Source organism: Aquirufa salirivi, from assembly GCF_045310485.1.
GTDB lineage: Bacteria > Bacteroidota > Bacteroidia > Cytophagales > Spirosomataceae > Aquirufa > Aquirufa salirivi.
In genome coordinates, this window is sequence record NZ_JBEWZH010000004.1 from 57672 (window position 1) to 173014 (window position 115343).

A 115343-nucleotide genomic window follows, 5' to 3' on the forward strand; every position below is an offset into this window, starting at 1 on the left:
ATATGTCATGTCAAATATTCAACTGATTATCGAAGAGCGGGCAGCCAATATTGGCAATTTTATGGTAGGAAGACTTCTTCCTTTCCGCCAAAAAAGAATGTTGGGGCCGTTTTCATTTATTGATCACATGGGCCCTACCCAATTAAGTGAAAGGGATAATTTAGATGTATTGGCACATCCACACATAGGTTTATCCACCTTAACGTATTTGTTTGAAGGAAGTATGATGCATCGTGATTCCCTTGGATCAGCCTTGGAAATAAAACCAGGTGAGGTAAATTGGATGACAGCGGGGAAGGGGATTGTGCATTCGGAAAAGACTCCTGAATATTTACGTCATTCGGATAAGGTGTTACATGGTTTACAGATTTGGGTAGCATTGCCCAAAGAGTTGGAGCAAATGGAGCCCTCGTTTGTACATGTAGGAAAAGAGGAATTACCAACTTGGAATGAAGGAGAAACTCAATTTACCTTAATTGCCGGGAAAGCCTTTGGTCGAGCATCTGCTGTACCCGTTTATAGTCCTTTGTACATGATCGAGGTCAAGAGTAAGGAAAAAACCACGCTATCTTTAGGGGATCAACTTTTTGGAGAATCGGGCATTTATATTTTGGAAGGGGGCATTGAAGAAGATGGAAATACCTTTGGGCCAAAGCAATTGCTAGTTTCCCGGGACCATAGTTTATGCACTTTTACGATGGAGGCAAATACCACCATTTACATTTTTGGAGGAGAGCCTTTTCCCGAAGAGCGTTTTATTAATTGGAATTTTGTTTCAAGTGATAAATCTTTAATTGAAAAAGCCAAAGATGATTGGATAAATCAACGATTTGATAAAATAGCTGGAGAGGAAAATGAGTTTGTTCCTTATCCAAGTTTAACCAATAGATAAGTCATGGGAAAAATAACGTCGCATATAGGAAATACCCTTTATCAAGTAGAGATTCAAAGTGATTCTGGGAATCGAGTCGTTGCTGATGAACCTCATGAGCTAGGAGGAGGGAATGCCGGATTTTCCCCAGATGAGCTGCTGAGAGCGGCATTGGCCGCTTGTACTTCTGCCACCTTGCGCATGTATGCAGACCGTAAAGGTTGGGATTTACAAGGGGTAAATTTGGAATTGGATTTTGTTTGGGATAAGGATCTCAGCAAAACCACGATTCGTCGGGAAATACATATATCTGGAAATTTGGATGATGCTCAAAGAGAAAGACTTTTGGCTATTGCTAATTTATGTCCTATTCACAAAGTACTTAGTAATCCCATTGAAATCATTACGAACCTAAGATAAAAGCTAAATGCTGTGGCCAAAAATGTGACCTTGGTTTTCCCAAATCACCAAGGCTTGTTGGTTGTTCATAGCCTTTACGATGGGAAATCGACCCTGTCCTAATACTTGAGTGATTCCTGTTTTATTAGACTTTAGGAATATTTGACCCATATGGCTCCAAGCTATCCACTGGCCGGAGGCTAGTATGACCGTGGAGGCGTTTTTCCCAGGGCTTAGCAATTTCTCTTCTCCCTGTATTCCCGAAGTATATAGGTTTTCTGCTCTTCGCCAAACACTCACAATCTCTCCATCGGAGGTCATGTCTAGACTACCTCCATCCATGGGGCAGGCATTTAAAAGCCAAGTGCCCATTCCTAATTTTTGAGCCTGTCCATAGGATTTACCTCCATTGTTGGATTGAATCACATACATATCCCTAGCGCCTTGTAGCCAATTTCGAAACATGATGGCGATATGGTCATCTTTCATGATGATATTAGGTTGGCAGCATTCGCAGATGCTTGATTCAGGAGAGGTATACACTAATTGATTTTTCTGCCAAGTTTTACCTCCATCCAAGGAGGTGCTCGACATTAATTTATTTTTTTGATTGTTTCTTAAATCCAGCCAAATGACGGTGAATTGATGTTTTTTATTTGCTGCAATAGCATTAAATCCTTCTTTGGCGATGTCTGGAATATCATTTACACGATTTTTCATCCAGGCGCCTGTTTGGGTTTTTCTAAAGGAGTAGACATTTCCTGATTTATCAATCGCCGTTATAATGGTTTCGGATTCAGAGCTGGCAATTCTAGGCCCTCGCGATGCCCCTATATGTAATCCAACTAAAGAGTCAACTAAGCTAGGCTCTGAAAAATGCGCCCCTTGATCTGTGGAAAAGGAATAAAATAGCTTATTTTTTTGACCAAATACCAACTCAATTTTGCCTGAATTTCCTACACAAAAATCAGGTTGAATACCTTGGGTATTGAATAAAGAAGATTGAGCAAAAGCGATTGGACTAATTAACAGGCAAAATAGGAATTTGATCATTTTTTATACGAGTAGCGTTTGACAAAGAAAATCCATTTGTCGGAAATTCGCTAGAAATGCACTAAATGATTCATATTAATTTAATACTTTTAGAGCTTGAAAAATCACATAACTTCGCGCAAATCCTCCATCAACATGAGAAAAATTTATTTAGTGTTTGTCGGCCTATTGTTTTTTATTCCTGTCATAGGCCAGTCGATTGATAAAATCATCAACATCAAAGAAGTGGAGCGTATTGAGCGCTATTTAGCTTCCGATGAATTGGAGGGAAGGAAGCCATTTACCCCAGGCATTGAGAAGGCTGCACAATTTATCTCGGAGGAATTTGCCAAATCAAAATTAAAGAAGTGGGGGAATTCAAGCACTTATTTGCAAACTTTTCAGATGTATAAGCCAACATTAAAATCGATACAAGCTAGTTTAGACGGTGAGGCTATTGATAGTAAAAAAGTGGTGGTGATAGGAAAGGAAACCAAAACAATCATCCAAGAAAATACTTCTTATGCTCAAGCGAGGATAGCCAAAGGGGAAAATTTCTTTCAATCGGCCTACCGTTTTATATCCGGTAAAACACCTACCGTGGTATGGGTGGACGAGGATTTTGCTGCTTTGTTTGCTCGTTTGAATAATCGCAATATGTTGCGAGAGAATCAAGTGAACGTAGCCTTTATTTTGTCCAATAAAGCGGCTAGCCTGTATAAAATTGAAGTGGAGAATGAGATTACACCTATGCCATTAAGTAATGTGGTGGGAATTATTCCAGGTAAGTCCTTGGCAAATGAATATGTCATTTTCTCGGGTCATTATGACCATTTGGGGGTGATGCCTAACCGAGCCGTTAAAGGAGATTCCATTTATAATGGAGCCAATGACGATGCTGCCGGTACTACGGCTATGATGATGTTGGCCAAGTATTTCAAGAAATGGAATAAAAATGAGCGGACATTGATTTTTGCGGCATTCACGGCGGAAGAAAGTGGAGGCTTTGGAGCTACTTATTTTTCGGAACAGTTTGACCCAGCCGCAGTGAAAGCGATGTTCAATATGGAGATGATAGGTACAGAAAGTAAATGGGGCAAGAATAGTGCTTATATTACCGGATTTGAAAAAACAGATATGGGAGCTATTTTGCAAAAAAATCTAGAGGGAACAGGTTTTACTTTTCATCCAGATCCTTATACAGATCAAAATTTGTTTTATCGATCAGACAATGCCACCTTAGCTAGATTAGGTGTTCCTGCACATACTATTTCTACTTCTAAGATGGATAGTGAGCCTAATTACCATAAGCCCAGTGACCAGATTGAGACCTTGGATTTGGAAAATATGACAGCCATCATTAAGTCCATAGCTTTAAGTGCCCAAACCATCATTTCGGGTAAGGACACCCCTAGCCGAGTTGATACTTCCCTATTGAAATAAATCTGAAGATAGCCATACATGGAAATTATTCCCGTTAAGAATTATGCAGATTTGAGTGAAAAAGCCAGTGCGAGTATCATTCAATCAGTGAAAGAAAAACCCGATTTGTTATTTTGTGCAGCTACGGGAGGTTCCCCAACGGGTATGTATGCACAGATGCATCAAGCTCATGCTGCGGATCCATCCTTATTTTCTGCCATGCGCACCATTAAAATGGATGAATGGGGTATTATCCCTTCTGAGCATCCAGATTCCTGTGAAAGTTATTTAAAGAAACATCTATTGGGACCTTTGGAAATATCAGAAGATCGATATGTTAGTTTTGATACTCATGTGAAAGATTTTCAAGCTGAGTGTGATCGAGTGCAAGGCTATATTGAACAAGAGGGTCCTATGGATATTTGTATTTTAGGATTGGGGAAAAATGGGCATATTGCTTTTAATGAGCCAGGAGAATACTTGCAGGCTCCATTTCATAAGGCCATTTTGGCAGAATCAACCATTCAACATGATCCAGCTTTATCTCAAGGAGCAGAGCCTGCATTTGGTTTATGTGTGGGCATGGAGGGGATTTTACAAGCTAAAAAAATCATTTTTTTGATTACGGGAAAAGGGAAACAGGATGCGTATAAAACCATCATGGAGAAGAAAATTACGACGAGCTGTCCGGCTACTTTTTTGTGGATGCACCCAAACGTTGAGTGTTATGTAGATCAGGAGGCCATTTAACATCTTATAAAAATATTAATTCTCCCTTCGAGGAGAATCAACCTATTTAATATACTAGCACCATGGAAATTTTACAAGCCATAGGAGATTGGATCGTTGGATTTTTTGGATTTGACGATCTCATGGAATTTCTTGAGAACAAATCGTTTACTGATTTTTTGACCTATGATGGAATCAAGGTTTTGATTAGACCTTTATTTCCCATCACATTGGTGCTGGAACTGGCCCGAGGCTTATTATTCAAAAGTTTTGGTCTGGGAAATTACAAAATCCCATTTTTTAGCTATGTACTGAATGCCTTTATTGGCAGGTATTTATCTCTAGGGATGACGGCGATATGCATTGGATTTTTTGAACCCAAAGCTCTTTTTCAAGTTTCGTTTACTTGGTATTGGTTTATTTATGGATACATTGTTTGGGAGTTAGCCCATTTTATTTACCATTATTTAGCTCATAAAGTTCGATTGTTTTGGTGTTTGCATTCCACACATCACGCTCCTGAAAACATGAATTTAGCAGTTTCCTATGCCCACTTTTTCTTGGAGGGCCCTTATGCGGATATCATTCGAGCCAGTATTTGTATTTTGGCAGGACTACCTCCAGCGATGCTTTTTGCCATCATGTTTATTGATGGAACTTGGGGAGCATTCATACATATTGGGGATCATTTAGTCAAAAATGCGCGCATGGGGAAATTGGGGAATTTTATGTTGAGTCCAGCGCACCATCGCGTACATCATGCTCGAAATGTACAGTATATGGATACCAATTTTTGTAATTTATTGAATATCTGGGATCGAGTATTTAAAACATACCAACCTGAATTAGATGATGTGAAAGTGGAATATGGAATTACACGAGAGATGAAGCCCAATCATTTTTTGGATGCTTATTTTGGGGAATTGGTAGCCTTAGCTAAAGATGTTTATCATGCACCAGGGCTAGTGAATAAGTTCTTATACATTTTCATGCCACCAGGTTGGAGTCATACGGGCCTGCATAAAACAGCCGCTGCCATGAAGAAGGAGGCGGGGATAGGGTGATTTGAACTAAACTAATTTTGTTTAGTACGGAAAAATAAGGTGGGAATTGACATTAGGATATAAATCAGGCTGAATCCTAGAATGGCAAATTTTAAACCAGCCAACCAAAGTGTCAGGATATAAATAATGGATGCATGAAAGCCTTCTAGAGAAATAATCATTCCTGTATTTTCTGCTAGGTCACAAAAGAAAGCCAGCAGGATTGCATTTTTAAGTAAAATACCCATTTGCTGAACCAGTTTACTGCGGTGCCTATGAGCGAAAATGGAAAGGGTGAGTTGGAAGAAATAGGTGTAAATGGGGATATACAAAAAGTCGATGGCTATATTCCAACGTAACGTTTGGACATCCCAGCTAGTTACGATTTTTTGAAATAATTCTTCCGTTTGGGCAAATTCTAAGTGTACTATTCCCATCGGAGTAAAGCTGTTTTTTAGCGCCGCACCCTGCCATTGCATGAGGTAAGAAAAGCCTAGCAACAGAGCAAAACTGACGATCCATTTTTGATGTAGTTTCATGGGAATAGAATGTTGAAAGAGTCCATGTAAGTTTTACATACATGGACTCTTCTTTTCAGGTTTTATTTTAAAGTCTCCCGAATCTCGATGTTGGCTTGTCGGATTTTATCCTCCAACAACTTCATCACCTTTCGGTCATAGGTCATCAATCCATTTACTTCAATTTCCACATCAGTAGTTTGGGTATATACAGCTGCTGAATAACCAAAAGGAATAAGTTTTTTAAGCTTTTCAGCTAAGTCCACATAAGCCTTAGTTGCTTCTTCACTTGTTTTGTATTGCACATATCCCCAATTTCGATTTGCTTCCCAAAGGTGTTGGTCCAAGACTAAACCGATGCCTCCATATTCACCTAGCACGTTGACTCGCTTGGAATCAAATAATCCCATTTTAGGATCTGGGTAATTGTGCATATCCAACATATCGCCTACATCATAATGGTTACCACCACTGGCAGGATTGACCAAGCGAGATGGATCGTAGTTCTTGGTCCATTCCACCACCTCTGGCGTTTTAAATTGACCCCAAGCTTCATTGAAAGGCACCCAAACCACCACGCTGGGATTAGAAAAGGTTAAATCCATGATCTCTTTCCATTCTTTCATGAAGTTTTCTTCAGAGGCTTTGGAGCGGATTAATTCCTTGTCGTTGAAGTAGTTTCTGGTTACCCATTTAGGGTCTTTATCTCCACTGGGCATATCTTGCCAAACCAAAATCCCCTCACGATCGCAATGGGTATACCACCTGGCTGGTTCTACTTTCACGTGTTTACGAATCATATTATATCCAAAGTCTTTGGTTTTTTTGATGTCGAAAAGTAAGGCTTCGTCAGTAGGTGCCGTATATAGGCCATCTGGCCACCAGCCTTGATCCAATGGGCCCAATTGAAAGACATTTTTATTGTTCAACTGAAGGCGATGAATTCCATTGGCATCTATTTTCGTAGATATTTTACGCATTCCTACATAGCTTTTCAATTTATCTTTGGCCAGGCCATTGCGAAGAATGGAAATTTCTACGTCATATAGGAAAGGGGATTCTGGACTCCATAATTTGGCGTTGGGTATGGCAACTAAGACATCCTGACCTACGGCAGCTTTGCCAGATGAAATCACGCTTCCGTTATCCAAAACCTTTACTTCAATGATATCAGAAGGAATGCTACCTTCGGTTCTGGATTGAACACTGATATTTCCTCCATCGATGTTGGGTACGGTTTTTAATTGGCTAATGAAGGTAGATTCTACGGGTTCTAGCCAAACGGTTTGCCAAATACCTGTTACAGGAGTATACCAAATGCTCCTTGGGTTGTTTACTTGCTTGCCACGTGGCTGAAAGCCAAGATCACTCGGGTCCCATACTTTGACTACTACTTTTTGAGCTTTATCTTTTTGTAGAAAGGCGGTGATGTCAAAGCTAAAAGGAGCATATCCACCTTGGTGGCTTCCTACTTTGATATCATTGATCCATACATCTGCTTTCCAATCTACGGCACCAAAATGTAAGATAATGTTTTTATTTTTCCAGGTAGCAGGAACGGTAAATGTACGGTGATACCACAATTCTTTTTGATCACCCACCGTTTTTTGAACCCCTGATAGACTAGATTCTACCGCAAAAGGGACTAAAATTTTTCCATCAAATTGGCTAGGTATATTCCTACCTTTATTGATAATGGCATAATCCCAAAGGCCATTTAAATTTTGCCATTGGTCACGGACCATTTGTGGTCTTGGATATTCGGGGAGCGGGTTGTTTGGATCTACTTTTTCTGCCCAAGGGCTTTTGATTTTATTTCCTGCGGGTTTCCAGGTTTGAGCGTCCACAGAGAAAAGCTGCATAGCCAAGACAGCTACAAAAATTAGGTTTTTCATGTTAAGGTATAGATTTGAAAAACCTAAGTTATTAAAAAGCTGGTTTCTTTGTTTCTTGTTTAAAGATATTGAAAGGATTAATTCAATGTTGGTGTTCTGACCAAACCTTGGGCGTACAGCCCTCAATTTCTTTAAATGCCTGGAAAAAACTGTTTTTGGAGTTAAAACCTGCTTCTTTCATCAGGCCTTCTAGGGAATAGCGTTTCTCTTTATCTTTTAAAATAAGCTCTTTCACGTGTTCTATTCGGTATTTATTCTTAATGCTTGGGAATGGTGTATTGAGTATTTTGTTGAAACAAAAGGAAACATGATGTTGGGGAATATTTAATGTTACGACGATATCACGGATAGAAAAGCGAGGGTTAAGGTATGGCTTTTCAGTTTCAATGTAGTTTAAAATGATTTGCGAAAGTTCGTAAAACGAATCGTTTACTTCCAATTCTGACTTTTCTACACTTGTTTTTTTCTTTTTAGTTTGAATGAGCTCCAGTTCTTCTACTGTTAACTGAGGGATTCCATACAATACTCGGGGGAAGAGGAGAATCAACAAAGGCATCACAAAAGCGAACATGATTAATATTCGGTAATAGGGTAAATAATCATTTATATTCTGGAAGTCGTGCGCTGGACTAAATAGTACTACGAAATTGGATGAAAGAAGAATACTGGCGATGAAGGTGTTGAAGGACACAAAGATGATGAGCCATTGAAATTTGATACGTTTTTGTATCCCACAGGAATCCAAAGTATCTGTCTCAAGTGCTGATGCCGAGTTGATTAATAAGGTGATCATCATCCAAGCATAGTAGACATATAAAAAATTTTGAACAAAATCATTCACTAGACTGGGGGAAAATAGATGAATTTGGTTGGTGTAAAGTTCGCCGGGCTGGTTCAGTATTTGGGTTACCAAATCCAGTTTTTCATGATAAGGTTTTAGGAAATATGGAATTAAACCAATCAACATATACAGGCTTGGAAAAAGGTGCCAAATGTCATTTTTGGATAGACCTTCTTGATCATTTAGGGTGTTACGGACATATATATATGCTGCTGGTCCAATCAGAAAAAACAAGGGAGAAAGATGGCCATACAGCATGGCTAATAGCCAAGGCAATTGACTATCGTATGTGAATAAATAGTATTTTAAGCTGATTATTCCGATTAAAATTAAAAAACTGACAGGAAAATAATGCCTTTATTCTTCTTAATATTAAAATAGGCTATAATAATAGAGAAGAGTAGAGACAAAAATGGGAAGGTTAGGAACATTGATGCGGGTACATTACTAAACTAGATAATCTATTTGCTTTTTTGAACTCTTTCAAAAGCCCTATCTCATGAACCGATTTACAGAGAATTTGTTATTCGATAGGATGAAAATCATGCAAATGTTGCCTAGTAGTAAACGACGTTATATATTTAGAACGGAGTAATTTTTTATTGGGTTTATTTAGGTAAGCTTCTTTGGAGCTCGAATGGATTCATCCAATCCTTTGTCCTATTATTCAAAACTTGTACCTAATTTTTGAGTAGGGTCCTGTAGAAGATTTTTTTTTGCTATTTTTTTGAAATTCCTAGCCTAAGAATCCTATCATGTTGAAGGGCAGAAATTTGTCCAATCGTCAACTCAATTTTTATCCGAATAATAAATGAGTGAAGGAATATAATTAGTATCGAATTATTAAATTATACTAATTATCGAGTTTAAATTGAAACTTTTACAAGTTTTCGCCTACTTTTGGGCTATTGTTTTAAGAAGGAGAAGTTTAAAATTCAAATTTTCTAAAATGAATGTTTATAAGATTCTAATACAGGGTTTAATAAACACCTTATTGAGATTAAAGATAGTATACAATTATAGAACACAGGAATGCAAAAAGCCTATCGTTATTAGCGATAGGCTTTTTTATTCTTTAGTTTTTCGATTATAGTCCTTTTTGAAATATGTCTAAGGCTTCTTTATCATCATATTGATTTATCTTTTGCACTAATTGCTTTTTCAAATCGGCAATAATTTGCGCATTTTCTTTTTTATCATAGATGTTTTGCAAATTTTTGGGATCTTTTTTGATATCATATAATTCCCAGAAATCTTTAGGTCCATAAAAACGAACTAAAGTATATTGAGCCGTTCTTAATCCAAAGTGGGGATAGACATGGTGGGGTTGTGGGTATTCATAGTAATGATAATATGATTCATTCTTCCAGTTTTTACCTTGGCCTTTTAACACGGGTAGAAAAGATTTACCTTGAATTTCCGCAGGTACCTTTGTTTGAGCAATGTCCAGTATGGTAGGAGCCCAATCCACGTTAGATACTACTTGACTTACTTTAGTGCCGGGTTTGATGGCACCAGGATAACGAATCACAAAGGGCGTTTTTAAAGATTCCTCATATATAAAGCGTTTATCAAACCAGCCATGCTCTCCTAAATAGAAGCCCTGATCTGAAGTATAGACCACAACCGTATTTTTGGCTAATCCCGTTTTATCTAAGTATTCCAATAATTCGCCGATATTTCTATCGAGCGAGTTTGCCGTTGAAAGATAGTCTTTCATGTAGCGCTGGTATTTCCATTCTGCTAGGGCTTTGCCACTGAGTTTTTTCTCTTCAAACTCTTTACTGATTTTATTTTCATAATAGTCATAAAACGGAGGTCTTTGCTGAGGAGTAAAACGATTGAAATTTCCTCCATCTCCAGGGCCTTCATATTTACCATGGACTTTTAAATCCTGACTTAGAATCATGGTTTTGTCAATCGTCATGTCCTGATCCTCTGCTGCCAACCTTCCGGCATAATTATCATAAAATGTGTCTGGAATAGGGAAAGTCACGTTATCATACGCACCTAAATCAGGAATGTCGGGTAACCAAGAACGGTGGGTAGCTTTATGTCCAACCACCATAAAAAATGGTTTACTAGGATCTCGCTGGTTTAACCATTCTTTCGATAATTGAGTAATGACGTTGGTGACATAGCCTTCACGGCGGGTAGTTCTATTTTGACTATCTACAAAATCAGAATTGTAGTAACTACCATGTCCTGGAAGAATGTTCAAATAATCAAATCCATGAGGCAAGGTTCCTAAGTGCATTTTTCCCACCCAAGCGGTCTGATATCCGTTTTTTTGTAATTCTTCAGGAAAAACGGCTTGTTCTATGTCAAATTTCTTTTCGTTGAACTTATACCCATTTTTATGACTGAATTTTCCTGTTAATAAGGTGGCCCTACTTGGCCCACAAATAGAATTAGTTACCACGTTGTTATACAGGATGGCCCCTTCTCTGGCAATGCGATCAATGTTGGGTGTCTTAGCCAATTTACTTCCGTAGGCACTTATAGCTTGGGAAGTATGATCATCCGAAATAATGAAAATGATGTTGGGTTTTTGTTTTGCTTGTCCCAAACTATAAAAGCTAATCAGGAGTAGAATAAGTAATTTTTTCATACGCTTTGTTTCAATACGGGTAGTGTTTATTATTTAAGGGAATAGGTCATAGCGAACTATCTGGTTATTTTACAGTTTTGTATAGGTAAAATACTGATTTTTTTCATTTAATTTGGTTAGACTCTCGTGGCTGAGTCCTCATTTTCTTCTTTTATAAACTAAACTGATGAATAAAATATATGCATATTGTTTATTAGGCTTGTGTTTAGGTCTATCTCATACCCATTTGGCGAATCATCCAGATAAATATGTGAATAAAAAATTAAATATAGTAAAAAAGGCTCCTAAAGATTGGAAGCTTGGAGTCGCACTTTACACATTTAATGGATTTTCCTTTCCAGATCAATTGGCTAAGGCTGACAGTGCAGGTTTACATTTTATTGAAGGATATACCTTTGGTAAAGCAGGTGCTGCCTTGAAGGATTCAGCGGTGATGAACTTGTCGAAGTCGAGTGTTCGACAACTGAAACAAATGATTCAAGCAAAGGGTCTTAAAATGGAATCCATCTATTTGGTGGGAGGGAAAACCATTGATCGTTGGAAGAAGGAGTTTGACATAGCTAAAGAATTACAAGTAAATTATGTAACGGCGGAGCCTCCTGTTCATTTATGGGATGGAGTAGATAGTCTGGCAGGGATTTATAAAATCAAAGTAGCTATTCACAACCATTGGAAAGGAACGAGTGTTTATTGGACTCCCGATTCCCTACTTATTGCGATGAAAAATCATCCCAATTTTTATGCTTGTCCGGATTTAGGTCATTATCCTAAAAGTGGCATAAATCCAGTAGATGCATTGAAGAAATTACAAGGTCGTATTATCGCCATTCATTTAAAGGATATAGCAGCATATAATAATCCAAAATTGAAGGATGTACCTATTGGAACAGGTGTAGTGAATTTTCCGGAGGTTTTTGCGGAGTTAAAGCGACAAGGATTTCAAGGGAATATTAATATAGAACGAGATACCCAAGAGAATCCGAGTAATCTACCTTCGGTTATTCGGTCGGTACAATATTACCGAGAACAAATGAATCAATTAAAATAGGACCTAATTCTTAATGTTTCAGTCTCTGAATTTAACATCAGGGTAGTGAATGGTAATGAATCCTGTTTTTTCTTACAAATTACATGAGTAATATTTTTCTATGAAACGAAGAAAGCTTTTGCAGTCCATAGCCCTTTCAACAGGAGCTTTAGTGATTTTACCCAGCTGGGCACAAGGCTGGAGTCGAGAACAAATAGTTACGAATCAAGTATTTCTGCTAGAAGAAAAGGAGATGCTCCGACTAATAGCGGGAACCTTCATTCCTGAAGGAACATCTAAAGGAGCGAACGGGGTAGGGGTGGAACTCTTTCTTGATAAACTTTTTAGTGATTGCTATACGATAGAGGACCAAAATAAACTAAAAGCAGCCATCAAAGCATTATCCTTACAAGCGGATTTAAATCACCATTTGGCATTTGGGGCATGCAATTCCGCGCAGCGAGAAGGGCTATTATTGGATTTAGAGAAGTCGGCCGAGCACCTATGGGCTTATACCACCTTAAGGTCAGAAACGATTCGGGGTTATACTACTTCTGAGTATGTATTGACGGAACATTACCATTATGTCATGGCACCAGGTTTTTACCATGGCTGTGTAAACGTATAATTTATGGCCAATTTGAATCTAAGTATAGCGAAGAAAAACACCTATGATGTCATTGTCATAGGATCAGGTGCCAGTGGAGGCTGGGCTGCCAAAGAATTTTGCGATCGAGGTTTAAAGACCTTGGTTTTGGAACGGGGCAGGCAGGTAAAGCATGTAGAAGATTATCCCACGGCTTCTAAAGCACCTTGGGAATTTGAGCATCGTGGCACGGTAAGCTTGGCCGACAAGCAAGGTTTTTCTGCCAGCGGATTTATGCGGGAAGAAACCAAGCATTGGGCATTGCCAGATGATGAACAACCTGTTGTATATGAAAAACCGTTTCGTTGGACTCGGGGATATCATGTAGGGGGGAAGTCCTTATTATGGGCTAGGCAAACTCAGCGCTGGTCGGATTATGATTTTGAGGGACCTATTCGTGATGGATTTGCAACAGATTGGCCCATTCGGTATAAAGACATAGAACGTTGGTATGATCATGTAGAGAAGTTTGCCGGTATTGCGGGTTTTAATGATAACTTGGCAGAACTTCCCAATAGCATCGTTCAGCCTGGATTTGAATTAAATTGTTTGGAACAACATCTTAAAGAAACGTTAACGAAAGCTTATGGCAATCGTTGGGTTATTTCTGGTCGCTGCGCTCACTTAACCGATCCTCAAGAAATCCATTTTCAGCAGGGACGTGGCCGTTGTTTGAGCCAGCGGCAATGTAATAGAGGATGTAATTTTGGGGGATATTTTAGTAGTAATGCCTCCACCTTGCCATGGGCCGCCAAAACAGGAAATTTAACATTACGTCCACATTCGGTTGTGCATTCCATCATTTACGATGACAAAAAAAATAAAGCCATTGGGGTCAATGTGATAGATGCCACTAGTCATGAGATGATTCCTTTTTATGCCAAAGTGATTTTTGTTAATGGTTCTACCATTAATACGAATGCCATTCTTCTAAATTCTAAGTCGAATCGTTTTCCAACTGGATTGGGGAATGATTCTGGACTATTGGGAAAATTCATTGCTTGGCATAATTACCGTGGTTCGGCCAATGCTAGTTATGATGGCTTCAAAGACAAAAAGACCGAAGGAGGCAACCCCAGTAATGCCTATATTCCTAGATTCAGAAATGTAAATCGTCAGGAAACGGATTTCTTACGAGGCTATGCCGTGGGTGTTGGTGGAGGTAGAGGAGAATATTCCAAGCAAACGGGCATAGGAGATACCTTACGAGATAACTTATTGAGTCGTCAATGGGGCAATTGGAATATATCTGCTTGGATGATGGGAGAAACGGTTCCTACGGAACAAAACCACATCCGACTGCACTCCGATTTGAAAGATAAATACGGGATACCGCAGATTGTTTTTTCTTGTGACTGGACGGAAAATGATGTCAAAATGGTCAAGGATTTTAGAGAGCAAATGCAAGAAATGTTCGAAAAAGCAGGTTTTCTGCAAATTAGAACAGCCGATTCCAAATCGGCACCTGGCGCTGATATCCATGAAATGGGCGGCGTACGTATGGGGAAGAATCCTACTCATTCATTATTGAATGAATGGAATCAGTTACATTCCTGCAAAAATGTATTTGTCACCGATGGTGCCTGCATGACATCAACAGGGACACAAAATCCCACCTTAACATTCATGGCATTAGCGGCTCGTGCGGCGAATCATGCGGTGGATGAATTGAAGAAAAAGAACTTATAAAACAAAATACACATGAAAACGAATCGATTGATGCTTGTCCTTTTGGGAATTGGACTTAGTTTGGGAGCTTATGCTCAGAAAATTTACACCTATCCCTTGGGAGTACAAGCCTACACATTTAGAAAGCAATTTCCTCAGGACCCACTAAAAACATTGGATGTTATCAAAGGTATGGGCTTTACCGAATTAGAAGGTGGTGGCGCTAAGGGGATGACCTTGCAAGAGTTTAAACAACAATGCGACGCAAGAGGTATTTCTATTCCATCTACTGGAGCTGATTTTGGTGAACTAGAGAAGGATCCTATGGCGGTAGTTCAAAAGGCAAAAGTCTTAGGGGCGAAATTTGTCATGTGCGCTTGGATTCCTCATAAAGGGAACGACTTTACCTTAGAAGATGCTCAAAAGGCAGTGAATGTATTTAATAAAGCTGGTAAGGTTCTGAAAGAAAACGGAATAACGCTATGCTACCATGACCATGGATATGAGTTTCATCCCTTTGAGAAAGGAACTTTATTGGATTACATCATTCAAAAGACGGATCCTGCCTATGTTTCTTTTGAAATGGATGTATTATGGACTTTACACGGTGGTGGAGAAAAAATGCCGGTTAAATTATTGAAAAAATATCCTGGTCGCTGGAAATTGATGCACGTCAAAGATTTGCGCAAAGGAGTTGTCGGCGATTTAACGGGGCATACGCCTGCCATCAATGATGTTCCTGTAGGAACAGGTCAAGGTAACTGGAAAAAAATCATTCAATTAGGTAAAAAAGCAGGAGTTGAGCATTGTTTTATTGAGGACGAAAGCGACAATGAAATGGTCAATGTACCCTTAAGTGTTCAATACTTGAAATCTTTATAATGAAAAGAGCCCCGAAATTCGGGGCTCTTTTTTTAGAAATCTTTTTTTTCTTTAGTTGCCCATATCATGATCAAATAGTCAAAGGAGATTTTTGTCATGAAAAAGATAAAAGGTTTGGCTCTACTAATTAATCCTGTAAATTCGTTTCTAATGAATGCAAAGTATGTACTATGAAATGGACAAATGAGTTTGATTTTTTAAAAGGACCACGAGCACGATGGAAAGAGCTGATTTTTTCGATTGAAGTATTGTTTCAATATATTAAGGGATTTCGAAATCTCCACTTTATCGGACCTTGTATCACTATTTTTGGCTCAGCCCGCTTTGATTCAGCGCATTCTTATTATCAAACCACCGAGAAGTTGGCCGGTGAGCTTTCCCAGCTGGGATTTGCGATCATGACTGGCGGAGGACCGGGCATTATGGAAGCGGCTAATAAAGGAGCCATGCAAGCAGGAGGAGTGTCCTTGGGCTGCAATATTGAATTGCCTTTTGAACAACACGCCAATCCCTATTTAGATAAATTTGTGACCATTCGGTATTTCTCTGTTAGAAAGGAATTACTGCGTAAATATTCGTCTGGCTTTGTGGTGATGCCCGGAGGATTAGGCACATTGGATGAGTTTTTCGAAGTTATTACCTTAATTCAAACTGGTAAAATCAATCATTTTCCGGTAGTTGTCATGGGTTTGGAATACCATGAAAAACTGATGGCTTATTTTGAGTCATTAATCAAAGAAGAAACTGTAAGCCCAGGCGACTTTGATTATATCTTATTTACGGATGACATCCAGATGGCCATTAATCACATTCAAACAAAATCTGAAAAACGTATACCACCTCGGGAAAATCCAAATAAGCCTTTGTGGATTTTGGGGGAGAAAAAGATTTTCAAGAAGAGAGCCTAAACAGCGGGAACATGTAATTTTGTGGGTAAATGCTTAAAATAGTGGCATTTAATTAGTTGGTATACCTGACGAAGGTCATATTTATTTGGTGACTTAGAGCTGAACTTTGTGGCAAACAACATTAGATTATGTCTAAAAAGCTCGCACATTCATTTCATATCCCGGTCATGGGATTAGGCTTTACCATTGATACGCCTGTCAAAGTAGCTCATTTAGGAATTTCCTCGGTTATATCCATCATGGATGACCATCTGGTGGAGGAAATGAGGGAAGTTCATTCTAAAGCCAATGGCCGAGCTTTTACTCCTATTTTGAAAACAGAAAACGATTATCGGGCCAAGCGTATTCAAGCCTATTTGAATTTGGTGAATGAATTAGTGAATGAAAAGATCGAGGCCATGCGCCAGCAATCTTGGGAAGAGGGAAGTGATTTATATCGCTATTTCGACTTATTGCCAGAATCCTCTCCATTGAAACAAGCATACCTATCTTGGCTTTTAACGAAAGAGGAGTCGCTCGAAAATTACCTTAGAGAAAGCATCATTCCCGGTTCCATCGACGTGAATATCATGTCCAAAGTGAATAAAACCAATTATAACAAAGAAGGGGAAGCTTTGGAAAAGGAGTATGCCGATGCTTTATCAGCACTTCGTGGATATGCGATGAGCAATTTAAAATCATCGGTTATTTTTTCAGCAGGATATAATCCTTTGCTTTACAGTTATATTGAACAGTTTGAAGATTTTTTCCCTAATCAACAAGGGGAATTAAAGAAGCAAATCATTTTGAAAGTAAGTGATTTTAGAAGTGCTTTGACGCAGGGAAAATTGTTGGCTAAAAAGGGGCTTTGGATTTCTGAATTCCGTATTGAATCAGGACTGAACTGCGGAGGTCATGCCTTTGCCACCGATGGATTATTGTTAGGCCCCATTTTGGAAGAGTTTAAGCGTAGTCGGGAAGAAATGAAGCAAGAGCTTTTTGAGATGTGTCAAAAAGTAATGACAGAAAAGGGAGGAATGAACTATGCGGAATTGCCTGAAATGCGGATAACGGTTCAGGGAGGAATAGGCACGAGTGAAGAAAATGAGTTTTTATTGGAGCATTACCAAACCCAAGGAACAGGATGGGGCAGTCCATTTTTGTTGGTGCCTGAGGCGACCAATGTTGATGAGGCCACTTTAACGGCCTTGGCTACGGCAGAGGAGTCTGATTATTACATGAGCCATGCTTCGCCACTGGGTGTTCCTTTCAATAATTTTAGAAAGAGCAGTTCCGAAAAGCAGCGCTTAGAAAGAATTGAAAAAGGAAGGCCAGGCAGTCCTTGTAATTTGGAGTATTTATCCACCAATACGGAGTTCACCGAAAAACCGATTTGCACGGCTTCTCGTCAGTACCAGCATGCTAAAATTAAGGAGCTGGAAGCCCAGAATTTACCTAAAAATGAGTTTCAAAAGCTGTTTGATAAGATTACAGAAAAGGCCTGTTTATGTACCGGACTAGGGACTTCCGTCTTAAAAAATCATGGTATCAAACCGAAGCATCATTTGCATTCCATTGCTATTTGTCCTGGCCCGAATTTGGCTTATTTCTCAGGAGTATATTCTTTGAAACAAATGGTTGATCATATTTATGGTCGCATCAATATTTTGAATACCCAAAATCGACCAAATTTATTTGTCAAGGAGCTGGGCTTATATGTTGATTACCTTAAAAATGAAGTAGCAGAAAGTATGGAAAACATGAATGTCAAACAAGAGCGTTATTTGAAGACATTCAAGCAAAACTTGTTGGCAGGTGTCGAGTATTACAAAGCGCTACAAGTTCCCAATTGGAACGATATGTTGCCTGATTTGAAGCAAATGGAAAGTCGCATTGAGGCTTTAATCATACCTAGTTTGGAAAGGAATATGGCTTAGTATTGGCCTTTTCCTTCGCTATGGACAGATTTCAATGTAGAGCTTTTTAGTGGGTGTTGGGCTATATGCCAAGCATTGGGCGCAGGTATTTTCTTTAGGCGGATTGACGATTTTAAAGGTAAAGCTGTCGCCTTCCTTGAAGTTGGAAGGAAAAGTACAGGTACTAGCTAAGGCAAAAACATGTTGGTAGCTTTTCCCTGTGGTGGGATTTTTCCAATTAACCGCTACTTGCGATGTATCGATGTCTTTATTGACTGCTTCAATCACATCATTCATGCAAATACCTTGAAGCACTAATTTTCCTTGGTAACAGCTTGGGCTGATTTTTTCAGCACTTTTACACTGTAGCAAGAAGAGGTTTACGAGTAATATTCCGTATTTTTTCATCGTTAATATAGCTAGTGACAATACGATTCAGGCTAGGAATTTATTGTATGGTCATGAAAAATTGTTTTCATTTAATCTTAGCTTGATACTGCACTTACGTTTTTGAATAAACGACTATTTTCTATGAAATTAAAGAAAAAGGTACATCTGGTGTTGGGAAGTGGCGGGGCGAGAGGCTTTGCGCACATGGGGGTCATTGATGTGTTGGAAGAGCAAAATTTTGAGATAATCAGTGTGACTGGATGCTCAATGGGGGCTGTAGTTGGGGGGATTTATGCAGCAGGTTTTCATGAGGCCTATAAAAACTGGGCTTTGGGATTAACGAAATCCAAAGTGTTCAGCTTATTGGATTTCACCTTAGGTAGGCACGGTTTTGTGAAAGGAGAGCGAATTTTTGAGGTACTATCCCAATTCATCAACGTACCCAAGATTGAAGAGTTTCGCATTCCATTTACTGCTGTGGCAGCTGATATGCATACCAAAAAAGAGGTTTGGTTTCAGTCGGGGGATTTGTACCGAGCCCTGCGAGCTTCTATTGCCATTCCAGGCATTTTTACTCCCGTTATTGATGGAGAGCATGTATTAGTGGATGGCGGAGTTCTTAATCCATTGCCTTTGAATGTGGTGAAAAAACAAGAGGGCGAAATGGTCATAGCGGTTGATTTAAATGGAGATGCTCCTTTTTTTATTCTGCCAGAAAAGATTGAATCAGATGATTCAGCGCTTTTAAAAGGGATTAAAGAATGGCTGGGTAAATATTGGATTAGTCCAGTTGCTACGGATTTGTCATCCTTGGCTAGTACGAAATCTCTAAGTGATATCTTGTTTTACTCCTATGAAATGACACAGGATAAGGTCACTGAAATGATGGTTGATAAATACCAACCAGATATTTTAATTGAGATACCTAAATCGATTTCTTCTATATTTGAATTTGACCGAGCAGAGGAATTGATTTCTTGTGGTCGAAAAGCTTGTATTAAAGCGATTGCTAAAATAGAAAATTCAACCCAGAACTATGAAAAGTAAGGTGTTTTTTTTAGGTTTTTCATGTTGCTTATTGCTACTTTCTGCTTGTAAAAGAGAGGAATTACCGAAGGCCACTTGTCTAAAAGGACGCTTGGCTGTCAAGGGAATCTGTATGAATTATGTGATTGAGGTAATCGAAGGGCAAGTGGATAGTAGCCAGGTTGAAAGGCTATGGAAGCATCCAATGACGGGTAAATCGTATACGCGGGCTTTTGCTTTAAGAAGTATTTGTTCTTTTCCTGAAAGTATTAAGGAGGGCGATGAATTTTATTTTAGCATTCCTGCTTTACCCAAGGATAAAATGTGTGCTCAATGTAAGGCTTATAGTCCGGTTCCAAACAAGGGGCTGTCCATTGAAATTTGTGAATAATGTTTCCTTAGCTTAAAGACAATTTAGTTCTAGTCCAAGAACTTGATTTAATTCCGTCCGTAGTAATCCGCTGCCTCCTCCAAAATGTTCAATGGTTTTTACACTTGGATGAATTTGGGAGACGATTTGCACTATCTCTTTTTCCTGATCTAAGCATAAGCCACTACTGAATAGCACAACGTCTATGGGACGTTCTTGGCAAATGGAATGAACTTCTTCTAGCTCACAAGTACCCAGAGCAAAAAGCTCGGGGTACTTATTGACTAGTTTAATCAGCAATGCTACGATTGCTTCGTTTTTTCCTACCACTAAGATATGATGAATTTTCATCTGGAGTATAGGATAAAATAGTGTTTAGGCTTTTACTAATTGGATTTCTCCAGCGATTTTAATTTCCTCGCTAACTAAAACACCGCCGGTTTCTAAAGCTGCATTCCAGGTTAATCCGAAATCCGTACGGTTGATTTTAGTATTGATGGTAAATCCGGCTTTTAAATTTCCCCAAGGATCCTTAGCGACACCGCCAAATTCCACATGAATTTTTACAGGTTTAGTTACATCCTTGATGGTCAAATTGCCCAAAAGATTAAACTCATCATCGCTTGATTTTTCGATGCCCGTAGAGCTAAAGCTGATGTTTTCAAATTTATCAGCTTCAAAAAAATCGGCACTAGCTAAGTGAGCATCACGTTGTTCATTTCCTGTGCTGATACTAGATGTTTTTGCTGTAAAGTTAATTTTTGCATCAGCAAAAGATTCATCAGAACTTTCCGCATTTACATTGAAATCGGTAAATCCACCCGTCACGTTCGTGATCATTAAGTGTTTAACTTTAAATTGAATTTCGGAGTGAGTTGGGTCTAATGCCCAAGTTAAATTTGCCATGTTTGTTGTTTGTTTACTATGTGAATGAATTAGGTGTTAAATGTGCATGGGTACTTCCATGAGAAGTATTTTGGCATTTTCGGATTTTGCTTTCAGATCAAAGCCTTCAAGCTCCCAAAGTCCAAGACCATCCCGGCGGTCCAAATCGTATCCTTCGATGCTGAATTGCCCTTCTAGAACAAAGGCGTACACGCCATTCCCTGATTTTTTAATTTGATAGTGACTGCTTTTCCCTTCTTCAAAGTGCCCTAAATGAAACCAGGCATCTTGGTGTATCCAAACTCCCTCATCTTCTGGATTGGGAGAAAGGATTTGCTGCAATTGATTCAGGCTATCCTTATTTTCTAAGGTGATCTGGTCATATCGTGGTGTCACGTTTTTCTTATTAGGGAATACCCAAATCTGTAAGAATTTAACGGCTTCTTCTTTATCATGATTGTATTCACTGTGATAAATACCTGTTCCGGCACTCATTACCTGAATATCTCCTTGACGAATAACCGCCACGTTACCCATACTGTCTTTATGTTCTAAATCTCCTTCAAATGGAATACTGATTATTTCCATGTTGTCATGCGGATGCTGGCCAAAGCCCATTCCACCTTTGACCATATCATCATTGAGTACTCTTAGTGCCCCAAAATGGATTCTGGAAGGATCGTAATAATTGGCGAAACTAAATGTGTGTGAGCTGATTAACCATCCATGATTGGCTTTGCCCCTCGAGTCTGCTTTGTGTAAGATGCTCTTTGTCATATTGTTTTGAATTAACAATACAAAGGTCAGAACTAGATGTTCCTAAAATCATAATCTAGATTAAGAAAGTAAAATCCTAACAGAGCCAGTAAAGAACAGGGTTATTTGATTTTAATTAGCGTGCACGCAGATATTCACTACGCATCTTGCTCAGGAATTCGGGAGTGACACCGATGTAGGCAGCGATCAATTTTTGAGGAATATCGTTAATTAAGGTCGGAAAGGTTTGACAAAAATTGGCATAGCGCTGCTTGGCACTTAAACTGAGATTGTCGATAAGTCGTTGTCGATATGCGACTAAAGAGTTTTCAGTCAAAATCCGAAAATACCTTTCAAGAGCGGGGATTTGATCAAAAAGCACTAATTGGTCTTTTCTACTGAGCAATACTACTTCGGAATCCATGATGGCCTGAACACTGAGGTCGCCCGGTTTTTGGGATATAAAACTGTACATATCCGTAATCCACCAATTGGATGGGGCAAACTGCATGATATGTTCAAATCCATTTTCATCAAGAGAAAAAGATCTAAGGCAGCCTGAAACGACGAGAGCTGCGTCTTTGGTAATTTCTCCTCGTTCAAATAGGTATTCTTTTTTAGTGAGTTTGACCCTTCTCCAGGTTTGTTCAATCAATGCGCAATCAGCCTCACTCAAGTGGATGTGTTTTTTGATGTTGAGTATGACTGGGTTTTCTGACATAAGCATTAAGGAATCTGGGTATAATCTATTTCCTGAAAACTCGCGACTGATGGTATCCATACGTTCTCAACAAAACGGACATGATCAGGATGTTGGGTGTAGGCTTGATATATAGCATCTGATTCGAACTGCATGATTAAGCCATATTCAAAGGGGTTTTTAGGACTCGTTTCTTGGAGACATTGCAAATTTTGTACTCCCGGAATCTGGGCTAATTTTTTAGCTTCTGAAAAGAATGTATCTCGCTGTTCTTGGCTAAGGTCTGATTTGAATTGAAGAAATACAGAATGGTAAATCATGATTAAAAATTTATGTTCAAAGGTAGAAATATTTTGTATAACTAAGATTTCAATCTTGAATAGATACTATTTCCACCTTTATGCGCAGAGACATATTTTCAAACTTTTTTCATCCACAAAAGTAACTGTTTGATTTTTTTTTGAAAAAATTGCATTATTTCTTTTTGGTATCCATGCGATCTTTAGCCGTAAAATCATCATTTCTTTGCTTTTAGCTGATTATCAAAAAGATACATTAGTTTATAAATAAATTTAATAAGGATAGTTAAGGATGGTTGACTTTGCTCAAATGAGTTAGTTGGGCCTTATAATATCATTGTTTCTATAAATAATACTATTTTAAAAGCAAACAAGATACAAACCTTTTACAACCAAACTCAAACTTCTTATTATGAAAAAACTATCATTACTAATTTTTTGTATGCTCCTGGTTTACCAAGGACTTGCTCAAAGTGTGCAAGTCCGAGGAAAGGTTAGCACTACCGGAGGAGTAGGAGTTCCCGGCACTTCGGTGTTAGAGAAAGGGACGAATAACGGTGCAGTAACCAACGCAAACGGAGAGTACTCTATCCGAGTAGCTTCTAGGAATGCGGTTCTAAATTTTTCATCCGTAGGTTTATTGCCTAAGTCCGAATCAGTACAAGGACGGACTATCATCGATGTCCTATTGGAAGAAAATCAAAAAGAATTAACCGAAGTGGTTGTGGTAGGTTATGGTTCCCAAAGAAAACAAGATATCACATCTGCCGTTTCGGTGATTGGGATGAAGGATATTGGGGAGCAACCAGCAAGCAACATGAACCAATTATTGCAGGGCCGAGCCTCTGGGGTTGTGGTGAAGCAAAAAGCGGGAACGCCCGGTGGAGCTTTTGAGGTACGTGTACGTGGTATCGGTTCATTAGGAGCGGGTAGTGATCCATTGTATGTAATTGATGGATTTCCTGTTGGAACGACCGTTGGAGCAAATTTTAACCCCAACGATATCGAAAGTATTTCTGTCTTGAAAGATGCGGCATCTACTGCCATCTATGGAGCAAGAGGTTCCAATGGTGTAGTTTTAATCACTACGAAAAATGCGCAAGAAGGGAAAGTAAATGTAAATTTCTCCGTGGATTATGGGGTAAACAGTATTCCTGATTCTCGTCGCGTGAAAATGTTAAATGGTCCTGAGTTTGCTCAGTTCAAGAAAGATATTTTCATGGATGCTATTCGGATCTTACAAAAAAGAGAGCCATCCTTAGAGGAGGTACCTATTGGATATCGTTTTCCTGAGCAGACCAAATATTCTACGGATTGGTTTGGAGCTATTCTTAATAAGAATTCGGCGTATCAAGATGCCAACTTGACGATTAGTTCGGGTAAAGGCCCTATCAAATCGATGTTTTCTGTTGGTTACTATAAAGAAGATGGTAGTATCATGAATACCGATTATGACCGTATATCGATTCGTTCCAATAACGGAGGTCAAGTGAATAAGTTTTTAACGGTGGGTTTGAATGTTAACGGAAGTTTGACTCGTCAAAACGTAGCCAATACAGACGGACGTAGTGCCTTGGTTGGTGGAGCATTATTAATGGATCCACGTGAGCCGATATACAATCCTGATGGAAGTATGCGACCTTATATTGGTGGTGTAGACGGAGCCTTTGGTTTTCCTAACCCCGTATTTTTATTGCAGAATGTCATCCGTAAAAGAAATATTTCGGATGTGTTAGCCAATGCCTTTGCTGAGTTTACAATCATGGAAGGTTTGAAATTTAGATCATCCATTAATGGTAAAATGAATTTCAACCGCTTTAAAGAGTATGTGCCTTCGACTATTGGAGCATCTGTAGCTTCAGGAACGGCTGGAGCACCTCCTAGAATTGCTACAGCAAGAGACATTTCAGAGCAATTGCAAAACGTTTCCTTTGATGAGTTGCTGACTTACTCACCTAAATTAGGCGAAGAACATAAATTGGATGCGATGCTTGGTTTTACTTCACAGAAAGAGCAGGTTTATGGAATCGACGGATCAGCCAATACTTTTCCAGATGATTTAGTACCTTATTTAGGAGCGGGATCGATTCGCTCATCTAACTCTTACGAATACAGTTGGTCATTAATGGCGTATTTTGCTCGTGTTAACTATGCCTTGAAAGATAAGTATTTGTTCTCTGCTTCTTTCCGTAGAGAAGGGAGTTCTCGATTTGGAGAAAATAATAAATTTGGAGATTTCCCAGCGGCTTCGGTAGGTTGGAGAATTTCCGAAGAGCCTTTCCTGAAGGACCTCAGCTTTATTAATGACATGAAACTTCGTGTTAGCTGGGGAGTAACAGGTAACAATAACATCGGTAACTATCCTAGCTTAGCTTTCGTGGGGGCCAATAACTACATCTTAGGAAATAGCTTCGCTCCTGGTAAGGTGATCAGTAATTTTGCCAACTCCTCGTTGAAATGGGAGAAGTCAGATCAATTGGACATTGGTTTGGATTTAGCCACATTCAATAACAAGTTGACATTCACCTTTGAATATTATAAAAAGGTAACCAATGATATGTTATTGCCTGTTTCAATTCCAGCGGTTTCTGGTTTTACCACCAGTTTGGATAACATCGGCCAGGTTCAAAATACAGGAGTGGAGATTAGTGCTGATTATCGCACCAGTTTTGGTCCAGTGAATTTCAGAACCAATATGAATGTGACGATGAATCAAAGTAAAATTTTGGCTATCAAAGGAGCTAATGATATGCTTTGGTATGGAGGTTTTTATGGAGGATATAATGTCATGAAAGTAGGTCGCCCAATTGGTATGATTTATGGCTATAGAAAAGAAGGAATTTTCAATACGCAGGCAGAAATTGATGCTTGGGCTAAGCAAGACGGAGTTATTCCTGGAGGTATGAAGTTCAAAGACATGAATGGAGATGGTGTTATTTCTTATGATACACAAGACATGACAGAGATTGGTAATCCAAATCCTGCCTTTACTTGGGCTTGGACTATGGCGGCAGATTATCGCCAGTGGGATTTGAACGTATTATTTGTAGGGGCGCAGGATTTTGACATCTACCGTAATATTGAAGCTTCTACCATGAACATGGACGGTGTATTTAACGTATTGGATAAAGCGAAGGATCGTTGGAGATCAGCGACTAACCCAGGAACTAATCCAAATGATAAAAACTCTCAAGGTGGAACTAGTTATTTTAAATGGTCACGTGAGAGTAGTGAGCGTTATGTATATGACGGAAGTTATGTTTGGTTAAAGGCCGTGACATTAGGATATAAACTTCCTAAAATGAGTAATATATTCAGCGAGTCTAGAGTATTCTTAACTGCGAATAACTTATTCTTATTCACCAATTACCCAGGAAATAACCCAGATGCAGGTGTTAGAGGCGGTACGGAATTGAACAATGACGATGAGTCATATCCAGTTCCAAGAACAGTGGCTCTTGGTGTTAAATTAAACTTCTAATTCTACCAAAATGAAAAAAATAACAGCTTCAATATTATTATCTTTTTGCTTCATCCAGTTCTCTTGTCAAGAAGACTTTTTGAAGACAACAGACCCTACGAGGATTGGTCGAGATTTGTTTTATCAAAACGAAACTCAATTCAATCAAGCTTTAAATGGAATATATGGCCAGTTGCAGACCATTACGAACTCTGCCTATATTCAACAGGAATTTATGTCAGACAATACCACATTAGACTTCAATCCACTGGATCGTGGAGGTGCAGCGGGTTGGGAGGCATTCGAATTCTCTACTGTAAATCAGGGAAATGGCGAAATAAATACGCTTTGGAATAACCATTATGCCACGATGTACAACATCAATTATGCCTTGGAAAAATTAGCGGCATCTACCATTGATGCCACAGCTAAGTCAGCCATAGAAGGACAATTGAAATTCATTCGAGCATACCATTATTTCAATTTGACTCGTTATTTCGGAGATGTGGTTTTAGCGACTAAGACCTTGTCTAATCCGAATGAATCTTTTGATTTAGTTCGCTCACCTCAAGCTGAGGTATATAAACAAATCGAAACGGATTTGGCTGATGCGGTAAAGTTACTACCTAGTTCTTATCCAGCTTCTGGAAAAGGTAAAGTGACTAAGGGTGCTGCGGTGGCTTTATTAGGGAAAGTCTATTTAACTAGAAAGAACTATGCGGCTGCAGCTACTACCTTAAAGGATATTTTAAGTTTAGGTTATTCTTTGAATGCCAACTATAAAGACAACTTTGATCCAGCGAGGAAAAATGGACCTGAATCGATTTTTGAGGTACAATACCAAGGAGGAAACGACTTAGGGGAGCAAAGTAACTTTGTCTATGTTTTTGCACCACGTTTATCTCAAGGAGCAGTAACAGGTTATGCCAACACCACTCCAAGTGGTAGAAATATTCCAACTCGTGATATGATCAATGCTTATGAGGCAGGAGATTTGCGGAAAGATATTTCTTTGAAAACAGGTTATACCTTAAATGGTACTTTTGTGGGTATTCCTTATGTGGCTAAATACCAATATCCACACACCATCTCGGGTCGTACGGATAATAACTGGCCAGTATTGCGCTATTCCGATGCCTTGTTGATGTTGGCTGAATCCATCAATGAATCAGCAGGTCCTACGGCAGAAGCTTTAGGCTATGTGAATGCTGTCCGTAAAAGAGCAGGCTTAGCAGAATTGGCAGGTTTATCCAAAGAAGGATTACGTGCTGCGATCATGCAAGAGCGTCGTGTGGAATTGGCTTTTGAAAATCACCGTTGGTTTGATTTACAAAGAACCATGACTCCATCGGAATTGACCACATTTATGAATGCCCATGGTGCTAGAGAAAAGGCGAATCCAACGGTTTCTCGTGGAGGAATTGCCTTCAATGCCTTGGATTATGTGTATTCTGATTTTGAATATTATTTACCGATACCTGCACCACAGATATTGATAAATAGTAAATTAACCCAGAACCAAGGGTATAACTAAGGGATTTTTTATTTAGATTAATCTTTGTAAAATTACCGAGTGCTCGGACTTGCTCTCCGTGCCTCGGTAATACAAAGAGATAAACCTATTATAACAACTTTTTCTGTGCAAACTAGTATTGAACTTATAACCTTTTTAGGTCGATTACACCCTTTAATTGTCCACTTTCCCCTAAGCTTATTGTGGGTGGTTTTCCTGTTGGAAGTCATTTCCTGGAGGCAGTCATCCCAACAATTTAAACCGGCTATACATTTGATGTTGTGGGTAGTCAGTTTTTCTGCCTTATTAGCCGTTGTATTTGGATTAATACTATCGAATCAAGATGAGTATGCTGGAAATACCGTAGTCTGGCATCAGTGGTCTGGTATAGCTACTTTGGTCTTAGCTGCTTTGGCTTTATTAGCTTTTAAAGCGGATGAAATGAAGTCCTATAGGGCATTATTACTACTTTCTGTTTTTGGAGTCACTTTTGCGGGTCATTATGGAGCGATGCTGACGCACGGTGATGATTATTTGAGTTCCGCTTTGAATTCCGAAATCGCCAAAGATTCCACTTCCCTTGTACCTAAAATTGATGTTAAAAAATTACAAGGAGATATCAATGTTGACCAAAAAGAAGCTCTGGCCATAGAAGCAAGAAGTATTTTGACCAAACATTGTACCAGCTGTCATGGTACCAAAAAAGTAAAAGGAAAACTTCGTTTAGACGATTTGAAATACGTTTTAAAAGGAGGAGAAAACGGGAAAGCTTTGATCATTGGTCATCCTGAAAAAAGTGATATCATTCATCGAATCAAATTGCCAGCCAGTCATGATGATGCCATGCCTACCAAAGGTAAGCGTTTAACGAAAGCTCAAATTGAAGTGTTGGAAACATGGATTAAGCAAGGAGCCCCTTGGCCAAATTCACCTAATACCACTCAACCATTAGCCTTACCTGAAGAAAAAGAAAAGGATTTGGCTGTGTCTAACAACTTACCTACAGGACCAGTTCCGGCTGCCTTCCAAGAAGGAGAAAATGCCGTGGCAAGTCCTGCTGTACAAATTTTAAACACGAATCAAGTAGATGAATTGAACGTAAAAGTTCGAACCATCCTAGCCCATAATTGTTACAGTTGCCATAATGCTACCAAAACCAAAGGTAAACTTCGTCTAGATAAAAAAGAGCTTCTATTTAAAGGAGGCGAAAACGGGCCTATTTTAGTGGCAGGCTATCCAGAAAAGAGTGATATCATTCGTCGGGTTAAATTACCAGACGGTCATGATGATGCTATGCCTACCAAGGGCAAGCGTTTGACCAAAGAAGATATTGCTTTGCTCGAGTTTTGGATTAAGCAAGGTGCGCCATGGCCAACAGGTCCTGAGAAAAGCTTGTACCGAGTAGCAGCTTTGGAGCCTCGTTTGCCGAATCTTCCATCGGCCAATGCTCAAGCCCAAAAGCCTATTGATTTATTTGTAGATCAATATTTTAAGAAAAATAAGATTGCTTGGAAAAAACCCGTCGATGACGCCACCTACATTCGTCGAGTTTATTTAGATGTCCAGGGTTTACTACCTAACCCACAAGCCATACAAAGCTTTATTTCGGATAAAAGAGCCAATAAAAGGGAACTTTTAGTTCAATCCTTGTTGAGTGACAACTCAGCTTATGCCCAGCATTGGTTTAGTTTCTGGAATGATGCTTTGAGAAATGATTATTCAGGAACAGGTTATATCACGGGTGGTCGCTTTGGCATATCAAAATGGCTGTATGGCTCTTTGAAAAATAATAAGTCGTATGATCAATTTGTTAAAGAATTAATCAGTCCAAACAAAGAGTCGGAAGGTTTTATCAAAGGAATTAAGTGGAGAGGTACCATTAATTCGAGTCAAAGTACCGAGATGCAAGCAGCACAAAATGTGGCTCAAGTATTCTTAGGCTTAAACTTAAAATGTGCTTCTTGTCACGATAGCTTTATTAGTGATTGGAAATTGGATGATGCTTATGCCTTCGCCAATGTTTTTGCTGATCAAACCTTAGAAATCCACAAATGTGACTTACCAACGGGCCGTATGGCTGGCCGCGGTGTCCTATACAATTCACTAGGCAAAATTAAGGAAACACCTATTACAGCCGATCGTTTAGTTCAGTTGGCTGATATTTTGGTTCAAAAGAAAAACGGTCGACTTTACCGTACCTTGGTCAATCGGGTATGGGCACAGTTGATGGGACGTGGTATTGTGGAACCGGTGGATGTGATGGATAATGAACCTTGGAGTCAGGATTTATTGGATTATTTGGCCTATGATTTTGCCAATAATGGTTCGGATATGAAGCGTTTGATGTTTCAAATTTTAACTTCTAAAACTTACCAATTACCTACGGTTGGCTTTAAAGAAGTATCCATGTTGACGGCATCTAATTATGTCTTTAAAGGAATGACAAAACGTCGTTTAACTGCCGAGCAATTTGCTGATGCGGTGAGTCAATCTTTCTTCCCATTGTATTCGGATTCTGCCTTGGCGGTCAAGATGTTGCCTGCTGATATCAAAAAGGATATTCCTTTTGCTCGGGCCGCTTTGGTTAAAAATGATCCGTTTTTAACGGCATTAGGGAGACCTAATCGAGAGACGGTTTCAACCAGTAGAACTTCTCAAGCCAATTTATTACAGGCATTGGAATTGACGAATGGAGTTAAATTCAATTATACCTTGAATACGGGGGCTAAGATTTGGGTAGCCAAATATAGCTCGAGTGATGCATTGGTCAATGCACTTTATCGTCAGGCTTTGGGACGAAACCCAAGTTCTCGCGAAATGGAATTGGCCATTCGATACTTGGGTAAAAAGCCGAGTATTGAAGGAGTTCAGGATTTTGTTTGGGCTATTACCTTACTTCCTGAATTTCAATTAATTATCTAAGTTTAGAAATAGAATATCGTGTATTTTTGTATATGAAGACGCAATACAACAGAAGGGAATTTTTACAGAATACGAGCATGGCCACTTTGGCGGCGATGGGAATGAACTCGCCTATGGCTAGTTTGCTCGCAGGTTCCAATAATCCGATTGCCCAAAGGGCTGCTACAGCGGATACGGTGATCTTGCTATGGATGGCAGGTGGTATGGCACATACGGAGACCTTTGACCCGAAACGTTATACTCCTTATGAAAAGGGAATGGAGGGGAATCGAGTGCTAAGTACTTTCAAGTCTGTGCCTACAAAATTGGATGGAATTCATTTTTCAGAGGGATTGGAAGGCATCGGAAGTGTGATGGATAAAGGAACGTTAATCCGTTCTTATGTGGCTGCCGACTTGGGACATATTTTGCATACTCGCCATCAATACAATTGGCATACCTGTTATGAACCTCCACAAACCGTGGCTGCTCCTCACATGGGAGCGTGGATAGCGAAGGAGTTAGGCCCTAAAAATCCGGTGATTCCTGCGTTCATTGATATTGGTCAGCGTTTTACTGTGGGCGAAGGAGAAGAGTTGAAAGCTTTTCACTCAGCAGGTTTTTTAGGCAATGAATTTGGGCCATTTTTTATACCAGATCCAAGTCAAGGATTGGATAGTGTGCGCCCACCCGTTGGGATGAACATGAAGCGATTTGAAGGCAGAAATAAGTTATACAATGATTTAATAAGTAAGAGTCCCTTTGGTGATTTTGGTAGTGATTATCAAAAAGAGTCCCTACGTCGTTCCATGGAGCAGGCATATATCTTATTGAACTCGCCAGAGTCAAAAGCCTTTAATCTGAGTTCTGAGCCAAAAGAAAGTTATGATATTTACAATACGGGTCGCTTTGGACTAGGCTGTCTATTGGCTCGTCGATTGACGGAACAAGGAGCCCGATTTATTTCTGTGACTACTGAATATGAGCCTTTCTTTGGTTTTGATACCCATGAAAATGGCCATACGCGTATGGTTGGCATGAAAAAGCAAATTGATGGTCCCGTGTCTCAATTGATTAAGGATTTGGATAAAACAGGTCATTTGGATAGAACCTTGGTCATCGTGGCATCTGAGTTTAGTCGTGATATGATGGTCGAAGGTCGCCCTGACCAAACTGTAAAAGAACAAGTCAACCAACCAGAGATTCTGAATGATATGAAGTTTTATGGCATGCATCGCCACTTTACGGATGGATGCTCTATTCTTATGTTTGGAGGAGGCATTAAGCGTGGACATGTTTATGGTAAAACAGCTGATGAAAGACCATGCAAAACCATTGAAAATCCAGTAAAAATTGCAGGTATTCATCAAACCATGTATCATGCTTTAGGTATCAAAGCAGATACCCAATATGAAATAGAAAAAAGACCTTTCTATACCACACCCGATGGTAAAGGTCAGGTAGTCAAAGATATATTGATTAAAGCCTAATGAAAGGAATCCACGTGCTTTTATCCTATAGTTTGGTAATGGGTTTGGCCATGGGCTTGGATTCTTGTTCATCGAGTCATGCCTCCCAAGTTCCGGAAGAACCAATACCTGAATTAGTCAGTTATAATTTTGACATTCGGCCTATTTTATCGGACAAATGCTCTGCATGTCATGGACCAGATGCCAATAAACGAGAGGCTGGTTTACGTTTAGATGATTCAGTGAGTGTTTTCAAGGCATTAAAAGAACATCCCAATGCCTACGCTTTAGTACCAGGAAAGCCAGAGTTATCGGAAGTTTTTCTGCGTATCAGTACTGAAGATACGACCAAAATGATGCCACCTAAAGCCTCTCATTTAAAGCTATCTGCCCGAGAAATAGACCTCATTGAAAAGTGGATTAAGCAAGGAGCCAAATATGAAAAGCACTGGGCTTTTGTGGCACCTAAGAAACCTGCCCTTCCTGAAGTGGATCAGAAAGATTGGGTGAAAAATGAGATAGACTATTTTGTGCTTCAGAAAATGGAGCAGAAAGATTTAAGTCCTAATGAGGAGGCTGATAAAGAAAGGTTATTAAAACGAGTGGCTTTGGATTTGAATGGTTTACCTCCAAGTTTGAATCAAATGGATCGTTTTTTGGCAGATAAATCGCCAAAAGCTTATGAAAAAATGGTGGATGAGCTATTAAGGAACCCGAGTTATGGCGAGAAAATGGCCGTTTACTGGTTAGACTTGGCCCGTTATGCTGACTCCCATGGTTATCAAGATGATGGTTACAGAACGCAATGGCCATGGCGTGATTGGGTCATTCATGCACTGAACAAAAACATGCCATATAGTCAGTTTGTCACTTGGCAATTGGCGGGGGATTTAGTACCTACCTCTAACCCAGCTCAAGCCAAAGAACAATTATTGGCTACTGGTTTTAACCGGAACCATAAAATTACCGAAGAAGGAGGAGTTATTCAGGAGGAATACCGGGTCAGTTATGTAGCCGATCGGAGTGATTTATTTGGGAAGGCATTTTTAGGAGTCACGATGGAATGCGCCCGTTGTCACGACCATAAGTATGACCCCATTACCCAAAAGGATTATTACCAAACCTTCGCTTTTTTTAATAACGTCAAAGAGGTAGGAATAGAATCGGTCATTGGAGGTCCTGAAACCTATGCTAAAAAACCTTTGATGGAAATCAGCAATGACGATGTGAAGGGGATTTTGAAGTTTATCAATAAACAAGATACATCACGACTCATTGTTTCTGTCATGAGTGATTTAGATACGGCACGTGTGAGTACCATCTTGAAACGAGGAAATTATGATGCGCCGGGAGATGTGGTTCAAGCCGCCATGCCTAGTGTTATTTTACCATTTGCCAAAAATCTTCCAAAAAATAGATTGGGTCTTACTAAATGGCTTTTTGATCAAAAAAATCCATTGACTTCCCGCGTATTTGTCAATCAAATGTGGCAAGAGTTTTTTGGAAAGGGAATCGTGAAAACGGCTGGTGATTTCGGTATGCAAGGGGAATTGCCCACTAATCCAGCTTTATTGGATTGGCTGGCGGTTGACTTCATGGAACATGGCTGGAACATCAAACGTCTAGTCAAGCAAATGGTGATGTCGGCTACTTACCGCCAATCCGCCAAAATGAGTCCAGAAAAATTGGCCAAAGATCCTGAAAACACATATTTATCTCGTTCTTCTCGTTCTCGAATCAATGCTGAATTTGTTCGTGATGTGGTCTTGTCGAGCAGTGGCTTATTAGTGCCTATGATAGGAGGTCCAAGTGTGAAACCTTATCAGCCACCAGGACTTTGGGAAGGCGCCACTTCAGGTCGTGGCTTATTGTCGATGTACGTACAAGATCACGGGGCAAGTTTGTACCGACGAGGAATGTATACCTTAATCAAAAGAACGGTTCCTCCGCCGACTATGAGCATATTTGATGCCAGTAATCGAGATGTTTGTGAGGTGAGAAGGTTGAAAACAAATACCCCATTGCAGGCTTTGATCATGATGAACGACCCTACTGTATTGGAAGCTTCCAGGGTATTGGCGGCAAAATTATTGCAAGAAAATAATCAGGTTTCTGATAAAATCAATAAGGCCTTTCGAATGATTGTTTGTAGAAAACCTTCCGAAAAAGAAATGAGTATTTTGACTACTTATTACCAAAAAGAGTTAAAGAAAATCAATTTGAAACAAGCTAATAAATTGTTGGCCGTGGGGGAGTATCCAATCCCGAATCAGGTAGATAGACAGCTTTTGGCAGTATTAATGCGTGTGGTCAATACCATTTATAATTTAGAGGAAACCATTACTAGAACCTAAGCTGATGTTAGAAAATGATATACTAGAGCACGGGCTAAGTTTTAATCGGAGGAGATTTTTGTCGACGATGAGTTTAGGGCTAGGAAGTGTGGCCTTAGGGTCTTTATTAGTTCCTAGTTTATTGAATGGTGGCGATCAAGATGGGGCGGATTTTACACCTGGGATTCCTCATTTTGCACCGAAGGCGAAACGTGTGATTTACCTCTTTCAAAATGGCGCGCCCTCTCAATTAGAGACTTTTGATTTCAAGCCTAAACTCTGTGATATGATGGGGCTGGATCTTCCAGCCTCTGTGCGTGGTACGCAGCGTCTAACAGGGATGACAGCAAACCAAGCTACGTTTCCGCTGGCACCTTCCTTTACTAATTTTAAGCAATATGGACAATCAGGAGCATGGATAAGTGATATCATGCCTTATACTTCTAAGATCGTGGATGATATTTGTATCATTCGATCTATGTATACCGAGGCTATCAACCATGATCCAGCTTTGACTTTTTTTCAAACAGGATCTCAGCAGGGCAATCGCCCGAGTATGGGTTCTTGGCTAAGTTATGGTTTGGGAAATGAGAATAAAAATTTACCTGATTTTACCGTTTTGCTTTCTCGTGGAATTGGAAATGGACAGGGTGTGTATTCCAAATTATGGTCGAATGGCTTTTTGGATTCCATCCATCAAGGTGTTCAATTTAGCAAAGGAGAAGACCCCGTTTTATATTTGAGAGATCCCGAAGGCATGGACCGCAAGGAAAGAAGGGAGATGCTAGATCATTTGGCCGAACTCAATGATTTGTCGTATCAAGAGTTTGGAGATCCTGAGATTTCGGCAAAGGTGAAGCAGTATGAAATGGCCTACCGCATGCAAACAGCTGTACCGGAGGTAATGGATTTAACGAAAGAATCAGATGATATCATTAAGTTGTATGGTCCGGATTGTTTAGTGCCAGGGACTTTTGCTGCCAATTGCTTATTAGCGAGAAAGCTTTCTGAAAATGGCGTTCGATTTGTGCAATTGTATCATCAAGGATGGGATCAACATGGGAACCTACCTTTTGAGATTCAAAGTCAAGCTAAAGATACCGATCAAGCTTCTGCAGCTTTGATTACTGACTTAAAACAACGCGGATTATTGGATGAAACATTAGTGATTTGGGGAGGGGAGTTTGGTCGTACTTGTTACAGTCAGGGGAAATTGACCATCGATAATTATGGTCGAGATCACCATCCACGCTGCTTTAGTATTTGGATGGCAGGAGGAGGAATCAAGCCTGGTATGGTATATGGAGAAACGGATGAATTAGGATACAATGTTCAGAAAAATCCAGTTCATGTGCATGATTTCCAAGCTACAGTTTTAAATCAGTTGGGTCTTGATCACGAAAAATTAGTGTATAAACATATGGGTAGAAGGTTCAGGTTGACTGACGTATCGGGGAAAGTGGTTCGAGATATCATTAGCTAAGCAGTTTAATTTATGAATAGTAAGCTTACGGGTATTTTAGAACAGATTTTATTAGCCTCTTTTTTCTTTGTGGGCTTTTTGTTGGTATTTGAAGGAGATTTGCAGATTCCTTTGGTTTTGCAGCCCCTCGGCCGACTGCATACGCTTCTTTTACACTTTCCCATCGTCTTGCTTTTGTTGGCCATGTTCATGGAATTTTTCCGTTTTCATGACTACTTCCTTAGGAATGCGACCTATTTACAATTTACCCAATGGCTCATATTGGCAGGAGCATTGAGTTCTGCGTTAACGGTGATTATGGGTATTTTTTTAGCCAAAGAACCGGGATATGGCGGAGGGGATTTATATTGGCATCGCTGGTTAGGTGTAGCTACTTATATTTTTGCCTCTTTGATGTATTGGATTCGAAGCAAAGAATGGTATCAATCATCGATGGCCAAAATCACTTCAATTTCCATGTCGCTTTTGTTGATCTTGGTGGGGCACTTTGGTGGGAATTTAACCCATGGTGGAAATTTTGTGTTGGAACCATTGCTTAAAAATAAAGCTGTTCCCTTGGAGGAAGCAATCGTGTTTCAGGATTTGGTGCAACCTATCCTAGAAAAGAAATGCGTGGCTTGCCATAATCCCGATAAAATTAAAGGGGAGCTTTTAGTGACGGATGCTAAATCCATTACCAAAGGTGGAAAAACGGGCCCATTGTATGTGGCAGGTAAACCTGAATTAAGTTTGTTAATTCAGCGAGCGCATTTATCCATTGACGACAAAAAGCACATGCCACCTATTGGCAAGCCTCAATTGAGTGATGATGAATTGCAATTATTAAGCTGGTGGGTGAAGGAGAAGGCCTCATTTACCAAAAAGGTTGTGGATTTAGCATCTAACGATTCCTTGCGGATCTTATCTGCCAAATTGTTAGCCTCAGCATCTGGTCCATCAGAGTTGGAATATGACTTCCAAGAAGCGGATGAAAATACGATTCAAAAGCTTTCCAATGAGTATAGAACCATCATGCTTTTTGCCAAAGACTCTCCAGCTTTATCGGTAAACTTTTTTAATAAGGCGCAATACAAAGCCCCTAAACTGGAGGAATTAAAGGAGATTAAGGAACAAATAGTAACATTAAGTTTGGCAAAAATGCCTGTTCAAAATGCTGATCTGGCATTTGTTAAAGTATTTGAACACTTGCATACCTTGAATTTGAATTTTACAGATGTGACCGAGGTGGGTTTGAAAGAATTGGCAGGAATGAAAGCCTTGATGGTTTTGTCCCTATCTGGAACTAAATTAAAGGCCGCAGGATTAGCATCGGCTTTAAAAGCAATACCTAACTTAAAAAAGGCTTATGTTTGGGACGCTGGATTGAGTCGAGAAGATATCTCATTACTTCAAAAGCAATTGCGAGGAATTCAGGTAGTAGGAGGTTTTCAGGATGATGGCAGCAATCCTTTAAAATTGAATCCCCCTCAGGTGAAAAATCCATCGACCATTTTTGATGAATATATTGTAGCTCAATTAGGGCACCCCATTAAAGGAGTTGAAATCCGTTATACCACGGATGGCAGTATACCCGATAGTGCCAAATCACCCATATTTGCAGGAAATTTACGTTTGAATCAGAATACTTCCATTCGAGCTAGGGCATTTAAGCCAGGTTGGATAGGCAGTGATGAAGCAAGCTTTGATTTTTATAGGGGACATTTTAGGCCAGATAGTGTCGTTTTATTAACACCACTTAATCGGGTGCATCAGGCGGCAGGTGCAAAAACATTTTTTGATGGGAGGTTAGGCTCATTTAATGCCAATAGTCCAGCTTGGGCAAATAACTGGGCTGGGGTTAGAAACAATGATTTGGTTTTAGTATCTATGTTTAAACAAGCCATTTCATTATCTTCTGTTGAATTAAGAATCATGGTAGAAACGCAAACAGGAATATTTCCTCCTGAATTAGTGGAGATATGGGGTGCAAGTGTAGAAAACCAATGGAAGTTATTATCCAAGTTTAAGCCAGCCATTCCCAAAGAAAATTTCCCACATACGCTCCCATTGATTGGGACAAAATTTAAAGTATCTACCATTAAATACATCAAAATCGTGGTTAAGCCATTGGAGAAGATACCTGGATGGCATCCCGCTAAAGATAAGCGCGCCTTATCTTTGGTCGACGAGATGTTTTTTAATTAGTTGAACTATTTTCATCCTGAAGATTTAGGGCTTTTGTCGCTTTATGCTTGACTCTGCGCAGAATATCGTTTGTTGTCAAAAATTCCCTTTTATCTTTGTCGCCATGAAAAATAGCCTTTTAATTTTGGGATGTACGCTTCTTTTTAGTGTTACATCTTTATTTGCTCAGCAACCTGGCCCTCCACCTGCACCTATCCCTGTAGAGGTTATGTTTGGAAATAATCGAACGAATTTTCAATTAATTCTAAATAAGCCCATGGATGCCAAAGGGAAATTCTCTTTTTTTAATGTGACTAATGGGGCAGTGGATTATCATAATAAAAATGAAGAAACGGAGATTGTGGTAGTGAATTCCATAAACTACGAATTAGGTAATAATTTCAAGGCTAGTGCGGGAGCACAGTGGCATTTTAAATTGGGACTAGTGCCCTTATTGGGTGTCCAATATTTTAAAGCAAATCCTACTTGGTTGCTTTTGGTGTCTCCTAATATCTGTCTTTTACCAACCACTAATATGGAAGTGGTGAGTTTGGCGGAATTCAAGCCTTCCTTGAGTCCTAAAACGAGGCTTTACACCAGAGCCCAAGTTTTATATAATCAAGTGTTGGATGGAGGAATTCATGCCCGAAGTGGTTATACATTCCGTGCTGGGATTAGTCGCCAAAAGTTTACGTATGGTATCGGTATGAACTTCGACTATTATGGACCGTTCAAAGCCGAAAAATTGAATACAGGAGCCTTTGTTCGAATAAGCTTATAGCTTGATTTAGAGGAGTATAGGCTTATTTAACAAACAGTTTATGTACGCTTATTGGTATTGCTAAGGACTTCCCTTAACTTGTTGATCTAAACCTCCTTTGAACCATGAAAAAGCTCTGTTTATTACTAGGCATTTGCTGCTTTTCTTTTCTATCATATTCTCAGCATATAGGTGCTACCGTTTCTTTACCCAACGGATGGAAATTGAGTCCAGCTGGTAAATCGTTTCCATTAGGCGACCTTCCGCTTAATATGGTCATAAGTCATTCCAAAAAATGGGCTGCTGTGACTAATAACGGCCAAAGTAAGCATAGTGTTTACCTGATCGATTTGGCCAAGCAGCAAGTGGTAGATTCTATGATAGTGGCCAAAGCCTGGTATGGATTAGCCTTTAATTCAGATGATTCCCAATTATTCGTTTCAGGAGGGCATGATAATAAAATACTTCGACTGGGAGTATCAGGAGGAAAACTGAGTTTATTAGGTGATATCAAATTAGGAGATGCTTGGCCTAACCGAATTGCCCCATCAGGATTAGCTTTTGATGATGCCCGTCAGCGTTTGTATGTTGTGACGCGGGATAACCGAAGTCTATACATCATTGATGCTAAAAGTAATCAAATACTGAAGCAATTTGGCTTGGATGGAGAAGCCTACATGTGTTTGTTGAGTCCTTCTAATAATGAACTGTATATTTCATGTTGGGGATGCAACCAGGTATTGGTTTTTGATTTAAAAACGAACTTATGGAAAAAATCTATTGAAGTGGGAGATAATCCTAATGAAATGGTGCTGCATCCAAATGGTAAAACTTTGATGGTTTGTAATGCCAATGACAACAGTGTTTCAGTGATAGATTTGTCCTCTCAAAAAGTTGTTGAGACTTTGGATGTGGCCTTATATCCTAATTCTCCAGCAGGATCTACTACCAATGGTTTAGCGATAGATCCTAAAAATAACTACTTGTATATCGCCAATGCAGATAATAATTGTTTGGCTGTTTTTGATGTCAATGTACCTGGAAAAAGTCAGGCTAAAGGATTTATTCCAGTAGGTTGGTATCCTAGTAATGTCAAAGTAATCAACAATCAAATTTGGGTTATCAATGGAAAAGGAAATACTTCCATGGCCAATCCTTATGGCCCTAGACCTGTTCGGAGAGGAGAAGAAGTAAATTTACATGCTGGTGATTCAAATGCTCCCAAGGAGGTGCAGTACATCGGTTCCATGTTTAAAGGAACGATGAGTGTCATTCCTAGACCAAAACCTCAAGAATTGCCTGTTTATACGCGAGCCGCTTATGAAAACTCGGCATATCAGCCTGAAAAGTCAGAGATGGCAGATAAGCTAGCTCCAGGTTTTCCTATACCTATGAAAGCTGGGCAAGTTTCCCCTATCAAATACGTGTTTTATGTCATTAAAGAAAATAGAACTTATGATCAAGTTTTAGCAGATGTTAAAGGAGGAAATGGGGATACTACTTTATTGCTTTTTGGAAGAAAATATACGCCTAATCAACATGCCATAGCTGAGTCATTTGTATTGCTGGATAACTTTTATGTAGATGCTGAAGTGAGTGCAGATGGCCACCATTGGACCATGGGAGCTTATGCCACTGATTACATGGAGAAAAGTTGGCCTACTAGTTATGGTGGCCGAGGTGGTGGAATATATGGAGAGGCAGAGCGTAGTGTATCTCAAAATAAAAATGGATATATCTGGGATCAATGTAACCGATATGGTGTGACTTTTAGGACATATGGCGAGTTTGTAACCAATGGAAAGGCCAATATACCGGTATTGAATAATCGTTTTCATCCTACTTTCCCAAGTTACAATTTAGCTATTCAAGACACGACTCGCTTAGCCATTTGGAAGAAGGAATTTGAGCAAATGGTCAAAGAGAATCGAGTACCAAGATTTAATTCTTTACGTATGGGAAATGACCATACGGAAGGTTTGCGGATTGGAAGGCCAACACCTTATGCACATGTGGCCGACAATGATTTAGCGGTAGGGCAATTAATTGAAACATTAGCAAAAAGTCCTATTTGGAATGAAACGGCTGTATTTATCTTAGAAGATGATGCACAAAACGGGGCTGATCATGTGGATGCACATCGGAGTACGGCCTATGTAGCGGGAGGTTTTGTGAAAAGGAATTTTGTTGATCATACCATGTACACCACCAGTTCTATGTTACGAACGATGGAGCTTATTTTAGGATTACCACCTATGACGCAGTATGATGCTGCAGCTATGCCCATGTGGAGGAGTTTTGATGCTGTGGCTAAGCCTTTCGAATTTAAAGCGATAATTCCTCAAATCAACTTATTGGAGAAAAATGTTGTTCGTAATGAATGGCAAAGGCAATCGGAACTTTTCAATTTTGAAAAAGAAGATGCTAATAATGATGTTGTATTTAATCGAGTATTATGGCATGGCTTAAAAGGTAATGTTGCCTTCCCTGGACCCAAGAGAGCAGCTTTTATTTTTCCCGTCAAGAAAAAGGAAAAAGGGGAGGATTGATTATTGGTGGCTTCGAGAGCCTCAGCCACCATAGAGCCTCAGCTACCAAAGAGCCTATGCCATAGGGCATTAGCTACTTGGGATAATAGTATAAATAAGGTGGCTTCGAGAACCTCAGCCACCAAAGAGCCTCAGCCAACTTTGGGTTTCAGCTATCTGGAATCATGGTGTGAAAATAATATAGATATGGTGGCTTCGAGAGCCTCAGCCACCATAGAGCCTCAGCTACCAAAGAGCCTATGCCATAGGGCATTTGCTACTTGGGATAATAGTATAAATAAGGTGGCTTCGAGAACCTCAGCCACCATAGAGCCTCAGCTACCAAAGAGCCTATGCCATAGGGCATTAGCTACTTGGGATAATAGTATAAATAAGGTGGCTTCGAGAGCCTCAGCCACCGAAGTGCCACATTTTACGGATAAGCTAAATCGAATGGTTAACTACACTTCATAAAATTCTTAAACCATTTAAATATAAATAACAATCATGGTGGCTGAGGTACTCGAAGCCAGCATGATTGGGGATATCTAATAGATTTGATGCGGTGGCTTCGAGTGCCTCAGCCACCATAGAGCATTGGTATATAGCTGTCTTATCTCACAAAGATTCATGTTGAATTTTTAATTCCACTGTATATGCCTCACGTATAAACCATGCAGTAGATAAAAGTGCAAGATTTTTAATGATGTATTGTCCTATCAAAGTAGGGGTAAAAATGAATTGCCAAGTATCATTTGGGAGAAAGACGGTAGGAAGAAAAGTGGTGATAAGGTGCAATATCAAGGCATAGAATGCCCATGTAGTGAATGCTGGAAACAACCAAACTAAGCCTAATGCACATTCAATAAATCCGAAATAAAAGGAGAAAGTGTCAAGTCTCAATGTCTTATGCAAAGTAGCTTCATACAAATGTTCAACCAACTTTTCAGCAGGTGATATTCCAGCCACTTTTAATGCTCCAAACCAGAAATATATTATAAATAAGGAGATCCTACTGAACCAAATGATTGTTTTCTTTCCCATCATGTAAAGCCTTTGCTTCAAAACTAAGTGATGCTATTAGAATTAAATATGACAATTATCAGTTCTGTGGTGGCTGAGGTTCTCTGGTGGCTTTGGTTCTTGGATGACTGTAGTTCTCTGGTGGCTTTGGTTCTCGGATGACTGTAGTTCTCTGGTGGCTGTAGTTCTCTGGTGGCTGAGGCTCTCGAAGCCACCTCTGGCTATGTCGAATGGAAAATTAAGTAGTTGAAATTCGTGAATCTGCTATTCGACATTTGTAATGTCGAATATTGGATATAGTATGCTGGCTTCGAGATCCTCAGCCAGCTAGGGTATATAATCCGTTAATCCGCTATTCAACTTCAGCGATGTCGAACATCAGATTGGCTGAGGCTCTGAGGTGGCTAAAGTCCTACGGTGGCTGAGGCCCTCGAAGCCACCTCTGGCTATGTCAAATGGAAAATTAAGTAGTTGAAATTCGCGAATCTGCTATTCGACATTTGTAATGTCGAATATTGGATATAGTATGCTGGCTTCGAGATCCTCAGCCAGCAAGGGTGTATAATCCGTTAATCCGCTATTCAACTTCAGCGATGTCGAACATCAGATTGGCTGAGGCTCTGAGGTGGCTAAAGTCCTCTGGTGGCTGAGGCCCTCGAAGCCACCATATTGCTTGCCCTCATAGAATCCTAACCACCAATCACGAAGGTTTCCATTATACTGGTAGCTTCGAGAGCCTCAGCTACCAAATATGTCTGGTTAAATCTAAGAAATAGGTGATAATAATCATTGTGGCTAATGCTCTCGAATTGAAGTGAAATTAATAAAAGGTGGCTAAAGTTCTGCGGTGGCTGAGGCACTCGAAGCCACCATGACCAAGGCTCTCGATGCCACTCTGAATGTGAAGTGAAATTATTATCAAAAGGTGGCTGAGGCTCTCTGGTGGCTGAGGCTCTCAAAGTCAGTATAGAAGAGAATAGTTTACATTATTAAAAATAGGCTGAGGCTCTCTGGTGGCTGAGGCCCTCGAAGCCACCATATTAAGCCATATCCAAAGCCCTTAACTGCAATTTTCGATTTCCCCTAAACTCATTCACTTCCAGATGATAGACCAATGAAATGGGCTTTTGATTCAAATAAGCCTCCATCAATCCTTCATAAAAATCAGCTTTCAGGTTAAAAGCGATAACTTCCATCACAGGATTTTCAGGACGATCTTGAACAAATAGTTTCAGGTGGGCTTCTTTCATTATGGTGGGAGGAGCACTTTGAAAAAGCTGATTACTTTGAAAAAGAGGAATCATATTTCCTGGTCCAAAAGGAGATAGTCGAATCAATAATTTATCATGAAACGTTAGATTAAGTGCAGAAAGTGGAACTTCCATATCGATTAATAATTCTGCCTGAGGGGGATTTCCTGTTAAACCTATTTTAACTAATCCGTCGAATCTCTGAATGAAAGCAGGTAAATCTTCTGGTTTAAGATGTAAGCCTGCGGCATGGGTATGGCCACCAAACTGAACCAATAAATCTGCGCAAGATTCTAGAGCAGCATGAATATCAAAACCTTTGACAGAACGAGCCGAACCAACTAATTGGCCATGTGATTCCGTTAAAATAATAGTCGGTCGGTAGTAATGTTCTTGTATTTTACTAGCCACAATTCCCACTACACCTTTATGCCAAGAAGGATGAAAAAGTACCGTAGAAAAGGCATTGGGTAAGAAAGGATCTTGCTGAAAGATTTCAAGGGCTTGTTGGACGATTTCCTTTTCAACTTCCTTCCGACTTTGATTTTGTTTCAAAACAGCTTCGGCTAGCTGGCTAGCTTCCATGGTGTCGGATGCTAATAATAATTTGACGGCACCATGCGCGTGGTCCATTCTACCTGCGGCATTGATGACTGGGGAGATGGAAAAGACGATATCCGTTACTTGGATGGGAGCTGTTCTCCCCGCATTTTGAAGTAGGTATGCTAATCCAGGAGAAGGGTTGCTACTTAGTTTCTCTAAACCAAAATAGGCAAATACTCGGTTTTCTTCCGTAATAGGAACCATGTCCGCTGCAATGCTACAAGCCAATAAATCAATTCTATCCCAGAGTGGTTCTGTTTCTAAATAATTGGCTTCAATAAAGGCTTGAAGAAGTTTGAAACCTACCCCACAGCCTGTCAATTCCTTGAAGGGATAGGCGCAATCCTTTCTTTTAGGATCAAGGACAGCCAAAGCTTCAGGTAAATGCTCTTCTGGCAAATGGTGGTCACACACGATGAAATCGATACCTTGTTCATTACACCAAGCGACTCTTTCATGGGCTTTGATACCACAGTCTAGCGAAATGATTAAGCTGTAGCCATTATCTCTAGCATATTGAACTCCAGCCTGTGAAACACCATAGCCTTCGGTATAACGGTCGGGAATGTAGTAGTCACAATCCGCTCCAAGAATTTCACTTAGATACCCGTAAACCAAAGCCACAGACGTCGTTCCATCTACATCATAATCACCATAAATCAAGATCTTCTCTCCAGTTTCTAAGGCTATCCCCAATCTTTCTACTGCCTTGTCCATATCTTTCATGAGGAAAGGATCATGAATGGATGTTAATTCTGGCCGCATGAAAGCTTTGGCTTGGTCAAAGTTTCGTATGCCTCTAGATAAAAGTAACTGCAAAAAATAAGGGTTTTTAACGGTACTTAATTCATCCGAAAGCTGTTGTAATGCTTCTTTTTCTGGAGGAGGCAACAGCGTCCATTTCTTTTTAGGCAACATAGAGAGTCGGCGTATAGCGGTATAAAGTGGGTATTCGTATTTTTTTATTCAGGTTTATCATGAAAAAATTTCGGGCATTTCAATTGGGAATTCACTCAACAGATTTTCAATCAATAAATCTCCTAATAAATACTCATATTAAACGGCAAATTAGTAGAATATCATAAACCTGATAAGTACCACTAATCACTAATATCTAAACCCTAATAACTAATGAGCCACCCCATCCCGCTTCACCACTTTCCAAGCAGTAAGGCACATGATTTTTAGGTCAAAGAAAAATGATTGTTTTTGAAGGTATTCGGCATCGAAAGCCACTTTTTGTTCATTTGGAATTTCATCACGACCATTCACTTGTGCCCAACCCGTTAGTCCTGGTACTAGTGTATGAACGGATACTTCGGTTCTGGCAGTGTTCAGGTCGGTTTGGCTAGGTAGTGATGGACGAGGACCCACAAAAGACATATCGCCATTCAGGATGCACCACAACTGGGGTATTTCATCTAAACTCGATTTTCTGAGAAAAGAACCAATGGGCGTTAGAAATTGATCAGGATTGGTCAATAAATGGGTGGCCACCACAGGAGTATGGGTCAGCATGGTTCTAAACTTAGGCATGGGGAAAGTGACATTGTTTTTACCTATGCGAGTCGACCAGTAAATGATGGGGCCAGAGGAGGTGAATCGTACCAAAAAAGCGATGAAAATAGCTGGGATTGCCAAAATTAGGCACAAAATGAGGGCTAAAAGTAAATCAAATAATCGCTTCATGGTTCATTGGATGTCACAAATATAGGGAATTTGAAGCCTATGAGGGCCTTTGTTGAAATTATTACCACAAAATAAATATCATGCCGCTCTTAAAGCTGAAATTTAAATTTTTGTTTTCAATATTGTATCGTTTTGGTCTAGCAATAACAGGAATACCTATTTTTGAATTTCACAGCTTTATTTTAGAAGTTAGTCTTTTGATAAAGCTTGGGGGGAATTTTAATTCAGTGTTGTAGTTTATTGGATGGAAACCATTTTTATCTAATGAAAATAAAAGAATAAAGGAATCCAAATTCATTGTGGATTCCTTTATTCAATCAAACCAATTTTTTTTCAAATTAATGAATAATTGAAAGTAGAACTTAAAGAAAGGGATTTTCTAAAACTGTAATTTTATTTCTTTTACCTTCAATATACTCTAAAGATCTATTATTATGATCAAAAATATGTGTTAGATAAATTTGATGTGTCCATGGACTACGTCTAAATATTCTAGTTTGATTCAATAGAGTTGCTCTCGTAATTTTTCTAAATTCATTCTCTGTATTAAATTCATTAATTGCCAAAAGTTCGCCGCAATAGTCATTATGATCAATATTATAAACATCGTCAAAATAGGTGAATACGTAGGGCAAATATTTATCTGGGGATAATTTAAAAACTTTCAAACAATCAACGGTACTAGTATAATAATCTACATCTACGGACACAAATCCTATTGGACATGTGCAATGTTTTTCAAAATCACTAAGCGAGTCACCAATTTTACCTAAAATCAATTTAGCATTTTTAGGTAAGCTATTAATCAATTTTTCACGATCAACAAGCGGAAAGTCTCCAGTAAAATATTTTTCTGGGTGATCTTTGTAATCTGTTGGAGATGGCATTCCTTCACCAGTATCAAATCCTAAAATTTCAAATTCCACACCTGTCAATTGTTGTACTTTTTCTGCGATATAACACATATTAAGTAGTCCATTTCCTGCAGCAACCCCAAATTCAATGATTGCAATTTTTTTAATATTATTAGCAATAGCAAAATCAGCGGCAGCTAAAATACTGTAAGCGTATGGTTCGCGAGGGACTAAATCATATTCAACTTTAGATCTAAAGTTCCCGAATATGAGATTGAAAATTGAGGCTAAATTATATATAAACGGCTCACCAAGTCTTTCATAATAGATTCTTTTAAGAATATAAGGTCGGAAGATTTTTTTTAGTATTTTATTTTTCATTGTGTAATTAATTTTTAATTAAATTCCCTCTATTTGTAATTCACCGTTAACAATATTCATTTTCCTCGCAAACTAGATAGAGTTTGTTCCTCCTATGATTTTGTAAATTGTTCCGAATCAATGGTGAAGTAATATAAAATAATTGAATTTGTCACACTCTGATCGAAATTTCAAATCTGTAATGCCAGTGAATATTAAATGATTGGTATTAAAAATAATTAATCCTTAAAGTTAGCTTAACTAGGAAAATCAAAGAAAAAATTTGATAGGTTTTATCATATAATCACCGTTGTTTAAAATCTTCAATAGTCATATAAATGAAACATATTAATCAACATGATTGCAGAAATTCTGAATATAATTTCTGCTATTTATATGTACCAAATAATCGCTTTATGGGTCATTTTAAACCGCAAAAATAAGGAATTTGAAGCCTATGAGGGCCTTTGTTGAATTTATTACCACAAAATAAATTTTATTTCCCTATTTAATCTAAAATGTATATTTTTGTTACTCAATTTTGTATCAGTCTGCTCACTCAATATGTGAGTCAGGTTGGCGAAGCCGTAGCAAGCCATTCCTTTTCCTTTGCAATTAGACTCCATTTTTTCAGGTAAAATTCGTGTCAAGCTATTGACCAAACTCCTGCTTAACCCAGCAAGTAAGGTTTACTTACGTGGTTTAGAAAGGGAGTTGGGCGTGAGCAGTAATACCGTACGTTTGGAATTGAATAAGTTGAATGAAATGCACCTGATTAAAGTTCAGGTAGATCCAGACAACTCCAAGGTGAAGCACTATGCGGTAAATACAGCCCACCCTATGTTCAGTTCTTTGCGGGGAATCATCATGCAATTTGTGGGCTTGGATCAAATCATCGAGCAGGTGATTGATAAATTAGGGAATGTAGAAAAAGTATACCTAACAGGTGATTTAGCGGAGGGCAAAGATTCCCCCTTTGTAGATTTGGTGTTGATTGGAGATGTGGACAAAAATTATTTGTATCAATTAATTCAAAAAGCAGAAGGGCTTATTCCTCAGAAAAAAATACGAGTCGCGGTGTATGCTAGTCAAGAGCAGCATTCTTTCTTGGAGAATTTTAAAGGATCGTATTTTCATTTATTGAATTAATTTAGCTAGCTAAACGATTCAAAATTCAGATTATCAAGTATTTAAAGATTAAAAAATATATTTGTAGCGTTCATATTAATTAAATTATAATGTTAGAAAACTCTTCAATTCTAATTACTGGAGGCACAGGTTCATTCGGTAATACCTTTGTTCCAATGACTCTAGAAAAATACAATCCCAAAAGAATTGTCATTTATTCGAGAGATGAAATGAAACAATGGGAAATGGCTCAAAAATTCTCCAATGACCCAAGGGTTAAATTTGTGATTGGTGATGTCCGTGACAAAGATCGTTTATCTCGTTGTTTGGATGGTATTGATTATGTGGTGCATGCGGCAGCTACCAAGATTGTTCCTACAGCAGAATACAATCCTTTCGAATGTATCAAAACGAATATCAATGGTGCCATGAATTTAGTAGACTCTTGTATTGAGAGTGGTATTAAAAAAGTGGTGGCCTTGTCGACAGACAAAGCGAGTAATCCAATCAATTTATATGGGGCTACTAAATTAGCTTCCGATAAATTATTCGTTGCTGCAAATTCTAATGTCAGTGAAAATCAAACTACTTTTTCCGTCGTTCGTTATGGCAACGTGATGGGTTCACGTGGTTCAGTGATACCATTTTTTAACAAATTGGCAGGAACGGGTGAGCTTCCCATTACAGATCCTCGTATGACTCGTTTCATGATTACCTTAGAGGAGGGTGTGAAATTAGTCTGGAAGGCATTTGATGATATGTTAGGGGGAGAAATTTATGTGAAAAAAATTCCATCCATGACCATCGGTGATATCGCTAAAGCGGTAGACTCTGATGCTAAACAAGTCATCATTGGAATTCGTCCAGGTGAAAAAATACACGAGCAGATGATTGGTGTGGAAGATGCTCCTCACACATTTGAGTACGATACCTATTATAAAATTTTACCGGCTATTCACGCATGGTCATCAGATCCATTACGTATCAAAGAAGGTAAATCGGTGCCAGATGATTTCACATATTCTTCCGATAACAATTCTGAATGGATGTCAGTAGAAGAATTAAAAGCTTGGATCGAAAAAAATAAACTCAAGATAGGTCAAATATAATGAGTCAAAAACCTTCCATTTTTCTTACTGGAGGTTCTGGACTGTTAGCAGTCAATTGGTTTTATTCCAAGAGGAACGAATATAGCGTTTATCTTGGATTGAACGAAAGACAAATTCATCCACAAGGGGGTCATGTACTTTCCCTTGACTTTACCTCTGAGGCAATTTTGATGAAGCAATTGGAGGCTGTACATCCTTCAGTGGTAATACACACTGCTGGTTTAACCAGTGTAGAGAAATGTGAAAGCAAACCTGATTTGGCATACCACATCAATGTCGAATTATCAAGTTTAGTGGCGAATGCCACGAAACGTTTAGGAATTCCTTTGGTACATATTTCTACAGACCATCTTTTTGAAGGGAATGCTTCCATGTTGTCTGAAGAAGTGCCTACTCAGGCTATCAATGTGTATGGGCAGACCAAGGCATTAGCAGAGAAGGCTGTTTTACAAATTAACCCCAATGCCTTACTGATTCGCACGAATTTTTACGGATGGGGAACTTCCTACCGTAAATCTTTTAGTGATTACATCATTCAAGCTTTAAGGGATCATCAAACACTTCACTTATTTGATGATGTGCATTACACGCCCATTTTAGCAGAAAATCTGATTCAAACTGTACATGACTTATTGGATAAAAAGGCCAAGGGTATTTTTCATGTGGTAAGTGATGACAGGATTTCAAAATATGAATTTGGGGTCTTACTCGCGGATGAATTTGGTTTAGATAAATCACTCATCCACAAGAGTACTTTACAATCCCAAACTAATTTAGTGAAAAGACCTGCAGATATGAGTTTATCCAATCGGAAAGTCAGTGAATTATTAGGGAGAAATTTAGGTACGGTAAAACAGCATATTGCTCAATTGCACCAGCAAGAGCTTGAAGGTAAAACCCAAGAAATACAATTATTATGATACCATACGGACGCCAAGATATATCCGAAGCGGATATACAGGCAGTAGTTGATGTTCTTAAATCTGATTTTCTTACACAAGGACCGGCGGTACCAGCCTTTGAAAAATCGGTAGCCGATTATTGTGATGCCCAATACGCTTTTGCGGTAAATAGTGCTACTAGTGCGCTACATATTGCTTGTTTATCCTTGGGAGTGGGAAAAGGAGATTTGGTTTGGACTAGTCCTATCACGTTTGTTGCCTCAGCAAATTGTGCTTTGTATTGTGGTGCAGATGTGGATTTTGTGGATATAGATGCAGCTACGTATAATATTTCTGTGATCGCTTTAGAAGAGAAGTTAGTTAAAGCGGAAAAAGCTGGACGATTACCCAAGGTTATCATTCCAGTTCATTTGGCTGGTCAGTCTTGTGAAATGGATAAGATTCATGCTTTGGGTCAAAAATATGGGTTTCGTATTATTGAAGATGCCTCACATGCGATTGGAGGGAAATACAAAGGAAAGGCGATAGGAGGATGTCAATATTCAGATATTACCGTATTTAGTTTTCATCCAGTGAAAATTATCACCACGGGTGAAGGGGGTATGTGCCTGACCAATGACCCACAACTAGCCATTTCTTTGAATCGTTACAGAAGTCATGGTATTGTCAGACAAGCCAGTGAAATGACACATGCGCCAGATGGTCCTTGGTATTATCAACAAATAGAGTTGGGTTATAATTATCGAATGACAGATATTCAAGCGGCATTAGGTTTAAGTCAAATGAAGCGTTTGGATGAATTTGTCGCAGCTCGACATGCGCTTGCTACTCGTTATAATGAGTTATTGCAAGAAGATTGGATTGAGTTACCTTGGCAGCACCCTGATACTTATTCGGGACTGCATTTGTTTATCATTCGTATAAAGAAAAACAAACAGGGTATTACACACCGTCAGCTATTCGAAAAACTTAGAACAGCGGGCATTCTAGTTAACCTACATTATATTCCCGTATATACACATCCGTATTATGAGTCCATTGGCTACGATCGCAAAGAATTTCCTCAAGCGGAATCCTATTATTCAGAAGCCATCAGCATTCCTATGTTTGCGACCTTGACACCAATTGAGCAGAAATTTGTGGTGGACGCGATTAAAAAACCATCTGGTTATCAGAATTTATTTTGATTAAGATCGTTATGGAAAATGTATTAGGAAAAATTTGTCTTGGAACAGCACAGTTTGGCTCATCTTATGGTTTAACGAATAAGAGTGATGAATTATCTATACCGCAAATTCATGAAATTTTAAATCTGGCAAAAAATAATGGTATAAATTTTATTGATACAGCTCCATCTTATGGAGATGCTGAAGAGAAACTAGGAAATTTGAAATTAAAAGATTGGAATGTTGTTACTAAGGTTAAAACAGGTAAAAATATTTTAATTAATGATTCTTTTTCTGAAAGCGTATTTGAATCCTTAACGAGATTAAAAATTGACAAATTATACGGAGTTCTTATTCACAATCCAAAATTATTTTTTGATCCACAGATAGGAAGATTGTTAGATCAGCTTTCAGATCTAAAAGAAAAAGGTCTAATTACTAAAATTGGAGTGTCTGTATATGATTCGAAAGAAGTAGATTTTATTTTAGCTAATTTTAATGTCGATCTAGTTCAAGTACCATTCAATATTATTGATGGACGATTATTAGTTGATAATACACTTGAGAAGCTAAAAAAAAGAAACATTGAAATTCATGCAAGATCAGTATATTTACAAGGCTTGCTGCTGATGAATATCAAGGAACAAATTCAGCTCTTTGGGAATTGGGAAACTATATGGAAAGGTTTAAGTACTTTTTGTATTGAAAATAAAATCACGCCACTACAAGTATGTCTTCAATATGTCCTTCAAAATCCACTTATTGATCGAGTCATTCTTGGTATTGATAACTATGTACAATTAGAGGAAACTATTAAATCTGCAGTTGGCAATGTTATTGACATACCAAAGGAGCTAGTTTCCTTAGATGAAAATTTATGTAATCCATTAAACTGGGAAATGTATGCTCACTTGCGGTTTTCTTGAAGAAATAGAAATAGAGATTGGAAAGAGGTTGAATGCACTTGAAAATCCTGAAAATGAGAGGTTCTCAGAAAATCTATGGAATTCAGGATTAGAAGATTTATCTTTTGATGATCAACAATATTTGAAAAAGGTGTTGTCCTTTGCATCATCTTTAGATTATCATCATGCAGGTTTAACTCCGAAAGCTTATCTAGCTCACCCCATTCGAGTTGCTGGTATGACCTTATTGCTATCTCAAAAGTTTGAACAAAAAACTTTAGGTGCTATCTCCTTACTTCACAATGCGTTAGAGGTTTCTTCAATCAGTCATGAAGAATTGAAATCTGAAGTAGGCCAAGTTGTAGCCGATTCAATTAAAATACTAACTGTAGAAAGAGATTTACAAGAAAACGCGACTTATTTAAATAATTATTATGGAGCAATTTCTTCAACTTCACATTCTTTATCTATTGTAAAAATTATAGATAAACTTGATAATCTATTTATACTTGGGTTGAACTCTGATGACGCTGTAAGGGAAAGATATTTGAATGAAATTGAAAATTACGTTTTGCCTTTGGTAAGTAAGTCTTTGCCTCAATTAACAGTTTATATGGAAAACTTGGTTGCATACAATAAGAAAAATGGTAAGATAAATAAATGAAAATATTCATAAAATGGAACTTGGATTAAATAACAAAATAGCAGTAATTACAGGAGCAAGTAAGGGTATGGGTAAGGCAATTGCTGAATCCTTAGCGAGAGAAGGAGCTAAAGTATTATTAGTAGCTCGAAATGCTGATTTATTGAAATCCGAGGTTGACAATTTGACAAAATCGGGTTATACCGCATCTTATTTTCAAGGAGATGTAATCGATTTAGAATTACCAGAAAAGGTATTAAAATTTATTGAAAAGGAATGGAATAGTACTCCTGATATCCTTATTAATAATGCTGGTGGTCCTCCTCCTGGCTCTGTTTTACAACATAGTAATCAAGTTTGGGATGATGCTTTACAAGTAAATCTTTTTAGTGTTATTCGTTTTACACGTGCTTTTTTGCCTTTTATGAAAGATAAAAAATGGGGTCGTGTAGTATCTATAACATCTACTGTTGCAAAAGAGCCATCTTCTACAATGGTATTATCTGCAACTTTACGGGCGGGTGTTTCAGCCTTTACAAAAGCCGTTTCTTTTGAATTTGCTTCAGATAATATCACTTTAAATGTAATATGTCCAGGTGGTGTTTTAACTGATCGCTTATCCTCGCTTATAAAGCAAAGTGCAGAAACAAATAATCGTAATTACAATGAAGTGTTGGCAGAAAGTCAAAATATGATTCCTGCTAAAAGATTTGCTAATCCAGATGAAATTGCAAATACTGTGACGTTCCTGTGCTCAACTGCTGGGAGTTACATCACAGGTTCAAGTATCATGGTTGATGGAGGATTAACTAAAAGTTATTTTTAATGAATCCTTTTGAATCTGATTATTTTTCAGCAAATAAACCAATTTGGCATGATTGTCTTGGTGAAAGTGCTAATAATATTAGCACTTTAATTGTAAATTTTTTTCCTGCATTAGGGGAATCTGTTTATGATATCAAACAAGTAGGAGGAATAGAAATAAATTCCAACAATTTTTGTATTGAAACTTCAGAAGGCAAATTTTTGTTGAAAAAATGGGGGAATTCACTCACTTATGCTGAAATAGTTGGGATTTGTGAACTTTCGTCTAATTTATCCTCAAAAAAAATCCCAGTTTCTACCCTTATTCCTGCATTTGACCAATCTTTAGCCATAAGGTATAACAATCAGGTTTGGTCTTTATTTAAATTTGATGAAGGATTATTTTTTTCTGGTTCAATCCAAGAATTGATTTCTGTTGCTGAAGCTGTAGGTCTATTGTTTAATAACTTAGCAGAAATTGATTTAAATTTTGGAGGTTTAAAGATACCAGAAATGCGTTCATTAAATGATTTCAAATTATTTAAGGACTATTTTTCTAACCCAGTTGATGTTCATAATATTTTTCAAGAAAAAGATAGGGAACTACTGATTTCTAATAAAGATTTACTTCAAAAAGAAGTTGAATTAATATTCAATTCTGATATTAATCTTGGAAGATTCCAATTTTCCCATTTTGATTTACATCCTCATAATATACTTATGAAAGGTGGAGAACTTTCTTCCTTTCTTGATTTAGACTCCATACGTTTAATGCATTCCGGGTATGCTTTGGGTTTTGTTTCATTGAAATTGTGTAGGCAAAGTGTGGTTAATACTGGGAAAACACCTAAAGAAATTGCTAATATTTGGATGGGGGTATTGTCTCAAAGTATGACCCAAAACAATCAATGGATCCCATTTATATCAGAGCTAGCGATTGCAGATGTTTTGCGGCGAATTGCAATTATTTTAAGACTAAATATAGTTGATCGTAACCCACAGTGGAATGCATTTTTATCCGTGCAGTTGAATCACCTTCAAGAAGCCAGACTTTTATTTAACTCCTGATTGGAAATGACTATAGCATTTATTCAAGCCCGGATGGGATCTACCCGTCTTCCTAACAAAGTAATGAAGTTGATCAATGGGAAACCATTGATTGAATATTTACTTTTACGAGTTTCTAAAGCTAAGTTAATTGATAAAGTTGTTGTTGCTACATCAGTGAACAGTAACAATGACATATTGGCTTCTTTTGTGAAATCATTAGGTTTTGACACATTTAGAGGCAGCGAACACGATGTTTTAAGTAGATATTATGAGGCAGCTAAATTTTTCAATGCAACGACCATACTCAGGATTACTGCAGATTGTCCTTTAATTGACCCAGAAATAATAGATTTAGTGATTGAGGATTTCAGGAATAATTCTTGTGATTATTCAAGTAACATAAATCCGCCAACATTTCCTGATGGACTGGATGTGGAGGTATTTTCATTTACTGCCCTTGAAAAAGCATATAATGAAGCCAAATCACCTTTTGAAAGAGAGCATGTTACACCAATTATTAGGTATTCAGGTCAATATGAAATTTTTAACAGAATAAATGAAATAGATTACTCTAATAGAAGATGGACGGTTGACGAAGAAGATGATTTTGAAGTAGTTACAAACGTATTTCAACACTTTCATCCAGATGTCTATTTTGGGTGGGAAAAGATTTTAAAAATTGAAAATTTGCAACCTCACTTGTTTCAAAAAAATCAACATATAAAACGAAATGAGGGGATAGAACTTTCAGATGAACAAAAAATACGTAAGCGAGAGAATAGATCCACTGGTACAAATAATGAAGATTAAGCATTCCCTCGTATCAACAAAATTCCCAATGAATTTCTGATCATAATGGTACATATTTTTTCTCCATCAGATAAAAATATCCGTCTAGAAACAGATAGACTTGTATTGGAACCAATGCAAGAAAAGTTTATTTCCCAAAATTATTTACAATGGTTGAATGACCGTGAAATTTGTAAGTATTTGGAATCACCGATTCCTTATTCGGAAAAAGAATTAAAGACATTTGTAAACTCGATGATTGCAAGAAAAGTTTATTTTTGGGCAATTACGATCAAAGAAAACAACTTGCATATTGGAAATATCAAAATTGATCCAATAAATCAAAAGCATGGATTAGGAGAATACGGTATACTAATGGGCGATCGAAATAACTTGGGTAAAGGGTATGCAAAAGAAGCATCTCAAGCCGTGATTTCTTTTTGTTTTGAAAAATTGGGATTAAGGAAAATAACCTTAGGTGTTATTGAGGATAATGAAGCCGCAGTGAAATTGTATAAATCATTAGGTTTTCAAGTGGAAGGAATTTATCAAATGCACGGTAAATATGATGGTAAGTATTGTAATGCTATTCGAATGGCTTTATTTAATATGAATGATGATGAAGTACAAAGTTTTTTTCTAAGTAATAACTCATAATTGGAAGATATGAAAAAACAAGTTTTAAGAAAGATAAATGATTTTTCAAAGTCAAATCAATATAGAGATTCCATCCATAATTTAATACCTGGAGGAGCTCATACTTATTCTAAAGGTGATGATCAATTCCCTTTACTTTCTCCAGCAGCTATTAGCCATGGGAAAGGAGCTCATTTATGGGATATTGATGGAAATATGTATTTGGACTGTTCCATGGGCTTAACCAGTGTTAGCTTGGGTCATGCTTATGAGCCAGTTTTGGATGCGGTTAGAGCAGAATTAGAAAAAGGGGTTAATTTTCAAAGACCTTCGGTATTAGAAAAAGAAACAGCTGAGAAATTTTTGTCTTTAGTCCCTCAGCATGATATGATTAAGTTTGCTAAAAATGGTTCAATCGTCACTACGGCAGCGGTTAAATTAGCAAGAGCATTTACGGGAAGAAAACTAGTTGCATTTCCAGGTGATCATCCATTCTATTCTTACGATGACTGGTTTATTGGAACCACAGCTTGTAATAAAGGAGTGCCTAATGAATTTTCGGAACTGTCTGTTACATTTAATTCATGTAATATAGAATCTCTAAAGCAATTATTTGAACAATACCCTGGACAAATTGCTTGTGTGATTACCGAACCTGAAAAAAGTCCGTGTGGAAATGGTTGTTCATGTAAACAAAGTCCAGCTGAGTTTTTAAAAGACGCTATTGAGCTGGCACATCAGCATGGGGCGCTTTTCATCATGGATGAAATGGTCAGTGGCTTTAAGACGGCTTTTCCCGGTGCCATGACAAAGTATGGCTTGAAACCTGATATGGCAACTTGGGGTAAAGGAATTGCTAATGGATTTTCATTCTGTGCACTTACAGGTAGGAAAGAAGTTATGGAACTTGGTGGAATTACTAAAATTGGAGAGGAGAAAGTCTTTTTAATTTCAACAACACATGGTGGAGAAACTCATGCTATGGCTGCTGCAAATGCTACAATAGATGTATTTGAACAAGAAAACGTAGTTAGTCATAATCAACAAATTGGAGATGCTCTGATTAAAGAATGTCAGCAAGCAATCTTGGATTCTGAAGCTAGTCAATTTGTAGATATTACTCCATGTAATTGGTTGGTGGCCTTTAATTTCCGGGATAATCAAGGTCAAGTAAGTGCTGCCATGCGGACTCTGGCCATGCAAGAAATGATTAAACGAGGCATTTTATTTCAAGGAACTTTTGTGCCTTGTTTTAGCCATACGTTTGAAGATGTGGCCTATTTTGTGGCGGCATTTAAAGAGACATTGATTGAACTTCACGAAGCAATTCAAATAGGAGTTGAAAATAAATTGGTCGGAGAAGTGGCCAGGCCGGTATTTAGAAAGATACTTTGAAGCGTAAGATTAAAATAAGAACTGACGGCAGTTCCGAGATTGGTTTAGGGCATTTAGTCAGATGTATTTCGCTCGCTAACATGTTAGTTGATTATTATGAAATAAAATTTGTGTGTAAGTTCATACCAGATGAAATAGTTAAAGAATTCGAAAATTCTAAATTTGAACTAGTTAAAATATTTCATGAATTAGAATTTTTCGAGGCAATTTGTAGTGATGAAATAGTGGTTTTAGATGGTTACAACTTTGATTTTGATTACCACATAACGGTTAAAGAAAGATGTTTTAAGTTGATTTGCATAGATGATATGCATGAACAAAAATTCAATGCGGATCTTATTATAAATCATGCACCTGGAATTTCGAAGAGTGACTACAATGCCGCTTCAAATACTAAATTTGCCTTGGGATTAGAATTTGCATTACTAAGACCTTTGTTTCTAAAGCAAGCGGTAATTCAGCGTAAAATAGAAAAGCTAAATACCGTTTTAATTTGCTTTGGGGGGGCTGATGAAATTAATCTAACGAAGAAAGTAGTTCAAGAAATAATACATATTAATCATTTTGAAGAAATAATAGTAATTACTGGATCTGCTTATAAACATCTAAGGGATTTAGAAAACTACATTAGAAATAACGAAAGAGTAACGCATATCCATCATGCAGATGAAGTTGAAATGCTTGAATCAATGCTTAAAGCAGATTTAGCAATAGTTCCTGCTAGTGGAATATTAGTTGAAATTTTGGCTGTAGGCTGTATCCCAGTTTCAGGGTATTACATTGATAATCAATTAAATATATACAATGGATATAAGAAATTAAATGCAATTGTAGACGCGGGTGATTTAAGAAATATGGATATTAAGGAAATTATTAAGAACATAAATATTTTAAATCATAAAAATATTATTGATGGGAAAAGTGGTTTGAGAATAGTTGAAATGATTAAATCATTGGAATATGAAAATTCAAATATTAGTAGATAATCCTAATTCATGGATTATCCCCTATGCAGAGAGACTTTTAGATACATGTAAATCCAATGGATTCAATGCTATTTTACTTTTCAATCATGATGAAGTGGAAGAGGGGGACATATTATGTCTACTTTCATGCGAAAAAAAATTCTCAAAATTGAATTTAAATAAACATAATCTTGTAGTTCATGAGAGCTATTTACCACTTGGTAAGGGATGGTCTCCAGTTTCATGGCAAATATTAGAAGGGAAAAATGAAATTCCCATTACTCTATTTGAAGCTACAGATGAAATTGATACTGGAGATATCTATTTACAAGAGACGATAAAGCTCGAAGGACATGAGTTAATAGATGAAATTCGACAAGCACAAGGTGAAGCTACGATAAGTATAATTCTGAATTTTTTAACTGATTTTGGTAATATAATTGGTAAGGTGCAAACGGGTGAAAGTACATTTTATAAACGGAGGAAAAGTAAGGATAGTAGATTAGATATTAATGAAAGCATTAAATCTCAATTTAATCTTTTAAGGACAGTTGATAATGAACGTTATCCAGCCTTTTTTGAGCTTAATGGACATTTTTATAAAATCTCCATTGAAAAAATGATGTGATATTTTTAGAAATTTAAATACAAGATAATGACAATAATAAATACAGCATTTAGTAGAATTTCCAATAATGACCCATGTTATTTAATTGCTGAAATTGGCAGTAATCATAATGGTAATTTTGATATTGCTTGTGAAATGATTGAAAAAGCAGCAGATGCTGGAGTAAATGCCGTAAAATTTCAAACGTTTAAAGCAAGTAATCATTATTCAAAAAAAACACCTCATATAAGTTTATATAAAGAAAGTATATATACGTTGATTGAAAAGCTTGAAATTGATCGTACGTGGCATACGAAACTTGCTGAAGTATGTAAAAATAGTAAGGTAGATTTTCTTGATTCTCCATGTGATTCAGAAGCAATTAATATTGCTGTTGGAGTTAATATGCCAATTATTAAAGTCGCATCGTTTGACATGGTTGATGTAAGACTAATTGATGAAATAAGCAAAACAGGAAAGGCTCTGATGTTTTCTGCAGGCATGTGTAAATTATCTGAAATTGAAACTGCTGTGAATATATCTAGAGGAAACGGAAATAATAACATTATAATTCTCCAATGTACTTCTGTTTATCCTGCACCCATTCATTTGTCAAATCTTAATGCAATGAATGTGATTAAAAATGCATTCAATGTGATTACAGGTTATTCAGACCATACCATGGGAGATCATATTGCTTGTGCAGCTGTTGCATTAGGTGCCAAAGTCATTGAAAAACATTATACTCTTAGTCGGAAAATGGAGGGGCCTGACCATGCCTTTGCCATTGAACCGGATGAATTAGCTAACATGGTTAATAAAATTAGAGATATAGAAGGAAGTTTGGGTGATGGGATTAAAAATGGCCCTCGAGAAGAAGAAATGGAATTCTTTAAGAATGCACGTAGAAGTATTCTTTCTTCAAGAAATATATCAAAAGGAGAAATTATTCAGGATATAGATATAGTTGTTAAAAGGCCTGGATATGGGATAGAGCCTTCTTTAATTCATGTTGTTGTAGGTAGAACTGCAAAAATTGATATTGAAGCAGATAGTCCGATAACTTGGGAAATGATTTAATATGAAATTACTTATATCGGGCCTTGGAGGCTCTCTGTTCCCTTATTTGCATACTAGTTTAAGTACTGAATTCGAAATTCATTATGTTGATGCTGATCCGCAATTAAAATACCTTTATCCTGATCTGAATTTCCATTTATGCCCAATGGTATCGGATGATAATTATTGGATTGTAATCAAGAAACTAATTGATCAATTCGGGATTGATTTTTATATCCCACTGATTGATGAGGAGATCGTCATTGCCAAAAGAACTGTTGAAGGATTTTCTGGTGTCAAGGTTATCAGTCCTACTGCCGATTTTTCTGAACTCTGTCTGAATAAATTTGACTTGATGCAGTATTTAAAGAAAGAGAATATTTCAGATGTCATTTCTTATACTGGTGATAATTATAATGCTGAACTGGGTTTCCCAATTTTCATTAAACCCATCTCCGGAAGAGGTAGCCGTGGGATTATGAAGATAAATGATCAAAGCCAGCTGGATGCATACTATAAGCTCGAAGGTTACAAACCTGAAGAGATATTAATTCAACCACTTCTTACTGGCATTGAATATACGGTAGGTGCTTTAACCAATAACTTAAATGATCTATTAAGTATTAGTAGTAAAAGAATAATTAAAAAGAAAGGTATAACCCAGATCGCCGTCACAGAAAATAATCCGTCTATTGATGCTGTGGTAGCCAAGATTGTCAAGGTATTCAAGCCTTGTGGCCCCTTCAATGTACAACTTATCATCACGCCATTAAATGAAATTAAGATATTTGAAATTAATCCCAGATTTTCAACTACTACCATAATGGAAATAGAAGGCGGTATTGATCCAGTAAGAGCATATTTAGATTACTATGATACAAATTATAAGGGTCCAATCAAGAGCCCATTAGAGAACTTGTTTTTGCATAGACGTTGGGAGAATATTTTCTACAATGCTTAAAAAAATACTTCTTGTTGGAGGAACAGGCTATTTAGGTAGACATCTAACTAGTCATTTGATGGAAGAGGAGTCAGAAGTATTTTTTACAGGTACTGTCAACTCGCAGCAAGAAAATTATTTTCAGGTTAATTTTGAAGATCCTCAAAGCTATAGCTCACTCCTTGGTCATTCCTTTGATCTGGTTATAGTACTAGCTGCAAAATTGAATTCATTATCAACTTGTGATCTTACACATCCTGACCTATCAGTTAATACGTTGGGATACGCGTCATTTCTTCAATACCTGAAAGATCATCACCTAACAGCTAAGATCATATATATATCTTCTATGACTGTTTACTCCCCTAAAAATCAGCTTCCAGTTAGTGAGAGTGGCGAAATTGCACCGGTAAATACCTATGGCCTCAGTAAATATATTGGCGAATGTGTAACATCATTTTTCTGCAATAACAGCAATATCATCGGGGTCATTCTTCGTTTGCCAGGGATATACGGCGGAGATAAAAAAGGGGGATTTCTTTATAATACGATCAATCATCTTAAAAACGACAAACCTGTCCAAATCTCAACAAAAAACTTAGTTTTTTGGGAAACGATTCATATCGATGATCTATGTTTAATGATTAGAGATTTTATTAGGAAGTATGAATGGAAGCAAAAAATTGATGTTTATAATGTCTGTTATGGTAAAGAAACTGATTTTTATGAAACTTTCGAATTCATAAAAACAAGGACTGCCAATCAGGAAGCAAACATTTCTGAACCTGTAAAGGGTTACATCCCTTTTTTCCTTTCAAATGAAAAATTGAAGAAAATAATACCTGTGAGGGAGGATTATTTTGGAAAATTAGAGGAATATATAACTGATATAGAATGAGATTCGTAATCGGGGATATTCATGGAGAAATCAGCAAACTCAGGGTATTAATAAAATATATATTCACGCTAGATAAAGCTCCTGAATTTATTTTTATAGGAGATTACCTGGACAAAGGAGAAGATCCTAAAGCTGTAATTGAATTCTTACTAGATTTGAATAAACAACACCCCTGTACTTTTCTTTATGGAAATCATGAATATATCTGGATGAATCTGGAGCCTCATGATGCGAAAATGATAGAATACCTTGCAAAATATGGTGGATATGCTACGTTGAAATCATTAAGAATGAATGACTTTGAGGCTGGGAAAAATAAACTACTTACAGATTACGCGGATTTTTTTACTAGTTTGAAACCCTATTGGAAAGATGATTCTTTTGTAGCAGTACATAGTGGTATATCTCCTGAAAATTATTTTTTAGACATTGAAAATATTCCACTTCAGCAATTGCTTTTTAACCGGTATGACTTTATTCAACATGAAGAACTTTACATGGGGCAATACCGTGTGATTTTTGGACATACCGGATTCTTTACTCCGTTTGTGTCATCTACAAAATTGGGCATTGATACAGCTGCTTGTTTTCTTCCTGGTCAGCCCCTGAGCGCATTTTGTATTGAAAAATTGGGGATGATTAATTCTGATTCAATTTTTAAAAGATTGGATGATTTTAAAGATAATTGTTGCCCTAGTATAATAAGAACTAATCCTTGGCGATATGATAATTGACTTGTTGAGAAATAAGAGAATAATGATTGTGGTTGCTCATCCTGATGACGAATTATTGGGTTTAGGGGCTACTATGAATAAACTTATCACGGAGTATGGAGTAATAGCCCATGTAATCATACTAGGTGAAGGAATTACATCCAGGTCGGATAACCGGGATCCCGAACTTTGGAAGGAAGAACTCGCAATTCATAATGCCAATATCAGGTCTGCTCAGAAGGCAATTGGATACCAGAGTGTAAGCATCTACAGTTTACCGGATAACAGATTCGACACCGTTGCCCTGCTTGATATTATTAAGATTATTGAAGCAGAAAAGGAAGGTTTTTCCCCAGAGATAATATTCACTCACCATGGCGGAGACGTAAACATTGATCACCAAAGATGTTTTGAAGCTGTAATTACAGCTTGTCGCCCAATGGCTCATGAAAAAGTAAAAACAATAATAACTTTTGAAACACCATCGGGTACTGAATGGAGGTCCCCAACCGATCCACGACATTTCTTGCCAAATATGTTCATCAGTGTTTCAGAAGAAAATGTAAATGCTAAAATTCTTGGGATGCAAAGTTATGAATTTGAGAAAAGAGCCTATCCACATCCACGTTCTCCTGAGGCATTAATGATTCAAGCACAAAGGTGGGGGATATCGGTAGGGGTTAATTTGGCAGAGGCATTTACCATTGTAAGGTGTGTTCAGGACTAAATACTGTCAATATGAATCAATTCAAAGAATTATTTTGAAAGAAATTTCACGGCATTCGGCATGACAGAAAGTAGCAAAGAAAAGCAACTCAAAAATGGGTTCATTTATATGCTTCCGGTCCTCGTTGGGAATGCAATCCCCATACTGACTTTACCCATCTTCTCAAGGATTTTAACTGTTGAGGAATTTGGGGTATTTGCCTTATCTCAAGTATATGCGATTTTTATCAATGGAATTTCCAATTTCGGCTTAACCATTGGTTATGAGAGGAATTTCTATGAGAATGAAGAAAAGGAAAAAAGAGCCGGCCTTCTGTTTTCAACATTACTTTTTGTAATCTCTACGTTTGCTTTTTTCGCGATCCTTACATTTATTTTTAAGGAGCCGCTTTCAAAATTGATTATTGGTTCAGAAAAATATAGTTATATCTTGTTCTGGTCTTATTGTTCAACTGGCATGACCTCATTAAAGGCATTTTTTCTTATTTATTTAAAGAATACTGAAAATGCAAAGGCCCATGTCTGGTATACCATTGATGAGAATTTAATCGGAGTAGTGCTATCTCTATTTTTGGTTGCTTATTTAAAGCTTGGCGTAATAGGATTAATCTGGGGTCCGCTTATATCAAGCGCCTTGGTATTCATTGTCTTATCGATAAGATTCCTTAAGGAGCTCCCACTTGTTTTTAATAAACAATTACTAAAGGAATCATTGATGATTAGCCTCCCGCTTACGCCTCGAATATTCTTTGGCGTAATCGGAAATCAATTCGATAAATATCTGATCGGCTTACTCAGCTCAGTAGGAGGAGCAGGTATTTATAATTTGGGACAGAAAATAGCCAACATTGTTTTTACGTTTATGACCGCTGTTCAGAATGTGTTTGCTCCGCAGGTATATAAACGAATGTTTGAAATGGATAAAGAGGCAGGAGGAAGGTCTATTGGGGCATATTTGACACCATTTATATATTTATCTATTAGTGGTGCTTTAATAGTGTCTCTTTTTAGTGAAGAAATTATCATGCTTCTCACCCCAAAATCCTACCATGAAGCCATTGAAATTGTGAGTATTTTATCAATGCTTTTTGCCACCTATTTTTTTGGAAAGCAGCCTCAATTGATTTATGCAAAAAAAACATCAATAACATCTTGGCTAACCTTAGTTAGTATTGTGTTGAATATTCTTATAAATATTCCATTCATATATCTTTGGGGCATGTTAGGAGCAGCATATGGTACTTTGCTGGCCGGATTAATTTCAGGGGTAATTTCATTTGTGATTTCACAAAGATTTTATGAAATAAAATGGGAGTATTCAAAAGTGATAACAATCTATTTCACCTATTTCTTATTTACATTTATCACCATTTTTCTTAGAAAATATCAATTTCATTTTGAGATTCGATTTTTGATGAAATTGTTTTTTGTAGGGTTGTTTGTCATTATAGGCATTAAGTATCATTATATTTCAAAGCATAATTTTGGTATAGTGAAGGGATTACTTAATCCTAGATGGAAAACCTCTTAGTTCAAAATAGTAAACCAATAAATTTGAATTCTTATTTTCGGATCAATGACAATTAAATTCCATTGTAGCAATTTTATCTAAAATGTCTTTTTTTAAAAATACGATAGTTAGATATAAAAGAAAAGCAATCAGAGACAGAATGAGGGGATATCGTATTTTGAAAGATTCTGGACGGCTAGACTTATTGGTAAGAATTAAAGAGGAGTTTACTAATTCCAATCTTTCAGATATATCATCAGGGGCTTTACATTTATTTTTTGGTGCAGGACTTCCCAATGCTGAAATAATTGTAAAACAATTTATGTTACAAAGGTTTGTTGAGTTAGATTTTAATAGTAAACTTTTACAATCTATCGGTAAAGGAAAATACGAATTGTTTCTACCATTGCCTTATGAATGGCGATTAATAGTAGAGAAATATGGATTTAAAACGGACACGTTTTTAAACAAGCTAATTTGGCTAAGTCATGTATTTTTAGTGTATGTAAAAGGGGCTTTTATTGGAATCCATACTCTTGTGATTTCCTTGTTTACAAATGAAGATAGTCGAAATATTACTGGCGGATATAATAGCGTTTATTTTCATGCGCTTACTAAGAATAACTTACCTCATAAAAGTAAAGACGAAAACAGCTATGACATAATTACGTGGTATAGCCAATGGAAAAATAAAAAAGAGCCGGTAAGTACATATTTTCACAATGTTAAAAATTGTCCCCAAACGGAACTGGATGGAATACCCATTATTTCTGTTAAATCAGCAATTACTACATTGAAAGGGTTTAATCAAATTGGAGCCTTTATTTTAGGTCTTTGTTGGTTACCAATATTGGCGATTTTTGATTTAATAAGGGGAAGATATTGGCATGCTTTGTTACTTGGAGAATCAATTAGGTCTTTTCATTTTCGATTGCTTAATCCTGTCCAAATTTCATCAGATTATCTTTTTCATAATTCAGGATATCTTTATCGGCCAATATGGACTTATGATGCGGAAAAATTTGGATCAAGAATATTGTTTTATTTTTATTCTACTAATATTGAGAGATTCAAAGAACCTCATGGATACGATATTCAACCTTATAGTTGGAGTTTAATATCTTGGTCAAAATATTTGGTTTGGGATGAATATCAAGCAGATTTTGTCAATAGAAATACTAATAGAATAAATAATATTGAAATTGTTGGACCTATAAATTTTAGTGATAGTAGTATAGGAAAGGTAGAAATACCCAATCATTCAATTTTAGTATTTGATGTACAGCCACATAGAGATTCTAAATACCAAATTCTAGGAGTTGTACCTGAATATTTTATTCCAAGTGTCGTAAATCAATTTTTGGAAGATATTTTTTGGGTGTCTAATAAATATGGATTTTTTATGGTTTTAAAAAGGAAACGTGAAATAGGTAATTTGTTGAATAAAAAATATAGCAGCCTAATTCATCGCCTTCAAAAATCAGACAACTTTATTTCTATAGATCCTAATTTAGCTGCAAAATATTTAATAAAAAAAGTGGAAGTAGTTATCTCTTTACCGTTTACTTCTACAGCATTAATTGCTAGAGATGAGGGGAAATTGTCAATTTTTTATGACCCAAGTGGTATAATCCAAAAAGATGATAGAGCCGCACATGGGATTAAAGTGATATCTGGGAAGGCAGAATTGGATGAATGGTTTCAGGAACAAATTACCATCAAATAAAAATCAATTGGATGAAAAATGGCCAAATTCAAATAAATATTTAGACCGATTTCAGCATTTGTAAAGGATTTGAATACATTAATTATAAAATCAAAAAAAGTAAATTAAATGAAAAAAAGAATATTAGATTCAATCATCAAATTAGTGTTTAAGCTATCTAGAACCCGAATTGGTTTATATTTTATTCAAGGTATGATCGATGTAGCCATGGAACAAAATAGGAAAACAAAACATAAAGATGTTGAAATGGCATTTTGCGTTCCTAATTGGCTTAATAATTATCGATTAGATACTTTTTCAAGTAAAGAACCAGAAACTCTTGACTGGATTGATACGATAGAAGAAGGGGCAATCATTTGGGACATAGGCGCAAACGTTGGCCTTTACAGTGTTTATGCAGCCAAGTCAAAATCATGTAAAGTTTATGCTTTTGAGCCTTCCGTCTTTAATTTAGAATTGTTAGCTAGAAATATATATTTGAATAAGGTACAACAACTCGTTACTATTGTACCCATTGCACTCAGTGATAAAGTATCGGAAAGTTTATTCCAAATGTCTTCAACTCAATGGGGAGGAGCTTTATCAACCTTCGGTGCTGGTATAGATCAAAATGGTCAACCTATGAATGAAGTATTTGAATATAAAACGATCGGAGTTTCCATGCAGGAAGCAGTAGATAATTTGCATATTCCATTACCTAAACACATCAAAATGGATGTTGATGGTATTGAACATTTTATTTTACAAGGTGGACAAAAAGTACTTAAAAATGTCAATAGTGTATTAGTTGAAATAAATGATGATTTTATTGAACAAGCTAATATTACGCATCGCATTTTGGAGGAGGCTGGTTTAACTCTATTGAAAAAATGTGACTGCGGCTCCTCTAATCAATTTAATCAGTGGTGGATTAGGAAATAAATTCAAATAAAATATGTCATTTTATCCTCTATTTAATATAAACGAAAACAAAGGTTTTGTTACGTTGGCCAATTTTTCTCCCAATAATTGGGAAAAGGTACACGAAGGCACAAAAGATGTCTCAGCTTACCATACAGATGGGAAAAAATGGCAAATAGATGATATGGGGACCATGATAGAAAACGAATTACGTGTTTTTGAAGCACCTGATTTTGCTTCTTTACATGCTGAGGAGCATGATGGAACTCGAATCGAGGAATTAGTCTTATTGGAATTGAGATTGGATAAACTTGCCAAGCCATTAGACGAACTACCAAATTCCATATTGCCAGCTAATCATTGGCCAGAGTCTAGAGCTACCATTGGATTTAAAGCAGAAAATTCGCGTGTAAGTTATCAAGGAGAAATTAATCCAACCCCACCTAAATCTACTTTACTCACCTTTCATCCTTTTATTCAGTTTGATGATATTCATAATTATTTTGTGTTTGTGAATATTGAAAAATCTCCGCAACACCGTTGGTCAGAAATGGAAATTTTTCATTCAGAATCGGGAAAGAAAATTGATTCCAAAAAGGTTAGAAACAATGCGGCTAATATTATAAAACTGGATGAATATGGTTTTACGCCAGATAATCTACCCGTATTTTATTGTAAAAGTATGGCGGGTATTCCCTTCGGATTTGGGCAGTCCATTTCTACTGGAATGTTGAGTTTGGAACACACTCACCCACCTGCAAGTCTTACCTTACACGGTAACCGTTTTTTTTCTCAGCGTGATATAAAAATAGCTTGGGTTAAACACCTTAATATATCATAATTCCTTATAGCTATGTCGAAGCCCAATCCACGCATATTAGTTATTACTGGGAGTCCTAGAAAAGAAAGTAATAGTGCGCGCATAGCGCTTCATCTTTATGATCGAATCAAGCAAGATGGAGAATATGCGGTTGATTTATTAGATGTCAGAGAATACCAATTACCTCCATTTGAATCCGTTTTTGAAAGTGTAGATACATGCCCTGAGGCTTATAAACCTCTTGCCCAAAAGTTTTTCTCAGCGGATGCGTACATCGTCGTTACGCCTGAATACAATGGAAGTTATACTTCGACTTTACAAAATTTATTTGACCATTTTCCAAGACAGCAAAGAAAGGTATATGGAGTGGTAACTGCTACCAATGGAAGTTTGGGAGGAATGCGAGCTAGTCAACAATTAATGTTATTCATCATTGCTTTGTTTGGCATTGTGTCGCCATACATGTTAGTTACACCATTTGTAGATAAGAAATTTGACTCTAATGGGGTATTATTGGATGAATCATTCCAACCTAAAATTGATTTTTTCCTTGACCAATTTAACTGGTTATTCTGTAAAATCGGAATGTCCACTACGCCTTAAAGAAAATTCATTTATGTCAGCAGTAGCCCAGATAAAAAATGTAATCAAGCGTGCTTTACCCAAGCAACTTGTACAAGCGATTCGTAATGAGATAAACTTGGCTCATATTCCAAATCATCCCCAATCGGTGATTAGTGACCTATTCTCTTTTAAGATTTCCAATGGCTGGGAAACGCATTTTGAATTATTGAATGTATCAGCTTTGATTGATCCATTGCATCAAATTAATTCGAGTTATACGGCTAAATTTTTATTCTTTGATGAACTCGGAAACCAGATTCATGCATGTGAAAAGGAAGTTAAGGGATGTAGCAGACAAAGCATTAATTTGAATGAAGTATTGGAGGGAAAATCAGTATCTGGATATGGGACTTTCGCTTGTTTCCACTTGAATTTCTTGCCTCATTTGATGGACCAAGGTGCTTTTCTGGCAGAAAGGGGATATACGGGCTATCGTAATAAAGCTATTTCCAATATGAAAGGATATGTACATGGAAATTTAGATGCTTTAGCCATGAATGACCGAGGAGAAGTGATTTGCCTCGGTAAGAGTTTCCGTTTGCAGAAGAATGAATATCGCTTGCAATATCAATTAGAGGGCCCCGCTACCTATGATTTGGGTGTAGTAAATACGACTAGAGCAAGTGAGGATATTAGGTTTGAATTAATTTCCAATAAGCGAACTTTTAATAAAGAGTATAAAAAAGTGCCATCAAAGGGAGTTGTTTGGTTTTCTGTCGAACTTGAAAAAGGAGAATTAGCTCGAGTGGTCGTTCATAGTAAAATCAATTTACCAAGACCAGTTGTGTTTCGAAGCGGACAAAATTCCTTTGATGTATTTCATGGGTAAGGTGCATAAATGGTTGGCTTCGTACCGTACTAATCTTTTAAAACCCGTATTTAATTCAGTACCTTTGATACTTTATTTCCAGAATATTCATTTAACGGTAAAATTAAACTAGCTGAAATTGAATACTCGAGTATTGTTACAAAATCTAGCATCACAGTAAATTAAATTTCTCAGAGATTACATGCGAGCAAGCCTGTTGAATAGATGATTTTATACACATGAAGAGGCTTAAATTACCGCATTGAATTATATTCAAATAAATCACGCTCAACCAACTAATAGACAATCTTATAGAAGATAAATGGGGCCTTAAGCTCAGGTTATCAGTAAATTTTTTAGAAAAAAAATAGTAATCAATAAATGGAAAAGAAAATTGTAAGTGTCGGTTACGGAGATGTCAAGCCTATTCAGATAGGAGATCGTTTGCCGCTAGTTTATGTCGGAGGTCCTTGTGCCATTGAAAGTAAAGATCATGCTTTTAAAATGGCTGAAATGATTGGTGACATCTGTCGTCGTGTTGGGATTGAATACATCTATAAATCTTGTTATGACAAGGACTGTAGATCATCTCCTAGCAGTTTTCACGGCTGTGGTATTGACGAGGGTTTACAGATTTTGTCCGATATCAGAAAGGAGTTTGGTGTACCTGTTGTATCTGATTTTTCAGATCCAGCATGGGCAGAAGCTACGGGTGAGGTTTGTGATATGGTACAAGTTCCAGCCTATTTATGTCGCCAGACTTCTATTTTAAAAGCGGCTGCTAAAACAGGTAAACCCATTTTATTAAAGAAAGGCCAGTTCATGAGTCCTTGGAACATGAAAAACTCGGTTCGGAAAATTGAGGCAGCCGGAAATCGCCAAATTATCTTAGCAGATCGTGGTACATTTTTTGGATATAACATGTTGGTCAACGACATGACTTGTTTTCCTATTATGGCATACACCGGCTATCCAGTATGTTTTGATGCTTCTCACTCCATCCAATTACCTACTTCCATGGGAAATATTTCTGGAGGTCAGCGTGAGTTTATTCCTCATTTAGTTCGTTCAGCTGTAGCCAATGGAATCAACTTATTGTTTATGGAGACTCACGATAATCCAGATAAGGCTTTGTCTGATGCCAACACGGTATTGGATATTAAATACTTAGAAAATATTCTAGGTCAAGCTAAGCGCGTGCATGAAGTACGTTTAGAGCTTTTGGATAAGTACGGAGAAGATAATGTTCACCCTCAAAAATAAAAACTTATGTTAGTTAAAGATGTAATGATGTCTCTTGATTCATTTCCAGTCATTTTGGAAAATGTGATATTCAAAGAAGCTTTGGAGGAAATGAATCATAAAAAATTGGGGATTGCTTGTGTCGTCAATCAAGATAATAGCTTGAAAGGAATAATTACCGATGGAGATATCCGTAGAAAATTGTTGAAAATTCAAAAACCTTTATCGGCATTTTTTATTGATGATTGCATCGATCATGCTATTTTATCTCCCATTGTTGCCAATGCAGATTTTACTCTAGAAGCGGCGGTTGAAATCATGAGAAATAAACAAATCTGGGATTTACCTGTAGTCGATAATGCCAATCAATTGGTGGGCTTATTGCACTTACATCCGGTCGTGGAGGCTTTGCTTAAAAAGTAATTGACCATCCATTTTAGCAATTCTTTCCATTAAACCTAGGCCTACAATATGGGCCAATAATTAAAATGAGTATGAATACGATATTTGAAAAAAGAGCGGAGTTAAAGAAAAAAATGCGTAACCGTGAACGAATGTTTGCTGGTTGGGTTTCTTACTCGCATCCATCGATTACCGAGACTTTTGCTCGCGCCGGTTTTGATTTCATTGCCATTGATATGGAACATGCCACCATTTCCTTAGCAGAAGCGCAGCGTATCATCGCAGCGAGTCAAAGTGAGGGAGTGCCATGTATTCCACGTCCTGTTTCACATTCAGACGACTACCTGAAACCATTGATGGAATCAGGATCTGATGGGATGTTGGTACAAATGGTGAATACGCCAGAGCAGGTGGAAAATTTGATCAAATTATTGAAATATCCACCCGTAGGAAGAAGAACTTACGGAGTTAATCGTGCACAAGCCTATGGCTTTGATTTCGATCAATACATTCAATCCTGGAATGAAACCTCCACGTTTATGATTCAAGTAGAGTCGATTGAAGCGGTGGAAAATATTGAAAAATTATTGGCATTTGATGAAATCGATGGAGTAATGGTCGGCCCTTATGATATTTCAGGTTCCTTAGGGGTTCCTGGTCAAACGTCCCATCCATTGGTGATTGAAGCGTCTAAAAAAGTCATTGCTGCTTGCGAAAAATTCGGTAAAAGTTGTGGTACTCAGGTAGCTGATACTACACCCGAAAGTGTACAAGCTTTGTTTGATTTAGGATATACCTATGCCATCATGGGCTCTGATTTATTTGTGTTATGGAAGTGGGCAGAGAAAATGCAAGGTTTAATGAATTCAATGAGATAATGATATGAATAATTACATAAACACACTATTTAATTTAGAAGGAAGAACAGCGGTAGTTACCGGTGCAGGAGGACATTTATGTGGAGAAATGGCGAGAAGTTTTGCTCGTGCAGGTTGTAAAGTTGCCGTCTTAGATTTGCGATTGGAAAAGGCAAAGGCAGTAGAAGATGAAATACGTGCAGAAGGATTTAGCGATGTGATTTCATTGGCCATTGACGTGGCTAAAAAAGAAGATTTTGAAATTGCTTTGGAACAAATTTTAGCTGCTTTCGGTAAGGTAGATATTTTGGTGAATGGAGCTGGAATTAATGGAAGCACGCCATTTTTTGATATCACCTTAGATGAATGGCATTCGATCTTAAATTCTCAAATTACAGGTACTTTTTTAGGATGTCAGGTTTTTGGAGAATACATGGTGAAGCAGGGTAAAGGTTCGATTATTAATATCTCTTCAGCTTCTGCAGGTCCACCACTTTCTAAAGCTTTCACTTATTCTGTAGCGAAGGCTGGGATTTTAAATTTAACTCAAAATTTAGGTAGAGAATGGGGAACCAAGGGCGTTCGTGTGAACGCTATTCGTCCTGGATTTTTACCAACGGAATGGAACAGGAAAAATTTCATTACTCCTGAGCGTGAAGCGGCTATTTTAGGTCACACACCCATGGCTCGTTTTGGGGATCCATCTGAGCTAACCGGCTGTATACTGTGGCTTGCTTCAGATGCTGCCAGTTTTGTTACAGGTGCAGAAATGGCTGTGGATGGGGGTTATTCATGTATGACAATTTAATCATGGGACAAAGAACAGTAATCATTACGGGAGGAAATAGAGGAATAGGATTGGATATCACGCGTACTTATGTAGAGGCAGGATATCATGTGGTGGTGGGTGCAAGAAATGCATATGACTTGGAGAAGGAATTTGGAGATCAAGTGACTTTCGTCAAAGTAGATGTAAGAAAGGAATCGGATCATGTATTATTAACAGAGATAGCGCTTCAAAAAACAGGTCGCATTGATTGCTATGTCAATAATGCAGGTTTTTCAGAATGGAGACCCATTGAAGAAATTGATGAGGCCTTTTTAGATGATATCTTGAATACCAATCTGAAAGGAGCTTTTTGGGGATGTAAAGCGGCAGCCAAAGTCTTGGGACCAGAAGGCACCATTATTAACATTTCCAGTATTGCTGGTAAGCGAGGAAGCTCCAATAATTCGGCTTATGTGGCATCTAAATTTGGCATGAATGGATTAACCCAGTCTCTGGCTAAAGAATTAGGACCAAAGCAAATCCGCGTGTTGGCATTATGTCCAGTTTTGATCAGTACGGATGGTTTATTGGATGCATTACAAAGTCCTTATGCCCCTGCTAATGGAAACCCGGAAGCTTTTATCTCGAATTTTGCCAAAGGCAACTCGGCTTTATTAAGGCTTCCCACTGGCAGAGAAGTAGGGAATATGTGTGTATTTCTAGCTTCCAATGCGGCAAGTGCCATGACAGGACAATGTATTAATGTAGATTGTGGTGTATTACCTCAATAATGGAATAAGAAAATGAAAATAATAGCTGTTATACCGGCGCACATGGCGTCTGTGAGATTTCCTCGAAAAATATTATTTCAATTTCATGGATTACCCATGATTGAGCACGTAAGAAGAAGGGCATTATTGTCAAAAGCCTTCGATGACGTATTTGTAGCTACCTGCGATGAAGAAATAGCCTCGGTAATTCATTCATTTGGGGGAAAGGTTATCATGACGGCCAATACGCATACCAATGGAACGAGCAGAGTTGCAGAAGCGGTCAAAGACATCGATTGTACACACGTGGTACTTTTACAAGGAGATGAACCTCTTTTATTACCAGATCATGTGAATCAATTAGTAGAAGCAATTAAGCAAAATCCCCAAGGAGAAAGTTGGAATGCTACGGGCCCAATTGATACAGAAGAGGAATTGGATAGACACTCATTTGTTAAATGTGCGGTATCTGAATCCAATCGAATTATTTTCTGCTTCAGACGTTCTCCTGCCTATAGCGATTTTGAGAAGAAGCAGACGTTTATCCGTAAAATTTTAGGCTTAATCGCCTTCCGAAAAGATTTTCTTCAGGAGATCGTGGAAATGCCGGTTAGTCGGATTGAGCAATATGAATTTATTGAACAAATGCGAGTGATTGAAAATGGATTTACCATGACTTCCGTTCCTGTATCGCCAAGCTTGCCTTCGGTGAACGAACCTGCGGAGGCAGATATTGTATTGGAATACATCAGGAATATTCCTGTTCAAGAGAATTTGCTCAATACCATTATGACGAATGAGTTTAAGCAGGAATAAATAGAGATATTCTGGATTTCAATTACCAATTAAGAGCCCCATACATGTCAGTTGAATCAAAAACCAAACTACTTCCTTTAGAGTCACTAAGGGGTATTGCTGCTTTGGTTGTGGCTTTGCTGCATTTTCAGATTGCAAAATCATTTTTCAATGAAAATTTTTTAGTGAAAAATGGGGATTTGATGGTAGATCTTTTCTTTGTTCTTAGTGGTTTTGTTATTGCTTATAATTATTCTGGTAAAATTGGAAACATATCAGAGTTACTCTCATTTCAAAAAAAGAGATTTTGGAGATTATATCCTTTACATGTAGTAACTCTTTTTGCCTTTATTGCCATTGAAATTTCAAGGTATTATGTCGGTATAATTAATCCGGCGAGTGTGTTGAAACCCGCCTTTGAGAATTCAGGGTTTTGGGCATTTATCAGTAATTTATTCCTACTTCAATCCTTTACAGGGCATTCGGGAAGTTTTAACGGGCCGAGTTGGTCTATTTCTGTAGAGTTTTATGTGTATGTCGTATTTGGTTTATTTTCTTTATTGAATCTAAAATTGGCAAGAAGAACATTCATCGTTTTCTTGATTATTATAGCTTCATGTGGAATGTTGTTAACAATCAGGCCAGAAAGTCCTTTGGATGTACCCCATTCTGCCTTGTTTGCCAGGTGCATGTATTCATTTTTTTTAGGGGTATTTTTTTATTTGATTCAGGGATTGATTCCTTTTAGAGGGAGCACATTTGTGTCGTTATTATTTCTTCTTGGATCTGGATATCTGATATTTGAATTTGCCAAGACACCGTATGAATGGCTAATTCCAATATTTTTAGGGATGACAATTTGTTTCATTTCAACTTTGAATCCCCAAAATTGGTTGTATAAATTACTTTCATTTAAACCAACCGTATGGTTAGGAAAAGTAAGTTATAGTATTTATTTAATTCACGGTATAGTTTGGGCAGTTATTGGAGCAATTGTCAAATTTGTATTTGGCAACTCGGGTGAAGTAATTCATGGAGTTCGATACTTTACCTTCCCCTTTTACACTTCCATTGGAATACATATCATGTCAATCATGTTTCTATTGATGGTATCTAGCCTTACATGGAAATACATTGAAGTGCGATTTAATTATGGTAAAAGGATTAAGTAGGATTAATGAGCACATGAGGATGATTGAAAATGGGTTTATGATGATTTCTTTAAAGAGACTCTAATTATACCATTGATCAAAACATTTGAGTTAATTAGAAAAAACATGCAATAATTCCACAAAAGTGAGGATTTATTGCCGATTTCTTGAAGTATTAAAAAGATAGTGAAAGATAAAGAATTTAAAAGTTTGATTGAGATTTGCGACCGAGTTCTATTAGACAAGGAAGCAAGTATTGTTACAGTTTCAATTCCGTGGCTTCATATTCTCAATGAGCATCCAAACAGTTTACCTAAATATTCCGAACTGTTCAATAAATCATCATTTAATGAGTTAAAGTGGAAATTGAAATATTCATTAGTGAGAATTTTGGGGTTTTTGAGGCTAATCAAATTTAAAAGATACAATCCACTAAAATTTAAATCCAAGTCTACTGTCATAGTCTCACATCTTTTAAATGAGAGACAAATATCAAGTAAGGATGATTTTTATTTTGGAAATCTTCATCAAGACTTAACAGAGGAAGGAGTAAGTAGTTTAATGATTTTGTTAAACCATACGATAAAAGGGGCTACCGAAATAAATGCTGAGTTTAATACGAATCAATCGGGAAAATCAGTCTTGTCTAATTATTTAGGATTTAAAACGGAATGGAAGATTTGGAAAACTTTAGAAAACGAGTCTGCTAAATTTGTATCGTTGGCAAAACAAAAACAAAATGATTTTGAAAGGAGATTTTATTTTCAGTGTGCGTATTATACAATGTCTCCTCCTAGTTTTACTGCTTTGCGATTCTATACTGAATTGAAGGAGATATTTAAAATGACGACTCCTGCTAAAGTTATTTCGACTTTTGAGGGTCATTCATGGGAAAGAATGGTTTACTTGGCAGCAAGAGAAGCTAATCCAAATGTAATTTGCTTTGGATATCATCATACATTAATGTTTCAAAGACAACATTCAGCCAAAAGAATTTTAGGAAAGAAATACGATCCTAATTATATCTTAACTGCCGGTGATATTACAGCATCTTATTTTCAATCTTCTGCCATTGCTAAAAATTGCGAGGTTTTATCTGTAGGAATACACAGAAGGAAATCCTATTCAAACTCGATAAGTGTAGATACATTAAGTAAAAAGAAAAATTACTGCCTTGTAACTCCGGACGGAATTATATCTGAAATACTGTTTATGTTTGATTTTGCTGTTAAATCAGCATTATTAAATCCAGATATAAATTTCATTTTACGGCTTCATCCATTAATTTCAAGTGAAGAATTAGTGGAGAAATATCCAAGGTATGGTCAATTACCTGAAAATGTAAGTTTCTCTACATATAGTTTAGAAAATGATTTTGAAAGGTCAAGATGGATTTTTTATAGGGCAAGTAGTACGGCAATTTATGCTGTTATTGAGGGTTTAAGACCATTTTATCTAGCTAAAAAAGATGAAATGTCAATTGACACTTTATTCGAATTAGATTCTTGGAAGAAGATTTTATGTTCTGAAGATGAAGTTAAGCAGTTTTTTGAAAGCGATTTAAAGAAAAGTATACCAGAAATTGTAAGTGAATTGAAAGAAGCATTTGATTTTTGTAATAATTATTTTTTACCTCTTAAAAGGCAATTATTTTTTAATCTTTTGAAATGAAAAAAAATCTGAAAATAAAATTATGAGTAGTATAAATTTATAAAAATGTCTATCGATCAGGCAAACAAGCAATCTTTATCTGTTGTTATCGCGACCTTAGGGGGAGATAGCCTACAAGCCACGATTGATTCGTTGAATCAAAGTAGCATCAAGCCCGAGGAGATTATTATAGCAATCCCAGTAGGTTTTGAGGAAAGAGTAGCTACTATTAGTGCCGAAAATGTCCAAATTTTAGTCACTCAATCAAAAGGTCAGGTATCACAACGATGTGAAGGTTTTTCAGCTGCAAAGTATTATTTTATTTTGCAATGTGACGATGATATTCTCTTGGCTGAAAACTGTATAGAAGAGTTAATGGTAGCCTCCAATAGCATGGGCAATACATGTGCTTGTGCGTCTTCCTTGTTTTTTGTGAATTCGAATAAGTCCGTATATCAGCAAACAAATAAAGGATGGCTGACTCATGTATATTATGCACTTTTGAATGGACGGGAGGGATTTAAAGAAGGAGTAGTTACCAAAGCGGGCACAGAAATAGGGGTGGATACTTCCCAAAAAACAGGTCAAGACATTATTCCTGTAGAATGGTTACCTGGAGGATTAGTCTTGCATAGGAGAGAAAATCTTATTTTGAATAATTATTTTCCACATGTAGGAAAAGCTTATGGAGAAGATTTATATCATTCATTTGAGTTAAGGAAGCTAGGAATCTCTTTATACGTAGTCAAAGAAGCTCAGGCTTGGATAGATGATCCAAGAGATATGGAATTACCTTCCTTTTTTATGTTCTTTAAAAACCTGAAGAAAGATTTTGAAGCGCGTAAATATTATGTTCGAATGAGTCATAAGAGCCTATTCCGGACATATTTCTTTTATCTATTTATTTCATTATCCTTTGTTGTTAAAAAAGTAAAGCACTAGGCTACGAATGATTATTCTAAAAAATTAATGTTGAATACCAAAGTTTCATTTGTCACTAAGTTGTATATCTGGTCACTCATTTTTGAGTCACTTCTTTATTTTGTTTTGGGTAGTCAGCAAAACACGGGTATCAATACTTCGTTTGGCAGAATACTTCAAACAATTACTATTTTACTGCTTTCTGGCTATTTTATAAGTCGTATCGAGTTTAAACTGCCTAATCCTTTGACTGGGCATTTTAAGATGTTTACTTATTTATTTCTTTTTTCTATTTTATCTGCCATATTTGGAATCCTTACGGAAGGATATACCTTTCGATATGTGGGCAATTATAATGCTGGTTTTGCGACTTCTGCTATTGCTAAATTTTTACGATCAGCCTTCGTAAGACCCATTTTGGAATATGTGATTTACTTTTTTTACATCACGTATTTTGTAGTGATGCCATTTTACATGATTAAAACAGAAAAGGCGCTCTTCTACTTTTTTAAGATGTTTCGTCGCATGTTTATGATAGGTTTAGTCATAGGGCTTTTGGATTTGCTGACCAGTTTAGCAGGTTTTCAATTTTTGGCTAGGGATATGATGGATGTCGTTTATGTGGGATTTCGGTTCCATGGGTTTGCTGGAGAACCCAGAGATGCATTTGTCTATCTTTTTTATTCCTACTGTGTTTTTAATATAGAGTCTATTTATAAAACCGATCAATTACTTAGTAAAAAGTATAGTCTAGGAATTATTGGCCTCATGTTATTAACTCAGTCAGCTTCGGGTTTATTAGGGGTATTAATAGGAGGTATTTTGATTTTAGGAATGGTTTTCAGTAAAGTTTCCATCAAGCAGCTTATTTACGGGTTTCTGATGGCTATTTTAGTCATATCCTTTGTGGTAGTAGGAGTACTTAGTTCAGAAAGAATTATGTCCTATATTGAAGTAATCTCTTTGGTATATGAAGCTTTAGAAGAGGAACTCCCACCACCGCTGGTTTTTGTTGGTCAAATGAATAATATTTATCCCATTTGGGATATGTATGTCAAGGCGAAAAATTTCAATATTTTTCCTTTACTAGTTGGTTCTGGTTTTGGCAGTGCATCCGTAGCCAATAATAACTGGGGATACTTTCTTTGGAGTGAATTAATGAATCCTCACTCTCAAATTGTAAGAATATTATACGAAACAGGAATCATTGGGTTAGGATTATATATTGTTACCATTTTTAAACAAGCTAAAATCCATACAATCGGCTTATCTGACTCGAAGCGCAAGTTTTTTATGTATACCATGCTCTTGCTGATTGGTATGAGTTTGGCGCATCGAAGTACCACTATTTTTATTTACACGGGAATTTTGATTATGACCATGACGATGTATAGAAAGAAAATAGCTCTTTTAGCCAATCAAAACTTGAAAGAGAATTAATGGTTTCTAATAAAGTCATGGGCATCGATGCCTCCAATATTCGAGCAGGTGGGGGAGTTACTCACTTGATTGAGCTATTAAAAGCAGCTGAGCCAGCTCAGTTTGGAATAGGAAAATTCATCGTTTGGGGAGGCACCAAAACATTAGGCAGAATTGAAGATAGACCTTGGTTAGATAAAATACATCACCCCTATTTAGATAAAAGCCTTTTGCACCGTTTATACTGGGCCATTTTTATATTAAAAAAGGAAGTTGTAGCACAGAATATTGACTTATTATTTGTTCCAGGAGGGTCCGATGCCAGTAATTTTCAGCCTATGGTGACCATGAGTCAGAATTTATTGCCATTTGAATGGAAGGAGTTAAAGAGATACGGCTGGACATTTTCTACCTTAAAAGGTATATTGCTTCGCTTCGTACAAGGTGCGACCTTTAAAAAAGCACAAGGGGTCATTTTTATGACTCAATATGCCCAAGCTGCTACCATCAAGGTAACAGGAAAGTTAAATGGAGATCAGGTGGTGATTGGCCATGGTATAAATCCTATGTTTGATCATAGACCTACTGCTGAACGCTATCAGCATAGCTTTAGTCCAACGTCTCCTTGTAGATTATTATATGTGTCAGGTTTGGAACCTTATAAGCAGCAATGGTATGTAGCCGAAGCTGTCAATATATTGCATCAACAAGGTTATCCTATCTATTTAGACTTAGTGGGACCCATGGGTTTAGGGTATAAGCGATTAATGAATACCTTGGAGCGGCTAGATCCCAAGCAACAGTTTATGCGATTTCATGGTGCAGTTCCTTATGAAGAATTAAAACAAATGTATGCCACGGCTGATATCGGAGTATTTGCTTCTACTTGCGAAACCTTTGGTCAGATAGTAACAGAAGCAATGAGTGCCGGATTACCCATGGCTTGCTCCAATAGATCTGCTATGCCAGAAATATTGGAAGATTGTGGCATTTATTTCGACCCTGAAAACCCCATTGAAATAGCCGAAAGTTTGAAAGTTTTAATGGAGGACCCTACATTGAGATTTACTTATGCGGTCAATGCATATCAAAAGTCGAAGAATTTTACTTGGGGAAAATGTGCCAATCTGACATTAGGATTTTTAGAAAACCAATTAAAAAAATATTCAGCACAATCGTAAATAAATTAAGCCGAAAGGCAGATTTTAATCAAGAAATAAAGACAGTTTATTCGTATGGAAAATAAAATAAAAGTGATGACCGTAGTTGGGACACGTCCTGAAATCATCAAATTAAGTCGAGTTATTAGCGAACTCGACCGCTACACGCATCATATTTTAGTTCATACAGGTCAAAACTATGATTACGAATTAAATGAAATCTTTTTCGAGCAATTGGGCCTACGCAAGCCAGATTATTTTTTAAATGTAGCTGGGGCTTCGTTGGCAGAAACCATTGGGAATGTGATTGTCAAATCAGATGAAATCATAGAAAAAGAAAAGCCGGATGCTTTTTTATTGTATGGAGATACCAACAGTTGTTTATCGGTCATCTCTGCTAAAAGAAAAAAAGTGCCTATTTTTCACATGGAGGCAGGAAACCGCTGTTTTGATCAACGAGTTCCTGAAGAAATTAACCGTAAAATTGTGGATCATCTGAGTGATATCAATATGCCTTTGTCGGAGCATGCCCGCAATTATTTATTGGCAGAAGGTTTGGCTCCTGAAAAAGTGATTAAAACGGGTTCTCCCATGAAAGAAGTCTTGGCTTATCATGCAGAAGCCATTCAAAATTCTCCTGTATTGGAAAATGAAAACTTAAAAAAGGGGGATTACTTTATTGTCAGTACACACCGAGAGGAAAATGTGGATTCAGAAGTTAATTTTCAAAACTTATTAGCATCCTTAAACGCGATTGTTACCAAATACCAAAAGAAAGTGATTGTTTCTACCCATCCTCGGACCATGAAAAAATTGACGGAAATTGGATTTATCAATACCAATCCTTTGATTGAATTCATGAAGCCATTTGGGTTTTTAGATTACATAAAATTACAGATGAACGCTTTTTGCGTAATTTCAGATAGTGGAACCATCACAGAGGAGTCTTCTATTTTGCAATTTCCTGCCATTACCATTCGTCAAGCACATGAAAGACCAGAGGGAATGGATGAGGGTACATTGATCATGACAGGCTTAAATTCAGACCGAATTTTAGAATCCATTCATATTGTGGTGTCCCAATTTGAAGAAAATAATCAAGTTATTCATACGGTGAAAGATTATGAAGTGGATAACGTATCCAAAAAGGTACTACGAATCATCTTATCTTATACGGATTATATTAACCGTACCGTTTGGCATAAATAATGAATATGAAGAAAATAATTGTTTTAGGGTCATCGGGCATGTTAGGCCACATGGTATATTTCTATCTACGTGATTTAGGGAAGTATGAAGTTATCGATGTGTCGTATCAATCCAAATTAACAGATAAAAGTATTCTTTTAGATGCTTATAATAAGCAGGAGGTGGAAGAATTAATCGTTCGTGAGCGACCTGATATCGTAATCAATTGTGTGGGTATTTTGATTGGCGGAGCCAATTCTAATCCAAGCAATGCCATTTATTTAAATGCTTATTTCCCTAATCAGTTATCCAGTATCTTAGAAAAAACAGGAGGTAAACTCATCCATATTTCTACAGATTGTGTTTTTTCTGGCAAGCGAGGTTCTTATCAAGAGGACGATTTGCGTGATGCCGATGATACCTATGGTAAAAGCAAGGCGCTAGGAGAAGTGATTAATAGTCGAGATTTAACACTTAGAACCTCGATTATTGGTCCGGAATTAAAAGTACATGGAGTAGGTCTTTTTCATTGGTTTATGCAGCAGTCTGGCGAAATCAATGGCTATACGCGTGCTCTATGGAGCGGTGTAACGACACTGGAAATGGCCAAAGTTATCCATGAGGCCATCGAGCAGAATCTAGTTGGTTTAGCCCATGTAACCAATGGTGAAAAGATATCTAAGTTTGATTTACTCCAACTACTTAAGGATATTTGGAAACGAGAAGATTTAACAATAAAAGCGTTTAGTGATTATTTTGTAGATAAATCCTTAATTCCTTCCAAGCAATTGAATTATCAAGTGCCTTCCTACAAGAAAATGCTAGAGGACCAATGGAATTGGATGGAGACAAATCAATCCCTATATCAAAAATTTTACCCGATGTGATTTTTTATTTGAATAGTTTTAAAATATTATCATGAACCAAGAACAATTGAAAATTGTCGCACAGCAAAGTGCAAAAAAAATTAGTGAAGCAGAGACTGAAGTATCATTTTTTGATAAACCTTTTAAACATATAGTAATAGACAATTTCTTTAGCTCGGAGTTGGCAAATGACGTTTTGGAGAATTTTCCAGATATTACGAATGAGGCTTGGGAAAGAACGAATGACGAAGGAATTGAAATAAAATTAAGGTCAAAATGGGAATCTGAGTTTGATATTCCTTCTGGGGTTTTAGACGCAGTTCGAGTTCTTAATTCATCCTTAATGTTGAAGGCCATAGCTCAAAGATTTGATATTCCAAAACTTATGCCTGATCCATATTTTACTGGTGGGGGATTAAACGTTACCGTTCGAGGAGGTTTATTGGATGTACATGTAGATGGTAATTATCACGATGCATCGGGTTTAAATAGAAGGATTAATGCCATATTTTATTTGAATCCTGGTTGGCAAGATGGATGGGGAGGGGAGTTTGGTTTATATGATGAAACAGGAGATAATTTGGTAAAAAAAGTAGCTCCCTTATATAATCGATTAGTATTGTTTGATACCAATGATTTTAGTTTTCATGGATTACCAGATCCTTTGAATTTCCCAGAAGGCCAAGTTCGGAAGTCTGTTATTTTATATTATTATACGAAAGATCCACGCCCTTCAAATCAAATTGCAGTCGCAGAACCCCATTCAGCATTATGGAAGAAGAAAGGCGTTCTTGATAAAAGAGGTAACAAAACAAGAGATTTTCAGTAATAAAATATGAAAATCTTAGTTATTTCCCAGTATTTTTGGCCAGAGAATTTCCGCATCAATGATGTATGTCTTGGCTTAAAAGAGCGGGGACATGACGTTACCGTCCTGACTGGAAAGCCTAATTACCCCCAAGGAAAATATTTTGAGGGATATTCTTGGAATACAAAATCAGAAGAAATGTGGGAAGGTATTCCCATTCATCGATCTAATTTGTTTTTAAGGAGCCATGGGGGTGGGCTTAGATTATTCCTAAACTACTTTTCTTTTGCCTTCTTCGCCTCTTTCAAAGTATTGTCCTTGAGAGGGCCATTTGATCAAATATTTATATTTGCCCCTTCTCCTATTACCGTCGGTATCCCTGGTATAGTGGCTAAATATAGATTTAAAGCACCTAATTTTTTATGGGTTCAAGATTTGTGGCCAGAAAGTATTCGAATTGCAGGAGGAATTGAAAACAAATTTATTTTGGGAGTGATGGAATTCATGACCAAGTGGATTTACCAACATACTTTCAAACTGTTAATTCAATCACCTAGATTCAAGGATTATTTGTTGGGACAGCAGGTGCCGGAACAAAAAATTACCTATTACCCATTTTATGCTGAGGGATTTTATTCTCAAACAAATATTGAAATAGATCATTCCATAGATATTCCAGAAGGGTTTAAATTGGTTTTTGCGGGAAATATTGGAGAAGCACAGAGTTTTGATACGCTAATTCAAGCTGCGCATATGTTGAAAAATAAAGGGATACCCATTACCTGGTTGATCTTAGGAGATGGAAGACAAAAGGAATATGTGAAGTCAAAAATTGCCGAATTGTCCTTGGAAGATTCATTTTTACTGATGGGTTCCTTTAGCCCAAATAAAATGCCATATTTCTTTTCTAAAGCAGATGCATTGGTAGTGAGTTTGAAAAAAAGTGATATTTTTTCCATGACAATTCCTGGTAAGTTGCAATCTTATTTAGCTTGTGGCAGGCCTTTGATAGGTTCATTGGATGGAATAGGACATGAGATCATTCAAGCATCCCAATCAGGGTTTTCTGCAGGAGCGGAAGACCCTGAAGGCTTAGTAGAAGCTATTTTAAAACTATATCATTTATCTGCCGAAGAAAAAGATGAATTGGGGAGAAATGGACGACGCTATTTTGAGTCTGAATTTGAAAGAGAACTTCTGCTAACTAAGCTTGAACAAATTTTGCAAAATGCATAAGTCGATATTGATTTCTGGTAGTAGCGGATTTGTGGGGAAAAATTTGTCAGCAAGTTTATTAGCAAATAGTTATCTAGTACAAAACCTGCCTAGAAAGGATTTACATTCAATCAATCTACCAATAGAATTAGATGTACTGATTCATTTGGCCGGGAAAGCACATGATTTAAAAAACGTTAGCGACCCAAGCGAATATTATGCTGTTAATACGGAATTGACCAAGCAGATTTTTGATGCATTTTTAAAATCAACAGCATCAACTTTTATTTTCATGAGCTCAGTTAAGGCATCTGCAGATACGGTAGTAGGGACTTTAACGGAACACGTGCATCCAAATCCACAAACGCATTACGGTAAAAGTAAGCTTTTAGCAGAAGAATATATACTAAGCCAACCCATCCCTGAAGGTAAAAGGGTGTACATACTTCGACCCTGCATGATTCATGGCCCGGGTAACAAAGGCAATTTAAATTTGCTTTATGAGGTAGTTCGTCGAGGAATTCCTTGGCCTTTAGGCGCATTTAGTAACCACCGTTCTTTTTGTAGTATAGACAATTTAGTATTTGTCATCCAAGAATTAATTTCAAGGAAGGAAATTCCATCTGGTATATATCAAGTAGCTGATGATGAGGCGTTTTCAACCAATGAGTTAATACAGTTAATGGCCAAATCAGTTGGGAAGAAAGCTGTTATTTGGAATTTACCCCAATTATGGATTAAAGGAATGGCTCGATTGGGCGATTGGATACATTTGCCTTTAAATTCCGAAAGATTAACCAAATTAACGGAGAGCTATGTTGTTAGTAATGAAAAAATAACGCAAGCTATTGGAAAAAAAATGCCATTAAACTCTCGAGATGGCATTTTAAAAACACTCTCCTCTTTTTTGCAATCATCAAAATAGCTTAGCCTACAGGTTAGCGCTTAGCTTTCATCGAGTGTATTCTTCACTCAACTGCCTTCATTCGTTTCTAATAGAAGGTTATTCTTAAAAATTAAGACTTCATTACAAAGATATTTCATTTCTTAGGATAGAATTATGAGCATTTTCTATTACTTTGAAGAATGGGCTATTTTTGGGTGAATATTTTGCAAGTCAAAACAAAATATATACCCCATTGGCCTCGATTAAACATATTTTAAACATTTATGCCTAGTTTTGTACGAATAAATAGTCTTTATGGAATATAAAAATTGGTTGATTGCACAAATAGCCTCAGAGGCGTCTATTTCGGAAAAGGAGGTTGATTGCGATGCTACATTCGAGCAATTTAAATTGGATTCCTTAGCCATTGTTTCCATTTCTTTTGAAATGGAAAGCCAATTTCAGTTGGAAAATGTCGATCCTTCCTTATTTTCGGAGTATAATACTATCAATAAGCTCTGTGTATGGTTGGAGAGTCAACAGTAAAATGGAATCCATTTGCTCCTGAATATTTTAAAGATCCTTATCCTATTTATGCGCTAAGTAGACAGCATAACCCTATCCAGAAAGACAGTTTTGGGAATATTTTGTTGTTTAGATATCGTGATGTTGCGCCCATCTTAGATTCGACAGACTTTGAGGTGAGTAGTTTGGCCACATATTTCGAAAGTAAAGAAAGTTATATATTTAAAAATAGTTCAACTTGCCCTTTTTTAGCCAAAACTACCAGTAAATGGCTGATGTATTTGAATGGAGACATTCATCGGAAGTTGAGAATTGCCTTGGGTAAAGTATTATTCAGCTATGATTTTGATCGTTTAATTCAGGAGGCTGTACATGATTGCATCAGCCATTTTGAAGATGATAAGGAATTAGATATTGTCGATTTTTCTAAATACTTCATCTTTCATATTTTAAAACAGTTTATTGGATTAAAGGATTTTGTAAGTCTGGAGAAAGTTTTTGAATATTCTAATTTGGCGGCAAGAAGTCAAGATATATTTGTTTCCAAACACATGTATCTTAAAATGAATGAATGTTTTATCGAGGGGAAAGGGCTATTTGCAGAGTCAAATTTTAAGTCCAATTTGATCAAAGAATTGGATGGATTTGAATTTGAAGAGGATGATTATTATTCCATTTTGGCGTTGACATTAATGGCATTTTTTGAAACATCTAAAGACAATTTATCCTATTCACTGTATAATGTTTTGTCAAAACCAAGTTTGGTAAAATATATATTGGAAGCTGACGCTAAGCAAATCAAGTGGATAACGGAGGAGCTTATACGTTTCAATTCGCCACTTCAATTTACAGTAAGAATTAGTAAAAAGGAGGTGACTTTACATGGATTAGTGTACCCTAAAGGCTCGCGATTTATTTTGGGAATAGCTAGTGCCAACCGTGATGAGGAAATATTTGATTCGCCAGATGAAATTATACCAAATAGGCAGGTTAATCCACATCTTGCTTTTGGGGCAGGAATGCACTTATGTTTAGGAGCGTTGATTGCTAGGAAAGAAATGGAATTTGGACTTAAACCTATGGTAGCATTTCTTCAAAATTTTACTATTGATACCATGCAGCCTTTGCATTGGGGGAATCAAATATTTATGAGGACTTTAGAACGCGCCATGCTTAAAAAGAATTAGTATGGCACAAATTGGACTATTTTCTAGTGCATTCTTTACTCTTTTAGCTATCATTTTTTGCTTTATTTTTCGTAGACAAGCTTGGATTGCTCTACTATGTAGTTCCTTGCTGACTTTAGGGTTATTTATGCCAGTAAGCTTTGGTGTCCTCTTGGTAGGGACCACCATTACCTATTTTTTGGGGAATAAAAGTCAGAATTCTTCTAAGATTGGAGTCGGTATAGGGATTTTATTAGGAGCTTTAGTTTCTTATAAATTGAGGGAAATATGGATGGATTCAAGGAGTCTATCTTTGGATGATTTTTGGAATGAGGATAAACCTTGGCAAATTATTGGCTTGAGTTTTTTTGTTTTTAATGCCATTAGTTATTTGATGGATATTAAAAGAGGGTATATTAAATCGACGGATTCAATTTTTAAATTGGCGGCCTATTTACTCTATTTTCCCACTTTGTATGCAGGTCCCTTGCATCGGTTCAACTACCTAAACGAACAATTTGATCAAGCTAAAATCACTAAAAAGTCTTTTAATAATGGCATGAGATTAATTTTATGGGGGCTATTCAAAAATTTTGTGGTGGCTCAGCGATTGAATCAATTACAAATAGAACTCAGGCAAAGTGATATTGGGGGATGGTGGACTTTATTAATAGGATTTATATTCTTCTTCTATCTGTATTTTAGCTTTAGCTCATTTGTAGATTTTTTTCAAGGGGTATCTGAAATTTTCAATGTTCGCTTAAAAGACAATTTTCATAAGAGAGTCTATCTATCTAGGAATCGACATGAGTTCTGGAGGGGTTGGCATATTACCTTAAATGAATGGTTTCGAGATTATTTTTTTTATTGGCAAATGAAGTTCAAGTTCTGGAGAGATAAGCCCTATATACTCTTGTTGTTGACATATTTGTTGATTGGTATATGGCATGGAATCACGGTGAAGTTTTTTATTTGGGGCTTCTTGAATGCATGTTGGATTTTATTGGAAAAGCGGTGGAAAATTCCTGAAAGAATGGAGAAAAATAACAGTTATAAATTCTTAGAAATAGGTTACCATTTGCTGATATGTTCGTTGCTTGCTCTGGTATTCATATTTCCTTCATTAGAAGGTTTATTCATAAGAATTGGCAAGCCTAATTTCTTGCCGATGGATGTTTTTTTGTTTCAAAAGCGTAATGTGGTTATTATTTTGGCCATGTGTTTCATGGTGGACCAATATCATCGTTGGTCGAAAGATCTTAGGATGGATGCGTATTTTGAATCTTTGCCTTCATGGAAACGCAGGTTGCTGTATTTACCTTTGATTTTAAGTATTATTTTCTTTGGTGTTTTTATGAAAGGGATGGATAATTACTATTTAAAATTTTAAAATGAAAGAAATTTTAAAATGGATAGCTTGGGTTTTGTTTTTTGTTGCCGTACAAGAACTGGTTGAAAGGCATACCATGCCAAAAGATGAAAAGTATGAAGCTAGCTTACAAGCTAGTTTATCCAAAATAAATGAAAAGTCGAGTACACTATTTTTTTTAGGTTCTAGTAGAATAATGAAGAGTGTGAATCCCAAGGTATTAAATGATTCATTGTCAGGTTGGGAAACGATAAATTTTGGAATGTCGGGCAATAGTTTAGCTCAAAACCTGTTTTTCGCTCAATTTTTGAGTAAAATGCCGGGGAAAAAAGTGCTTTTTATTGAATTGACCAAATTTAAATCCGAAATGCCCATATCATTCACCTACACGGCTAAGGTTTTAGGCTTTCCTGATTTCCCATTTTCTTATTATCAATACATCCATGTAAATCAAGATTTCAGGACGAAATTTGAAAATACCGAAAAGGTGTTTTGGGATTGGATTACCAAACAACAAATGGGGGTCAAGGGATTAATCTCTGGAGAGATAGATCAAAGTTATAAAATCATAGGATATACCCCTATTTATGAATCTAATTATCCTCACCATGATTCATTTATAACTCGGCAGGATCTTGTAACTTATTCTAAGGGTAAAGTGGATATAGAAATATGGAATCGAATAGAAGAGATTATAAAATTGCAAGTAAAGGGGAATCTCAAAGTGGTGTTTTTGATGCCTTTGAATTATAAAAGTAAAGATGAATTAGCTTTACAGATACCGATCTATTCGACACTTCCGTCTAGTTTGAAATGGGAATATGATGATTTATTTCTGAAGGAAATAAAAAAAGCCAACTATTTAGAAGATAGAAACCATTTAAACTACCAAGGATCGCTCATTTACTCCCAAGGTTTAGTCAACTACATCAAAGCCAACGAAAAGAACTGGCAGTAAGATTTATTGTAAACGATACTTCATCCCCAACATTCCTCCTACGGTATTTTTGGTACGATCTCCTTGGTCTACCGCTATTTGTAAAGAAAGTCCTAGTTTCTTATTCAGTTGTTTTTGTAGGTTCAGTGAAGCCGAAAATTGCTTTAGGTAGCTTTCTGGATTATTAGCTGGGATTACGGGATAATCATAGGATGTAGAGGAAAGTCTGGCCATCCAATGAATTTGTTGCGGTAATGTTCCACGAATACCTACATATATGGATCTCAGGGCATTATAAGCAAAGGAAAGACCTCCACCTTGTTGACTTTCCTTGTCCATGATAATCAATGGAGTCCCAATCCCTCTTCCCTGGTAAATCCATCCGTCACGCCCACGAACATTCAAATAATTCACGATATTGGGATAATCATGATCTTGTTTATTCAATAAGCTACCCAAAATACTCTGATAAGTACCTTGGTTGCCAGTATATAGGTATTCCAAACTGATACCCTCAATGATGTTGGGCTCTTTTATTGTCAGCGAAAGGCCAGTCAGCCCATCATTAATGGTGTTCAATGACCAAATTCGGTCTGATTCATAAGGGTTTTGTCGATAAAGCAGTACCGCTATCTGGTCGTTTTGGAAACGAAAACCTATGTCTAAACTCCCCAAGTGGTTTCCGTATTTATTGTTCTCGTCATCATCCGGTAAAATACCTTCTCCGGCACCTAAAAGCACTTGGGTAAAGGCATTGAAATCGGATGGGTAAGTATCGTAAAAGCCCCCTTTAGGGTCGCGTCTTCTTCCACCCCATTGTGCCTGATGGTTATAGCCTAAGAATATATTGAATGTAGAACTAGGTTGGCCAAAACGAAAATAAAGCGATTTTTGATGTAAATAGGAATTCTCCATGGCTCCTTGATTATCGAACCAACCATGGGCTAATTGGAAATTGATTCCCACCCAATCATGGAGCACATTGACATAATTTCGAGTGCCTACATGAACTTTAGGTAAGGGAAGGGCATTGCCTGACCCAATGAAAAAACCTCCCGTCATGGTGGTGTCACCTAAGCCAATTACTTCCCTTCTGGCACCTCCCCATAATTCAAAAGCCCCTTTTTTAAGTCCAAGGTATGCTTCTGACAATAAAAACTTGGAATCTTTACCTAACCATCCTGTTCCTTCAACCTGATAAGTCCAATCAAGGTCTTTTTTCGGATTGTACCATTTACCAGTTTTAACACGTATTATTCCAGTTGAATTTTCCACTGGAACCGTACCATATTGTAAACTTCTGGTCCAGAAAGGATTCGTGCCACTGGAGGAGCCAACGGCTAGAATATCCATAGACGTGTGTCTTAGGGTATCTTTGACTAATGGAGGACTTGAAAGACCAATAAAAGAACTAAGTAGTAGAGAAAGAAGCATGTATATAACGGATTGATATAGATAGAGAATGAGTAATCTATACGGTTAATTTACTAATATGCCCGAACAAATGAACATCTTCTTTTTATAATTTATTTAACGCAGCATTTAAATCTTCCCATAAATCGTCCACATGCTCTAAACCGATGGAAAGACGTAATAAATTCCCGGGTGTACTACTTTGTGGGCCCTCGATGGACTTACGATGCTCGATTAAACTTTCCACTCCCCCCAAACTAGTAGCCTGTTGGAATAAAGTTAAGGTAGAAGCGAACTTTTGGGTGGCATTTTCCGAAGCTTTTAATTGAATAGCAATCATGCCACTTTGTCCGAATGGCATTTGCGTTAAGGCTAAGTGGTACTGAGGATGACTAGGTAGCCCAGGGTAGTGAACTTTTTCAATAGCAGGATGCCCTTCCAGCTTTTCTGCCAAAATGGCGGCATTTTTACTGTGTTCTTTCATCCTCAAAGGCAATGTTTTTAAGCCACGTGCAAGTAGGTAACAATCCAGTGGATTGGGCGTAGCGCCCATTAATATCTGAACTCGCTGGATTCTATGTGCCCATGCATCATCATCTTTGAGAATAAGGGCGCCACCTAATATGTCAGAATGGCCGCCGATGTACTTGGTGGTTGCATGCATCACAATATCGGCTCCAAGGGCAATTGGGGACTGTAAAATGGGGCTAGCTAAGGTATTGTCGACTCCTACTTTTATACCTAATTTACTGGCGATTTGGCAGATTCCGGCAATATCACTTATACTTAGCATGGGATTGGCTGGCGACTCCACCCAAATTAGTTTTGTGTTGGATTGGATAGCACGTTGAACGGCTTCTAGATCTGTCATGTCCACTTGGGAGACTTGCAAACCCCAAGGACCCAAGATTTCTTCAGCTAATTTATAGCTCGCATAATAACCTACAGAAGGCATGAGTACATGATCTCCCGATTGTAGGCATTGGAATACGGCATTGACAGCCGCTAAACCTGATCCAAAGGTAAATGCCTTGGCTCCACCTTCTAAAGCGGCAAGCGCTTTTTCTAGTACGTCTCGATTCGGGCTTGAATTTCTAGCATACATGTGTCCTTTGGGGTAGGTTCCGTCTTCTGATCGCTCAAAAGTGGTACTTAGAAAGATTGGAGCTGCTATGGATGCCGCTGTTTCATCAATCAGGTTCGTACTGTGTATGGCTAGTGTTTCTTTTTTCATTTATATTGAAATTCTACATTCTTCATTCTACATTCAATATCCCTAATCACTTATTTGTGTTTCTTTCTAAGTTCGAAATTCTTACCCAGATACAATCGACGAACTTGTTCATCATCGGCTAATTCTTGAGGAGTGCCTGCTTTTAGAATTCTCCCTTCAAATAATAAATAGGCACGGTCTGTTATGGAAAGAGTTTCATCTACATTATGATCGGTAATTAAGATACCAATGTTGCGGTATTTTAATTTGGCTACAATACTTTGTATTTCTTCTACGGCGATGGGGTCTACACCAGCAAAGGGTTCATCCAAAAGGATAAATTTGGGGTCTACAGCCAAGGCCCTAGCTATTTCTGTTCGCCTACGTTCTCCGCCAGAAAGCACTTGCCCTAGGCTTTTTCGAACATGTGTTAAAGAAAACTCTTCCAAGAGTAATTCTGTTTTCTCTTTTTGTTCAGCTTTGGTCAAATTGGTCATTTCGAGCACAGCCAAAATATTTTCCTCGACGGTCAATGTTCTGAAAACAGATGCTTCTTGCGCCAAATATCCAATTCCTAACCTAGCCCGCTTGTACATGGGTAGGTGGGTCACATCTAAATCATCTAACCAAACTTTCCCTTCATTAGGCTTGACTAAGCCTGTGGCGATGTAAAAAGAGGTTGTTTTTCCTGCACCATTAGGTCCTAGAAGTCCAACAATTTCTCCTTGGGCAACCTGATAGCTAATGTGGTCATTGACCAATCGTTGGCCATATTTTTTTACCAGGTTTTCTGTTCTTAGGATCATATTTCAAAAATAGGGAAAAGAGTTGGGGTCAGCAAGTAGAAAGCTTATTCCAAGCTTTTTCCATTTTTTTTATTTGGGGAATTGCCATTTTTAAAAAATATTCCTACTTTTGCAATCCCGAAAGCAATCGGGCAATTGAGGTGGAGTAGCTCAGTTGGTAGAGCATCGGACTGAAAATCCGTGTGTCCCCGGTTCGAGTCCGGGCTCTACCACTTCAATTTTAGAAAGACCCTGACGAAAGTTAGGGTCTTTCTTTTTATCCAATATTAGGCTAGATTTGTTAATCATATGAATCTGTTCAGGTTTGGATTTAGATTTGTCAACTTTTTAAAAGTTGACAAATCTAAGTTGACAAATCTAAGTAAACTGATTTTAACCTAGCTTAATAACCTATGAAAATGAGTCGTCGGGATTTACTGAAAGCATCAGGCACTACTGCAGGAATGGCGCTTGTTCCTCAGCTTTCAACAGCCCAAAATACCCCATCTAAAAACACATTTCGATTAAGTTTGAACCTAAGTACCATCATGGGCCAAAACTTAGGATTCATTAAAGAATTGGAAGTGGCTTCTCAGGCTGGTTTCAGGTCAGTTGAAATTTGGATGCCCACTTTAGAGAAATATTTAGCCTCTGGAGGGACCATTTCAGATGCAAAAAAACGCATTTCAGATTTAGGTTTAAGCATTGAAAATTGCATCGGATTTGCTCAATGGATTGTAGATGACAATACCACGCGGACCAAGGGCATAGAGCAACTAAAACGTGAAATGGGTTTATTAGCAGAATTAGGCTGTAAACGTACTGCCGCACCTCCTATGGGTGCCACAACTATGCCAGGATTGAATTTAAAAGCCGCTGCAGAACGTTACAGAACCATCTTAGAATTAGGGGAACAAATGAATGTTATTCCTCAATTGGAGATGTGGGGACATTCAAAAAATTTGCACCGTGTGGCTGATGTGCTTTTTGTTGCAGCAGAAAGTGGACATGCCAAGGCACGTTTATTATTGGATGTATTCCATATTTATAAAGGTGGTTCTAGTCATGAAAGTCTTCATTTGGTAGGAGAAAATTCTATCGAAATTTTTCATATCAACGATTATGTGACGAGCCTCAAACCAGAACAAATAAAAGACGCGGATCGAATATACGCTGGCGATGGAGAAGCTCCCATAGATAAAATCGTACATGCATTAAAACCAAGTGCCCAACCTGTAGTACTTTCCTTAGAATTATTCAATAAACAATTGTATGCTCAAGACCCCTTGGTCGTAGCTAAAACAGGTTTAGAAAAGATGAAAGCAGTGGTTAAACGAGTAAATGCTCAATATAAAGTATAAATTAATTCATGAAAAAATTCAGTTTACTGTTAGCGCTATTTAGTGGAATATCATTTATTCATTTAGCCGCAGAACCAGCTACTAAATCCTCAGTCAAGAAGTTAAAACTTTGGTATAATAAGCCTGCACAATATTTTGAAGAAGCACTAGTTCTGGGGAATGGTCGGATTGGAGCCACTGTTTATGGGGGTACAGATACGGATAAAATTCATTTGAATGATATCACGCTTTGGTCAGGAGAGCCGATGGATCCTTACATGAATCCTCAAGCCTATAAGAACTTACCTGCAGTTCGAGAAGCCCTCAAACAAGAAAATTACAAATTGGCAGATTCTTTGGTCAAAAAACTTCAAGGTAAGTTTTCGGAATCTTATGCGCCACTGGGCGACTTATACATTGATTTTAAAGCCAGTCTGGTAAAGAATTATTACCGAGAATTAGATTTGGAGAAGGCCATAGCCTCTGTCAAATATGATGCTGGTGATCAAACCATTTCAAAAGAATACTTTGTTTCTTATCCAGACAAAATCCTAGTCATTCACCTGAAAAGTTCTCAAGCCAAAGGCCTCAATTTTAGTGTCAGATTTGGTTCTAAATTAAGGTATAAATCAAAATCTACCATCAATCACCTACACTTTCAAGGAGTAGCTCCCGTACGTGCAGATCCTAATTACGTTAGGAAAGAAGGTAATCCGATTATTTTCAAAGATAATCAAGGTACTCGCTTCTCAGCAGATGTATTATTACAATCTACGGATGGTCAAGTCGGTAGAACAGATAGTACGGTAAGTCTTTCCAACGCCACAGAGGCAACCATTTTAGTTTCATTAGCCACAAGTTTTAATGGATTTGATAAAAATCCTCAAAGCCAAGGTCTAAATGATGATGCCATTGCCCAAGAACAATTGCAAGTAGCAAGTCGCAAAACAGTCGTTGAAATGCGAGCTAGACATATCCAGGATTACCAACAGTATTTCAATAGGGTGAATCTTCGTTTAGGAGGGGAACAAGCTCCTGAATTACCTACGGATGATCGTTTAAGAAGGTATGCCAAAGGAGAAAAAGACCCTTATTTAGAAACTTTATATTTCCAATTTGGTCGATACTTATTGATTTCAAGTTCGAGAACCTTGGGTGTACCAGCCAATTTACAAGGTCTTTGGAATCCACATATTCGACCACCATGGAGTAGTAATTACACCATGAACATCAATGCGGAAGAAAACTATTGGCTAGCAGAGAATACCAATTTGTCGGAAATGCATACCCCTTTCTTAAGCTTCATTGAAAATTTAGAGAAAACGGGAAAAATTACTGCGAAGACCTTTTATAATGCTCCAGGCTGGACAGTACATCATAATTCGGACATTTGGGCTATGACAAATCCCGTGGGGGACTTTGGAAATGGTTCACCAAGCTGGGCCAACTGGTACATGGGTGGTGCTTGGGCTGCAAGCCATTTATGGGAACATTACAGTTTTACCAAGGATGATAAATTCTTGAAGGAAAAGGCTTATCCATTAATGAAAGGTGCAGCGGAGTTTTGTTTGGCGATGTTAATCCCTGACAAACATGGAAATTTGATCACTTCTCCTTCAACCTCTCCAGAAAATAGATTCATAACACCTACTGGCTATCAAGGAGAAACAGCTTATGGTGGAGCTGCTGATTTGGCCATGATTCGGGAGCTATTTCAAGATCTCATTGAAGCCGATAAAATACTAAAACAGGATCCTTCCTTTAGCCAGCAGCTACAAGAGGCCTTGAAAAAGTTATATCCGTATCAAGTGGGTAAAAATGGGAATTTACAAGAATGGTATTTTGATTGGGAAGATGTAGAACCAACTCACCGCCATCAAAGTCATTTGTTTGGTTTGTTTCCCGGCACTCATTTGACAGTGGAAAACACACCTGCCTTGACGAATGCAGCCAAAAGAACCTTGGAAATCAAAGGGGATGAAACTACAGGATGGTCTAAAGGCTGGAGAATCAATTTATGGGCAAGATTAAAGGACGGAAATCATGCTTACAAAATGTATCGTGAATTATTGAAATATGTCGAACCCGATGGCGTAAAGATTGAATACCGTCGCGGCGGAGGGACATATCCTAATTTATTTGATGCACATCCGCCATTTCAAATTGACGGAAATTTTGGTGGTGCAGCTGCCGTAGCCGAGATGTTAGTACAATCTGATATGAGTAAAATTTATTTACTTCCTGCTATCTCAGATGACTGGAAAGTAGAAGGAGAAGTAAAAGGGCTCAAAGCAAGAGGTGGATTTGAGATTGATATGGCTTGGAAAAATGGAAAGGTTGTTCAATTGTACATCAAAGGCGTTCCTGGCGGGAAGACCAAGTTATTTGTGAATGGTACCTCCAAAGAAATACAAATTGCTAAGGGGAAGAAAGTGAGAATCCTGTAGGGAATGAAGAATGTAGAATTTTTGATGTCTTGTCCTGAAATCGGTTGACTTTGAGCTTATTAAAAACTGCACTAAAACCTACTTGGTATTTCTTTTTTTTGATAAAAAAAGAAACAAAAAAAACAGAAGAAATACGGTTAATCCTAAGACGAATTCCGCTAAGCGGAACCGATGTACACTACACATTCGACTGTTAAAACGTAGAATCCAAAAATAGATACAACGGTCAACGTCATTCAGGCATTCATCATTTATAATTCCCTTCGGTCAGCACGAGCGAAAGATGATGAACGAAGCGGTAGACGAGTTTTTGACCTAAGCAAAGGCGATGCGTGTCGGCGTCAAAAATATAGGCGATAGCGTAGTGAATCACGGTTTCGCGAAGCGAAATTCGCCTTTGATGACCGACAAGAAAAGAAGTTTTTTTGTTTCTTTTTTTGAAAAAAAAGAAATACCGTAAAATTGGATTTTAAGTGATGTTATTTATGGGCTGATTCAAATTACAATAATCATACCATTTACTATGGCCTTTAATTTTTATAAAATGAAAGCCTTTGGAGGTTTTGAAACTACTAAATTTTATTTGCAATGAACCCCAATTCAACCTATATCAGGACAAGACAATAATAATTCTACATTGAAATAAGAAACTGTCCCCAAATGCTTCTCCCTACGCCATTAATGCCTGAACCATGCATGCGGTAATCCACATCACCTAGGTTTTGAAGTTGAAGGCTTAGCTGCCAATGTTTGCGTGCATAAGTCGTTTGTAAATTTACAACGCCCCAGCCAGCTGTACCCAAAGGATTCATCCGGTTATCGGATTTATCTCCAGCACTCAAGCGTTCTTGACTAAAAGCAAAAACATGCTCAATTTGTGAAGTAAATCGTCCTGTTTGAATCAGGTATTGAATCGAACCATGTAATGGGGGAATACGACGCATGGGTTCATTCTGAGTCAAATTTTGACCAAAAACATAGGATAATTGCCCTTGCAAAGCACTTCTTGTATTGATTTTATACATTCCTGACCATTCTCCTCCAGCCAAATAACTTTCTTCTACATTCCTTTTTTCATAGACAGGATAACCTTGAATAATCGTAGTCGTTTTTACACGGGTGATCAAATTACTCAGGCTAGTTCTAAATAAGGAAACTTGTTGACGAAAACGGTAATTTTCAAATTTATAACCCAATTCCAGATTCAAAGAATATTCTGGCTTTAATTGATAGGCGGGTTTTTCATACCTAAAATCAACGATCCCCAAGCTACCTAAATCATCCAAATTGGGAGATCGAAAGCCAGAACTGCTAGAAAGATAGACCGAAGAGTTGGTGCCTATCAATCGGCTTATCCCAGCTGTATACACCAAGGCTTGATTTTGAACGATACTTAAACCTAATGTGGTATCTGGCAAAGTAGCTTTTACCTGATGCCAACGTAAGCCTAATTCAACCTGAAATTGGTTTAATCGGATATGGTGTAGCGTAAAAACGGAACTTTGTTCATACTTGGATTGGTCAGGATAGAGTCCTCTCATCGGAATAATCTTTTGTGAGGATTGGTTTATATCCGAACGAGAACTTCCAACTCCATCGTGATACATTTCAAAGCCAGAATTTGAGGACCAATGCTTTGTCCATTGACTTTCAACATCGATACTGAGACTTCGAGTATCGACTTGATCAGATTCTACTCGTAATATGGGACTTGCATTTTTCTGGGCTCTTCTTTTTTCAAGACTTGATTGATAGGCCACTATTCCCGTTATTTTTTGCGCCCATGCATGCTGTGTAACGGCTGTCCCTTTCCAATAAACTCGTTCATATTTCTGTTTTTCCATCTCATTGATGGCAAAGTTTTCTAATACGATTTTATGGTAAACGGGGACATTGTTTTGAACCATTTGCTGGTAACCGATCTCCCATTCAAACGACTTAGTAGCTTGATGTCGAAATTTAAACATGGATGAGCCCTCTTGATAGCCACTTGGGATTTGAGCCCCCAATTGGTTGCCTCGAATTAAATCGCCGAACTTTTTGCTCGATCCTGACACCAATAAACTCCAATTTTTTTGGCCATACATGATTTTTCCTTGGTAGCTATTCTCCATGTCGCTAGTCGCCCATCTTTTTTGAAGCCCTACCTGTAATAAAGGCTTAGTACTAAACTGAGGTTTTTGACTATACAAATGCACCACGCCCGTTAAAGCGTCAGATCCGTATTGTACAGCACCTGAACCCATGACACTTTCTACGCGCTCTAAGATAAAAGGGTCTATGGTATTTAAGTATTGATTTGGCCCATATCTAAAGGTAGAATTATTGAATCGGATTCCATCCAGCATCAATAGGGTTTGGTTACCTGTAAGTCCTCTTACAAACAAGGATCCACCACCTTGATTGGTTTTTTGAAGAAAGATTCCTGGCATATTCATCAATAGCTCAGGACTCGTTCTCGCGCTTTTTTGACGGATACTTGAGTCTGTCCAAACTTGAGAAGAATAGGGACTTTGTAGAATAGTTTGAGCTTTTCTGCTAGCGCTAACTACAATATTTTGCAACGTGTCGCTAGCCGTTTTTTGGGCGAATAGCGACACGTCTTGACACATTAAAATCAATACAATGAATAATAAAACCTTAATCCTCATCTTCCTCTTCTTCTTTCGTATTTAGAATGGCGGCTCTACGTGGTGCAGGCATTTCAGAGTGCTCTCCTCTTACCGACTTCCAAATAATCTGGTTCAATACTAAATCAGGGATGGCATCTTCTTTAGAGAAATCAAGTTTTTCACTGAGACGAGCACTCGCATTATCGGCTACATTCTTTTCAAAAATATTCACTTGTGGAGCAATATGTTGGAAAGGTCTTACATCGGCTTTGGAAGTAAAGCATTTGTACATGGGAGTGGCTGCAGCGTCATATTGACTCATCGGTGGTATTCCTAAAATCAATTCCATGGTTCTAAGCATCGAGGAAGTAGAATATGGCGTATGGTCGACAAAACCACGTTTCACAAAACCACCTGCCACATAAGCAGTAGTTCGGTGCGCATCTACGTGGTCAGAACCATTTTGAGCATCATCTTCCACAATAAAAATGGCTGTTTCTTTCCAAATTTTGGATTTGGAAAGGTGTTCAACAAATAAACCGATGGCATAATCATTTTCCGCAACAAAGGCAGTAGGGGTATAAGAGCCTAATTTTTGACCCTCTGTATGATCGTTTGGAAAACGTAAAGAATTGAATTGAGGAACTTGGTTTTTCGCTAGTAAAGCATCAAAATCTTTTTTCCAGCGATTGAAACGTAAGGTATCCATGATTTTTTGATCAAAGGAAGGGAAATCTGTGCAGAAGTGACCTTCTATGGAAGGGATATTAGGTTTGAAATCATCAGCAAACTCCCCATACGTACGGTAAGAGACTCCTGCTCTTTTACAAAAATCCCAAATGAAACCATTTTTTGGATTAGCAATTGTCCGATTCCCTTCTCCATCATATTTACCCCCTCTTCCGCCATATCCAGTAGGCCAAGTCTTTTCCAAATAATCAGTAGCATGGGCAGAAGTAGACCAATTGTGGCCATCAGAACTAACTTCGCCATCCACATAAAAATTATCTAACAAAACAAAGTCCTTAACTAGCTTATGCTGATTTGGTGTTACTTTTTCGCCAAATAAAAGCAATGATACATCGCCATTTCCTCCCTTCACATCCGCTAATACTTGGTCATAGGTACGGTTTTCTTTCAGTATATAAAAGACATATTTGATGGGTGATTTTCCTCCCACTTTGGTCGGGATTGGATTTCCTTTTTCTCCTTTGGCCTGAAGTTCAATCTGCTTATTATAGGGAGTATTGGTATAGACAGCTTTGGATAAAATAGCTAATTCAGCACTCGATGGCTCTTGAAATAAAGACATGTTTCCTTTCATTAAACCACCAATGTATTCTACCTTGGCTTTTTTCTCGTTATCCGCTTGCTGATAAGTTACTTTTTGGATTTTAGCTAGTGGATTTGGGCCTTTTGGATTGGCAAATGAAGAAAATCCTTTTCCATTGGCCACATAGACTGTTTTACCAATCACTTTCACGGCCGTTGGGTACCAACCTACTGGAATAAAGCCCAGCGACTTCGATTTTCCTGGGTGTTCTACTTCAAAGACCGCTAAACAGTTATTGTCAGCATTGGATATATACAATCGCTCCTCATCTTCAGATAGTGCCAATCCGTTTGTGGAGGAACCTTCTAAGGCATTAGGGAAAAGTGCCGCATTCAATACTTCGATTACCTGGTTTGAGCGAGTATTGATAATGGAGACAGAATTATCATTCGCATTGGCAACAAATAAGGTGTTACCATCTTTTGTCAGTAGTATTTCATTCGGATGATCTCCAACAGCTATGCCTTTGTCAAAGCTCTTTGATTGGCAATTGAAAGGCAAAATTTGTGCACCACCCCAAATTGAAATGTATAATTTATCTCGTTTCGGACTTAGTAAACAGGTAAATCCTTCAGCAGGTAAGGGGAAAGTATCTGTCACTTTATTCTGGCGAACATCTACTAAATAAAGCTTGTTATTATCTTTAGATACCACATATAAAATACCACGTTCATCATCCAAAGCCATTCCAGTGGGAGAGATGATGTCCTTGGCCTTTTCAGTAAGGGATATAGACCCTTTAGCCATAAGTTGTTTATTGTTTATCTCAAACTTCAAAACCTTATTGTCATTTCCACCAGAAGCATATACTGTTTTATTATCCGATGCTATGGCTAATCCATACCAAGATTTTGCCACTTCTATGCTATGAACAACCTCATTCGATTGAAGGTCAATTAATTGTAAACTTTGGATACTTTGTCCATTGTTCGTGGCAACCATCCATTGCTTGTTAGCGGAAACAGCCAAGTTTAAAGGTAAATCACCTAATGCTAATGATTTTCCGTGAGGAGATAATTTCCAACCATTGGGAAGTCGGACTCTCTTTTTCTGTAAATCTTGTTGTAATTTGCTCGTGCTTTGAGCGAATGAGTCGAGACTCAATAAGAATACGCAAGCTAAGCCTAAGCACAGGCTTTTGGAGAAATGGATTTTCATAGTGAAAGGTTTTGATAGCTCAATTTACAAGCATTTTTATATAAATGAACCGAGTATTCATTTTTTAATAATTTGGTAAATTAGGATTGAGCAAAGAAAAGTAGATTTGGAGAAATTAAATGTTGATAAAATGGTAATTAGCTATAAAGAAAATCCTTCTTTATCCGTGGAGGTTTTTATGGAAATTTTAGATAAATCTACTTTGGGCCAAAGAAGACCTATGCAAGATGTGGCGGCTATGCAACTAATGTTAGACAACGCTAATGTATATGTGGGCGCATATGATGGGGATAAATTAGTAGGTTTAGCCAGAGGTATGACCGATTTTGTCTTTACTACCTACTTAGCAGATTTAGCTGTAGATGAGGCATACCAACATCACGGAATAGGCAAGCAATTGTTGAAAAAAGTTAAAAACATGCACCCTCGAGCCAAACTAATTCTTTTAGCAGCTCCAGCCGCCCAGGAATATTATCCGAAAATTGGGATGCAAAAACATGATTATTGCTTTTTCATTAATGATGTCCAAGAAATAAAATAAACATTATTTAACTACCGCTAAACGTTTGGTGATGGTGGAACCGTCTAGTCCTGTTGTACTTAGGAAGTAATTAGCGGCAGGTAATTTGGACAAGTCAACATCTTTAAAAAATACGGCAAGGTACGTGTCCTCAAAGACCACATTCCCTTTCATGTCATAAATTTTCAATGTGCCTGTTGACATATTTTGCCAACGAATGGTGATTTTATCCACTGCCGGGTTGGGGCCAATACTGAATTCGAAGTTTTGGTCTAAGCGAACAATGGGGATAGCCGAAAAGGCAAATGCCCGCATTCCAGCTTTATTTCTAATAAATGGTCCAGGGAAAGGCGTTTTATTGAAGGCTAAAAACTCTCTAAAGTAGTCGGGTAAATAACTAATGATTTCGCTCGGATACTCTTGATTCAAATTAAGTATAACTTTATTCCCTTCTACCTCGATATTATCGATGAATTTTGAAGCACTCACCGCATTAATCCCATCATAAAAGAAATTATCTTTCATGTTACGTTTCTGAGTTTTTCCTGTGGGGTCAAGAAAGGTGGTATCGGTAGGAGCGACCATGATTTGGCCTTGCTCAAACTCTAAGTACAACTTTCTAGTTTCTGTTTTCGATTTGAAATAAGCTTTAACCACGTTAGGACTGTAAACCTGTTTATCCCAAGGACGTTTATAAATTTCCGCCGAAATGATTCGGAATAATTCAAATCCATTTTGACGATACCCATCATTGCCATAATGAAGACCATCAAACTGTTTAGTTCCAACCGTAGCAAAAGACTTGACATAGAGGTCGTTGGTGTATTGAGCACGTTGATTTTCACGGACTAAAGCCGCCGGAGAATATTGAAATTCGTAGACGTTGGTTTGTGGACAAAAAACATATTTGGCACTTGGAAAGTACTTCTTGTATTTGGTTTTTAATTGATCAAATTTCCACCACCAATCAAATGGACTTCCCAAAGGCAAGGTGGATTCAGCTTCACCTTGGCGGTATATAATAGCTTGAACCTTATCTAAAATCCCTGCTTTCGTGGCTTTATATAGCATCATATTGCTACCATTGGGAGCTTTTAAATCTCCATCCAACTGTAAATGGAAGTCGATATCCGAACCTCCCGCTGCAGAATTAATGAAACAAAAGGGGATTTTTTCTGATTCAATGAGGTATTTAGCTATTTCCGAAACCCAGGGTCCCACACGAGCTCTGTCTGTAGCAAGAGACCAAAGGGTATCCGCCAAATTATAAGGTCCGTAATTGTCGGAACCTTGTACTGCTCCAAAGGAACGGAGGTATTCTCCTTGAAACACTTTGTCATCGATAGGTCCTATCCATGCATTTGATTGGCCACTGACTAAAAAAGCATCACCTGCTACGATGTTTTTCCTTTTGACTACAAGGCTAGAATCAAGCCCAATAAACTGGTAAATTTCCAGGTCATATTCTGCTAGTTCTGCATTGATGCTTACATTGTTTTTATAAGTACTCGTCGCAGTTATGGCACTTTTGGCATATTTAAATAAGTTGCCATTACGTAATACTTTAACGGATACAGCTGTTATGGATTTATTAGTTATGTCAGCAGCAATGATAATATCTGCTTTGTTTTTATCATCTCTAGGATAAAAGTGATAGTTCTGGGGTAATTTATTGAATACAAAATCACCAATTTTCTGTGCACTCAATTCTGTTTGGAAACAAAAACTAATTAGGCAACATAAAATTAAAATTCGATGAATCATGGAGTTGTATTTTCTTTCCCTAGCTAAAAACTACTGACAAATATATTTATGAATCAATGTACAAGGTATCAATATTTTTAAATTTATCCATTCCTTTGATTTCAATACCTCATTAAATTATTTACAAATCAGCATACTAGGTAGGTTTTCCAACGAGTGATTCTTGGTACTGTTGAGCTATTTTTTTTGTTTTTTATGCGTATTTTTACCCCATACCTGCCTAATACAGGGTTCTATTTGTAAGAATATGTCCAAAACGATACTCCCCCAACTCAATATTAAGTCATTTGTCCTCCTTTTGTTGGGTTTCATTTTTTGGGCTATGATGGCATACTTGATGGGAAGCATGGCGATTGCCAATGGTCCCAATATCACGGATGATTTTTGTTTTGCTTGGGTAGGAAAAGAGTTTGGAATCTTCGGAGGAGCTTATCAATATTATATCGGTTGGAGTGGTCGTTATTTTGGTAACGTCATTTTACACCTAAACCCCTTAATCTTTAGTCCAGATTTTGATTATTTCACCTGGGCCACTTGCTTAATTATGAGTTTAAGTTTAGCCAATACGCTTTATTTAGCTAAAAATATATTTCAAAAACCCTGGTGGAATCCTACAGTCTTATGGAGTGCTCTCGTTTTTCAGGCCATTGGTTGGTATACCATTCCGGGATTATATGAATGGTATTTTTGGTTTTCAGGTCTTTTTTATCCTTTGTCCTTTCAACTAGTCATCTTATTTTTTAACCTCTATTATTTCGAAAAAGCTAGATGGATACGATTTTTCGTATTGCCTCTTGTTTTATTTCTACTCATCGGAAGTAGTGAAATTACCATGATTTTCTTTTCGGCCGTTTTTGGTTGTTTACAACTTTATCGAGTCATTAAAAATAAGCGAATCGAGCCAGAACTTTGGATCTTAGGAATGGTTTGGCTGATTGGTTTGGCCTTGGTTATTTTGGCGCCAGGAAACGCTATTCGAGCCACTAAACACATCGCCTTGGGGGATGGTTTAATAGAAGCTTTTAAAATTGCTGTACATCAGTTTTATCTATTTTTAAAAGAGCCCTTATTTTGGCTTATGAATATTTGGATTCTTTTATTTGGAACAGGTAAAAAACAAGAATCTCCGATTTCATGGCCTCTTTTCTTCGGGTTTTTGGGCATTTTGTTCTTGGGCTATTACTTGAGCTTTCTACCTATTTCATTAGCCCTAGATGAATCGGGTATCCCCAATCGTACATTGAGTTTACTTTTTATGTATTTATTAGTAGGATCGAGCTATTTGAGTTTTGTTTTACATCAAAAGTTAATAGAGTCCTTACCTGCTAAGGCTCAATTCCCCGTTCAATTGCTCATCATGTTACTGATCTTACCCAATATGCATTTTAGTAAAAGTGCCCACTTGATGGCCACGGAAATTAGTTCTGGAACAGCATTTCAATTTGCTAAGGAACAAGAAGCTAGATTTAGGTCTCTACAACAAAATAAACTTGACTCGGTGGAAATTCCAGCCATTCAAACAAAATCTGCTTTCCTATTTAATGAGGAAATATCTACCGATTCTAGTCATTTATGGTGTAAATGCATTGCCAAGTATTATGGCAAGAAACAGGTTCGCTTAAAAAACAATTAAATGGTAAATCAGGTTAAGAAAAGCTTATCAATGATTACCTTTAAAATTCATTAACAAACTTACTATGAAACACCTTTTTACCTTGGGGGCAGCCGCCTTCTTATGGGTTATCAGTATTCCTTTGGTGGCCCAAATAACTTACCCTGTAAATGATGTCGCTAATCCTCGGCAAGGATATTATGCTTTTACGCATGCAACCATCGTGAAGGATTCCAAGATAACGCTCACAGATGCGACGCTGATTATACGTCAGGGAAAGATTGAACAAGTGGGAGTCAATATCCCTATCCCTAAAGAAGCGGTTGTGCTAGATTGTCAAGGCAAGTATATCTATCCTTCTTTCATTGATATGTATAGCGACTATGGAACCCCGGCCATCGGAGGTGGGACATCTAACTTTCGTAGTCCAGCTCAAATGCTGTCCAATACCAAAGGTCCCTATTCCTGGAATCAAGCCTTGAAGTCGGAATTGGCTCACGTGAAAATATTCCAAGTGAATGAAGCCAAAGCCAAGGAATTAAGACAATCAGGATTTGGCCTTGTTTTGACCCACCAAATGGATGGAATTTCGAGAGGGGCAGGGACAATTGTAAGCTTGGCTAATCAGAAGGAGAATTTAGTTATCTTAAAAGAGAAAGCATCTGCCCATTATTCTTTTAGCAAAGGATCATCTACCCAAGATTACCCGACCTCTCTCATGGGGAGCGTCGCTTTGTTAAGACAGAATTTTTTAGATGCACAATGGTATAAATCTAAACCCGTAAAGGAAGGGCTAAACCTGAGTTTATCTTCATTTAATGAGCAATTATCTTTACCGCAGATTTTTGAAGTGAGTGATAAATGGTCTGCATTACGTGCTGATAAAATTGGGGATGAATTTGGTATACAATACATCATCAAAGCTGCTGGAGATGAATACCAGCGTATCGAAGATATAAAAGCGACCAAAGCGAGCTTCATATTACCCTTAGCTTTTCCACAAGCCATGGATTTGGAGGATCCTACTGATGCACGTTTTGTCAATGTAGCTGAATTAAAACATTGGGAATTAGCTCCAACGAATCCAGCAGCATTTGAAAAGGCAGGTATCCCATTTGCCTTAACAGCTCATGGGTTGAAAGAAACTTCTTCTTTTTTGGCGAACTTGAAAAAGGCCATACAAATGGGCCTTTCCGAGCAAAAAGCGATGGATGCTTTAACCACGAGTCCAGCGCAGCTTTTAGGTATTGCGGATCAAGTTGGAACTTTGGATGTAGGGAAATTGGCTAATTTCCTGATTACAACCGGACCCGTTTTTCAAGATAAAACCCAAATTGTAGAAAACTGGGTACAAGGAAATGGTTATGGTGTACAAGTAGATGCTTGGTCCAACTTAACAGGAAAATATGCCTTCCAATTGGGTGCTGAGAAATATACCTTAGTGGTGAAGGCCGACTTAAAAGCTACTTTACAAGGTGCTGATACTATACAGGTTGATTTGAGCCAAAAAGATCAATTGGTCAATTTAGTATTTTCCAAAAAAGGAGAAGCAGGTAAACGTATTCGCTTAACGGGGACGCAGCAAGGTGCCAATTGGTTAGGAACGGGACAATTAGCTTCTGGAGACTGGGTTAGTTGGAAAGCGACTCGTGAGGGAGCTTTAGAAGAAAGTAAATCTGATAAGAAAGAAAAGAAAGCAGATGAGGAGGCATTAGGATCTTTGGTATATCCATTCAATGGTTTTGGTCAAAAAATAATTCCAAAGCAAGAGACAATTTTGATCAAAAATACGACGGTTTGGACCAATGAAAAACAAGGAGTGTTGAAAGAAACAGACGTTTTAGTGAAGAATGGGAAAATCGTTTCGGTGGGTAAAAACCTTAAAGATGCTTCAGCGAAAGTGATTGATGGAACCAATAAGCACCTTACAGCTGGAATCATTGATGAGCATTCACACGTAGCTGCTGCTGGAGGAATTAACGAGTGCTCCCAGTCAGTTACGGCAGAGGTCCGAGTAGCGGATGTGATCGATCCAGAAGATGTGGACATTTACAGACAATTAAGTGGAGGCGTAACAAGCAGTCATATTTTGCATGGAAGCTGTAATACGATAGGCGGTCAGACCCAATTAATCAAATTCCGTTGGGGACAAAATGCCGAACAGATGAAATTTGCCAATTGGGATCCATTCATCAAATTTGCCTTGGGAGAAAATGTGAAACGTTCTTATAATACAGCCAATAATCGTTTTCCAGATACCCGAATGGGCGTGGAGCAAGTTTTAATTGATGCCTTTACTCGAGCCAGAGAATATGAAAAATTAGGACCAGGCAAGCGCATTGATTTAGAATTAGAAACCTTATTGGAAATTCTCAATAAGAAGCGATTTATAACCTGCCACTCCTATGTTCAGAGTGAAATTAATTCCATGATGAAGGTGGCAGAAAGTTTCAATTTTACTGTAAATACATTTACGCACATTTTAGAAGGTTATAAAGTGGCCGACAAAATGAAACAGCATGGAGCCAATGCCTCCACCTTCAGTGATTGGTGGAATTATAAAATGGAGGTTTTGGATGCCATTCCTCAAAATGCCTATATCATGCAAAAAAATGGAATTAATGTAGCCATTAATTCAGATGATGCGGAAATGGCTCGTCGATTGAATCAAGAAGCTGCTAAATCAGTGAAATATGCAGGAATGAGCGAGGAAGATGCCTTGAAAATGGTCACCTTGAATCCAGCTAACATGTTGCACGTATCAGATCGTGTGGGAAGTATCAAAGCAGGCAAAGATGCCGACTTAGTACTTTGGTCTGCGCATCCATTAAGTATTTATGCCAAATCTGAAAAGACCATAGTAGATGGCATGATTGTTTTTGATCGTGATTTGGACGCTACCTTACAAGCAAATTTGAAAGCTGAAAAACAGCGATTGGTTCAAAAAATGGCCAATGCCAAAAAGGGAGGAGCTAGCACACGTCCAGCTGCACCTACTTTTAAGGAATTGAATAATTGCGAAGAAGATCACCAACACGACAAAAGTCTTTGGGAGCGTATCCAATCACGCATGGTATTGACAGAAAATTAATCGACATCCACATGAAAAAAATATTCATAGCTATACTAAGTATGATTTCCATAGGGCTACAAGCTCAGGAAACCATGCATCCCTCACCTGCACAATCAAAGAAAATTGTCATTACAGGAGCAACCATTCACGTAGGAAATGGGCAAGTAATTGAGAAAAGTAATTTGATCATAGAGAAGGGGAAATTGAAAATTGAAACGTCAACTCCTAGTTTAGGAGCCGATGTAGAACATATTGATGCTACAGGAAAACATATATATCCAGGAATTATTGCCCCCAACACCAATTTAGGATTGGTGGAGGTTAGCTCAACACGAGCAACAGTAGACTACGTGGAATTAGGGGATATGCATCCCAATGTTCGTTCCTTGGTGGCATACAATACCGACAGTAAAGTCATTAATACCTTACGAACCAATGGTGTTTTATTGGCCCAAATTGTTCCACAAGGAGGCTTGATTTCAGGAAGCTCAAGTGTTGTCCAATTGGATGCATGGAACTGGGAAGATGCGGCTTATTTGGTTGATGAAGGAATACATATGACCATGCCAGCTTTGATCAATCGTCCAAACAATATGCGTCGTGGAAATGCGCCAGCAGGAGATCCTGTAAGAGCGGGCTTAGCTAGAATAGAACAGGCCAAGGGATTTTTCAGAGAAGCGAAAGCTTATTTAAATGAAAAGGCGCATGCAGAGGTAAATTTGAAATTTGAAGCAGTGAAAGGATTGTTTGATCGTAGTCAATCCTTGTATATTCATTGTGATTTAGTAAAGGAAATGCTGGCGGCCGTTGAATTGAACAAAGAGTTTAACTTTAAATTGGTTATTGCTGGTGGAGCAGATAGCTGGATGATTGCGGATATTTTGAAAGAAAACCAAGTGAGTGTGATACTTTCAGAGCCACATAGTTTACCTGCGACAGAGGATGATGCGGTGGATCAGCCGTATAAAACGGGAGCGATGTTATACAAAGCCGGTGTTTTGGTAAGTATTAGCCAAGATTCAGGTGATGGCTATACACAGCAAAGAAATTTGCCTTTCATGGCAGGGACTTTAGCCGCTTATGGCTTGACCAAGGAGGAGGCATTGCAAGTGATCACGTTCAATCCTGCTAAGATTTTGGGAATTGAAAAGAGAACCGGAACGATTGAAAATGGGAAAGATGCCAATATTCTGATTTGTCAAGGAGATTTATTGGACATGAAGTCGAGTGTTTTGACGCATGCCTTTATTCAAGGGCGGGTTGTAGATTTGCAAAACAAACATACTCAGTTGTTTGAACGATATAAATATAAATATCAAATTAAATAGTGATTGGCCTGTGCTCTTTTGGCATAGGTCATTTTATTGATTTTACTACCAAGCCTGAAATTCTCATTTCAGGCTATTTTTTTGCATCTTATGGAGTGCCAATATCAAAAAAATCATAAAATTGGATATTTTATTTGATGGCATTTGTAATTTATACTTCAATTCGAAACATTTGAATTAATTAATATCACCTAACCAATTAATAGTATGAAAACCAAACATTTATTCTCTGTTGCTTTGATTAAATCAAGGCAATCTTTGCAACTCACCCAACAACAAGTAGCCAGTGCTGTAGGAGTAAGCCAAAGCGCTTACAATTATTGGGAATCTGGTAAACATTATCCTAACGCGACTAAGATTTTTCAGTTGACCAAAGTGCTTAAAATTCCATTAGAAGAAGTGATGGCCAGTTGAGCAATATCAAGATTAAGCCGGTTTTTCAAAAGCCGGCTTTTCTATTTCTTATTTAGGGATTATCCGTACCTTTATGCCCGCATCAAACAATGATCTTGTTTTGAGAAATTCAAATCTACATACCCGTCAATTTGTACCATTTTTCTGTTTATTGACAGGAGTACTATTTTTTTCATGTGCTGAGCCTAGCAATACAAGTCCTAAAAACACGTATTTTGCTTGGGCAGATTTACTTACTACCCATATCAAATCATTTGAGGAGACGAAACCTAAAGTACATAAAACAGTATTTTTGGATGGAGTTAAGGAAGTAAAAGTGGTCTCTGATATTGATTGGGCCAAGGAGTGGGCCTTGTTTTTGGAAGCGGATTTGAATAAACCAGCATTTGAAAAAAGCTATGATAATCTATCCGAACCAGACTTAATTTGGTATTCTTTGAAATTGGGAGAGAGCTTGCCAGTTAAGAAATTCATGGTGCATATTGATGAGCTAAATAGACCTACGCGCGTGGAAATAGAAGTTTCTCAAAAGAACTTCCTTTTTGAAACCAGCAAAAACTTGCAAATGACATTTTCAGATGGCCATGTGCAAACGTATTATATTGAAGGAAGTCAAAAATTACGTTGGGGTAAACCTACGCACTACAAGCTCTTAGGCGTTTTACTCTCCAAATAGATTACTAGAAAGATAGCGGTCGCCACGGTCACAAATAATACATACAATCACCCCTTCTTGTAGCTCCGCAGCCAAACGAATACTAGCAGCTACAGCTCCTCCACTACTCATTCCTCCAAAAACACCTTCTATTTTGGCAAGTTTTCTTGTCATAGCTACAGCCTCTTCCTCGGAAATATCCATGATACGGTCGACACGCTCGGGTTGGTAAATTTTAGGACGATAAGCTTCTGGCCAACGACGAATCCCAGGTATAGAAGAGCCATCAGTGGGCTGACAACCAATTATTTGAATGTTTGGATTTTGTTCTTTCAAATACATGGAGGTTCCCATGATGGTTCCCGTAGTACCCATGGAACTCACAAAGTGCGTAATTTCCCCTTGCGTATCTCGGTAAATTTCCGGACCAGTACTTTTATAATGGGCGAGGTAATTATCTGGATTTTCGAATTGATTCAACAAGATATATTCCCCTGTAGCGGCTTTGTCCACTGCATAATCTCTCGCTTCTTCGATACTCTTGGTTAAAGTAACTTTGGCACCAAATGCTTCCATGGTCAATACTCGCTCACGAGTAGAGTTTGCCGGCATAGCTAATTCGATTTCCAAATTATATAAGCAAGCAATCATGGCTAAAGCTATCCCTGTATTTCCAGAAGTGGCTTCAATGAGCTTCATGCCGGGTTGAATATCTCCGCGCATTAAAGCCGACTCAATCATGTTTTTAGCCGCTCGATCTTTTACCGAACCACCCGGATTATTACCTTCCAGTTTTCCATAAATACGCACATTCTTATTGTTGTGCAATTTGTTTAATTCGACCAAAGGCGTATTCCCTACTAAGTCTAATAATGTGCTCATATTAGTCTAAGATAACTTTTGTATTTTCTTGATGGTATATTTTTGTGTTTGGAGCTACACTTCTCGTGAGCCAAACATTACCTCCGATGACTGAATTTTTACCCACCGTTGTATCTCCCCCTAAAATGGTAGCACCTGAATAAATAACCACATCATCTTCTATGCTTGGATGTCTTTTGGTGGAAGCCATACTTTTGTCGACCGATAATGCACCTAAGGTCACACCTTGGTAAATTTTAACTCGCTCGCCAATAACGCATGTTTCTCCTATAACGATTCCTGTTCCATGGTCCATAAAAAAGTACTTGCCTATGCGGGCACCAGGATGAATATCAATACCCGTTTTGGAATGGGCATATTCCGTTAATATTCGTGGGATTAACGGAACTCCTAAAGCACAAAGCTCATGTGCTAAGCGATAAAATGCCATAGCATAAAAACCTGGATACGTTCTAATTACCTCAAAGTCCGTATTGGCAGCAGGGTCCCCATTGACCATAGCTTCTACGTCAGTTAGTAAGGTTTCATATACCTTAGGAATGCGTGCCATATAGGCCTGCGTTAAGCTATGGGGGTCCGTAGGCAATTCGTTTTTCATCGAGTGCAGCATGGACTCTAACCCATTTTCAATGCTTTCCCAAACAGCCACCAATTCTTCTTTTTGAGAGAAATGTTTACGAGTTTGCTCTGGGAAAAGCGTCAGGATAATCTTTGTAAATAGTTTTTTTATATCTGAAGTAGCTGGAAAATCACGAGTTTGCTCATGTTTTGCCAGTATAGTATCTAAAAATTCTGAAGGTAACATCATCTTCGGTTATGGTTTTTAGGCATTCGTAATATGTGGAAGAATAGCATCCACCTGCTTTTGCGTATCTAAGGAATGAACCTCGAGTCGTTTGATTTTTTCAGGATCTCTTTGCTCCAGTCCATGTAAATAAGCTTTGTCATAATACTGCAAGGTAATCGCTGCCACCTCTTCAAACTCGTCTATTTCCAAGCAAGCCATTGCTTTTTGATAGTGTTGCCCCCCCAATCGTTTTTTTATTTTTTCGATCGCTTCTGCCAACAGTTCTTTGGGATATTGAGCATATACTTCCACTAAATAAGGCAATCGGTATTGGGCATCTATGTCCAAAAATAGTACCGGGGCATCCCGAAGTTGGTTATAAAATTCCAAATTCATGAATACTTTGCCAATATGTCTACTTTCATCTTCAACCCAAATAGTTTGTTGTTTATTCAATTGACTTAATTCATGATAAAGCAAATTTTCAAAATGTTCACTGCTTGGCTGAGGGGCTAATCCCAAATGACCAAAAGCAGAGCCTCGGTGATGAGCAATTCCTTCCAAATCGATGACTTGAAATCCTCGCTTTTTCATTTCCAATAATATTTCTGTTTTTCCACTGCCAGTCTTCCCACCCAATACCTGTAAAGGAAGAGGATTTGCTAGGTTTTTTAATACCAAATGTCGGTATGCTTTGTAACCTCCAATTAATAATTTAACGGGTAAACCTGCCGTTTCCAATAGCCAGGCCATACTTCCACTTCGCATTCCTCCCCGCCAACAATGGATTAACACGGGTTTTCCCTGAGATAATTTTTTGGCAGATTTTACCCAGGAGGCTAATTTGGGTCCTACTATGGATAGCCCTAATTCCACGGCTTTATCCTTACCCTCTTTTTTATAGCAAGTGCCTACAGCAGCCCTTTCCTCATTACTGAACATAGGGAAAGAAATGGCTCCAGGTATATGAGCTCTTTCAAATTCTCCCGGAGAACGCACATCTAACACCACCCCTTCAGAAGAAGCGGAAATAAAATCCAAAGGGCTAAGTTTTTCAGGCATTTGAAGGCTGTAAAGGAATCACGTAAAGTTCAAAATTTAATGGATCAAAGCCATTTAATAAGTCTTGAATCAGACTAGGCTTATCCAAGTAAAAATCTAGGAGGTTATCGTATCTCTCTTGCCAATTGCCATGTGGAAACAAACGGGCTTTCACTTGTTGTATTTGACGAATGGCCGTTTCATGATTTCTTTCTTCTGCGCGTTTTAATTTTTTCGCCATCCGTTCCAAGCCATTTACCCAACGTTGTCTTTCTGCCAGTATACTACCTTCTAGGGTTGGATCTACTTGTTTTGCTTTATGGACCATCTGTACTAAAATCGGATTTACAGCCTCTATTTCTTGAATGAAATCTAGGCTATATACCGAATTTTCAAGGACATATTTTCGAACTATAGATGATTCAGGAAGAAAGAAATCACTGATTTTTATGCCTAATTTTTCCAATTTCTTTTGTTCCACAGGAGGTAGGAGTAAAGCAAAATTTCTTGGCAAAACAATGGGATAAGGTATATGGTGGTGATCAAATATTCCTTTCAGCTGTAGCCAATAAGCCACTTCCGCTGGTCCACCTACATAAGCAAGATTCGGTAAAATGCATTCTTGGTATAAAGGTCTAAGTACCACATTCGGGCTAAATCTTTCAGGATGAAGCTGAAGCTCCTTTTTTAGTTCCTCATGATTAAACAGTATACCTCGATTCAATACTTGGTATTTTTCTCCATGTTTTTCAATTCGATCTCTACTACCATCCAATAAATAGAACAAGTTGATTCCTCGAGCATTGATCTGGGTTTTATACCCTAACTCATTCAAATGTTGATTT

General features: G+C 37.7%; 100 protein-coding genes and 1 tRNA gene (1 of these 101 only partly in view). 76 read left to right on the forward strand and 25 right to left on the reverse strand.

From position 1 onward, the window contains the following. Nucleotides 1-7: 7 nt before the first annotated feature. Together U0R11_RS06340 and U0R11_RS06345 are read left to right on the forward strand one after the other, a co-directional pair. The gene (locus U0R11_RS06340; RefSeq protein WP_406750669.1) at nt 8-892 is read left to right on the forward strand and encodes a pirin family protein; all 885 of its coding nucleotides are present in this window, start codon (nt 8-10) and stop codon (nt 890-892) included. Between the two features lie 3 nt (nt 893-895). Beyond that, nucleotides 896-1291 (forward strand): OsmC family protein, encoded by a 396-nt coding sequence (locus U0R11_RS06345; RefSeq protein ID WP_406750671.1) that lies wholly within the window; start codon nt 896-898, stop codon nt 1289-1291. A 3-nt stretch (nt 1292-1294) separates the two neighbouring features. Here U0R11_RS06345 and U0R11_RS06350 read toward each other — a convergent pair whose 3' ends face one another. Beyond that, entirely contained in the window at nt 1295-2323 is a 1029-nt protein-coding gene (locus tag U0R11_RS06350; protein WP_406750673.1) for an exo-alpha-sialidase, read from the reverse strand. Between the two features lie 135 nt (nt 2324-2458). On the opposite strand from U0R11_RS06350, the gene U0R11_RS06355 reads away from it, so the two are divergent. The 3 genes from U0R11_RS06355 (at nt 2459) to U0R11_RS06365 (ending at nt 5517) form a co-directional block, all read left to right on the forward strand. Continuing rightward, nucleotides 2459-3745: a M20/M25/M40 family metallo-hydrolase gene (locus U0R11_RS06355; protein ID WP_406750674.1), complete on the forward strand. Its 1287-nt coding sequence runs from the start codon at nt 2459-2461 to the stop codon at nt 3743-3745. 18 nt (nt 3746-3763) lie between these two features. Next, nucleotides 3764-4474 carry a 6-phosphogluconolactonase gene (locus U0R11_RS06360; RefSeq protein WP_406750676.1) on the forward strand — a complete coding sequence of 237 codons (711 nt, stop codon included), beginning with the start codon at nt 3764-3766 and terminating at the stop codon, nt 4472-4474. A gap of 62 nt (nt 4475-4536) precedes the next feature. Beyond that, nucleotides 4537-5517, forward strand: coding sequence for a sterol desaturase family protein (locus U0R11_RS06365; RefSeq protein WP_406750677.1), 981 nt, complete (start codon nt 4537-4539; stop codon nt 5515-5517). Between the two features lie 11 nt (nt 5518-5528). Here U0R11_RS06365 and U0R11_RS06370 read toward each other — a convergent pair whose 3' ends face one another. From U0R11_RS06370 to U0R11_RS06385, 4 genes are all read right to left on the reverse strand, one after another. Beyond that, nucleotides 5529-6035, reverse strand: a complete 507-nt coding sequence (locus U0R11_RS06370) for a hypothetical protein (RefSeq protein ID WP_406750679.1) — start codon at nt 6033-6035, stop codon at nt 5529-5531. Between the two features lie 62 nt (nt 6036-6097). Next, a complete protein-coding gene (locus U0R11_RS06375) occupies nt 6098-7909 on the reverse strand; it encodes a glycoside hydrolase family 2 protein (protein ID WP_406750681.1) in 1812 nt (603 codons plus the stop codon). An 82-nt stretch (nt 7910-7991) separates the two neighbouring features. Further along, on the reverse strand, nt 7992-9008 hold the full coding sequence (locus U0R11_RS06380; RefSeq protein ID WP_406750682.1) for an AraC family transcriptional regulator: 1017 nt from the start codon (nt 9006-9008) through the stop codon (nt 7992-7994). Nucleotides 9009-9837: 829 nt separating this feature from the next. Further along, nucleotides 9838-11361 (reverse strand): sulfatase family protein, encoded by a 1524-nt coding sequence (locus U0R11_RS06385; RefSeq protein ID WP_406750683.1) that lies wholly within the window; start codon nt 11359-11361, stop codon nt 9838-9840. A gap of 166 nt (nt 11362-11527) precedes the next feature. Here U0R11_RS06385 and U0R11_RS06390 point away from each other — a divergent pair, with 166 nt between their 5' ends. The 6 genes from U0R11_RS06390 (at nt 11528) to U0R11_RS06415 (ending at nt 18408) form a co-directional block, all read left to right on the forward strand. Beyond that, complete coding sequence (locus tag U0R11_RS06390) at nt 11528-12409, forward strand: sugar phosphate isomerase/epimerase family protein (protein WP_406750685.1); 882 nt, start codon at nt 11528-11530, stop codon at nt 12407-12409. A 100-nt stretch (nt 12410-12509) separates the two neighbouring features. Then, the gene (locus U0R11_RS06395; protein WP_406750687.1) at nt 12510-13016 is read left to right on the forward strand and encodes a gluconate 2-dehydrogenase subunit 3 family protein; all 507 of its coding nucleotides are present in this window, start codon (nt 12510-12512) and stop codon (nt 13014-13016) included. Between the two features lie 3 nt (nt 13017-13019). Further along, entirely contained in the window at nt 13020-14723 is a 1704-nt protein-coding gene (locus tag U0R11_RS06400; protein WP_406750689.1) for a GMC oxidoreductase, read from the forward strand. Between the two features lie 12 nt (nt 14724-14735). Further along, the gene (locus tag U0R11_RS06405) at nt 14736-15584 is read left to right on the forward strand and encodes a sugar phosphate isomerase/epimerase family protein (protein WP_166373686.1); all 849 of its coding nucleotides are present in this window, start codon (nt 14736-14738) and stop codon (nt 15582-15584) included. Between the two features lie 170 nt (nt 15585-15754). Further along, nucleotides 15755-16492: an LOG family protein gene (locus tag U0R11_RS06410; protein WP_406750691.1), complete on the forward strand. Its 738-nt coding sequence runs from the start codon at nt 15755-15757 to the stop codon at nt 16490-16492. Between the two features lie 128 nt (nt 16493-16620). After that, a complete protein-coding gene (locus tag U0R11_RS06415; protein WP_406750693.1) occupies nt 16621-18408 on the forward strand; it encodes a hypothetical protein in 1788 nt (595 codons plus the stop codon). Nucleotides 18409-18426: 18 nt separating this feature from the next. On the opposite strand, the gene U0R11_RS06420 is transcribed toward U0R11_RS06415, so the two are convergent. Next, entirely contained in the window at nt 18427-18795 is a 369-nt protein-coding gene (locus U0R11_RS06420; protein WP_406750694.1) for a hypothetical protein, read from the reverse strand. A gap of 123 nt (nt 18796-18918) precedes the next feature. On the opposite strand from U0R11_RS06420, the gene U0R11_RS06425 reads away from it, so the two are divergent. Together U0R11_RS06425 and U0R11_RS06430 are read left to right on the forward strand one after the other, a co-directional pair. Next, on the forward strand, nt 18919-19824 hold the full coding sequence (locus tag U0R11_RS06425) for a patatin-like phospholipase family protein (protein ID WP_406750696.1): 906 nt from the start codon (nt 18919-18921) through the stop codon (nt 19822-19824). After that, nucleotides 19814-20194, forward strand: coding sequence for a hypothetical protein (locus tag U0R11_RS06430; RefSeq protein WP_406750698.1), 381 nt, complete (start codon nt 19814-19816; stop codon nt 20192-20194). The genes U0R11_RS06425 and U0R11_RS06430 overlap by 11 nt, the downstream gene beginning before the upstream one ends. Before the next feature lie 12 nt (nt 20195-20206). On the opposite strand, the gene U0R11_RS06435 is transcribed toward U0R11_RS06430, so the two are convergent. The 5 genes from U0R11_RS06435 to U0R11_RS06455 all read right to left on the reverse strand — a co-directional run bounded on the left by U0R11_RS06435 (nt 20207) and on the right by U0R11_RS06455 (nt 22834). Continuing rightward, nucleotides 20207-20524 (reverse strand): hypothetical protein, encoded by a 318-nt coding sequence (locus U0R11_RS06435; RefSeq protein WP_406750700.1) that lies wholly within the window; start codon nt 20522-20524, stop codon nt 20207-20209. 24 nt (nt 20525-20548) lie between these two features. Then, nucleotides 20549-21079: a YceI family protein gene (locus tag U0R11_RS06440; protein WP_406750701.1), complete on the reverse strand. Its 531-nt coding sequence runs from the start codon at nt 21077-21079 to the stop codon at nt 20549-20551. 36 nt (nt 21080-21115) lie between these two features. Then, entirely contained in the window at nt 21116-21835 is a 720-nt protein-coding gene (locus U0R11_RS06445; RefSeq protein ID WP_406750703.1) for a pirin family protein, read from the reverse strand. Nucleotides 21836-21950: 115 nt separating this feature from the next. Further along, on the reverse strand, nt 21951-22595 hold the full coding sequence (locus U0R11_RS06450) for a Crp/Fnr family transcriptional regulator (RefSeq protein WP_406750705.1): 645 nt from the start codon (nt 22593-22595) through the stop codon (nt 21951-21953). After that, nucleotides 22541-22834, reverse strand: a complete 294-nt coding sequence (locus U0R11_RS06455; RefSeq protein WP_406750706.1) for a Dabb family protein — start codon at nt 22832-22834, stop codon at nt 22541-22543. The genes U0R11_RS06450 and U0R11_RS06455 overlap by 55 nt, the downstream gene beginning before the upstream one ends. 391 nt (nt 22835-23225) lie before the next feature. On the opposite strand from U0R11_RS06455, the gene U0R11_RS06460 reads away from it, so the two are divergent. The 10 genes from U0R11_RS06460 (at nt 23226) to U0R11_RS06505 (ending at nt 41897) form a co-directional block, all read left to right on the forward strand. Then, nucleotides 23226-26294: a SusC/RagA family TonB-linked outer membrane protein gene (locus U0R11_RS06460; RefSeq protein WP_406750708.1), complete on the forward strand. Its 3069-nt coding sequence runs from the start codon at nt 23226-23228 to the stop codon at nt 26292-26294. A 10-nt stretch (nt 26295-26304) separates the two neighbouring features. Further along, on the forward strand, nt 26305-27807 hold the full coding sequence (locus U0R11_RS06465; RefSeq protein ID WP_406750709.1) for a RagB/SusD family nutrient uptake outer membrane protein: 1503 nt from the start codon (nt 26305-26307) through the stop codon (nt 27805-27807). A gap of 105 nt (nt 27808-27912) precedes the next feature. Next, the gene (locus U0R11_RS06470; protein WP_406750711.1) at nt 27913-30708 is read left to right on the forward strand and encodes a DUF1549 domain-containing protein; all 2796 of its coding nucleotides are present in this window, start codon (nt 27913-27915) and stop codon (nt 30706-30708) included. A 32-nt stretch (nt 30709-30740) separates the two neighbouring features. Further along, nucleotides 30741-32177 carry a DUF1501 domain-containing protein gene (locus U0R11_RS06475; protein WP_406750712.1) on the forward strand — a complete coding sequence of 479 codons (1437 nt, stop codon included), beginning with the start codon at nt 30741-30743 and terminating at the stop codon, nt 32175-32177. After that, entirely contained in the window at nt 32177-34510 is a 2334-nt protein-coding gene (locus U0R11_RS06480; protein WP_406750713.1) for a PSD1 and planctomycete cytochrome C domain-containing protein, read from the forward strand. Before U0R11_RS06475 ends, U0R11_RS06480 begins: the two co-directional genes overlap by 1 nt. A 4-nt stretch (nt 34511-34514) precedes the next feature. Next, nucleotides 34515-35972: a DUF1501 domain-containing protein gene (locus U0R11_RS06485; RefSeq protein WP_406750715.1), complete on the forward strand. Its 1458-nt coding sequence runs from the start codon at nt 34515-34517 to the stop codon at nt 35970-35972. A 12-nt stretch (nt 35973-35984) separates the two neighbouring features. Beyond that, nucleotides 35985-38156, forward strand: a complete 2172-nt coding sequence (locus U0R11_RS06490; RefSeq protein WP_406750717.1) for a c-type cytochrome domain-containing protein — start codon at nt 35985-35987, stop codon at nt 38154-38156. 103 nt (nt 38157-38259) lie between these two features. Then, nucleotides 38260-38916: a hypothetical protein gene (locus U0R11_RS06495; protein ID WP_406750719.1), complete on the forward strand. Its 657-nt coding sequence runs from the start codon at nt 38260-38262 to the stop codon at nt 38914-38916. 104 nt (nt 38917-39020) lie between these two features. Further along, nucleotides 39021-41444, forward strand: coding sequence for an alkaline phosphatase family protein (locus U0R11_RS06500; RefSeq protein WP_406750720.1), 2424 nt, complete (start codon nt 39021-39023; stop codon nt 41442-41444). A gap of 99 nt (nt 41445-41543) precedes the next feature. Then, the gene (locus U0R11_RS06505; RefSeq protein ID WP_406750722.1) at nt 41544-41897 is read left to right on the forward strand and encodes a hypothetical protein; all 354 of its coding nucleotides are present in this window, start codon (nt 41544-41546) and stop codon (nt 41895-41897) included. 144 nt (nt 41898-42041) lie between these two features. Here the strand turns inward: U0R11_RS06505 and U0R11_RS06510 are convergent, their stop codons facing one another. The 4 genes from U0R11_RS06510 to U0R11_RS06525 all read right to left on the reverse strand — a co-directional run bounded on the left by U0R11_RS06510 (nt 42042) and on the right by U0R11_RS06525 (nt 47223). After that, nucleotides 42042-42467 (reverse strand): hypothetical protein, encoded by a 426-nt coding sequence (locus U0R11_RS06510; RefSeq protein WP_406750724.1) that lies wholly within the window; start codon nt 42465-42467, stop codon nt 42042-42044. A 1019-nt stretch (nt 42468-43486) separates the two neighbouring features. Beyond that, the gene (recJ, locus tag U0R11_RS06515; RefSeq protein WP_406750726.1) at nt 43487-45217 is read right to left on the reverse strand and encodes a single-stranded-DNA-specific exonuclease RecJ; all 1731 of its coding nucleotides are present in this window, start codon (nt 45215-45217) and stop codon (nt 43487-43489) included. Between the two features lie 210 nt (nt 45218-45427). Continuing rightward, the gene (locus U0R11_RS06520; RefSeq protein WP_406750727.1) at nt 45428-45988 is read right to left on the reverse strand and encodes a sugar transferase; all 561 of its coding nucleotides are present in this window, start codon (nt 45986-45988) and stop codon (nt 45428-45430) included. A 362-nt stretch (nt 45989-46350) separates the two neighbouring features. After that, nucleotides 46351-47223 (reverse strand): hypothetical protein, encoded by an 873-nt coding sequence (locus tag U0R11_RS06525; RefSeq protein ID WP_406750729.1) that lies wholly within the window; start codon nt 47221-47223, stop codon nt 46351-46353. Nucleotides 47224-47811: 588 nt separating this feature from the next. Here U0R11_RS06525 and U0R11_RS06530 point away from each other — a divergent pair. From U0R11_RS06530 to U0R11_RS06745, 44 genes are all read left to right on the forward strand, one after another. Next, nucleotides 47812-48351 (forward strand): ArsR family transcriptional regulator, encoded by a 540-nt coding sequence (locus tag U0R11_RS06530; RefSeq protein ID WP_406750731.1) that lies wholly within the window; start codon nt 47812-47814, stop codon nt 48349-48351. 89 nt (nt 48352-48440) lie between these two features. Next, nucleotides 48441-49439: a UDP-N-acetylglucosamine 4,6-dehydratase (inverting) gene (gene pseB / locus U0R11_RS06535; protein WP_269004425.1), complete on the forward strand. Its 999-nt coding sequence runs from the start codon at nt 48441-48443 to the stop codon at nt 49437-49439. Further along, entirely contained in the window at nt 49439-50359 is a 921-nt protein-coding gene (locus U0R11_RS06540) for an SDR family oxidoreductase (RefSeq protein WP_406750732.1), read from the forward strand. Before pseB ends, U0R11_RS06540 begins: the two co-directional genes overlap by 1 nt. Then, nucleotides 50356-51528 carry a UDP-4-amino-4,6-dideoxy-N-acetyl-beta-L-altrosamine transaminase gene (pseC, locus tag U0R11_RS06545; protein ID WP_406750734.1) on the forward strand — a complete coding sequence of 391 codons (1173 nt, stop codon included), beginning with the start codon at nt 50356-50358 and terminating at the stop codon, nt 51526-51528. Before U0R11_RS06540 ends, pseC begins: the two co-directional genes overlap by 4 nt. A gap of 11 nt (nt 51529-51539) precedes the next feature. Beyond that, nucleotides 51540-52433, forward strand: coding sequence for an aldo/keto reductase (locus U0R11_RS06550; RefSeq protein ID WP_406750736.1), 894 nt, complete (start codon nt 51540-51542; stop codon nt 52431-52433). Next, a complete protein-coding gene (locus U0R11_RS06555; RefSeq protein ID WP_406750737.1) occupies nt 52411-53076 on the forward strand; it encodes a hypothetical protein in 666 nt (221 codons plus the stop codon). Before U0R11_RS06550 ends, U0R11_RS06555 begins: the two co-directional genes overlap by 23 nt. A gap of 13 nt (nt 53077-53089) precedes the next feature. Beyond that, entirely contained in the window at nt 53090-53881 is a 792-nt protein-coding gene (locus U0R11_RS06560) for an SDR family oxidoreductase (RefSeq protein WP_406750739.1), read from the forward strand. Continuing rightward, entirely contained in the window at nt 53881-54927 is a 1047-nt protein-coding gene (locus tag U0R11_RS06565; RefSeq protein WP_406750740.1) for a phosphotransferase, read from the forward strand. Before U0R11_RS06560 ends, U0R11_RS06565 begins: the two co-directional genes overlap by 1 nt. Nucleotides 54928-54933: 6 nt before the next feature. Next, nucleotides 54934-55719 carry a cytidylyltransferase domain-containing protein gene (locus tag U0R11_RS06570; protein WP_406750742.1) on the forward strand — a complete coding sequence of 262 codons (786 nt, stop codon included), beginning with the start codon at nt 54934-54936 and terminating at the stop codon, nt 55717-55719. A 45-nt stretch (nt 55720-55764) separates the two neighbouring features. Further along, nucleotides 55765-56355 carry a GNAT family N-acetyltransferase gene (locus tag U0R11_RS06575; protein ID WP_406750744.1) on the forward strand — a complete coding sequence of 197 codons (591 nt, stop codon included), beginning with the start codon at nt 55765-55767 and terminating at the stop codon, nt 56353-56355. A 9-nt stretch (nt 56356-56364) separates the two neighbouring features. After that, nucleotides 56365-57729 (forward strand): glutamate-1-semialdehyde 2,1-aminomutase, encoded by a 1365-nt coding sequence (locus tag U0R11_RS06580; RefSeq protein ID WP_406750746.1) that lies wholly within the window; start codon nt 56365-56367, stop codon nt 57727-57729. Then, a complete protein-coding gene (gene pseG / locus U0R11_RS06585; protein WP_406750748.1) occupies nt 57726-58715 on the forward strand; it encodes a UDP-2,4-diacetamido-2,4,6-trideoxy-beta-L-altropyranose hydrolase in 990 nt (329 codons plus the stop codon). Before U0R11_RS06580 ends, pseG begins: the two co-directional genes overlap by 4 nt. Continuing rightward, nucleotides 58690-59322, forward strand: a complete 633-nt coding sequence (locus U0R11_RS06590) for a formyltransferase family protein (protein WP_406750750.1) — start codon at nt 58690-58692, stop codon at nt 59320-59322. Before pseG ends, U0R11_RS06590 begins: the two co-directional genes overlap by 26 nt. 27 nt (nt 59323-59349) lie before the next feature. Continuing rightward, nucleotides 59350-60381, forward strand: coding sequence for an N-acetylneuraminate synthase family protein (locus U0R11_RS06595; RefSeq protein ID WP_406750752.1), 1032 nt, complete (start codon nt 59350-59352; stop codon nt 60379-60381). A gap of 1 nt (nt 60382) precedes the next feature. Continuing rightward, nucleotides 60383-61321 (forward strand): ATP-grasp domain-containing protein, encoded by a 939-nt coding sequence (locus tag U0R11_RS06600; RefSeq protein ID WP_406750753.1) that lies wholly within the window; start codon nt 60383-60385, stop codon nt 61319-61321. Beyond that, entirely contained in the window at nt 61314-62198 is an 885-nt protein-coding gene (locus U0R11_RS06605) for an NAD-dependent epimerase/dehydratase family protein (RefSeq protein WP_406750755.1), read from the forward strand. The genes U0R11_RS06600 and U0R11_RS06605 overlap by 8 nt, the downstream gene beginning before the upstream one ends. After that, nucleotides 62195-62932, forward strand: a complete 738-nt coding sequence (locus tag U0R11_RS06610; protein WP_406750757.1) for a metallophosphoesterase — start codon at nt 62195-62197, stop codon at nt 62930-62932. The genes U0R11_RS06605 and U0R11_RS06610 overlap by 4 nt, the downstream gene beginning before the upstream one ends. Next, the gene (locus U0R11_RS06615) at nt 62922-63638 is read left to right on the forward strand and encodes a PIG-L deacetylase family protein (RefSeq protein ID WP_406750759.1); all 717 of its coding nucleotides are present in this window, start codon (nt 62922-62924) and stop codon (nt 63636-63638) included. The genes U0R11_RS06610 and U0R11_RS06615 overlap by 11 nt, the downstream gene beginning before the upstream one ends. A 60-nt stretch (nt 63639-63698) precedes the next feature. Next, entirely contained in the window at nt 63699-65168 is a 1470-nt protein-coding gene (locus U0R11_RS06620; protein ID WP_406750760.1) for a lipopolysaccharide biosynthesis protein, read from the forward strand. Nucleotides 65169-65250: 82 nt separating this feature from the next. Then, nucleotides 65251-66873 carry a polysaccharide biosynthesis PFTS motif protein gene (locus tag U0R11_RS06625; protein WP_406750762.1) on the forward strand — a complete coding sequence of 541 codons (1623 nt, stop codon included), beginning with the start codon at nt 65251-65253 and terminating at the stop codon, nt 66871-66873. Nucleotides 66874-66981: 108 nt separating this feature from the next. Beyond that, a complete protein-coding gene (locus U0R11_RS06630; RefSeq protein ID WP_406750763.1) occupies nt 66982-67794 on the forward strand; it encodes an FkbM family methyltransferase in 813 nt (270 codons plus the stop codon). Between the two features lie 13 nt (nt 67795-67807). Then, nucleotides 67808-68614, forward strand: coding sequence for a hypothetical protein (locus U0R11_RS06635; protein ID WP_406750765.1), 807 nt, complete (start codon nt 67808-67810; stop codon nt 68612-68614). A 12-nt stretch (nt 68615-68626) separates the two neighbouring features. After that, nucleotides 68627-69196, forward strand: a complete 570-nt coding sequence (locus U0R11_RS06640) for an NADPH-dependent FMN reductase (RefSeq protein WP_406750767.1) — start codon at nt 68627-68629, stop codon at nt 69194-69196. 13 nt (nt 69197-69209) lie between these two features. Beyond that, nucleotides 69210-70046 (forward strand): hypothetical protein, encoded by an 837-nt coding sequence (locus tag U0R11_RS06645; RefSeq protein WP_406750769.1) that lies wholly within the window; start codon nt 69210-69212, stop codon nt 70044-70046. Between the two features lie 360 nt (nt 70047-70406). Continuing rightward, complete coding sequence (gene kdsA / locus U0R11_RS06650; RefSeq protein WP_406750771.1) at nt 70407-71288, forward strand: 3-deoxy-8-phosphooctulonate synthase; 882 nt, start codon at nt 70407-70409, stop codon at nt 71286-71288. A 6-nt stretch (nt 71289-71294) separates the two neighbouring features. Beyond that, nucleotides 71295-71690, forward strand: coding sequence for a CBS domain-containing protein (locus U0R11_RS06655; RefSeq protein WP_406750772.1), 396 nt, complete (start codon nt 71295-71297; stop codon nt 71688-71690). A gap of 71 nt (nt 71691-71761) precedes the next feature. Continuing rightward, entirely contained in the window at nt 71762-72547 is a 786-nt protein-coding gene (locus U0R11_RS06660) for an HpcH/HpaI aldolase family protein (protein WP_406750774.1), read from the forward strand. A 4-nt stretch (nt 72548-72551) separates the two neighbouring features. Then, entirely contained in the window at nt 72552-73334 is a 783-nt protein-coding gene (locus U0R11_RS06665) for an SDR family oxidoreductase (protein WP_406750776.1), read from the forward strand. Nucleotides 73335-73336: 2 nt separating this feature from the next. Then, nucleotides 73337-74086, forward strand: a complete 750-nt coding sequence (locus U0R11_RS06670) for an SDR family NAD(P)-dependent oxidoreductase (RefSeq protein WP_406750778.1) — start codon at nt 73337-73339, stop codon at nt 74084-74086. 12 nt (nt 74087-74098) lie between these two features. Further along, nucleotides 74099-74881 carry a 3-deoxy-manno-octulosonate cytidylyltransferase gene (locus tag U0R11_RS06675; RefSeq protein WP_406750780.1) on the forward strand — a complete coding sequence of 261 codons (783 nt, stop codon included), beginning with the start codon at nt 74099-74101 and terminating at the stop codon, nt 74879-74881. A gap of 44 nt (nt 74882-74925) precedes the next feature. After that, nucleotides 74926-76032, forward strand: a complete 1107-nt coding sequence (locus U0R11_RS06680; RefSeq protein ID WP_406750782.1) for an acyltransferase family protein — start codon at nt 74926-74928, stop codon at nt 76030-76032. Between the two features lie 165 nt (nt 76033-76197). Then, complete coding sequence (locus tag U0R11_RS06685; RefSeq protein WP_406750784.1) at nt 76198-77682, forward strand: hypothetical protein; 1485 nt, start codon at nt 76198-76200, stop codon at nt 77680-77682. Nucleotides 77683-77727: 45 nt separating this feature from the next. Further along, the gene (locus U0R11_RS06690; RefSeq protein WP_406750786.1) at nt 77728-78603 is read left to right on the forward strand and encodes a glycosyltransferase family 2 protein; all 876 of its coding nucleotides are present in this window, start codon (nt 77728-77730) and stop codon (nt 78601-78603) included. 30 nt (nt 78604-78633) lie between these two features. Continuing rightward, nucleotides 78634-80022, forward strand: coding sequence for a hypothetical protein (locus U0R11_RS06695; RefSeq protein ID WP_406750788.1), 1389 nt, complete (start codon nt 78634-78636; stop codon nt 80020-80022). Then, entirely contained in the window at nt 80022-81182 is a 1161-nt protein-coding gene (locus U0R11_RS06700; RefSeq protein ID WP_406750789.1) for a glycosyltransferase family 4 protein, read from the forward strand. Before U0R11_RS06695 ends, U0R11_RS06700 begins: the two co-directional genes overlap by 1 nt. 54 nt (nt 81183-81236) lie before the next feature. Beyond that, nucleotides 81237-82370, forward strand: coding sequence for a non-hydrolyzing UDP-N-acetylglucosamine 2-epimerase (gene wecB / locus U0R11_RS06705; protein WP_406750791.1), 1134 nt, complete (start codon nt 81237-81239; stop codon nt 82368-82370). Between the two features lie 5 nt (nt 82371-82375). Then, nucleotides 82376-83236, forward strand: a complete 861-nt coding sequence (locus U0R11_RS06710) for a dTDP-4-dehydrorhamnose reductase family protein (protein WP_406750793.1) — start codon at nt 82376-82378, stop codon at nt 83234-83236. A 31-nt stretch (nt 83237-83267) separates the two neighbouring features. After that, entirely contained in the window at nt 83268-84044 is a 777-nt protein-coding gene (locus U0R11_RS06715) for a 2OG-Fe(II) oxygenase (protein WP_406750795.1), read from the forward strand. Nucleotides 84045-84050: 6 nt separating this feature from the next. Further along, complete coding sequence (locus U0R11_RS06720; RefSeq protein ID WP_406750797.1) at nt 84051-85259, forward strand: glycosyltransferase family 4 protein; 1209 nt, start codon at nt 84051-84053, stop codon at nt 85257-85259. After that, nucleotides 85252-86163 carry an NAD-dependent epimerase/dehydratase family protein gene (locus tag U0R11_RS06725; protein ID WP_406750799.1) on the forward strand — a complete coding sequence of 304 codons (912 nt, stop codon included), beginning with the start codon at nt 85252-85254 and terminating at the stop codon, nt 86161-86163. The genes U0R11_RS06720 and U0R11_RS06725 overlap by 8 nt, the downstream gene beginning before the upstream one ends. 276 nt (nt 86164-86439) lie before the next feature. Then, a complete protein-coding gene (locus U0R11_RS06730; RefSeq protein ID WP_406750800.1) occupies nt 86440-86670 on the forward strand; it encodes a phosphopantetheine-binding protein in 231 nt (76 codons plus the stop codon). Next, nucleotides 86649-87836, forward strand: coding sequence for a cytochrome P450 (locus U0R11_RS06735; protein ID WP_406750802.1), 1188 nt, complete (start codon nt 86649-86651; stop codon nt 87834-87836). Before U0R11_RS06730 ends, U0R11_RS06735 begins: the two co-directional genes overlap by 22 nt. A 1-nt stretch (nt 87837) precedes the next feature. Then, nucleotides 87838-89205, forward strand: a complete 1368-nt coding sequence (locus U0R11_RS06740; RefSeq protein WP_406750804.1) for an MBOAT family O-acyltransferase — start codon at nt 87838-87840, stop codon at nt 89203-89205. 1 nt (nt 89206) lies between these two features. Beyond that, nucleotides 89207-90142: a hypothetical protein gene (locus U0R11_RS06745; protein WP_406750806.1), complete on the forward strand. Its 936-nt coding sequence runs from the start codon at nt 89207-89209 to the stop codon at nt 90140-90142. A gap of 3 nt (nt 90143-90145) precedes the next feature. On the opposite strand, the gene U0R11_RS06750 is transcribed toward U0R11_RS06745, so the two are convergent. The 3 genes from U0R11_RS06750 to lptB form a co-directional block, all read right to left on the reverse strand. Beyond that, the gene (locus U0R11_RS06750; RefSeq protein ID WP_406750807.1) at nt 90146-91555 is read right to left on the reverse strand and encodes a capsule assembly Wzi family protein; all 1410 of its coding nucleotides are present in this window, start codon (nt 91553-91555) and stop codon (nt 90146-90148) included. Nucleotides 91556-91640: 85 nt separating this feature from the next. Next, nucleotides 91641-92768: a trans-sulfuration enzyme family protein gene (locus tag U0R11_RS06755; protein WP_406750809.1), complete on the reverse strand. Its 1128-nt coding sequence runs from the start codon at nt 92766-92768 to the stop codon at nt 91641-91643. Nucleotides 92769-92818: 50 nt separating this feature from the next. Continuing rightward, a complete protein-coding gene (lptB, locus tag U0R11_RS06760; protein WP_406750811.1) occupies nt 92819-93553 on the reverse strand; it encodes an LPS export ABC transporter ATP-binding protein in 735 nt (244 codons plus the stop codon). Nucleotides 93554-93692: 139 nt separating this feature from the next. On the opposite strand from lptB, the gene U0R11_RS06765 reads away from it, so the two are divergent. The 3 genes from U0R11_RS06765 (at nt 93693) to U0R11_RS06775 (ending at nt 97319) form a co-directional block, all read left to right on the forward strand. Further along, nucleotides 93693-93765 (forward strand) — tRNA-Phe (locus U0R11_RS06765). A 180-nt stretch (nt 93766-93945) separates the two neighbouring features. Then, complete coding sequence (locus U0R11_RS06770; protein ID WP_406750813.1) at nt 93946-94893, forward strand: sugar phosphate isomerase/epimerase family protein; 948 nt, start codon at nt 93946-93948, stop codon at nt 94891-94893. 8 nt (nt 94894-94901) lie between these two features. Continuing rightward, nucleotides 94902-97319, forward strand: a complete 2418-nt coding sequence (locus U0R11_RS06775; protein ID WP_406750816.1) for a glycoside hydrolase family 95 protein — start codon at nt 94902-94904, stop codon at nt 97317-97319. Nucleotides 97320-97951: 632 nt separating this feature from the next. Here the strand turns inward: U0R11_RS06775 and U0R11_RS06780 are convergent. After that, the gene (locus U0R11_RS06780; RefSeq protein ID WP_406750818.1) at nt 97952-99919 is read right to left on the reverse strand and encodes a TonB-dependent receptor plug domain-containing protein; all 1968 of its coding nucleotides are present in this window, start codon (nt 99917-99919) and stop codon (nt 97952-97954) included. A 40-nt stretch (nt 99920-99959) separates the two neighbouring features. Beyond that, entirely contained in the window at nt 99960-102422 is a 2463-nt protein-coding gene (locus U0R11_RS06785; protein WP_406750820.1) for a bifunctional YncE family protein/alkaline phosphatase family protein, read from the reverse strand. 130 nt (nt 102423-102552) lie between these two features. Between U0R11_RS06785 and U0R11_RS06790 the strand changes: the two genes are divergently transcribed. Beyond that, complete coding sequence (locus U0R11_RS06790; protein WP_406750822.1) at nt 102553-102963, forward strand: GNAT family N-acetyltransferase; 411 nt, start codon at nt 102553-102555, stop codon at nt 102961-102963. A gap of 3 nt (nt 102964-102966) precedes the next feature. Here U0R11_RS06790 and U0R11_RS06795 read toward each other — a convergent pair whose 3' ends face one another. Continuing rightward, nucleotides 102967-104706, reverse strand: a complete 1740-nt coding sequence (locus U0R11_RS06795; RefSeq protein WP_406750823.1) for a T9SS type A sorting domain-containing protein — start codon at nt 104704-104706, stop codon at nt 102967-102969. A gap of 322 nt (nt 104707-105028) precedes the next feature. On the opposite strand from U0R11_RS06795, the gene U0R11_RS06800 reads away from it, so the two are divergent. The 5 genes from U0R11_RS06800 to U0R11_RS06820 all read left to right on the forward strand — a co-directional run bounded on the left by U0R11_RS06800 (nt 105029) and on the right by U0R11_RS06820 (nt 111809). Next, entirely contained in the window at nt 105029-106339 is a 1311-nt protein-coding gene (locus tag U0R11_RS06800; protein WP_406750825.1) for a DUF6056 family protein, read from the forward strand. Between the two features lie 64 nt (nt 106340-106403). Further along, nucleotides 106404-109409 (forward strand): amidohydrolase family protein, encoded by a 3006-nt coding sequence (locus U0R11_RS06805; protein WP_406750827.1) that lies wholly within the window; start codon nt 106404-106406, stop codon nt 109407-109409. 11 nt (nt 109410-109420) lie between these two features. After that, nucleotides 109421-110719, forward strand: a complete 1299-nt coding sequence (locus U0R11_RS06810) for an amidohydrolase family protein (RefSeq protein ID WP_406750829.1) — start codon at nt 109421-109423, stop codon at nt 110717-110719. A gap of 207 nt (nt 110720-110926) precedes the next feature. Continuing rightward, nucleotides 110927-111133, forward strand: coding sequence for a helix-turn-helix transcriptional regulator (locus U0R11_RS06815; protein ID WP_109324460.1), 207 nt, complete (start codon nt 110927-110929; stop codon nt 111131-111133). 73 nt (nt 111134-111206) lie between these two features. After that, the gene (locus U0R11_RS06820) at nt 111207-111809 is read left to right on the forward strand and encodes a hypothetical protein (RefSeq protein WP_406750831.1); all 603 of its coding nucleotides are present in this window, start codon (nt 111207-111209) and stop codon (nt 111807-111809) included. Here U0R11_RS06820 and cysM read toward each other — a convergent pair. The 4 genes in view from cysM to bshC are tightly spaced (at most 15 nt apart) and all read right to left on the reverse strand, a layout consistent with a single transcriptional unit that may run on beyond the window. Beyond that, nucleotides 111795-112670: a cysteine synthase CysM gene (cysM, locus tag U0R11_RS06825; protein WP_406750833.1), complete on the reverse strand. Its 876-nt coding sequence runs from the start codon at nt 112668-112670 to the stop codon at nt 111795-111797. The two genes, U0R11_RS06820 and cysM, sit on opposite strands and share 15 nt — an antisense overlap. A gap of 1 nt (nt 112671) precedes the next feature. Continuing rightward, nucleotides 112672-113478: a serine O-acetyltransferase gene (locus U0R11_RS06830; RefSeq protein WP_406750835.1), complete on the reverse strand. Its 807-nt coding sequence runs from the start codon at nt 113476-113478 to the stop codon at nt 112672-112674. Nucleotides 113479-113493: 15 nt separating this feature from the next. Continuing rightward, complete coding sequence (mnmH, locus tag U0R11_RS06835) at nt 113494-114519, reverse strand: tRNA 2-selenouridine(34) synthase MnmH (protein WP_406750836.1); 1026 nt, start codon at nt 114517-114519, stop codon at nt 113494-113496. Next, a protein-coding gene (gene bshC, locus U0R11_RS06840; protein WP_406750838.1) for a bacillithiol biosynthesis cysteine-adding enzyme BshC crosses the window boundary here: on the reverse strand, nt 114512-115343 show its 3' portion. Its footprint extends 731 nt past the window's final position; only the last 832 of its 1563 coding nucleotides appear in the window; the start codon falls outside the window, past its right edge; the stop codon is at nt 114512-114514. The genes mnmH and bshC overlap by 8 nt, the downstream gene beginning before the upstream one ends.

Bases quoted from the DNA above. Each gene is read 5' to 3' on its own strand.
- U0R11_RS06340 (WP_406750669.1), top strand. From the start codon at position 8: ATGTCAAATATTCAACTGATTATCGAAGAGCGGGCAGCCAATATTGGC.
- U0R11_RS06345 (WP_406750671.1), top strand. From the start codon at position 896: ATGGGAAAAATAACGTCGCATATAGGAAATACCCTTTATCAAGTAGAG.
- U0R11_RS06350 (WP_406750673.1), bottom strand. From the start codon at position 2,323: ATGATCAAATTCCTATTTTGCCTGTTAATTAGTCCAATCGCTTTTGCT.
- U0R11_RS06355 (WP_406750674.1), top strand. From the start codon at position 2,459: ATGAGAAAAATTTATTTAGTGTTTGTCGGCCTATTGTTTTTTATTCCT.
- U0R11_RS06360 (WP_406750676.1), top strand. From the start codon at position 3,764: ATGGAAATTATTCCCGTTAAGAATTATGCAGATTTGAGTGAAAAAGCC.
- U0R11_RS06365 (WP_406750677.1), top strand. From the start codon at position 4,537: ATGGAAATTTTACAAGCCATAGGAGATTGGATCGTTGGATTTTTTGGA.
- U0R11_RS06370 (WP_406750679.1), bottom strand. From the start codon at position 6,035: ATGAAACTACATCAAAAATGGATCGTCAGTTTTGCTCTGTTGCTAGGC.
- U0R11_RS06375 (WP_406750681.1), bottom strand. From the start codon at position 7,909: ATGAAAAACCTAATTTTTGTAGCTGTCTTGGCTATGCAGCTTTTCTCT.
- U0R11_RS06380 (WP_406750682.1), bottom strand. From the start codon at position 9,008: ATGCTGTATGGCCATCTTTCTCCCTTGTTTTTTCTGATTGGACCAGCA.
- U0R11_RS06385 (WP_406750683.1), bottom strand. From the start codon at position 11,361: ATGAAAAAATTACTTATTCTACTCCTGATTAGCTTTTATAGTTTGGGA.
- U0R11_RS06390 (WP_406750685.1), top strand. From the start codon at position 11,528: ATGAATAAAATATATGCATATTGTTTATTAGGCTTGTGTTTAGGTCTA.
- U0R11_RS06395 (WP_406750687.1), top strand. From the start codon at position 12,510: ATGAAACGAAGAAAGCTTTTGCAGTCCATAGCCCTTTCAACAGGAGCT.
- U0R11_RS06400 (WP_406750689.1), top strand. From the start codon at position 13,020: ATGGCCAATTTGAATCTAAGTATAGCGAAGAAAAACACCTATGATGTC.
- U0R11_RS06405 (WP_166373686.1), top strand. From the start codon at position 14,736: ATGAAAACGAATCGATTGATGCTTGTCCTTTTGGGAATTGGACTTAGT.
- U0R11_RS06410 (WP_406750691.1), top strand. From the start codon at position 15,755: ATGAAATGGACAAATGAGTTTGATTTTTTAAAAGGACCACGAGCACGA.
- U0R11_RS06415 (WP_406750693.1), top strand. From the start codon at position 16,621: ATGTCTAAAAAGCTCGCACATTCATTTCATATCCCGGTCATGGGATTA.
- U0R11_RS06420 (WP_406750694.1), bottom strand. From the start codon at position 18,795: ATGAAAAAATACGGAATATTACTCGTAAACCTCTTCTTGCTACAGTGT.
- U0R11_RS06425 (WP_406750696.1), top strand. From the start codon at position 18,919: ATGAAATTAAAGAAAAAGGTACATCTGGTGTTGGGAAGTGGCGGGGCG.
- U0R11_RS06430 (WP_406750698.1), top strand. From the start codon at position 19,814: ATGAAAAGTAAGGTGTTTTTTTTAGGTTTTTCATGTTGCTTATTGCTA.
- U0R11_RS06435 (WP_406750700.1), bottom strand. From the start codon at position 20,524: ATGAAAATTCATCATATCTTAGTGGTAGGAAAAAACGAAGCAATCGTA.
- U0R11_RS06440 (WP_406750701.1), bottom strand. From the start codon at position 21,079: ATGGCAAATTTAACTTGGGCATTAGACCCAACTCACTCCGAAATTCAA.
- U0R11_RS06445 (WP_406750703.1), bottom strand. From the start codon at position 21,835: ATGACAAAGAGCATCTTACACAAAGCAGACTCGAGGGGCAAAGCCAAT.
- U0R11_RS06450 (WP_406750705.1), bottom strand. From the start codon at position 22,595: ATGGATACCATCAGTCGCGAGTTTTCAGGAAATAGATTATACCCAGAT.
- U0R11_RS06455 (WP_406750706.1), bottom strand. From the start codon at position 22,834: ATGATTTACCATTCTGTATTTCTTCAATTCAAATCAGACCTTAGCCAA.
- U0R11_RS06460 (WP_406750708.1), top strand. From the start codon at position 23,226: ATGAAAAAACTATCATTACTAATTTTTTGTATGCTCCTGGTTTACCAA.
- U0R11_RS06465 (WP_406750709.1), top strand. From the start codon at position 26,305: ATGAAAAAAATAACAGCTTCAATATTATTATCTTTTTGCTTCATCCAG.
- U0R11_RS06475 (WP_406750712.1), top strand. From the start codon at position 30,741: ATGAAGACGCAATACAACAGAAGGGAATTTTTACAGAATACGAGCATG.
- U0R11_RS06480 (WP_406750713.1), top strand. From the start codon at position 32,177: ATGAAAGGAATCCACGTGCTTTTATCCTATAGTTTGGTAATGGGTTTG.
- U0R11_RS06485 (WP_406750715.1), top strand. From the start codon at position 34,515: ATGTTAGAAAATGATATACTAGAGCACGGGCTAAGTTTTAATCGGAGG.
- U0R11_RS06490 (WP_406750717.1), top strand. From the start codon at position 35,985: ATGAATAGTAAGCTTACGGGTATTTTAGAACAGATTTTATTAGCCTCT.
- U0R11_RS06495 (WP_406750719.1), top strand. From the start codon at position 38,260: ATGAAAAATAGCCTTTTAATTTTGGGATGTACGCTTCTTTTTAGTGTT.
- U0R11_RS06500 (WP_406750720.1), top strand. From the start codon at position 39,021: ATGAAAAAGCTCTGTTTATTACTAGGCATTTGCTGCTTTTCTTTTCTA.
- U0R11_RS06510 (WP_406750724.1), bottom strand. From the start codon at position 42,467: ATGGGAAAGAAAACAATCATTTGGTTCAGTAGGATCTCCTTATTTATA.
- recJ (WP_406750726.1), bottom strand. From the start codon at position 45,217: ATGTTGCCTAAAAAGAAATGGACGCTGTTGCCTCCTCCAGAAAAAGAA.
- U0R11_RS06520 (WP_406750727.1), bottom strand. From the start codon at position 45,988: ATGAAGCGATTATTTGATTTACTTTTAGCCCTCATTTTGTGCCTAATT.
- U0R11_RS06525 (WP_406750729.1), bottom strand. From the start codon at position 47,223: ATGAAAAATAAAATACTAAAAAAAATCTTCCGACCTTATATTCTTAAA.
- pseB (WP_269004425.1), top strand. From the start codon at position 48,441: ATGTTAGAAAACTCTTCAATTCTAATTACTGGAGGCACAGGTTCATTC.
- U0R11_RS06540 (WP_406750732.1), top strand. From the start codon at position 49,439: ATGAGTCAAAAACCTTCCATTTTTCTTACTGGAGGTTCTGGACTGTTA.
- pseC (WP_406750734.1), top strand. From the start codon at position 50,356: ATGATACCATACGGACGCCAAGATATATCCGAAGCGGATATACAGGCA.
- U0R11_RS06550 (WP_406750736.1), top strand. From the start codon at position 51,540: ATGGAAAATGTATTAGGAAAAATTTGTCTTGGAACAGCACAGTTTGGC.
- U0R11_RS06555 (WP_406750737.1), top strand. From the start codon at position 52,411: ATGCTCACTTGCGGTTTTCTTGAAGAAATAGAAATAGAGATTGGAAAG.
- U0R11_RS06560 (WP_406750739.1), top strand. From the start codon at position 53,090: ATGGAACTTGGATTAAATAACAAAATAGCAGTAATTACAGGAGCAAGT.
- U0R11_RS06565 (WP_406750740.1), top strand. From the start codon at position 53,881: ATGAATCCTTTTGAATCTGATTATTTTTCAGCAAATAAACCAATTTGG.
- U0R11_RS06570 (WP_406750742.1), top strand. From the start codon at position 54,934: ATGACTATAGCATTTATTCAAGCCCGGATGGGATCTACCCGTCTTCCT.
- U0R11_RS06575 (WP_406750744.1), top strand. From the start codon at position 55,765: ATGGTACATATTTTTTCTCCATCAGATAAAAATATCCGTCTAGAAACA.
- U0R11_RS06580 (WP_406750746.1), top strand. From the start codon at position 56,365: ATGAAAAAACAAGTTTTAAGAAAGATAAATGATTTTTCAAAGTCAAAT.
- U0R11_RS06590 (WP_406750750.1), top strand. From the start codon at position 58,690: ATGAAAATTCAAATATTAGTAGATAATCCTAATTCATGGATTATCCCC.
- U0R11_RS06595 (WP_406750752.1), top strand. From the start codon at position 59,350: ATGACAATAATAAATACAGCATTTAGTAGAATTTCCAATAATGACCCA.
- U0R11_RS06600 (WP_406750753.1), top strand. From the start codon at position 60,383: ATGAAATTACTTATATCGGGCCTTGGAGGCTCTCTGTTCCCTTATTTG.
- U0R11_RS06605 (WP_406750755.1), top strand. From the start codon at position 61,314: ATGCTTAAAAAAATACTTCTTGTTGGAGGAACAGGCTATTTAGGTAGA.
- U0R11_RS06610 (WP_406750757.1), top strand. From the start codon at position 62,195: ATGAGATTCGTAATCGGGGATATTCATGGAGAAATCAGCAAACTCAGG.
- U0R11_RS06615 (WP_406750759.1), top strand. From the start codon at position 62,922: ATGATAATTGACTTGTTGAGAAATAAGAGAATAATGATTGTGGTTGCT.
- U0R11_RS06620 (WP_406750760.1), top strand. From the start codon at position 63,699: ATGACAGAAAGTAGCAAAGAAAAGCAACTCAAAAATGGGTTCATTTAT.
- U0R11_RS06625 (WP_406750762.1), top strand. From the start codon at position 65,251: ATGTCTTTTTTTAAAAATACGATAGTTAGATATAAAAGAAAAGCAATC.
- U0R11_RS06630 (WP_406750763.1), top strand. From the start codon at position 66,982: ATGAAAAAAAGAATATTAGATTCAATCATCAAATTAGTGTTTAAGCTA.
- U0R11_RS06635 (WP_406750765.1), top strand. From the start codon at position 67,808: ATGTCATTTTATCCTCTATTTAATATAAACGAAAACAAAGGTTTTGTT.
- U0R11_RS06640 (WP_406750767.1), top strand. From the start codon at position 68,627: ATGTCGAAGCCCAATCCACGCATATTAGTTATTACTGGGAGTCCTAGA.
- U0R11_RS06645 (WP_406750769.1), top strand. From the start codon at position 69,210: ATGTCAGCAGTAGCCCAGATAAAAAATGTAATCAAGCGTGCTTTACCC.
- kdsA (WP_406750771.1), top strand. From the start codon at position 70,407: ATGGAAAAGAAAATTGTAAGTGTCGGTTACGGAGATGTCAAGCCTATT.
- U0R11_RS06655 (WP_406750772.1), top strand. From the start codon at position 71,295: ATGTTAGTTAAAGATGTAATGATGTCTCTTGATTCATTTCCAGTCATT.
- U0R11_RS06660 (WP_406750774.1), top strand. From the start codon at position 71,762: ATGAATACGATATTTGAAAAAAGAGCGGAGTTAAAGAAAAAAATGCGT.
- U0R11_RS06665 (WP_406750776.1), top strand. From the start codon at position 72,552: ATGAATAATTACATAAACACACTATTTAATTTAGAAGGAAGAACAGCG.
- U0R11_RS06670 (WP_406750778.1), top strand. From the start codon at position 73,337: ATGGGACAAAGAACAGTAATCATTACGGGAGGAAATAGAGGAATAGGA.
- U0R11_RS06675 (WP_406750780.1), top strand. From the start codon at position 74,099: ATGAAAATAATAGCTGTTATACCGGCGCACATGGCGTCTGTGAGATTT.
- U0R11_RS06680 (WP_406750782.1), top strand. From the start codon at position 74,926: ATGTCAGTTGAATCAAAAACCAAACTACTTCCTTTAGAGTCACTAAGG.
- U0R11_RS06690 (WP_406750786.1), top strand. From the start codon at position 77,728: ATGTCTATCGATCAGGCAAACAAGCAATCTTTATCTGTTGTTATCGCG.
- U0R11_RS06700 (WP_406750789.1), top strand. From the start codon at position 80,022: ATGGTTTCTAATAAAGTCATGGGCATCGATGCCTCCAATATTCGAGCA.
- wecB (WP_406750791.1), top strand. From the start codon at position 81,237: ATGGAAAATAAAATAAAAGTGATGACCGTAGTTGGGACACGTCCTGAA.
- U0R11_RS06710 (WP_406750793.1), top strand. From the start codon at position 82,376: ATGAAGAAAATAATTGTTTTAGGGTCATCGGGCATGTTAGGCCACATG.
- U0R11_RS06715 (WP_406750795.1), top strand. From the start codon at position 83,268: ATGAACCAAGAACAATTGAAAATTGTCGCACAGCAAAGTGCAAAAAAA.
- U0R11_RS06720 (WP_406750797.1), top strand. From the start codon at position 84,051: ATGAAAATCTTAGTTATTTCCCAGTATTTTTGGCCAGAGAATTTCCGC.
- U0R11_RS06725 (WP_406750799.1), top strand. From the start codon at position 85,252: ATGCATAAGTCGATATTGATTTCTGGTAGTAGCGGATTTGTGGGGAAA.
- U0R11_RS06730 (WP_406750800.1), top strand. From the start codon at position 86,440: ATGGAATATAAAAATTGGTTGATTGCACAAATAGCCTCAGAGGCGTCT.
- U0R11_RS06735 (WP_406750802.1), top strand. From the start codon at position 86,649: ATGGTTGGAGAGTCAACAGTAAAATGGAATCCATTTGCTCCTGAATAT.
- U0R11_RS06740 (WP_406750804.1), top strand. From the start codon at position 87,838: ATGGCACAAATTGGACTATTTTCTAGTGCATTCTTTACTCTTTTAGCT.
- U0R11_RS06745 (WP_406750806.1), top strand. From the start codon at position 89,207: ATGAAAGAAATTTTAAAATGGATAGCTTGGGTTTTGTTTTTTGTTGCC.
- U0R11_RS06750 (WP_406750807.1), bottom strand. From the start codon at position 91,555: ATGCTTCTTTCTCTACTACTTAGTTCTTTTATTGGTCTTTCAAGTCCT.
- U0R11_RS06755 (WP_406750809.1), bottom strand. From the start codon at position 92,768: ATGAAAAAAGAAACACTAGCCATACACAGTACGAACCTGATTGATGAA.
- lptB (WP_406750811.1), bottom strand. From the start codon at position 93,553: ATGATCCTAAGAACAGAAAACCTGGTAAAAAAATATGGCCAACGATTG.
- U0R11_RS06770 (WP_406750813.1), top strand. From the start codon at position 93,946: ATGAAAATGAGTCGTCGGGATTTACTGAAAGCATCAGGCACTACTGCA.
- U0R11_RS06775 (WP_406750816.1), top strand. From the start codon at position 94,902: ATGAAAAAATTCAGTTTACTGTTAGCGCTATTTAGTGGAATATCATTT.
- U0R11_RS06785 (WP_406750820.1), bottom strand. From the start codon at position 102,422: ATGAAAATCCATTTCTCCAAAAGCCTGTGCTTAGGCTTAGCTTGCGTA.
- U0R11_RS06790 (WP_406750822.1), top strand. From the start codon at position 102,553: ATGGTAATTAGCTATAAAGAAAATCCTTCTTTATCCGTGGAGGTTTTT.
- U0R11_RS06795 (WP_406750823.1), bottom strand. From the start codon at position 104,706: ATGATTCATCGAATTTTAATTTTATGTTGCCTAATTAGTTTTTGTTTC.
- U0R11_RS06800 (WP_406750825.1), top strand. From the start codon at position 105,029: ATGATGGCATACTTGATGGGAAGCATGGCGATTGCCAATGGTCCCAAT.
- U0R11_RS06805 (WP_406750827.1), top strand. From the start codon at position 106,404: ATGAAACACCTTTTTACCTTGGGGGCAGCCGCCTTCTTATGGGTTATC.
- U0R11_RS06810 (WP_406750829.1), top strand. From the start codon at position 109,421: ATGAAAAAAATATTCATAGCTATACTAAGTATGATTTCCATAGGGCTA.
- U0R11_RS06815 (WP_109324460.1), top strand. From the start codon at position 110,927: ATGAAAACCAAACATTTATTCTCTGTTGCTTTGATTAAATCAAGGCAA.
- U0R11_RS06820 (WP_406750831.1), top strand. From the start codon at position 111,207: ATGCCCGCATCAAACAATGATCTTGTTTTGAGAAATTCAAATCTACAT.
- cysM (WP_406750833.1), bottom strand. From the start codon at position 112,670: ATGAGCACATTATTAGACTTAGTAGGGAATACGCCTTTGGTCGAATTA.
- U0R11_RS06830 (WP_406750835.1), bottom strand. From the start codon at position 113,478: ATGATGTTACCTTCAGAATTTTTAGATACTATACTGGCAAAACATGAG.
- mnmH (WP_406750836.1), bottom strand. From the start codon at position 114,519: ATGCCTGAAAAACTTAGCCCTTTGGATTTTATTTCCGCTTCTTCTGAA.